Consider the following 114883-nt stretch of genomic DNA (forward strand, 5'->3'; position numbering starts at 1 on the left):
ATCCGCACCGGCACGTCCGGATGCAGCGCGGCCGCGTCCTTGACCAGGGGCACCACGTCGTGGCCCTCCAGCGTCAGGCACGACACCACCGCGGAGCCGATGTAACCGGTGGCACCGAGTACCAGAACCTTCATGAACCCTCCCGAGCGAGCATTCTTCGAACACGAGAACCGTAGGATCCGCACCCCCACCCGCGGATCCGTCGAACGACCGGGGTGACGGGAGCGTGGTGGACGACGGGGGTGGCGGGGCTGGGCGCAGGTCAGCCCAGGTCGAGCGCTCCCAGGGCGGCCCGCGACGTCACACCGAGCTTCGGGTAGGCGTTGGACAGGTGGTAGCCGACCGTGCGCGGGCTCAGGAACAGGCGCGCCCCGATGTCCCTGTTGCTCAGACCCGTCGCCGCGAGCCGGGCCACCCGCAGCTCCTGCGCGGTCAGTCGGCCCACGAGGTCCGCGCCCGCCGCGGGCGCGGCCGGGCCGGCCGGGGCGGCACCGACGGCCCGCAGTTCCGTGCGGGCCCGGTTCGCCCACGCGGCCGCCGGCATCCGCTCGAACGACTCCAACGCCCCGGTCAGCGCTTCCCGGGCGTCCGCCCGGCGCTTGCCCCGGCGCAGCCACTCCCCGTACAGCAGCCGGGTGCGCGCCTCCTCGAACGGGCGGCCGTCCCCCTGGTGGGCGGCGAGCGCCCGCTCGTAGAACTCCTCGGTCCCCGCGTCGTCGGCGGTGAGCAGGGCACGGCAGCGCAGTTCCAGCGCCCCCGCCCACGCGGTTCCGGTGGCCTGGGCCCACCGTGCGAAGCGCTCGGCGGCCGGCTCGGCGTCGGCGGCCCGGTCGAGACGCATCGCGGCCTCCACCTGGTCGGGCAGACTGTGCACGGAGACCATGAGGTGCCGGTGCGGGCCCCCGGTCAGGGCGGCGAAACGTTGCAGCGCCCGGTCGTAGCGGCCGAGCCCGAGGTCGAGCAGTCCGTGCGCCCGGGTCAGCCAGAACGGGTTCGGAGCGACATCGGGGCAGAGGTCCGGCCCCTGCCGTCCGGCGGCACCCTGTCCGCCGGGCAACCCCCCACCCCCTCCCGTGCCGCCCGGCTCCTGTCCGTCGAGGGCGGACAGCACGGCCAGGACACCGCTGAGCATCGTGGCGAGATGGCGCTGGCCGGTGTCGCGGGCGATCTCCAGGCCCTCGACCGCCGTCGTGTACGCGTCCCTGTGCCGGCCCAGGAACAGCCGCAGCCGCGCCAGCCGCAGCAGCACGCGTGGCAGCACCCCGACGGCACCCTCCGCCCGGCACTCCCGCTCCAGGGCCACGGCCTCGTCGTGCACCGAACGGTACTCGCCGAGCAGCATGTCCCAACCGTGCAGCCGTACTTGATCAGTCAGGCTGCGCTCGTGACGGGTCCGAACGACGTGTCCGGCGAACTCCCGTATCGCCGGTGCCCCCCTCTCCGGAGCTCCTTCCAGTGTGTCGAGCACCCCGGCCGCACCCCGGTGCACGGGATGCGCGCCGAAGTCCAGACCGGCCGCCCGCGCCCGGGTGTCCCGGGCCGCCGCGACCGGGTCCGGCGCTTCCCACGCCATCGCGGCCGCCTCGAACAGCAGCCACGCCCCCATGGCGGGACGGTGCGCCGTCACTTCGGCAGTCGCCTCGACGAGCAGCAGCCGCGCCGACTCCGGGCGGCCCTCCTCGTGTTCGAGCGCAGCCCGGACGCTGGCGAGCCGGGCGACCGCCGGCGGACTGCTCACGGGCCTCGCCTCGTCGGCGAGCGTCCCGGCGAGTTCCACCTGTCCGGCCTCGGCCGCGGCGGCCGCCGCGGCGGACAGCCGCAGCCACCGGGCTTCCTGCTCCTCGGTCAGCCGTGCCGCCCGCCGATACGCGGCGGCGACCGCCGCCCGGCCGCCCCGCGACCGGAACAGTTCCGCACTGCGCGCCAGTTCGGCGGCGACCTCCTCGTCGTATCCGACGGTCGCCGCGGCCAGGTGCCAGGCCCGGCGGCCCATGTCGGCGGCGGCCGACGCAACCTCGGCGAGTGCCCGGTGCGCGGTCGTCCGCTCGGCCAGCAGCGCACCCTGGTACGCGGCGGCCCGCACCAGCGGATGCCGGAACACCACTCGGCGCCCGGACACCCTCACCAAGTCCGCCGCCTCCGCCGGCCCGAGGTCGCCGGCGGCCGTCCCCACCCGCTCCCCCGCCGCCATCACCAGCGCCACGTCACCGGTGTCGTCCGCCGCGGCGACCGTCAGCAGCAGCCGGGACGGCGCGGGCAGCGCCCGGATCCGCTCGTCGAAGATCCGCCGTACCCGCCACGAGGCCGGAAGCACGGCGATCTCCCGCGCGTCCAGCGGCTCGCTCCCGTCCCGCTGGGCTGGTGTGAGAGCCCCCGCCAGCTCGACCAGAGCGAGTGGATTGCCCTGTGCCAGCCCGAGGATGTGGCTGCTCACGGTGGCATGCAGATCGGGCGCCCGAACCGCCAGCAGCGCCGCCCCCTCCTCGTCCGTCAGCGGCCCGAGGTGCAGCATCGGCAGGCCCGGCGTGCCGTCGAAGGCAGCCGCGTCCTCCTGCGCGGCGAACACCATGGCCACCGGCCCCGCGCAGAGCCGCCGGGCCGCGAACAGCAGCGCGTCCATGGTCTCCAGGTCCATCCAGTGCGCGTCGTCCACCAGGACCACGACCGGACGTTCCGCGGCCAGCTCGTCGAGCAGACCCAGCGTCGCCGCCCCGACGAGGAAGCGGTCCCCGACTGGTGCGTCGTCCGGCGCGATCGCCCCGCGCAACACGGCCGCATGACGCTCCGGGAGGTTGCCGCCCCGGTCAAGGACGCCCCGGAGGAGCACCTGGAGACCGGCGTACGGCAGCGCTGCCTCCGACTGGACGCCCCCGCACCGCAGAAGCCGTGCTCCGACGCCCCTGGCGGCCGAGGCACACCAGTCGAGCAGCGTCGTCTTGCCCGCCCCCGCCTCGCCGAGAAGCGCCACGGCCCCGCCCCGGCCCTCCCATGCTGCACTCAAGAGCCCGTCGAGCACTTCCCGTTCGTGGTGCCGGCCGCTGAGACCGGCCGGCCCCCCGTCGGCGGTGCTGGCCCGGACCGCGTCGGTCATCGGTGCTGTCCCCTCCTCCTGTGTGTGGCTGACGATGTCAAGGGCAAACGGCCGTGCGGCCCGCCTCGAGTGCCGCCGACTCCGCGGCCGGGTCGTCCTAGGGCCGGATGTACAGGCTCATCGCCTCGCGCGGCTTGGCCACGCTCATCCCCCCGCCCTCGGGTGAGATGTCGTTCACCGAAGGTTGAGCAGCAGCCAGAACGCGGGCTCGGTGCGGTCCTCCTCGACCTGCCGGGCCCGGGTGAACGGGACAAGCCCCTCGTAGGTGACAGCGGTCCGGGAGGTGCCGGGCTGTCCGGCGCGTTCCGCGTCGGGGTTCTGCTCGGTCGTCATGGAAGGTTGCCCTCCTGCTGCTTCGAATGTGGGAGCCTGCGCGTGCAAGCCCTGCGGGTCATCAGTCGACCGCGACGGTGTTCTGTGCGGCGCCGATGCGCCAGGCGCCGTCCTCCTTGACCAGGATGTAGAACGGGCGGCCCTCGGGGCGGTCCGCGATCCGGGTGCCGTCGTGGCGGACGGGCTGCTGGCGGACGTTCACGGCGGCGACGTCGGGCCGCAGGAACAGCACGCGCTCGACGTCGTAGACGGCGGTGGACTCGGCCATGGCACCGGGCAGCACCTTGCGGGTGAAGGTCTCGATCTCCTCGAAGCCCGACAGGCGCTTGCCGTGGCCGGTGGTCCACACCGGGTCCTGGCGGCGGAAGACGCTCAGGAACCGGTCGACCAGCTCGTTCTGCTGGGCGTGCTCGACCTCCGCCACCACGCGGCGGACGGCGGCCACCTCGGCGTCGGTCTCCGGCCCTTCGGGGGCTCCGAACACCTCGACGGGCCGGTACGAACCCGATGCCAGTTCGGTCACGACGCCCGGCCGGCTCGGCTGCCAGCCGAGGACACGACGGACGGCGGCGCCGCTGACACTCTGGTCGAGGGCGAGCGCGTCCGCGAAGAGCGGGCCGAAGACCTCGGCGGCCCGCTCCACCGTCACCACGTGAGGGGCGGCGAGCACCCCGGCAGCGCGGCCAGCGGCCCGGGCCACGTCACGGACCGGGACGGCCGACTCGCCGACGCCGTGCCAGACGGTGCCGGCCTCGGCCCGCTCGAGTGCGGCCACGAACAGCTCGGCCAGGTCGTCCACGTGGACGGTCGGCCAGCGCACGCCCTCCTCGCCGTAGTACTCGGGCGCCCCCTGGCGGCGGGCCCGGTCGACAAGCAGGGCGGGGATGCCGCCGCCGCGGCCGTACACGATGCCGGGCCGGACGACGACGGCGCGCACTCTCTCGGCGGCCTCGGCCAGCACCCGCTGCTCGATCAGCGGGCGGTAACCGACGATGTCGATCGGATCGGTCGGCGTCTCCTCGCCGACCTCCTGGGCCTCGCCGGTGGCGCCGAGGACCCAGACGCCGCTGGTGTAGACGAAGGGACGGCCGGTGCCGCGCAGCGGAGCGGCGAGCGCCTCGATGACGGCGATGTCGACGTCCACGTCGCCACTCGGGGGAGCCAGATGAACCACGGCCTCGATGTCCGGGGTCACCGCCCCGGCCAGCGAGGCCGGGTCGGCGGTGTCGCCGACCAGCCGGCCGTGCCAGGCCCGGCGGGACTGCTGCTCCGCGCCGCGGGTGAGCGCGACGACCTGGTGGCCGGCGGCGGCGAGGTGGTCGGTGACGGCGGAGCCGATGTAGCCGGTGGCACCGGTGAGCAGAACCTTCATGACGTTTCCCGTCGTGAGGAACGAGGCGTTTCGTCTCGTTCGATGGTGTGGTGACGTACTTCGCATGCGGTCGGTGGGCACGGACCCGCCCGTGGACCGCGGGAGGGGACTGGGGCGGCAACGCGCCGAGGCAGGGGGCACGATTCCGGAAGGCAGGGCTCAGGGCCGGGTGGCGGTCGGAGCGTCCGGGGTACTCCACCGATCGAGCGCCGCGTAGGCAGGCTGCCACCGGTGCACGTACGCGTGGCGCGCAGACCGCGGCAGGAGCTGCGCCAGAACGGCGGCCACGGTTCGCTCGGCCGCGCCGTCCAGGAGCCATGGCAGGATCCGAACCGCATCGGCCACGATCCGCTGGGTGTGGACGCGCCCGAAGTGGTCCCACTGCTCCTCGCTCAGGACGGCCTGGACCAGCGGGAAGACGGCTTCCTCCTCATGGCGCAGGTGTCCCCGTAGACCGGTGATCAGCGAGCGGGTGAGCTCACCGAACAGGTCGAGCCCGACATCGGGACCGACCAGCGCCTGGTCGATCGCCTCAAGCAGGGCGGCGAGCGCGGCGTGCTCGGCCTCGATCGCCTCCAAGCGCGTCAGGTCGAGGGGACGGCCGACAAGGGCCTGGCGCAGGGAGGGCCACAGGACGTTGTCCTCGGCGGAGTGGTGGGTGTGCAAGGCCCTCCGGAACAGCTCCCAGCCCGCGGCGGTGCGCAGGACGCTCCGGGGATCGGGATGGGCGCGGCCGGCGGCTCGGGCAAGGTGGTGCAACTCCCTTCGTAACGCGTCGTGCATCGCGTACGTCACGGTCATGTCGAACCTGTCTCGCACGTCTGTCTGACTCCTGGGGCCGGTGACCGGGTGAGCCCGTGCCAGGCGGTGGCGCCATGACCGATTCCTCCAGGAACAGGACAGCGGAATGCCACGCCTGACGGAGCGGGGCATCGTGGGAAGGGCGGCCGGGCGAGGGACGGCCAGGGGGGCCGAGGCCCTCTCGACGACCGGCCTGCCCGGGTGCCTCAAGCCTCCCGTGAGAGCCACATCCGGATCAACACAGGTTTCGTGCGGTGATCGATAACTCGGCGGTTATCGCCGTACGGGGGGCGGCAGGGGAGAGCGACGCGGCAGGAGGGCTCTCGCCCCTGGCGGAGGAGTCGCACTTCGGTCGGGACAGCCGAACGACTCCGGCTGACCAAGCGCGGGTCACCCGGGCATCCGAGCCGGGATGATGGGGCCGTGGGCGCGACGCGGTATCGGATCGCGATGCGGTATCAGGCGCGACGCGGTATCGGTCGCGATCCGGTATCAGGTCGGTGAGACCGCCTGGCCGTCCGGCCGGCGGCGTCCTCCTCCGAGACTAGGCGGCGCGTCAGAACCGTCGTGCGCCGAGTTCGCGGACCATGCCGGCGAGAGCGCCGATCAGCTCGTTCTCCGCCTCGGTCCGCCAGACCAGAGCGAAGGACAGTTCCGCCAAGTCCGTGACGGGCAGCCAGCGGATGTTCGGCATGCCCCAGTGCCGAGTGACATGGCGCGGAAAGCAGTGGAGGATTTCCCCCATGCCGACCTGGTTGATGAGCTCCTCCGCGTTGGTCACGGGGCGTCGCCCGCGCTCGATCGGCCGACCCTGGAAAGTCTGGAAGGGCAGGTAGCTGTCCTCCCAGTAATCCGGAAAGGCGGGCGCCATGGCGTGCTGGAAGTCGGCGAACATCTCCAGGCGCACCGATGCTCGCTCGGCGAGCTCATGGTCGGTGGTCACCGCGAGGACCCGGGGGTCCGTGCACAGGACCGGACCGACCGTGAGGTCCGGCTCCTCCACGGGCAGCCAGGCCACAAGGACGTCCATGTCGTTGTCACGGAGTTGGCCGAACGGATCGACGTACTCCAGCTGGCGAATCTCCAGCTCCCACTGCGGATGCCGCGAGCGGAAGGCCCTCCAGTAGTGGTGCAGGTCGACGACGTTGAACGGCATCATGCCGACGCGGAGCCTGCCCGTGACACCGCGGGCGGCCAACCGGGCACGCTCCAGGGACTCGTGGAGGCCGGCATAGACCGGCTGCAGATCGTCGCGCAGCTGGCGTCCGACGTTGGTCAGGCGCACGGTGCGGCTGGTGCGCTCGAACAGCGGGGCGCCGATGCGCCGTTCCTGCTTCCTGATGGCCTGGCTGACCCGCGCCTGGGAGACCCGAAGCCGCTCGGCGCTCCGGCCGAAGTGCAACTCTTCGGCCAGGACCAGGAAAATCTCGATGTCCCGCAGCTCCATCACGCCCCCGCGTCCTTCTCCGTCGACAGCTCAAAGGCTGTCGAGCCGGTGAAGTATATGCTGATCACACTTCGGCGCGAGGGGCGTTGGCTAGCGCGGGAGTGCCGGGAGGGCCAATCTGGTCCCCACCACGAGAAGCGCGGCTCCCGCGGCGCCCGGCCGCTGTGTTTCGACCCGGTCGACTACCGCGAGCGCCACGCGGTCGAGCGCGGCATCAACGACTGGCTGTAACCAGCACTTTCACGAGTCAGTCGACGATGGCGTCGAGTTCCAGCTCGACGAGCCAGTCGGCGTCAATGAAACGCGATACTTCGACAAAGGTGCAGGCTGGACGGACTGACGCGAACCGCTCTCCGTGCGCTCGCGCGGCTTCCTCCCACCGGGTCACGTCCGTGAGCATGATGCGTGTCCGCACGACATCCTCCAGCGACGCCCCGGCTTCCTTCAGCGCGGCCTCGGCGATATCCAGGCACCTCACGGTCTGCGCATAGACGTCACCCTGCCCCACCGTCGTCCCGTCGTTCCCGATGGGCGCGGTGCCGGCAACCGCGACATGCTTCCCTTTGCGGATCGCCCGGGAGAATCCGATACGAGGCTCAAGCGGTGAGCCGGAACTGACCATCTGTCGAACCGATTCCATCACCCCATGCTCTCAGAGCGCGGCGCCTTCGATACACGCCCTCGCCGCCACGGGTCCGTGGTGCCAAGACCCGCCCGCCCGGCGTCGCTCCCGATCGGCTGGATCGTTGACCGGGTGAGGTGCCGGGCCGGGGAGGCGCCCGAAGTCACCGTGCTCGCGTAAAGCGGCTCCATTCGGCTATGCGTCGCGCCGGTGCAGCAGCAGGCTGCCGACCGCCAACGCGGCCGCGGCCCACGTGGCGAGCACGCCCAGGCCGGTCCATGGTCCGATGGGCAGCTCGTGCAGATGGACCGTGGCTTGGACGGCGAGTCCGGCGGTCATGGGCGAGATCTGCTGGAGGTGGCGCTGCCACTCCGGGTCGTGGACCACTTGGGTGACGACCGGGAAGAGGTAGAGCAGCCCGAGCACGATCCCGATGGCGGTCACCGCCTCCCGTACCGCCGTCGCCACGCCGAGGCCGATCAGGGCGATCAGGACGAGGTAGAGGACGGAGCCCACGGCCGCGCGCAGGGTCGGGCCGTGGGCCAGGGACACCGGGGCATAGCCGTGCGCCTCGGTGAATCCGTTGCCGGGCAGGATGTAGCCGCCGATGAGGAGGGAGGCCAGGACGGCAAGCGTCCCGGAGGCCAGGACGATCGTGGTGAGAACGGTCGCCTTCGCGGTGAGGGCGGTGAGCCGGTTCGGCATCGCCGTGAACGTGGTGCGGATCATGCCGGTGCCGTACTCCCCGCTGACCACCAGCACCGCGAGGACGACGATGGCTGCCTGCCCGACGGTGACGCCGGTCAGGGCGAGCCTGACGGCGTCCTGGCCGCATCCGGCGTCCGGGCACTTCACGGCCTTGGCGGTGCCGCAGCCGACGGCCACGGTCAGCGCGACGGCGAGCAGGAGCAACCAGCCCATTCCCCCCGCGGTGCGCAGCTTCGTCCACTCCGCGTGCACGGCGCGGCCGAAGTCCCCTCGCCACGCGCCGTCCGCCGTGCTCGTGAGTCGTGCACCGCTCAGGAGACTCATACGTCCCTCCCCCGCAGGCGCACCACGGCCAGACCGAAGGCGAGCGCGGCGAATCCGCACAGCACGGTGAGGCCGGCCCAGGGCGCCAGCGGGTAGTAGCCGGTCGACGGCTCGTACACGCTGAGCACCTGCGCGTACCGCGGGAGGGTCTGCTGGACGGCGAAGCCCGCAGCCGGGGTCACGCGCAGCAGCCACTCCGAGACGCCCGGGGGCAGCACGCCGGAGGTGGCGAGCAGGAAGGGCAGCACGATCGATGCGATGACCAGGGCCACCGCCGTGCCGCTGCGCCGCAGCAGGGCGCCGACGCCGAGGGCGAGCACCGCGGCGGCCGCGCAGAGCAGGCCGGTTCCGACCATGACGCGCAGCTCGGTGCCCGACGTGACCGGGAAGACGTGGAAGCCCCTGCCGAGCGCGCTGCGTTTCCCGATGGGAAGGGTGATCGCGGCGGCCACCAGGCCCATGGCGAACGCGACTCCCCCGGCCACCAGCGCCTTGGCGCCGAGCACGCGGCCGCGCAGGGGAGTTGCCGCCATGGTCGTACGCAGCAGACCATGACGGTGCTCGCCGGTGATGAACACCGTGCCCACGGCGGTCACCACGATCAGGCCGGCGAAGGTGCCGACGAGGAAGTTCTCGACGGAGAAGCCGACGCCCATGACGGGGCCGCCGACGACCGGTGCGATGTCGCCGGCCCCGGTCACGGCGAACCCTCCGCCGTCGGTCCGGGTGAAGCCGCCGCGGGTGGTGTTCGTGTAGCTGCCTGAGGTGCCCGCGTCGCCGCCCACCTGTGTGCCGCTCCACGCTCCCTGGGACCAGTCGCCGGTGAGGGTGGGGCGGCCGAAGGCGCCGGTGGCCACGGCGGGGCTGAAGCCCGTGCCCGCCGCGGTGTCCTGCTTCGCCGCCGGTGTCGTCGCGAAGAGCCCGGCCCGCACGGTGCGCGCGAGCCCGGGCAGCTTCGCTTCGCCGACCTCGGTCCAGTGGGTGCCGTCGGTGGAGGTGGAACCGGTGAGTCTGTCACCGGAGCGGACCAGGCGCAGCCAGTGCGGGGACTCCTGGGAGACCTTGCCGGAAGGGCCCGCCGTGTCGTGCGTGTAGTTGTACTGCATGCGCACGCCGTGGCCGCCGGTGGCCATGACGGCCGCGTACGGGGATCCCTGGCCGAGGCTTTCCTTCACGATGATCCCGGCCTTGGCCCAGGGCTGGGTGCCCTGGGCCGTCTTGCCGGTCCCGGTGTCGGCCACACCGGTCAGCGATCGCAGGGGGACGGTGAGGGTGCCGTCGCCGGTGAGCGTCTTGTGGACGAAGTAGAAGCTGTCGTTGACGGCCTCGCCTCCCGGGCCCTTCGGATACGAGGCGGAGTCGGCGCCCCGACCGTCGGGGGCGGGGGCGGCCGTACCGAGCAGGCCGACCACGACGGTCACCAGGAGCGCTCCCGCCATGGCGAGGGCCCAGCCGCGTACCGTACGGAACTTCGTCCACTCGGCGTGCAGCGTCCTGAGGAACCCGCCGCGCTCGCAGCGCCTCGTGGCCGGGGGGCGGGGGGTGAGGGTGGCGGTCATCGCGTGGCCTCCCCCGCCGGGATGCCTCGGTACTCCACCGCGTCACGGGTGAGCTCCATATACGCCTCTTCGAGCGTCGCCCGGTGCGCGGACACCTGGGAGAACGGCACCCCGTGCCGGGCGAGCAGGGCCACGATCTCCTCGTCGACCAGGCCCGTGACGCCGAGGGTGTCGGGGCCGGTGGCGACAACGGTGGCGCCCGCGCCGTGCAGGACCTGGGCGGCGCGCGGAGGCGCGGAGGTGCGCAGGGTGATCCGGCCGCCGGACGCGTCGGCGAGCAGCTCGGACACGCCGGCGTCCGCGACGACCCGGCCGCGGCCGATCACCACGAGATGGTCCGCGGTGTCTTCGAGTTCGCTCATGAGATGGCTGGAGACCAGAACGGCGCGTCCCTCCCGGGCCAGCGACGACAGGAAGCCGCGCATCCACACAATGCCGTCGGGGTCGAGGCCGTTGAACGGCTCGTCCAGCATGACGACCGGCGGGTCACCGAGCAGCGCCGCCGCGATGCCCAGGCGCTGGCGCATGCCCAGCGAGAAGCCGCCGGCCTTGCGCCGGGCCGCCGTGCCCAGGCCGGCCTGATCGATGACCTCGTCCACCCGCCGGGTCGGCACACCCTGTGAGTGGGCCAGCCACAGCAGGTGGTTGCGGGCGGTGCGGCTCGGCTGCAGCGCGGAGGCGTCGAGCAGTGCCCCCAGATGCCGAAGCGGGCGACGCAGACTGCGGTACGGCACCCCGCCGACCAGGGCCTTCCCCTCCTCGGGCGCGTCAAGGCCCAGGATCACGCGCATGGTGGTGGACTTGCCCGCGCCGTTCGGGCCGACGAATCCGGTGACCCGTCCGGGCCGCACGGTGAACGTCATCCCGTTCAGAGCCGGCTGTGGCCCGAAGCGTTTGCGCAGACCGATCACCTCGATCGTCGCCTTCGTACTCTCATCGCTCATGGGCCCCACCCTGAGACGCGGCGAGTTACAGGGGCCGAACGGCCGCTGTCATCTCGCTGTTAGGCGCCTCGGCTTAGCCTGTCCCAGTACGTGTCCTGGTACGTGTCCTGGTACGTGTCCTGCACGAGCACCGGTACGTGTCCCGGTGCGGTGGGAGAGGGGAGCATGCGGATGAATGGGGGTCTGCCACGACGGCTCGCGGGCCTGACCGCCCGGCTCGGCCTGCGCCGTGGCACCGCCCGTACCCGGTTCACCGTCTTGTACGTGACCCTGTTCCTGCTGTCGGGAACGGTGCTGCTCGCCATCGCGGCCGTGGTGGCATCCGGCGGATCGCGCTCCAGTCAGACCGCCCCCGATGGCGGCACCGATCGGCCCGCCACGGCGCCTCAGGCCGCGGGCCGCATCGACGCACTGGAGCAGCAGCTGGCCCAGGTGCACGACATCCAGTCCCGGCAGATCCTGATCGGCTCCGCCATCGCCCTCGGCGTCATGACCGTGATCTCGGTCGGCCTCGGCTGGTTCGTCGCCGGCCGGGTGCTGCGCCCGCTGCGCGTGATGACCGCGGCAACCCGCCGGATCACCGCCGACAGCCTGCACGAACGGCTCGCCATCGACGGCCCCGGCGACGAGGTGAAGGACCTCGCCGACACCATCGACGACCTCCTCGGCCGCCTGGAGGGCTCCTTCGACGCCCAGCGCCTCTTCGTCGCCAATGCCTCCCACGAGCTGCGCACCCCACTCACCACGATGCGGGCCTCCCTGGACGTGGCCCTCGCCAAGCCGGGCCCGGTACCCGAGGCCACGGCCACGCTGGCCGCCAGGATGCGCGCCGAACTCGACCAGGTGGAACGGCTGCTGGAGAGTTTCCTCGTCCTGGCTCGCACCCAGCACGGCGAGTTCACCGACCGAGCGCGCCTCGACCTCGGCCGACTCGCGCTGACCGCCCTGACCGCACGGGCGAAGGACATCGCGGCCAAGGGCCTGGCCGTGCGCGAGAACCGGGTCGACGGCTCCGCGTGGGTGTGGGGCAGCCGGACGCTGCTGCGCCGTGTGGCCGACAACGTGGTCGACAACGCGATCACGCACAACGACCCCGGCGGCTGGATCAGTGTCGCCGTACGGGCCGAAGGAGACGACGCGGGCACGGTGTCCCTGGTCGTCGAGTCCAGCGGACCGGTCCTCGACCAGCGGCAGGTGACGGGCCTTACGCAGCCTTTCCGCCGCCTCGGCGCCGACCGGACCGGCACCGGCGAGGGCAGCGGCCTCGGCCTCTCCATCGTCGCGGCGATCGCCCGGGCCCACCACGGCACCCTGGACCTGCGCGCCCGCCCCGACGGCGGCCTGCGCGTCACTGTCCATCTCCCCCGTACGGACGGAAGGGCCACGGCGGAAGCCCCCGACACAGAGACGTGCGTGGCGCGTTGAGAGTCCTGGTGGTCGAGGACGCCCGCGCCCTCGCCGAAGTCATCGCCGAGGGTCTGCGCGACCAGGGCATGGCCGTGGACGTGTCCCACGACGGGCTCGACGCCGCGGCCAAGCTGGACGTCAACACGTACGACGTCGTCGTGCTCGACCGCGACCTGCCGGGCATGCACGGCGACGCCCTCTGCCAGATGATCACCGAGAGGGACGGCCATGCGATGGTCCTCATGTTGACCGCCGCCGTCTCACCCGGGGACCGTGTCAGCGGCCTGACCCTGGGCGCCGACGACTACCTCGCCAAGCCCTTCCACTTTCCCGAACTCGTCCTGCGCATACGTGCCCTGGCCCGCCGCCGCCCCGCCGCACGTTCCCGCACCCTGAGTGCGGCAGGCATCGAGCTCGACCCGATACGCCGCATCACCAGCCGCGACGGCCGCCAACTCGACCTCTCGGTCAAGGAATTCGCGGTACTCGAAGCGCTCCTGACCGCGAGCCCCGCCTTCCTCAGCACGGAAAACCTCCTCGAACAGGTCTGGGACGAACACGCCGACCCGTTCACCAACACCGTCACGGTGACCATCAGCCGCCTACGACGCAAACTCGGCGACCCCCCGGTCATCGCCACCACACCCGGAGTGGGGTATCGGATCATCGACACAGCCGCCCCACCCGACTGAGACGTCGTTTCCTTCGGTGAGCCGGCGGTCCATCTGCCGTGCCACGCTCCCGCGTTGGTACAGTCCGCGATCATGGGGAGAAACACCTGGCTGACCAGGGCTTCGGGTGGGGGCGCGCTGCTGTTCGCGGTGCTGGCGATGTGGACACTGCTGCTGCGGGCGGGCATGTCCGTGTACCGGCCGGACGTGGTCGCACTCGGGGCCGTGGCTCTGGTCCTGGGCGCCGTGTGGGTGTGGTCGGGTTCCCGGCCGGTCCGCGTTGCGGCCCCCCGGCAGGCCGATCCCACACCACCGCCCGCACGCCTGCCCGTCGAGCCGCAGTGGATCCGTCGCATCACACCCTGGCTGCTGGGCGTGGCCGTGATACTGCCCGCCCTGTCCGTGGCGATCGAACTGGCGATCCGGCCGGACGGTGACGACCTCACGCGCATCGCCGCGATACAGAAAGCCGGTGCCGAAACCGCCGAAGGCACGATCGTCGACGTTCACCGGCTGACGAGGGACGACCCGAAAGTCGCGATGTTCAGCGGTGACGTGACGGTCGAAGTCCCCGTCCGCGCCCCGGACGGCCACCGGGTCACCGGGCGGGTCGAGGTGCGCAACGGCCACTTCGGGATGCAGGGAGGGAGCAGGCGCGGCTCGCCCAGACCCACGATGGTCCTGTACGCCCCCTCGGCACCCGAACTCGGCGGCGTCGTGGACTACTCCGGCCAGATCGGCCGGTACGCGGAGAATGACTCCCCCTTCGCGTTCTCCCTGCCGCCCTATCTCACGGTGGCGGCCTTCGTTCCCGGCGGCCTCCTGCTGTTCCTCTGGTCGATGCGCGTGATGTCGCACGCCCCGAAGACCGACGCTGCCGTCCGGACGCTGCGCGAGGACGCGGCCGGCGGATCGGCCCTGCCCGCCATCCGCGCGCGGATCATCTCGGCCCGGCGCGGCGACCACGTGTCGCTCGGAGACGTCGACGGCACCGTCCGCGTGACCTCGGACCACAAGCTGCGCTTCGCACTGGAGGACGGCTCCGAAGTACTGGCCGCGGGCCGCGGCGGCCCGCCCCACGCGCTCGCCCTGCTCGCGGCCACCATGGGCGAACGGCCGGGCTGGCTGTGCGGCGCCCGTAACTGGCGCCTGATCAGGAACAACCAGCCGGTCGTCTTCGTCACCGACGAAGGGGAGGTGGCGTGGCTGGAACTGGACCGCGCCGACTTCGAGCGCGTCCTCGCCCCCGCGACCACCGTACAGCCCGACCCGAACCGCCGTACCGTCCTCGCCCCCACCCCCACCACCGTGCTGCCGGGCGCCCACTGGCCCTGGCTCGGCGGCCTGCTGCTGTCCTATGCCCTCGCCACCTACGTCCTGGTGGTCCCGATGTCCTGGGGCGCCGCACTGTCCACGACCGCAGTCGCCGCAACCACCGCCGTCGCCGCCTTCGTCTTCCTGGCCCGCCGCCGAGCGGCCCTCACGGACCGCCTGGGCCACTGGGAAGTCCACGAAACCCGCGACCCGCAACTGGGTCCGGCATAGGACGTGTTTCGGAAGCGGCTTGAGAGGCTGGCGGTCCGTCAGTCCTGAGGCATCGCAGCGAGCCAGCGGTCGTCCTCGAACTCGGCAGGAACCTCGTCCTCCCACGGGTCGATCCCGCGGCGCTCCAGTTCATCGAACCACCGGTCCCGCTGCGACTCGGGGAGACGCCGTCCGCACCAGGGGCAGAAGTCGATCGTGCTGCTCGACGTGCCGCCGTCGTGGATGATCAGCCCGTACTCCTGGAACCTGGCGCTGAATTTGACCAGCGCGTCCGGGCAGGCGAAAGGGTCGTCGTGCTGGTCGCAGGACACGTTCACGTGGCTGTTCATCGCCTCGCAGCAGTGGTTGGTCATGACCTCGGGTTCTCGTTGATCGACACGGTGACCAGAAGTAGATCACGGTCGATGATGACGACGGACACGCGGTGGTTCCGACTGGAGCGGCTGCTGCCGAAGGACAGGAAGCCGGGCCGGCCGCCGACCTGGACGAGGCGGCAGCTGATCGACGGCATACGGTTCCGGCGCCGGCGCGACGGCCCCCGGCCAAGCGGGTGATGACGGAGAGAAAATCACACGACGTCGGAACGTACCTCGCGATGGATAGCCTCCACGCCATGATGAAGAGAAGTGGCCCCTTGTGGGCCGTGACCGCTGCCCTCACCACCATCGTCGTCCTGGCCGTGCCGGGCAACGGCACAGCCGTGGCGGAGGGTCCCGCCGTCCGCATGCCGCTGGGACCGGACGAGCTGATCACCCAGCCGAGCGCTCCGCAGACACTCGCGCCGGGGGTGACGTACCAGAAGTTCACGCAGGGGTACTCCTCGGACCGCTGGACCGTCTGGGTGCGGGACAGCGAGCAAGGCCCCGAGACGATCGCGTCATGGGAGGAAGCCACCGCTTTCGCCAAGGATGTGACCGACGAGGGGTACACCGATGTGTCCGTCGTGACCTTCGACGTGCCGGCGGCCGCCGACACCCCGGCCGGACGGGTCGGCTACGGCGTGCGCGTCGGCAGCTTCGCCCCTGGTGACCGGGCATCGGCGGACGCGCTGCAGAGCAGGCTCGCGGCCGCCGGCCACCCCGGCCGCGTTCTCTACACGGCCGAGGACGGGGCGCCGTCCACCGGCCCGTGGCAGGTGCGAGTCGTCCGCGTCCAGCCGACGGCGAACGTGAAACTGGAGGCCGTCCACGGCAAGGACGTCTCGACCTCGGAGACCGTCCGAGCGATGGCCGACGCCGCCGGGGCCCTGGTGGCGGTCAACGGCTCGGAATTCGACATCAGCAAGCCCGGGGCCCCCGCCCCCTACGAGGGCATACCGCAGGGCCTGTACGTGCGGAACAGCGTCATGCTCGGGGCCGCGAACAACGGGCGTACGGCGCTGCTCCTCGACGGGGCCGGCGCACGGGCCCGGATCACCGAGGTGACCACGGAGATCAAGGTCACCGCCGACGACGGGGCGACGAACAAGGTCGACGGCGTCAACCGGCTACCCGGCACCATCCTCGGATGCGGCGGCGGCCCCGAAGCGGAACTCCAGGGACGGGACACCCGCCTCGTCTCGGGAACGGCGACCGCCACGGAGCTGCCCTGGCGCAACGTCACCTGCTCCGACACCGACGAGATCGTCCTCTTCCGTCCGCAGTGGGGACCCGAGACCCCGCGTCCCGCAGCCGGCGTCGACAGCGTGGAAGCGGTCGTCACCGCAGGCTGGGAGGTCCTGGAGATACGTCCGGCCGGCGGTCCCATTCCGCCCGGAACCAGCGTCTTCCAGGGAATCGGCGAGCACGCGGACTGGCTGAGGAGCCACGCCAAGGAAGGCAGACCCCTCAAGCCCAGTTCCACCATCAAGGACGCCCAGGGCAACTCCGTGTGGAGTCCGACCCTCGCCGCCGTCGCCGGCGGCGGCCCCGCGCTCGTACGTGACGGTGAGATCCGCATCAACACCGCCGCCAACGGCATGACCCAGTTCAGCTGCGGAGACCTCGACAGCAGAACCCCCTGCCGGCCCAACAACACACTGCTGCAGCGTCACCCTCGCACCCTCGCCGGGGTCGGCTCCTCGGGCGAACTGATCCTCGTGACGATCGACGGTCGGTACGAGGGCTACAGCGTCGGCGCGACCTGGACCGAGGCCGCACAGGTCATGAAGTGGTTGGGAGCCGTGGACGCCGTGGGTCTCGGCAGCGGAGGCGACACCACGCTGATGATCGGCGGCACTCTGTACAACCGCCCCATGGACCTGTGGGGGACGACCCATCGCGAACGTCCGATGAGCAACGCCGTGGCCATCGTGCCCCGCTAGCGGCGTTCGCCCCCCGGGCCGACCACGGTTCGCCGATGGCAGGCAGGCCGGCGCCCAGGACAGGGCACGCGCGTCGCGGCACGCGGCCGCGTTGCCGATCCCGGACCGGTCCTAGAAGGGTTCCGCGGCCTGCAGGATGCTCGGCGGGAGGTAGGGGGATTCGACGTGGATGTCCCATCCGCGGCGCCGGGCATGGCAGACGAGGGCGAGGACGTCGAGGTTGACGGAGGCGTCGGGATCGTCGGCGCGGTCGGCGACCTGGTAGTAGGCGCGGTGGGCTTCGAGCGCGTCGGCCAGGGCGAGGTTGAAGCTCTCCTCGTCGCCCTCGGCGAGCTGGGACAGCAGCACGGCCGGCGGCATGGCGAAGCCCCAGTCCTTCGCCTGCTCGGCCCGCTGCAGCGCCCGCTCCGCGGCGGCCTCGGGGTCGGTGCCCTTCAGGTAGGCGTGGAGCGCCTCACGGTAGGCGTTGAAGGCGGATCCGTCCGATCCTGCGAAGGCGGGGCCGGTCAGGACCAGCGGGGCGAGGTCCTCGCGCGCGCCGGTGATGAGGGCGAAGGCGGTTGCCCTGTGCCAGTAGTGGGCGCCTGCTTCCCTGCCCCGGGAGGCGGGGTAGCGCAGTTCGCGGCCGTCGATCGTCACCTCGACCTCGGTGCCCGGCTCCGCCAGGGCGATGCGGAACAGGGCCGCTCCCATCTGGGAGGCCGTGCGCAGGGTGGCGAGCTGGGCGTCCGTGGCGTCGCCGCGGCCTCCCGCACGCCACTTGAAAAGGCGTTCCTGGTCCTCCATGACGCCAACGAGCTGCGATACGGCCAGAGGTGCTCCGTCGACGGGGGTGAACGCCTCCTGGACGCTTTCCTCGTACTCGGCCTCGAGCTGGGGGCTCACTGTCCAGTCCAAAGTCGGCCGCTCCACCACCAGCGGGCCGGCGGCAAGCGCTGCGACCGCGTCCGGCCGCCGGTCGCGGCCGAACCCCGCCACGCGCGGGCCGCGGGTCTCGAAGCCGGTGACCAGGGCGTGCGGGAGGTAGTCGGAGCTGAACGGCGGCGCCCAGCCCAGGGTCCGGTACGCGAGCGCGGCAAGGGTGAGGGGGATGAGCGGGAGAAGGCTGCGTGGGGAGGCCGAGGGGCCGTGCAGGGCCCTGTGCCTGATCAGGAGGTCGGCCAGCCCGGTGTCGAAGGTCTCCCGGTCCTCGGCGGCCAGGGCGCGCAGCGTGCGCAGCGCCGCGGTGTCCGGCCGGTCCAGCAGCGGGTCCCCGGTTTCGTCGACGCGGGTGCGGATGCGGTCCAGGGCGGCGTCGACGGCAGTGAGCTTGGCCTGGGCGCTCGGCGGGTACTCCTCGTCGTCGCCGGTGTCGTCCAGGGCCAGGGCCGTCAGCCCGGTGGCGAGCTCGCCGGCGGGCGTTCCCTTCGCCCGCTCGGCGAACTTCTGCCGGGCGAAGTGGAAGGCCTCGCCGTGCCACTTGGCCTTGTCCCTGAGGACCGCCAGGCAGAGCGCGTCGATCCAGTCCCCGGGCGTGACGCTCTCCTCGGGGGCGTCATCGCCCGGGTCGTAGCTCATGCCGAAGTTCACGTATTCCAGGAACACGTGGAAGGTGCAGTGCGGGTGGTACGCGGCGTAGGCGACGGCGCCGGCCGCGGCCTCGGAGGCGTCCTTGAGGGCGGCCCTGGCCTCCGGGGTGTCGAGGTCGGGCGTCTCGACGGAGAGGGCGCCCAGGTAGTCGAGGAACTCCTCGGCGATCGTCTGCCATTCGTAGGTGGCCATCCGGCCTCCCCTTGACATGGACCGCACCTGACCCCCGATCCGGTTCGTGAAGTCCTCGCGCGCCGCCGACACGACGGCCCCGACCACCTGATGACGCTCTATCCGCACTGTCCTGCTCCTTGATCCAATCCTGCGGTCAGCCTAGGGGGTGCCCGGTGGACGGCCGCATTCCGCCGGACAGGACGTGCCCGGTGGGCTACGGTCCTGGCGTGCAGCCATTGATCCCTGAAGACCCGAGCCGCATAGGCCCGTACCGCCTCGTCGCCCGTCTGGGCGCCGGCGGCATGGGCCTGGTCTATCTGGGCCGCTCGGACGTCGGCCGGACCGTCGCGGTCAAAGTCGTGCAGGCCGAGTACGCCGAGAACGCCGAGTTCCGGCGGCGGTTCGCCCACGAGGTGGCCGCCGCGCGGCGGGTGGGCGGGGCCTGGACGGCGGCCGTGCTGGACGCCGACACCGATGCGGCGGTGCCGTGGGTGGCGACGCAGTACGTCGCCGGTCCGCCGCTGTCGGACGTGGTGGCCCGTGACTTCGGCCCGCTGCCGGAGGCTTCGGTACGTTCTCTCGCGAACGGTCTGGCACGAGCGTTGACCGAGATCCACGCGGTGCGCCTGATCCACCGGGACCTCAAGCCGCAGAACGTCCTGGTGACGGTGGACGGGCCGCGCGTCATCGACTTCGGCATCGCGCGGGCCCTGGAGACCTTGGCCGAGGGCGCGATGACGCGTACGGGCGCGGTGGTCGGATCGCCCGGGTTCATGTCGCCGGAGCAGGTACGGGGGCAGCGGCTCACGTCCGCCTCCGACGTCTTCTGCCTCGGCTCCGTCCTCGCCTACGCCGCCACTGGACGCTCCCCCTTCGGGGCCGTGGAGAGCGGGCTGCACGCCCTGATGTTCCGGGTCGCGGAGGAGGAACCGGACCTCCGCGGCGTTCCGGAAGCCCTCCTCGCACTCGTACGGCAGTGTCTGCGAAAGGACCCGGCCCTGCGACCCACTCCCCAGGAAGTCGCTGCCCGCACCACCACGGACCCCGACGAGCCATGGCTGCCGGCAAGGCTGCTCACTCAACTGGGCCGCAACGCGGCGCAGCTGCTGGACTTCGCACCCGGCCCGGCACGAGAGCCTACGGTCGTCTCCGGCCCGGCCCCCGTGCCGGCCCCCGCACCCACTCATCCGCCCACGTACCAAGATCCTCAACCCGCCCGGCAGGCACCTGCGCAGGCAGCCCCACTCGCGCCGCGGACCACGCCGCCCTCCCCGCGCCGCGCGCCCGACAGCGCGGCCTCCGACCGTCCGGCCCCCATCAGGCTGCCTGCCTGGCTCCGCCTCGTCCTGGCCGTCGCCGCCGTCATGTTCGCCGCCTACGTCGTGACCAGGATCGCCTAGGTGTATTGACCCGCAGGGTTGTTCCCGCGGGTGATGGGCGGGTGCCCGCCCCCACATCGACCGTGCCGGCCCCCACGCCGCGTAGAGTGTGGCCGGGCGCGGTGAGATGACGAGGAGTCTGTGTTGACCGCGGTCAGTCTTGAGCGCACCACCGTCCCCGCCGACACCGGTGAGGTGACCCTCCTGATAGCCCGCCGGGTGGAGCCCGGCCACGAAGCGTCGTTCCAGCAGTGGGCGAAGGGCATTCTCGAGACCGCGGCGGCCTTTCCCGGGCACCTCGGGTACGGGCTCTTCCGCTCTTCCGGCGGCGACGCCCCCTGGTTCCTCGTGCACCGGTTCCGGGACGCGGAAGCCTGTCGGGCCTGGCAGGAGTCGCCGGAGCGCGCGGCCTGGTTCGACAACTGCGAGGGGCACCACCACACCGAGATCGCCCGGCGGGAGCTGACCGGCATGGAGACGTGGTTCGCGAAGCCGGGCTCCACCCGGCCCGCGCCGCCGCGGTGGAAGATGGCGGTCAGCGCGACTCTGGCGATCTACCCGATCTCCGTCCTCGGCGGCCTCTTTCTGACGCCCCACCTGACCGGGCTACCCCTCCTCCTCACCAGCGCGGTCACGGCATGCGTCTTCAACGTGTTCATGACGTACGTCTCGATGCCGGCCGTGAGCAGACTCCTGCGCCGCTGGCTCACCCCGTAGCCGCCGCACTCCCCCGCCGCCCGCTCCATTCAGGGGGCCCGGAGCCGCGCCGGGCGGGCGAGCCATCGCCAGGGCCGGCGGTGCCGGCGGATCTCCCGGCGCACCGCGCTCGCGTCCCTGTCCGCGCCCGTCTCCTCGTGGAACCGTGCCAGGAGCTCAAGGGTGCGGACCACGTGCTCGCGGTACAAGCCGGGGTGTGCCGCCATCAGGTCCTCGTACACTTCGACCGCGCGGCGCAACGACTTCTCGACTCCTGTGTCACGACCCATGGCCCGACGACGGAGAGCGAGCCGGACGAGCGCCTTCGCGTGGTCGAGGTGGTCCCTCGGCAAGCCGTCCTGGGCCAGCCGCTCGTACACGTCGGCGATCTCTGTGCAGGCGGCGAGCCCTGTGGCGTCTTCTCGTGCCGCGCGAGGGAGGAGCAGGGCGACGAGCCGCCGGGTGTAGATCCCCGGCTTGATCCGCGCCATGTACCGGTAGACGGCGGTCTCCAGCGCGTCGATCGCCTCGATCGCCTCGCTTACCTGCTGCGGTCCGTAGGTCGGCCGGGGTACGCCGCTCATGTCAAGTGGTGGTCGCATGCGGCCGCACAGCTCGTCGGCCTCGGCGCGGATCACACGGGCCTCCGCGGCCCGGCCCTTGGCTACCAGGGCGTCGGCGTGGGCCCGTAGGGAGTGTTCGAGCGAGGGGGTCAGCGCGTCCGGGTTCGCCTCGGCACGACGTCGGTTGATCTCGACGGCCTCGGTGCTTGCCTTGAGGGCCCGCCCTCGCCAGTCGGTGCCGATGGGGAGGGCACGGTGCCAGTTGAGCAGGAAGACGGTGAGGTTGGTCAGAGCCAGTGCGTAGGTCCCGGGGTGGTCGGGCGGGTCACCGGCCCTCCGGGGCCCGAGGAGGTGCACCGCTCCCTCCGTCGCCGCGACCGCGGCTCCGCCGAGACCTGCACCGGAAAGGTCGGCACCGATGTTGAGAAGGCTCTGGCCGAGGTCGTTGCGATCCACCTCGCCGTCCTTCTCGGAGAGCAGGTGAAGCACGTGGAGCGCTGCGGCATAGGCTCGGAACCCCTCCGTCTGCTGCCCGGCGGTGACGAGGGCTGTCCCGTAGGTGCAGAGGGCGATCGCCCACCGGGCCCTTCGGCCGTCGGGGCCGAGCCCGGCGAACCGGCCGACGGAGCCGAGGTCGGCGAACCGCGTCTCGGGGTCGGCTTCGGCCAGGAGGCGCGCGAAGTGGACGGCCCGTTCCGCCGCGTCGACGGCATCGTGCGGCCGGCCCAGACGGGTGTGGCTGACGAACAGGTCGCCGTACGCCCCGATCAGCTGCGGGGTCTGCGAGCCGGGCCGTTCGGCTTCCAGCCGCTCCACGAGCTCGACGACTCGCACCCTTGACCGGTGCGCCTCCTCGTACCGTCCAGCGCCGTTCAGGGCGTCCGCCAGCTTGTTGTGGACGATGGCGTGCCGGTCCGGGGCGTCGGTGTCCGCCAGCCAGTGTCGGGCGAGCCGTTCCACCAGGACCGGGCGGGCCGGGTCGAGGTCGGGGTGCTCGCGCCGGGGCAGGCGGGCCTCGATCGCCTCGAGGAGTGCCATGTCGATGTCGTCGAGCGCGGCGACCGCGCCGAGTGCGCGTCCGCCGGCGGCGACGGCGAGCCATGGAGCCCGCCGCAGCAGCGGGTACAGGTAGTCATGGCGCATGTGCCGCCACCGTTCGGCGGACGCCGCCAGAAAGACCAGTGCCCGGGGCGTCCACGACTCCGGTCGCCGCTCTCCATGGGACAGCAGGAGGCGGTCGAGCGCCTCCGGGGCCCAGGGAGAGGGCGGGTAGACGTCCTGCGCGCAGTGGCCGGGCAGGGTGAGGGCGAGGAAGTCCTCGGCGAGCCGGTCGGGCAGCAGCGGTTCCAGGACGACGGCCGGCTCGGGTCCGGAGGGCGGGTAGCAGACGCCGTGGTCGGCGAGGACCCGGTCGGCGGGGTGCGGTGCGGCGGGCGGGCTTCCGGTCACCCTGTCGATGACGATCGGGCCGATTTCCCGGCGCATGGTCCCTGTCAGCGCGGCCGCGAACACGGCGCGGTTCATCACCTGCGGCGGAGTCGTGTACGTCCGCCCGGCGGCGGCCGTCGCGCGGCCTGCGTCCTGGGTGTGGAGCCGCGCCCAGTGGGCCTGTTCGCGGTTGAGGAGGTACGTGACCAGGCCGACGGCTCCGGTGGGCGGACGGCGGCCGTGAAGGTGGGCGTCGACGGCCACCAGGGCGGCCATGTGGACGGCCAGCGTCAGCCCGAAGTCCGGCCCGTCCAGGGGTACCGGCGGGGGCACCCGTAACGGCGTGGTGCCGGGCGCGTCCGGGGCGGCTCCGAGGTAGGAGGCGAAGGTGTCCCGGGCGGCCTCGAACATCTCCGCCCGTTCGCCGCCATGTTCTCTCAGGGGTTGCAGGGTCTGGAGGGAGGTGGCTGCCTGGGAGTCGTGCAGGGCGGCCTGCACGGCCGGCCACTGGTCCGTGCCGCGGGCCAGCAGCAGCACCCGGGTCGGCAGGTCGGGCTGGTGGAGCAGCCGGTTGCTCAGCAGCCAGGTGAGGTGGGGTAGCGGCCATTGGTCGGCGTAGTCGACGACCAGCAGCACGCCGGCGGCGCCCTGGGCCCGCAGGTCGCCTCCCGCGCTGCCGGGGACGACGTTGCCGGGGCCGTGCACGGCCCTGACGACCTTCCACCCTTCGGCGACGCTGTCGCGGGCGAACGCCGCCGCGAGGCGGCTCTTGCCCTGGCCACCGGGGCCGTGCAGCCAGCGGACGGCGAGTCGTCGGCCGACGGCGCCGCGCCACGCCCGGAGGTCGGCGATCTCATCCGTACGGCCGGTGAAGGGGACGATCTCGTGCCGGGCGCTGAGCAGTCGGCTGGGCAGCTCGCGCAGCCAGTCCGGGTCCAGCTCGGGCGGCGGGAGCCACTCCTCCAGGACGTAGGGGGGCATCCCGTCCACGTACACATGCAGGTCGGCGCCGACCACGCCGTACGCGAAGCCTCCCTCCGCGGTGACGTGCTGACGCGCCGACGGGTCCGGCTCGCTCACGCGGGGGATTCCCCGGCGGCCGGCCGGTGATGGTGCACATGCACGCTGCTGCCGGGGCCCTGGGCGCCGAAGGCGGCGCCGCCGGCGTGGGCGGTGATGTGCTGCGACCACTCCTGGGCGCCGTGCGGCACGGAGACCTCTTCGATCAGGGCGCGCAGCTCGTCCGCGGTCTCCGGGTGTTCCCGCAGCAGGGCGCCGATGCGGCGTGCCCAGGGGCGTACGAGGTCATCGCGTACGCCGTCGGTGTCGTCACTCTCGCCCGCGACCAGTTCCGCATCGCCGTCCAACTGGGCCTGCAGCGCGGCGGACCGCTCGTCGCCACGGCGGCGGAAGAGTTCGACGACGCGCTCCCGGGTGCCCTCCCAGGCGCTGGTGGCCATGGCCGCCACGACGGTCGTCGCCCCTGTCATGGCCAGCACGGTCATCGGATCCGACATGGGACCCCTTTCCAGGCATCGGGTGACGTCTTGCCGGCGAGGATACCGAGGCTGTCACGCTCCGTCTGCCAGTCGTCTTCGGTGGAGAGGTCGGGTGGGCGGGGGGCGGAACGGCCCCCTACCGCTTCGCCTCCGCAGGGGAGCGGGCCGAGGAACGGGCGAAGGCCGGCTGACCGCCGAGGGCGCTGACGAACCCCGCCGAGGGGCGGTACGGCAGCAGTCTCGCGCTCGACACCCCCTCGCTCATGTGGGCACAGACAGACTCATGCGAGTGTTTGGGTGTGGGTTCGGCCAGGCCGGGCACCCGTACGGGCACACCGGCGACGTCGATCACAGCGGGGCCGGTCGGAGAACGCCGAGTCGTCTGCTGGGAGGCGCCGTGACCGTCCGGATCGGGGTCGAGGAAGAGTTCCACCTGATCGATGTCGAAAGCGGGGCACTGGCCCCGCGAGCCGGTGCCGTGCTCCGCAGGCTCGGCCGGCGCGCGGAGGGTTACGCCCGCGAGATGCAGCAGTCGGTCGTCGAGACGAACAGCGGCGTGCACGACTCCCTGGAAGACCTGCACACGGACCTGTCCGCGTCCCGGCGACGGCTCGACAGAGCCGCCTCCTCCCAGGGCCTGGCCATCGCGGCAGCGGGCACCGCCCCGCTGACCCGGCTGGGCACCGTGCCGCCGACCGATGACGAGCGGTATCTGCACATGACCGACGAGTACCGGCGCCTCGCGGACGAGCAGCTGATCTGCGGCGCGCAGGTGCACGTCGACGTTCCCGACCGGGACACCGCGGTCCGGGCCCTGTGTGCCGTCAACCCCTGGTTGGCGCCGCTCCTGGCCCTGTCGGCCAGCTCCCCCTTCTGGCTCGGCACCGACACCGGTTACGCCAGCTGGCGCACCATGGTCTGGCAGCGCTGGCCCACCTCCGGCGCTCCCGCCTGCTTCGCGGGCACGGAGGAGTACGACCGGACGCTGGACGAGCTGGTCCGCTCGGGCGTCATCAGCGACCCCGGCATGATCTATTACGACGTCCGCCCCTCGGCGCACCTGCAGACCCTCGAGCTGCGCATCTGCGACGCCTGCCCCCGCGTCGAGACGGTGGTGCTGATCGCCGCGCTCTTCCGGGCACTCGTCACGGACGCCTGCGAGAAGGTCCGGGCGACCGGGAGCGCGGGATGCGACGGCCGGCACGAATGGCTGCGCGCGGCCACCTGGCGCGCCGCTCGATCCGGCCTGGAGGGTGACCTCATCGACCCCGTCACCCGGCTCGCGGCCCCCGCCCCCATGGTCGTACGCGGCATGCTCCGGCACCTGCGTCCGACGCTGGAGGAGTACGGGGACTGGGAGACCACCCTGTCCCTGTCGGAGGAGGCCCTGGCCCGCGGCAGCGCCGCCCATCGTCTACGGACGAAGGCCGCGGAGGAGGACCTGCTCGCGGCCGTGGACGACCTCCTCGTCCAGACCCGGGGAGAGACGCTGCGCCCCGCCCGGAGCGGCCGGGACCCCCGCCGCATCGGGCGCCCGCAGATCCGGCCGGGCGGCCGGCGAGACGGCTGGACGGCGGCGAGCGCCTGACCCCGGCCCACCCCATGAACCCCACAGCGAATCGAAACCCCCACCTGGAAACCCGTACCGAGGAGCATCGGATCATGCGAAAACGCACCGCCCCCTCCCCCAGCCCCATAGGTGTCGTCGTGCCCCAGGGAGGTCCGGCGTGTGCGGCCTGAGCGGAGAGATCCGCTTCGACGGAGAGCGGCCCGACCTGGCCGCCGTGGAACGAATGACCGACCGTCTCGAAGCCCGCGGTCCCGACGGCAAGGGTCTGTGGTCCCGGGGTGCCGTCGCCCTCGGACACCGGCGACTGAAGATCATCGACCTGTCGGACCGCGCGTCCCAGCCCATGACCGACGAGGAGGCGGGCCTCACCTGCGTCTTCAACGGCTGCATCTACAACTACCAGGAGCTCCGGGAGGAGTTGCGGCGGCTGGGTCACCGCTTCACGACCACGTCGGACACCGAGGTCGTGCTCAGGTCGTACCGCGAATGGGGCACGGACTTCGTCCGGCACTTCGTCGGCATGTTCGCGGTCGCGTTGACGGAGCACGCCACCGGCAGGCTGGTGCTCGCCCGTGACCGGCTGGGCATCAAACCCCTCTACCTGGCGGAGCGGCCGGGACGTCTGCGCTTCGCCTCCACGCTCCCCGCCCTGCTCGCGGCCGGCGGGGTGGACACCTCGCTGGACCCGGTGGCCGTGCACCACTACATGAGCTGGCAGTCGACGGTCCCCGCCCCGCGCACCGTCCTCGCCGGTGTGCGCAAGCTCCCGCCCGCCACCGTGCGCGTCGTGGAACCGGACGGCACACGACAGGACCACCGCTACTGGCAGCCCTCCTACACCCGCCGCGCCGAACTGGCCGGAATGGACGCGCAGGACTGGCGGGACGCCGTCCTCGCGGCGCTGCGCACCGCCGTCCGCCGCCGGATGGTGGCCGACGTGCCGGTCGGCGTGCTGCTCTCCGGCGGCCTGGACTCCAGTCTGATCGTCGCCCTGCTCGCCGAGGAAGGCCAGAAGGACCTGGCCACCTTCAGCGTGGGCTTCGACTCCGAGGGCGACGAGGACGGCGACGAGTTCTTCTACTCGGACCGCGTGGCAGGGCTCTTCGGCACCGACCACCACCAGTTGATGGTGCCGTCGGACCGGGTGTCCACCGCCCTCGACGGCGCGGTGGCCGCCATGAGCGAGCCGATGACGAGCCACGACGTCGTCGCCTTCCACCTGCTGTCGGAGCTGGTCGCCAAGGAGGTCAGCGTCGTGCAGAGCGGCCAGGGCGCCGACGAGGTGTTCGCCGGCTACCACTGGCACCCGGCCATGGCCGAGGCCTCCCGCGAGGAGGCACCCGAGCGGTACGCCCAGGTCTACTCCGACCGGCCGCACGCGGACCTGGAGAAGATCCTGCAGCCGGGGATGCTGACCGACGGCGACCCCTCCCGGGAGTACATCCGTACGCACATGGCCGCACCCGGCGCCGAGACCGCACTCGACGCCGCGCTGCGCACCGAGGCTCATGTGATGCTCGTCGACGACCCGGTCAAGCGGGTCGACAACATGACCATGGACTGGGGTCTGGAGGCGCGGGTGCCGTTCCTCGACCACGAACTGGTCGAGCTGGCGGCGGCCTGCCCGCCCGGTCTGAAGCTCGCCCAGGGCGGAAAGGGCGTGCTGAAGGACGTGGGGCGCACGGTACTGCCCGTGGACATCGTCGACCGGCCGAAGGGCTACTTCCCCGTACCGGCCATCCGCCGCATGGCGCCGCCGGTCCTGGAGCGGGTGCGCGATGCGCTGTCCGCGCCCGCCGCGCGCGGACGCGGGCTCTTCCGGGACGAGTACGTCGCCTCGCTCCTCGAGGCGCCGGACGACCACCGTACGAACCGAGGGGCCAACGCCCTGTGGCAGGTAGCGTTGCTGGAGATATGGCTGCAGACGCACGGCATCGGCTGACCGCGAAGAACCCGGCGGCGGCTCCCGCGACACAGCCGCTGGCCGCCGCCGACCCCCCGGACGCCTCCAGGGGACTGACGGCGCACGCCTGCTGGTACCCGGCGGCGGAGCCCGGTGGTGAGCGGGCGGCCTTCATCTGCGACCGCGGGGGCGTGCCGCAGCTCTGGGCGGGCCCCACGGGCGGCGAGGCGGGCGCCCTGGGCGGCGAGGAGGCGCGCCTGCTGGACGCCGGGCCGGACCACGTCACCGAGGTGTCCTGGTCGCCGGACGGCCAGTGGATCGCGTACACCGTCGCCCCCGGCGGCAGCGGCCACACGCGGGTGCTGTGCGTCCGCCCGGACGGCTCGGACCGCCGGATCATGTCCGGCGCCGATCCGGGATCCTCGGCGTATCTGGGCTGCTGGACCAGGGACGGCTCGGCGCTGGCGGTCACGATCGCGGAGCCCGTTCCCGACCGGCCCGACCTGCTCGCGCTGGCCGAGCGGCCCGCGGGCTGGACGGAGCGCGACGGGCACGCCACCCTCCTCGACCCACCGGGGCACGGCGCCGAGGACGGCGGCCCCCCGGTCCACGACCGGCTCACCGCCTATCTCCTCGATCCGGCGGGGACCACGGCTCCCGTCCTCCTGGCCGACGAGACCGAGGCCGCGACGCTGCGGGTGTGCGACATCAGCCAGGACGGGCGACTGGCCCTGCTGCGCCGCGGCCCGCGCGGAGGCCGCGAGGCGGTGGTGGTACGCCTGTCCGACCGGGCACCCGTGTGCGCGCTGCCCGTGGCGGACGGGGACCCCTGGATCGGCCGGTTCTCGGCGGACGGCCGTACGGTGTGGCTGCGCAGCGACCACCAGCGGGAGTTCGCGGCGCTGCTCGCCCTGGACCTCGACGAGACGGGGGCCCGGGCCGGTCTGCGTGTGGTGGCCGAACGCCCCGCCTGTGACCTGGAGCTGCTCTCCTTCGTGGAGAACGGCCGGCGCGCCGCGCTGGCTTGGAACGTCCGGGGCACCAGCGAACTGGAGACGCTGCCGCTGTCCGACCCGGGCACGGCGCCGCCCGCGCCCCGGGCCGTGGAGCTGGCGCACGAGGTGGTCACCCGTGTCACGCCGGCCGGGCCGTACGGGATGCTGGTCGCCCTGTCGGGATCGCAGCGGAGGCCCGGAGTGTGGCACGTGCCGGGGGCGGCCGCCGCCGTGCGTACGCCGTGGTCGGCGCGGGACGCCGAGACCGTCCCCCCGGGGCCTCCCCCGGTACGGCCGGTGCCCCTGCGGCCGACGGCCCGTGACGGGCTCCTGCTCGGCGGCTGGTACCACCGGGCGCCCGGCCGCGGACCGGGCGAACCGGCACCGTGCGTCCTCCATCTCCACGGCGGTCCCGAGGACCAGGAACGTCCGGTCTTCGCCCCGCTCTACCACGAGCTGCTCGGCCGCGGCCTCGACGTCTTCGCCCCGGACGTCCGGGGCTCCTCCGGCTGGGGCCGGTCCTTCCGCGACGCCGACCTCGGTGAAGGACGGTTCGCGGCGATCGACGACGTAGCCGACTGCGCGGCCCACGTCGTCGAGGCCGGCCTCGCCGACCCCCGCCGACTCGCCGTCATGGGCCACTCGTACGGCGGCTACCTGACCCTCGCGTCCCTCGTGTGGCACCCGGAACTGTTCCGTACGGGCGTCACGGTCTGCGGCATGTCGGACTTCGGCACCTTCTTCGCCGGCACCGAACCGTGGCTGGCGAAGTCAGCAGCCCATAAATACGGCCACCCCGACCGCGACCGGGCGCTGCTGCACGCCCTGTCCCCCATGAGCCGCATCGACGCCCTGCGCGTCCCGCTGCTCGCGGTCCACGGCGAACACGACACCAACGTCCCACCCCGCGAATCCGAACAGATCGTGCACGCGGCCCGCGAGCGCGGCCTGGAGGCCGAACTGCTCCTCCTCCACGAGGAGGGCCACGACTTCCGCCGCGCGGAGAGCCGCCGCCTCTTCCGGCGGACGGCCGGGGACTGGCTCCAACGGTGGCTCACCGCCTGAGCGGATAGCGGTGTCCGACCGGACGTCGCCTTCGCCACCTTGGACCGCACGGCCCGTCGGCCTTCGGTGAAGTCGAGGTCTGCGGGCGGGAGTTGAGGAGCGGTCGGTTTCCGGCCATCCTCCGACGGCTCCCCGCCCAGCCCGTACGGCAACTGTTGCCCTATGACACGGATACGGGAAGTCCGCCCGCTGCGAATCTTCGTCTTGTAATCGCCCGCATGTGCGAAGAGTTCGGGGGCAGCACGGGATCGCGCCGGCCCGGCTGTGGCAGCGTGTGCGGCTCCGGTGGCCGATGGGGCCGCTGTGACGACTCTTCTCGTGGGGGGAAGTGCATGACTTCGCGTGCTTCCGGCACGCCTTCTCGGCGTGCCCGTATGACGGCAAGACACTCCCTGACGGCAGCGACGGCGGTCCTCGCGCTCGGCGCGTCGTCGCTGCCGGCATTCGCCGCCTCGCCGGCGGCCGACCCGGGGCCCGGCTCGGTGTGGGGCAAGAAGGCGGCGCCGCTGGAAGTCCCGCCCGTGAAGGTGGGATCGACCAAACCGGTGGCCTCGCGGGCCGAGGCGCCCCCCTCGAAGGAGGAGGCCGCCTGGCGTTCGGCGCAGAGGGAGCGCGTACGCACTTCGGTGAAGGCGCCGTCCAAGGGGCAGCGTGCCTCAGCGGCCCCTTCGGCGGAGGCGGGCGCGCTCACGTGGGTGCCGGAGGGGCAGGGGGCGGTGCCCTGGCATCAGATCTCGGAGTTCCGCATCACCGACTCCCTCGTGGCGCGGATCAACCTGTCCAACGGCAACCTGATGCTGGCGGCGACCGACTTCGAGGTCGCCGGTGTGGGCCAGAAGCTGCGCCTGGCGCGTACGTACAACTCGCTGCACGGGCCTTACGGCAAAGTGTCGGACCGCTGGTGGCAGGAGTACGAGCGCTACCTGCACATCTTCACGAACGAGGTGGTGGTCTACGACGCGACGGGTGACGCGGTCCGCTTCACGAAGAACGCCGACGGCACGCTCACCACGCCCAAGGGCTACTCGAAGGACCTGAAGAAGAACGCGGACGGCACCTACACACTGACCGACCGCAGGTCCGGCGCCAAGGACACCTACGACGCGAACGGGACCCTGACGAAGGTCACCGACCGCAACAAGGGCACCATCACCGTCGAGCAGCACGACGACGGCACCGAGCACAAGGGCTTCAAGCTGACCGAGACCCGCTCGGGCCGATGGATCGACCTGCTCAAGACGTACCCCGCCCAGTGGCAGGCCAAGGACCACACCGGCCGCACCGCCGTCTTCGACCTGGACGGCGGGGGAAACCTCTCGCGCACCACGGACACCGAGGGCAAGACCACCACCTACGCCTTCGACGCCGACGGGAGGATTTCCAAGGTCACGACCCCCGAGGGCCGGGTGACGGTCTTCACCTACGACGCCGAGAACCGCGTCACCTCCATGTTGCGGGCGACCGAGACCGGCGGCTCCGGTCACACCGGCCCCACGTACACCTACTCCTACACCGGGGTGTATCCCTCGGACGCGGGGACGACGACCGTCACCGACCCCGAACAGCACGCCACGAAGTACGAGCACGACGGCGACGGCAAGGTCACCAAGGTGACCGACGCGCTGGGCCGTTCCCGCTCCAGGACCTTCGACGCGAACAACAACGTGCAGACCGCGACGGACGCGATGGGCGTGGGTGGCGTCGGCGGGAACGTCACCACCTACGGCTGGGACACGCGCAACAATCTCACCTCGGCGAAGCTGCCCACCGGCGCCACGTCGGCCCTGAGCGGCTATCAGACCCTGTCGGGAGCGGACCTTCCCGGCAGCATGACCACGGCCGACGGGGAGAAGACGGACTACACGTACGACACCGCCGGCAACACCAAGTCGGTCGCGGTAACCGGCACCGGCGGCGGAACGCAGTCCTTCGACTACAACCCCGCCACGCCCACCTGCGGTGGGTTCGAGGGCCAGCGCTGCAAGGTCACGACGAAGATGTCGTCGACCAAGTCGGTCTCCACGTCGTTCACGTACGACGCGAAGGGCGATCTGACCAGGGTCACTCCGCCCGCGCCGCTCGGTGTGACGACGTACACCTACGACGGCCTGGGCCGTCCCGTCACCGTCAAGGACGGCCGCGGCGTCACGACTCTCTACACCTACGACCATCGCGACCGGGTCACCAAGGTCGACACCTCCGGCTACGCCACCGTCACCTACTCCTACGACGGCGACGGCAACCTCACCCAGCGCTCGGACGGCACCGGCGTCATCACCTACGAGTTCGACCCGCTGTCCCGCGAGACCGTGCGGACCTTGCAGAACGGCTCGCAGACACGCCTGACCTACACCCCGGCGGGCAATGTGGACACCTATGAGGACCCGGCGGGCCTCACCGACTACACCTGGAACGAGGTCAACAGCCTCAAGCAGTTCAAGGACCCGACCGGCAAGGTCACCACGTACACGTACAACAACAACGACATCCGCACGAAGACGACGTACCCCGGTGGCACCGCCCAGGAGGTCACTCTCGACAAGTCGAACCGACCGGAGAAGATCCGGGCGACGTCCCCGAAGGGCACGCTGGTCGATCTCGCCTACACCTACGGCTACGACCACGACGCCGACGCCACCACCCCCCTCAGGGACGGTGACAAGATCCGAACCCGCACCGACGCGGTCGCGGGGATGAAGACGACCTACACCTACGACGGTGCCGGCCGGTTCTCCTACGCCAAGGAGGAGAAGGGCACCACCCTCAACTCGTCCTGGCAGTACTGCTACGACCTGGCCGGCAACCTCACCTCCCAGGGCGTCGACCCCGGCTGCCCTCGCGGCACCACCTACACGATCAACGACGCCCAGCAGATCACCGCGAAGAACGGCGTCACCACGAACTGGTCCTACGACAAGGTCGGCAACGAGACCGCCGGTGCCTCCACTCCCGAAGGCACCCGGACGGCCGAAACGTGGTCCGACCACTCCCAGATGACGTCGGTCACCGTGGGCGGCAAGACCTACGCCGGTCAGTACGGCTCGACGGACCAGAGCGAGCGGATCAAGCTCGGCGACACGTTCTTCCACAACGGGCCCCTCGGCCTGTCGGCGAAGAGCGTCGGGGGTGTGGACACGGGATTCAACCGTGAACCCGGGGGCACCCTGAACTCCATGACCACCGGGGGCAAGTCCTACTACTACCTCACCGACGCGCTCGGTTCGGTCGTGGCACTGGCCGACGAGGCCGGGACCAAGGTCAACACGTACTCCTACAGCCCCCGAGGCGTGCAGCGTGCCGGGACATCGGAACAGGTCCCGCAGCCGTACCAGTTCGCCGGCGGCTACCACGACGCCACCGGCCTCTACCACTTCGCCGCCCGTTACTACGATCCCCACATCGGCCGATTCACCAGCCCCGACCCCTCCGGCCAGGAGAAGAACCCCTACCTCTACGCCGAGGGCGACCCCGTCAACCGCATCGACCCCACCGGCCTGTTCAGCCTGGGAGACGGATTGGGGCTGGCCGGTACCGCCCTCGGGCTCGCCTCTGTCTTCATCCCCGGCGGCGCGCTGGTAGCGGGTGGCCTCGCGGTTGCCTCCGCCGGGCTGGAGATGGCGGGAGCAGCGGCGAACGAGGAAAGCGGGTCGAAGATCGCGATGACCGGAGTGGTCGGCTTCGTCGGCGGAAAGGTCGGCGTCGCCGGCAAATTGCTCGGTGCCGGGAAGACTCTCGACCGCTCCATCGGACTGGGGTACTGGGGCATGGGCGCGGCAGCCGGCGTCGTCGCGTAGTCAGTAGACAAGGGAGGGTACGAAACATGCACCTCGCTCGATCGGGATTCGCCAGCCTGCCCACAGGGCTTGCCATCGGGGTACTGGTCGTAGGTCTCGCGGTCGGACTTCTGATCATCATGCGAGGCAGACGCAAGTAGCCCGCCCCAGGCGGCCCGTCGCAGCGTTTCGCGACGGGCCGCCACACGTCTCCGTGCCGTCCGATCCTGACGGGCGTCGCCAAAGGTCGCTCCGAGAGGCGCCCGCCGCCAGGGTGCCGGCCGGCGCGGAGCGCGGCGCCCGGCGGCGCCTCACAGGCCCGCGCGGCCCAGCAGGTAGCCGGCGTGGAGACGGTTGCGGGCGCCGAGGCGGCGCATCAGGTCGGAGACGTGGCGCTGGCAGCTGCGCAGGGACAGGCCCATGCGGCGGGCGATCACCTTGTCCTCGACGCCTTCGACGAGGAGGCGGGCGATGTCCCGCTTGACCTCGTCGACATGGGCCTCGACCGACTCGGGGTCGTACTCCGCCGGGAAGGCGTCGGCCCGCAGCCAGGCCTGCTCGAACGCGTCCCGGGCGAAGGCGACGACGTTCTCGTCCCGGATCAGGAGGGCGCCCCCGCGCTCGCCGCGCAGGTCGATCAGCGCGGACCTGCCGTCGATGACCAGCATCGGCATGCAGGCGTCGCTGCGGCTGCGGACCTCGGCCCCGGCCGCGGTGAGGCGCCGTACGCGGGCCGCGGTGTCGGGGTGGAACCTGGCGGTGTGCTGGACCAGGATGCGCGCCCTCACGCCTCGGACGGACAGCTCATCGGCGTCGAAGAGGGTGTGCCACAGGCCGTCGCCGCCCTGCGCCCCGCCGGGCTGCGAGCTGAGCAGCTCCCGCGTTCCCTCCCCCAGGAGCTGGGACACGGCGGCGCGTACGGCGGGTTCGCCGTGCAGGGCCTCCGGTCCGTCGCCGCGCGCCGCCGGTGCCAGGTCGTGGCGGTGGGCGGCGGCGAGGTCGTCGTACACCTGGTTGGCCTGTTCGAGCTGCCGGTGCAGGCGCGCCAGTTCACGGACGACCGGGGCCAGGGTGCGCAGCCGTGCGGTGTCGGGTGCCACGGCGGTGAAGGCGGCGGGATCGTGCGACGAAGGGCGGATGAGGCCGAGTCGCAGCAGTTCCTCGACGGGGTGAGGGGCCCGTTCGGCGAGGGAGGGCGGTTCCCCGGCGGCCTGCTCCGGCAGACCCGTGGCGACCTGTTCCGGCAGCTGTGCGGTCGTACGGCTCCCGGCCCGGGTCGCGGGGAGCTGTTCGAGAGGTACGGGGTGGCTGAGCGCCAGCCCGTACAGCCGACGCGCGGCCCCGCTGAGCCCCGCCGCCCCGTCCGCCGGACGCGCGGCCCCGCTGAGCCCCGCCGCCTCCTCCGCCGGGCGCGCGGGCAGGTCCCGGAGTGCCTCAGGCAGTCGGTTCACGGCGCTCCTCCGCCAGTACCCCGATCTCGGAGGCCCATCGCCGCACCTGCGGCGGCACGGTGGGTGCCTCCGAGACCTCGTGGAGCCGCTGCCACAGGCCCATCTCGCTCCACTGGGTGAAGCGGCGGTGCGCGGTCTGCCAGGAGATGCCGAAGGTCTTCGGCAGGGACCTCCAGGCGACGCCGCTGACGAGGACGTAGACGATGGCGGCGAACATCGCCTCGTCGTCGGAGCGACGGGTGCCGCCGCCCTGGGGGCGTACGGCCGGCCGGGGGACGTGTCGGCGGGCCAGCGGCCAGAGCACCATCGGGGTCAGCCAGGCGAAGCGGCCCGTGGGGGCCGTGGCCGACGCGGGCACGGGGCGTACGACGGTCGTGGTGTCCAGCAGCGCACTGCGTAAGGTCATGCCGATTCCACCGCTTCCTTCAGCGCGTCGAAGATCAGGAAGATCGTGGTCGCGCCGGGGTCCTGGTGGCCCACGCTGCGCAGTCCGAGGTACGAGGCCCTGCCTTTCCGGGCCTGCATGGGAACGGTGGCCAGCATGCCTTCCTGCGCGGCCCGCGCCACGGCGCGCACCACGTCCGGGAGCTCCGCCCCGGCGCGCACGGCCGAGCCGCCCGCGGCGGCGGCGGCCGTGAACGCGTCGTACATGGTCTTGTCGCCGGGCTGGGCGGCGCCGAGCCGCTGGATCGCGGCGGCTCCCGCGTCCAGCGCGGCCGCCAGGCCCTCGGGACGGCCGCGGGCCGCGGCCAGTTCGTTGCCCATGGCACGGAAGGCGCCCCCGAGCAAGGGGCCGGACGCGCCGCCGACGGTGTTGATCAAGACATCCCCCGTTCTGCTCAGCAGTGGCCCCGCGTCGGGGCGTTCGCCGGTCGGGAACGACAGACAGCCGGCGACGTAGGTGAAGCCGCGCCGCACGTTGTTGCCGTGATCGCCGTCCCCGATGGCTCCGTCGAGGGTGTCGAGCCGGGCCGCCATCCGCTGCACGCGGTCGGCCGTCCGTCGCATCCACTCGAGGACCAGTTCGCCTTCCACTGACACTCCCTGGAAATGTCGGTGCGCTGATGCCGTCACGCAGGAAATCTCCCGGCTCGCGCCGTTGCGTGCGCGGTTTCCTGCGGGGCGAATCAGTGCCGGCGTCCGGATTCAGGAACGCTGTTCAGCATCACTGAACGACTTCACCCTACGACGGCAGAGCCCTGACGTGTCAAGGAGATGACCTACCGGTCACGGAGGGGTAGCACGAAGCCCAACCACCCGCCCTGGTCCGGACGTTGGCGCCCGAGCCGGACGCGGGACGAGGGTAAGGGGTCTCAGCGCAGCACGGTGCTGAAGGCCCCGAACTCGAAGGAGACCGAGCGGGCCGTCTCCCGGACGGAGATGGCCAGCTCCGCCGCGCGCTCGACGGCGCAGAGCCGTTCGACCGGGCCCACGACCCCGACGGCGCCCAGCGGCCGGCCCCCCTGGTCGAGCACCGGGGCGGCGATCCCGGCGTCACCCAGGGTGAGTTCGTGCTCCTCGGTGGCGTGGCCGGTCTCGCGCACCCGGTCGAGCTGCCGGGCGAGCTCCCCGGCCTCGGTGACGGTACGGCCCGTCGGCGCCGCCAGTTCGCCGGCCAGCAGCCCGGCTCGTACGTCGTCCTGGCTGAAAGCCGCGATGGCCTTGCCCAGGGCGGTCGCGTGCCACGGCAGCGTGGCGCCGGCCTCCCGGACGCGCGCGATGCCGCCGGGGCGGAACGCGTGGTGGACGACGAGGACCTGACGGTCCACCAGCACGCCGACCCAGACGGCCTCGCCGGTCCGGTCGGCGAGCAGGTTGGCCCAGGTGTGCGCCCGGTTGCGCAACTCGTGGGAGTCCAGGTAGGAGTTGCCGAGCGCCACGAGGACGGGGCCGAGTCGGTACTTGCCGCTCTCCGCGTCCTGGCTGACGGCCTGTTCGGCCTCCAGGGTCCTGAGCAGGGCGTGGACGGTGGGCTTGGCCATGCCGAGGCGGTCGGCGAGTTCGGTGACGCCGAGCCCTCGGGGGTTGCCCATGAGTTCCCGGAGTGTACGCATCGCACGATGCACCGCCTGGACCATCCGCGCGCCTCTATTCCCTCATGTAGAACCGTGTTCCGGGATGGCGAGCATAGTGGCCGGACGCTCGTGCCGGGCAAGGGCAAATCGGGACGGGAAGGAGTGAGATACCCCTCGTATATCCGCCTTGCGGAAAGGCGACACCCGCGATCCCGCTCGGCGGGGCGGGGCCTCGCGGCAGGATGACGCCCGTTCCCACGAGCCCCCAGGAGCGTCGGAGGCCCCGATGAAGAAGTTGATCAACGAACCTCGGAACGCCGTTCAGGAGATGGTGGAGGGTCTGGCACTGGCCCATCCCGGCGTCGCCCTGCTCGACGGTTCCACCACGGTCGTACGCGACGGTCACCGCCCGGACCGGGTCGCCGTGGTCTCCGGCGGGGGCTCGGGACACGAGCCCGCGCACGCCGGTTACGTCGGCCCGGGCATGCTCACGGCCGCGGTGTGCGGGGACACCTTCACGTCGCCGTCCGTCGACGCCGTTCTGGACGCACTGCGCGCGACGCGGACCGAAGCCGGGACCCTTCTCATCGTCAAGAACTACACCGGCGACCGGCTCAACTTCGGGCTGGCGGCGGAGCTCGCCCGGGCCGAGGGCATCGACACCCGCACCGTCCTGGTGGCCGACGACGTCGCCCTGGGTGCCGACGCGACGGCCACGGGCCGCCGCGGTCTCGCGGGCACGGTCCTGGTCCACAAGATCGCCGGAGCCGCCGCCGAGGCCGGCGCCTCCCTCGACCAGGTGGCGGCGGAGGCCCGGGCCGTGGCGGAGGCGGTCGGGACCATGGGCGTGGCGCTCGGCTCGTGCACCGTGCCGGCCAACGGCCGCCCGACCTTCACCCTCGGCGACGACGAGATCGAGTGGGGACTCGGCATCCACGGGGAGCCGGGCGTCCGCCGGGCCTCGCTGGAATCCGCCGACGAGCTGGCCCGCAGACTGCTCGAACGCGTAGCGACGGACCGGGGGTTGGTCCGCGGCGATCGGGTCGCCCTCCTGGTCAACGGGCTCGGCGGGACGCCTCCGATGGAGCTGTCGATCGTCACGCGGTCCTGCGTGCGGTGGCTGGCGGCCCAGGGCTTCGTCCTCGAACGGGTGTGGACGGGGGAGTTCCTCACCGCCCTGGAGATGCCCGGGTGTTCGGTCTCGCTGTTGCGTGTGGACGACGCCACGCTCTCACGGCTCGACGCCCCGGCCCTGGCGCCGGCCTGGCCCGCCGCGCACCTGGGCCGCCCCGCCGGCGAGATCCGCCGGGTGGCCCGGCCGGAAGTCCCCCGCAGCGCCGCCGAAGCCGGGACCGGGGCCGGGACGTCCGCGCCCGCCGTGCAGACAACCGCCGCCGCAGGCACGGCGGGCGCGGGAGCCCGGCCGACCCTCGCCGGGCCCGTCGAGGCCGTGTGCCGGGCCTTGGTCGCCGCGGAGCCCGAACTCACCGCGCTGGACGCCGCCGTGGGCGACGGCGACCTCGGGCAGAGCCTGCTGCGCGCCGCCGAGGCGATCCGGCGTGACCACCCCGGCTACGGAGAGGACCCGGCCGACGTGCTGCGCGGCATGGCCGCCTCCGTGCGCAGGGCCGTCGGGGGCACCTCCGGGCCGCTGTACGCGGTCCTGCTGCTCCGGGCGGCGGCCGTACTGGAGCGGGACGCCGACGGTCGCGCGCGGCCTCCGGCGCCGGTGTGGGCGCGGGCGCTCGCCGAGGGCGCGGCGGAGGTCGGGCGGCTCGGCGGGGCGTCCGTGGGCGACCGCACGATGCTGGACGCGCTGGTTCCGGCCGCGGAGTCCCTCCGTACCGCCCTGGCGGAGGGAACGCCGCCCCGGGCGGCGCTGCGGCTCGCGTCGGAGGCGGCCGAGAAGGGCGCGGCCGCGACGGCCTCCCTCGCGCCACGGCTCGGACGCTCCTCGTATCTCGGCGAGCGGGCACTCGGGCACCCCGATCCCGGAGCGACGGCGGTCGCCCGCTGGCTCTCCGCCCTGGCCGCGTACGCGGACGGGGAGGGGTGACGCGAAACCCGCGGGACCCGCTGGACCCGCTGGACCCGCTGGACCCGCTGGACCCGCTGGAGGAGAACCGGGCGCGCGACGGCGGGAAATCACCCCCGTCGCGCGCGGAAGAAGTCATCCGCCCCGCCGGGCCGGGGTCTTGAAACGTGGACGTGTTCTTGGAGCGGACGCGCGGGACGGGTAGGTTCGGGAAAGTGAACGAGACAATGCGCGACAGACTGAGGTCGATTCCGGTATTCGCGAACGTCGGCACGACGGCGTTCACCGAGAAGGACCTTCCCGAGAATCCCGTACCGCGGATCGCGGAATGGATTTTCTCGGCCGAGGCCGCCGGCCAGGCCGAGCCCCACGCCATGAGCATCTGCACGGTCTCGGCCGACGGAGTCCCGTCCAGCCGCGTCCTGCTCGTGAAGGACATCGACGAGGACGCCCTCTACTTCGCGACGCCCGCCGACAGCCGCAAGGGCCTGGAGATCGCCGCCGGCCCACGGGTCGCCGCACACTTCTACTGGCCCGCGGTCGGCCGCCAGGTCCGGGTGGTCGGGGTCGCCGTCGACCAGGGCCGGGCCGCCTCCGAGAGCGACTTCGCCGAGCGCGGCCGGGGATCCCGGCTGTCGGCCCACCTGCACCGTCCGGGGCCGCTGCCCGGACGCCAGGCCGCGCTCGACGAGTTCGAGCGGCTCGGCGAGCTCCACCCCGACGAGGTGCCCTGCCCGCCCAGCTGGACGCTCTACGCCCTGTCCCCCACCGAGGTCGAGTTCTGGGAGGCCAGCACCGACCGGGTCCATCACCGCGTGGTCTACCGCAGGGACGCCGCCGGTGCTCCCTGGCGCCACGAACTGCTGTGGCCCTGAGCGGAACGGGCACGTCCGGGGAGTTCGGGCGGCCGCGCAAGGTCCTGCTCGTCGTCGCCGACCAGTTACGGGCCGACGCCCTCGGCGCGTACGGCGCCCCGACCGCCCGCACTCCCCACCTCGACGCCCTCGCGGCCCGCGGCACCCTCTTCGAGGAGCACTACTCCGCGACGGCGCCCTGCGGGCCGGCCCGTACGTCACTGTTGACCGGCCTCTACCAGGCGTCGCACGGCATTCGGTCCAACACCACCCCCGCCGACACCTCGCGGCCCAATCTGGCCACGGCGCTGCGCGGCGCCGGCGTGCCGAGCCACGTCGTGGGCTACACGGACAGCGTGGCGGAGCCGTACGTCGGAGGCGTCGAGGGTCTGCTGCCGGGCTTCCGCTGGCACACCCACTTCAACCTCAACGACCACGGACTGCGCGGCTGGCTCGAGGTGCTGCGCGCCCGGGGCCACCCGGTGCCCGAGCGGCCGACGGACGTCTTCGCGCCGGCCCCGGGGACCGCGCACCGGGCCCGCTACTCCGCCGCCGACAGCGACACCGCGTACGTCGCCGACCGCACCATCGACTGTCTGACCGAGCACCGCGACGAACCCTGGCTGATCCTCGCCACCTTCCTGCGGCCGCACCCGCCGTGGGTCGCCCCGGCCCCGTACGACACGCTGCACGCGCCGTCCGAGACGGCGCCGCCCCGCCGCGGCCCCACCCGGGAGGCCCACGGGGCGGTGCACCCCTTCCTCGACCAGTGGGCCCGGCGCCCGGGGCTCGACACCGCCCCGGAGGCCCTGACCGACGAGGCCGTCGCCCGGGCGCGCGCCGTCTACGCCGGGCTCGTCACCGAGGTCGACCACCACGTCGGGCGGATCCTGGCCGCCCTGGACGCGACGGGGCAGGCCGAGGACACCCTGGTCGTGTTCACCGCCGACCACGGCGACGCCCTCGGCGACCACTGGACCCTCGGCACCGGCGGTTTCGCCGCCACCGCCTACCGCGTGCCGCTGATCGTCGCCGAGCTGTCCCGGGCGTCCGGCGACACGGGCCGCCGGGCCGGCGCGCCCCGCCCGGCCGGGCCGCGGCGGGTCGGCCGGTTCACCGAGTCGGTCGACGTCCTGCCGACAGTCCTCGACCGGCTCGGCGTCCCGCCGCTGCCGCATGTCGACGGACGTTCGCTGAGCCCGCTCCTCGACGGCGCGCCGGATCCCCGGCCACGGAACCACGCCGTGTGCGAGTACGACTTCCACGCCGCGCTCTCGGACGCCCAGCGCGACGCGATGGGTCTGGCCGCCGACGCCTGCCGGCTCACCGTCGTCCGCGACGCCGCCCTCACCTACGTGGAGTTCCCGACCCTCCCCCCGCTCCTCTTCGACCGGGTCACCGATCCGGGCGAGCTGCACGACCTCGCACCCGACCCCGCGCGCCGGCCGCTGCTCGACGCGTTCGCCGCGCGGGTGCGGGCCCATCACCGGCGCGCCGCGCGGCGCGCCGCCGAGAGAACGGTGTGAACGATGCCGACGCCCGACGGACCGCGCCTGCTGGTGCTGAAGATCGGCGGCAGTCTCTTCTCCGACAAGCGCCGTGACCGGCACCTGGACGCGGAGGCGGTCCGCCACTACGCGCGCGTGGCGGCCGAGCTCCACCGGGCGGCGCCTGGCCGGGTGGTCCTGGTGTCCGGCGGCGGCTCGTACGGCCACGGCGCGGTCCGGGACCTCGACCCCGCCGACCCGTTCGCCGCGCTGCCGCTGACGGGCGCCAACGCGGAGCTGCGGTGGGCGTGGACCGAGGCCCTGCGCGGGGCGGGCGTGCCGGCGTTCCCCGTGCAGTTCGCGGCGACCGCGGTCCTGGGGGCCGACGGGGCGCCCGCCCTGTGCGGGGAGGCCGTGCCGAGGCTGCTCGCCGCGGGGATCCTGCCGGTGCTCAGCGGCGACTGCCTGCCGACGCCCGACGGGCGGCTGGTCGTGGTCGGCAGCGACCTGGTGCCGGGCGCCCTGATCGGCCTCGCCCCCGAGGCCACCCGGATCGTCATGCTGACGGACGTGGACGGCGTCATGGACGGGTCCACGGTCGTCTGGCACCTCACCCCGGCGACGGCCGGCGCCGCGTTGGGCGTGCTGCGCGAGGCGCCGCGGTGGGACACGACGGGCAGCATGGTGGGCAAGCTGACCGCGCTCCTCGCCCACGCGAGCGGCGGCGCCGAGTGCGTGATCCTCAACGGCGCCCGCGTCGGTACGGCGTCGCGCTTCCTGCTGGAGCCGCTGTCCACGTGGCCGGAGACCCTGCCGCGGACGACGGTCGTCGCGGACCGGGTGAACGCGTGACCGCGCGACCGCGCGACCTCGTGACCGGGTGACCGCCTGACCTCGTGACCGCGCGACCTCGTGACCGCGTGACCGGGTGACCGCCTGACCTCGTGACCGCGCGACCTCGTGACCGCGTAAGGCGTCGCGAGGAGCGGGCTGCGGCGGGAGACGGTCCCCGCCGGCCCGTGCGACGAGGCGGGGCGGGGCGGGCGGGCACCACGTGAGACATTTCCTGGTGTCCGGAGGAAGAGGGCGTCTATCGTCCCTCAGGAGCCGCGGAAAGAAAGCCTCTCCCGAATGCGGGACAAGGCGTCGCGGCACCATCGACATCTCGACCGGCCGGCCAAAGGCGGCATGCTGGTATCTGCCACCCTCGACCTCCGGGGAGTTCGTGTGGGCGTCATCGAAGACACGGTGGAGAAATTCGCCGAGCGGGAATTCCGGAATGCTTCCGCGACCTCTCCGGAATTCCGTAACGCGGAAAGGCGGTCGGGTCCCGCGCGGCTGAGGGAGCTGTTCGGCCGGCCCGGCGCGCTGCGCATCGTCGGGGCCCACAACCCCCTCGGCGCGCGCCTCGCCGAACGCGCGGGCTTCGACGGTGTCTGGTCGAGCGGCCTGGAGGTCTCGGCCTCCCAGGGTCTGCCCGACACGGACCTGCTGACGATGAGCGAGCTGCTCGCGGTGGCCGGCTCGATGGCGGCGGCGGTGGACATCCCGGTGGTCGCGGACTGCGACGCCGGCTACGGCAACGCCCTGAACGTGATGCACATGGTGCGCCGTTACGAGGCCGCCGGAGTGGCCGCGGTGTGCGTCGAGGACAAGCGGTTCCCCAAGGTGAACAGCTTCGTGCCGGGGCGTCAGGAGCTGGAGCCGGTGGAGGTGTTCGCCGGGAAGATCGCCGCGGCCAAGGCCGCCCAGCGCGACCCGGACCTGATGGTGATCGCCCGTACGGAGTCGCTGATCGCCGGCTGGGGCATGGACGAGGCGCTGCTCCGGGCCGACGCCTACGCGGCGGCGGGCGCCGACGCCGTCCTGATCCACGCCAAGGGCGCCTCGCCCGAGCCGGTGCTCGAGTTCCTCGAGCGCTGGCGGGGCCGGCTCCCGGTGGTCGTCGTGCCGACCACGTACCACACCGTCACCTTCGACGAACTGCGCGCGGCGGGCGCCAAGTTGGTCATCTACGCCAACCACGGCCTGCGGGCCGGGATCTCCGCCGTCAGCGAGGTGTTCGAGGCGATCCTCAGCGAGGGGCGCACCACCGGCTTCGAGGGGCGGATCGCACCGCTCGCGACCGTCTTCGACCTCCAGGGCATGGACCGGCTCAAGGCGGACGAGGCACGCTTCATCCCCGAGCCGGCGGGCCGGCACAGCGCCGTCGTCCTCCCGGCGGAGGGCTCCGGGCCGGCCCCCGCGGCCGGCGCCGATCCCCGGATCCGGGCCGTCCGCGCCGCGGGCGTGGGCACGGTGCTCCTGCCGTCCGGCGAGCCGGGCCACGACGCCCAGGCGCTGCTGGGCGCCGACTCCGGCGCGGCGCGCACGGCGGTGCTCGGCGGCACGACGGGGCCCGACGACCGGTGCCTGCGCGTGGCGCTCGCCGGGACGGACCCCATCGCGGTCGTGCACGGCCACCCCGCCGTCCACTCCCCCGGCCTCTCCGCCGTCTCGTCCGCGGCCCACTCCCCCGAGCCCTCCGCCGTCTTCTGTGCGGTCTTCTCCGCCGAGGCGTACGCGGCGCTGCGCGAGGCGGCCGCCAAGCGGATCGCGGACGGGCGACCCGACACCTCGCTCGCCGTCCTCGTCGAGGACCTGCGCGGACTCGGCTGGCCGGTCACGGGCCTCTCGGAAGAGGCGAGCGCAACGGGGGTGACCGCCACGGAAGCGGGCGCCACCGAAGCGAGCGCCAGGAACGCCGGCACCACGGAGGCGGGCGCCACGAAGTCGGGCGCCACGGAGTCGGCCGAGGCCCCGACGGCGGGCGGCGAGACCGCCGCACCGGGCCTCGACTCCCCCTCAAGCACACCGGCGACGGCGCGGGACGTCAGCGGCGCGAAGGCCCCGGAGCGCGCGGGAGCCGACGCGTGAGCGGGCCTGCCACCGACCCGGATACCACCACCACCGGGCTCGACCCCGTGGACGTGGTGGACGCCTTTCTGAGTGCGGACTTCGGCCCCTTCACCGGCGTGCCGTGCTCCTTCCTCGGGCCGGTCATCAGCTGTCTGGAGCAGGAGCATCCCGAGTCGTACCTGCTCGCCCACAACGAGGGCGAGGCGGTGGCCCTCGCCGCCGGGGCACGCCTGGCGGGCCGCCGACCCGTCGTCATCCTCCAGAACTCCGGGCTCGGCAACACCGTCAACCCCCTGACCTCGCTGACCCACACCCTCCGCGTCCCCGTGCTGCTCCTCGTCACCTGGCGCGGTCGCCCCGGTCATCCCGACGAGCCCCAGCACGAGCTGATGGGCCGGATCACCCCGCGGCTGCTGGACGAGATGGAGGTCCGCCACGAGCCGCTGCCCGCCGACCCGGCCGAGCTGCGCGCGCGGCTGGCCGTCGCCGCGGAGCACATGGACCGCACCGGGCTGCCGTTCGCCTTCGTCGTACCGCAACGGGCCATCGCCCCGTACGCCGCCCTCGGCGAGGGGAGGACGGCGCGGCATGCGGCCGGGGACGCCGGTCTGCTGTCGCGCGCGGAGGCGATCGGCGAGGTGATGCGGGTCCTGGACGACCGCGCGCTGGTCGTCGCGACGACCGGCAAGACCGCTCGTGAGCTGGAGCGCGACTGGGACCGGCCGGGGAATCTGTATGTGGTGGGCTCGATGGGCTGCGCTTCGAGCGTCGCCCTCGGGGTCGCCCTCCACACCTCCCCGGACCGCCCCGTCGTGGTCCTGGACGGGGACGGCTCGGCCCTGATGCGGCTGGAGGCGATCGCCGGCATCGGTCACCACTCCCCCGCCCGCCTCGTGCACGTCGTCCTCGACAACGCCGCCTACGAGTCGACCGGCGGGCAGCCCACCTCCTCGCCCGGCGTCGACTTCGCCCGCATCGCCCTGGCCTGCGGCTATCGCGGCGCCGAGGACGTGGACGACGGTCCGGGGCTGCGCGGGGCCGTCGCCGCGGCCCTGGCCTCCGCCGACGGTCCTCGGCTGATCCGGATGCGTATCGCACCGGGCTCCGATCCGCGCCTGGGCCGCCCCGCGCTCCGCCCGCCGGAGTCGGCGGCCCGTTTCCAGAAGGAGCTTGCCCGATGACCCGAACCCTCCGTCCGTCCGGGGCGGCGCTCCCCGGCCCCGTCGTCGGCCCCGTGGCCGGTGCCGTGGCCCCGCCGCGGCTGGTGCTCATGAACCCCGGGCCGGTGGTGGCCGACGAGCGGGTGCGCGCCGCGCTCGCGGGGCCGGACCTGTGTCACCGGGAGCCGGAGTTCACGGCGTTGATGGATCGGGTGCGCGACCGGGTGACCCGGATCTGCGGCGGCGGCCCGGAGCACACGTCCCTGATCCTCACCGGGTCGGGCACGGCGGCCGTGGAGGCGACGATCGCCTCCGCCGTCCCGGCGGACGGCGGTCTGCTGGCCCTCGACAACGGGCACTACGGCGAGCGGATGTACGAGATCGCGGGCGCCTACGGGCTCCGCCGGCGGCGGCTGGAGTTCGGCTGGGGCAGGCCCCTGGACCTCGCCGCCGTGGAGCGCGCCCTCGTCGCGGACCCGGCCCTCAGCCATGTGTCGGTCGTCCACCACGAGACCAGCACCGGCATGCTCAACGACATCGCCGGGATCGCCCGGATCGCCCGCCGGCACGGCCGCGAGGTCGTCGTGGACGCGGTCAGCAGTGTCGGGGCGGAGGACCTCGGCGTCGAACGGGACGGGATCGACTGGCTCGCCGGCTCCGCCAACAAGTGTCTGGAGGGCATGCCGGGCCTGAGCTTCGTCACCGCGCGACGGGTCGCGTTCGCGCGGGTCACGGGCCACCCGCCGCGCTCCTACTCCCTCGACCTCGGCCGGCACTACACCGCGCAGGAGACGGCGCGGGCACCGGCGTTCACGCCGGCCGTGCCCGCCTTCTACGCCTTCGACGCGGCGCTCGAACTGGCGTTGGCGGAGGGCGTCGCGGGGCGGGCCGCCCGCTACGGGCGGCTGGCCACCCTGCTGCGGGAGGGGCTGGAGGGCCTCGGCTTCGCCCTGCTGCTGCCGCCGCAGCACCGCGCGGTGGGCCTGACCGCGGTCGGGCTGCCGGACGGGATCTCGTACGACCAGCTGCACGGCCCGCTCAAGGCGGCGGGGTTCGTCATCTACGCCGCCCAAGGGCCGCTGGCGGAGCGCCACTTCCGGCTCTCCACCCTGGGCGCCCTGACCACCGAGGACATCAGCGGATTCCTCGACGCGCTGGCCCGGGTGCCGGCCGTCGCCGCACGCGAGCGTGAAGGAGGCAGCCGATGAGCCGGCCCACGGCCGACGGCCGACCCGAGCGACCCGAGCCGTCCCAGCTACCCGAGCAGTCCGAGCGACCCGAGCCGTCCGGGTCCCCCGCTCCCGAACTGCGCGTCCGACAGAACAAGTTGGACGACCACCTCCCGCTCGGCAGCGATCTGCGCCTCTACCTGGCGGAGAAGGACGAGACCGCCCGCGTGAAGCGGGACCGCAAGGACCCCTCGCTCGTCGCGTTCCGCCCGCCCCTCGGCAGGACACCGCGCACGCTGCTGGTGCAGCCGCCGATGTGCGTGTACGAGGGCGCCGTCAAGCGCGTGATCCCGCCCCTCGGCCTGTGCTACATCGCCGGCGCCCTGGAGCAGGAGGGCATCGACACCGACATCCTGGACTGCATCGTCGAGGGCATCGACGAGGAGGTGCCGGTCGCCGACGGCGTGTGGCGGCTCGGCATGTCCGAGGAGCGCTTCCGCGCCCACATCGCCGAGCACGACTACGACGTCGTCGGCTTCACCATGATCTACTCCTCCGATCTGCAGAACCTGTACCACTACGCGCGGATCGTGAAGGAGGTGCGTCCCGAGACCGTCGTCATCGCCGGCGGGCTGCACGCGAGCATCTACGCCCGCCGCTTCCTCCAGGACGCGGTCGTCGACGGCGTGCCCACCATCGACTTCGTCCTGCGCGGCGAGGGCGAGATCCGGCTCGGCGACTTCCTCCGGCACCTGGGCGACGGGCGCTTCGACCGCAACGCCGACGGCCTGGCCGGATGGCACGAGGGGAAGGTCTTCGCCAACCCCCAGCTCGCCCGGATCACCGACCTCGACGCCCTGCCGTTCCCGGCGTACCACAAGGTGCCCATGGAGCGGTACTTCGCGCACAACGTGCCCTTCTCGCCGTATCCGCGGGGCAAGCGGGTCATGCAGATCTACACCTCCCGCGGCTGCCCGGTCGGCTGCACCTTCTGCTCCAGCACCAACTTCTCCAAGGCGTACATCGCCCGCTCGGTGGACAACGTCATCGCGGAGATGGAGCACTACAAGGAGGTGTACGGCGCCGACGAGATCCAGTTCGCCGACGACAACCTGACCTTCGACAAGAAGCGGGCCGCCGAACTCTTCGAGCGGATGGTCCCGTTGGAGCTGCCCTGGTGCACGCCCAACGGCATCATGGTCAACACCCTCAGCCCTCCCCTCGTGGACAGGATGGTGGCCTCCGGCCTCTACCAGATCACCCTGTCCCTCGACAGCGGCAGCGCCGAGACGCTCCGGCAGCACCACCGCAAGCCCGTCGACCTGACCCGCGTCCCCGACCTGATGGAGTACGTCAAGGACCTGGACGTCCTCATGCACGGCACGCTCGTCGTGGGCATGCCCGGGGAGACGGAGGAGCAGATCCAGGAGGGCTTCGCCTACGTGGAGTCGCTTCCGTTCCACTCGATCAACGTCTTCATCGCCCAGGCCATCCCCGGTTCGGAGCTGTTCGAGCGGGCGGTGAGCAACGGGACCATCACCTACGAGGGCGCCCTGCACATCGACACCGCGCGTTCCACGCTGCGCCTCGCCTCGATCGCGCCCGACCGCCTGGAGGCGCTCGTCGAGGACTTCCTGGCGCGCTACAACAAGGCCATCTACCGGCGTGATCCCGAGGCGTGGGAGCGCAAGTACGCCGAACATCGCGAGCGCATGGCGAGGATCTGCGTGGGACGCGCCTCGGCCATCACCTCCAAGATCATCGAGGCGGGCGACGTTGTTCCTTCCTGAGACCCCCGGCGCCGACCCGGCAGGCCCTCCGCGGCGGTCGGACGCGCCCTTCCGCCTCGTCGTCGTCGGCGGCGGCCCCAGTGCCACGTACTGCCTGGAACGCCTCTCCGCGACGGTGGGCCGACTCGGCGCGGACGGCCGGCTAGACGTCGATGTCTTCGAGCGGAGCGGCGAGTTCGGGGCCGGTCGGGTGCACAGCTGGTCGCAGCCGGCCACCAGTTTCCTCAACCGCATCACCGGCCAGGTCGCCTTCGCGGCCGACGAGTCGGTGACCGGCGCCGGCCCGCTGCGCGAGCGCGCGGCCCGCCCCACCCTCTACGAGTGGTGCCGCCGCAAGTACGCCGAGACCGGCGACCCCGACTTCGACCTGCGGCCCGAGGACTGGCCGAAGCGGTACGTCCACGGCCTGGCGCTCAAGGAGATGTTCGCGTCGTACGTGTCGGAGCTGCGCGCCCACCCAGGGGTGAGCGTCCGGCTGCACACCGCCGAGGTCACCGACATCCGGCGGTCCGGTGACGCGCTGGAGGCCGTCACCGCCGACGGCGACCGTTTCCCGGCCGACCACGTGCTGCTGCTGACCGGGCACTCCCACAACCGGGCCGACAGCGACCCGCGGACGCGGCGGCTCGCCGCCTTCGCCGAGCGGACCCGGGCGACCTACGTCCCGTACGCCTACCCGCTCGACGCCACCCTGCCGGCGACGGTCTCGGGGCCGGACTCGGTCGTCGGCTGCGCCGGACTCGGCCTCACCGCGATCGACGAGATCCTGCACCTCACCGAGGGGCGGGGCGGCGTCTTCCGCACCGGCCCGGACGGCCGGACCCGCTACCGGCCGAGCGGCCGTGAGCCGCTGCTCGTCGTGGCCTTCAGCGACACGGGCCTGTTCACCTACGCCCGGCCGCACAACCACAAGGAGCGGGACCCCGAACGCCTGGAGCACCGCGGGGTGTTCCTCACGGAGGAGGCCGTGGACCGGCTCCGTGCCTCCGTCGGCGTCCCGGCCCGGCTGCACGGAGCCCCGCGGCACCAGCTCGACTTCGAACGGCACGTCCTGCCGGTCGTGGTCCTGGAGATGGCGTATGTCCACTACGCCACGCTGTTCGGCCCCGGGGCGGCGGCCTACCTGGCCGCCTGCGCCCGGCCCGCCTGGCGGGACTTCGTCCACGGCAGGCCGCGCGAGGACGACGAGCCGCTGCTCGCCCCGCTGCGCGCGGCGGTGCGGGAGATCGCCGACGGCCTGACGGCCGCCCTGGCGAAGGGGCCCGACGCCGTCGGGGAGCGGCCGTGGCCGGTGCGCGCCACCCTGCTGCGCTGGATCCACGTCGTGTACGGGCCCGAGGCCGCCGCCGAGGCCGCCGGTCTCGCGGACGCTCCCGGCGCTCTCGCCGCGTTCCTGCGGGGCCGGACCTCCCCGTGGCGGCTGGACACCGACCCGTACGGCAACGTGTTCAGCTGGGAGGCCCTGGTCGATCCGATTCCGGCCGCCGCCTGTCGCGACCGCTCCGCCTACCGCGCCGCCGTCCTGGAGTTCATGGCCCGCGACCACCTGTGGGCCGCCCAGGGCAACCTCGACAACCCGCACAAGGCGGCGGCCGATGGGGTGTGGCGCGACCTGCGCGGGGTGATCGGCCGGGCGATCGACCACGCGGGGCTGACCCCGGACTCCCACCGGCTGTTCCTCGACCGCTACATGCGCCACCACAACAAGCTCGCCAACGGTGCCGCCCTGGAGGTCATGGAGAAGATGCGGGCGCTGGTGGAACACGGGCTGCTGGACGTGGGCACCGGACCCGGCGCCCGGGTGGAGCCCGACGCCGCACGCGAGCGCTTCCGCGTGGAGGGGCCGAGGACCGGTTCCGTCGCGCTGGTCGACACGCTCGTCGACGCCCGCGTCCACGCCTTCTCGCCCCATCGTGACGTGCTGCCGCTGTACCGGAACCTGCTGGCCGGCGGACTCGTACGGCTGTGGCGCAACGACGCCGACGACGGCTCGTCGTTCGCGCCGGGTGGGCTCGACCTGACCGCCCGCTTCCACCCGGTGCGCGACGACGGCACGACCGAGGAGCGGATCACCGTCCTCGGACCGCCGTCCGAAGGCGTCATGTTCTTCCAGCTGGGCGCCCTCCGGCCGCACCAGGACCATCACGTGATGCGGGACGTGCTGACCTGGCTCGACGATTTCTGGGAGTCCTGGGCGGCCCGATCCGCCCCGGCCGGCGACTCCGCTCGACCGAGAGAGGTTCTGACATGACCCGGGCCGTCGTCATTCTGGCCGCCGGCGCCAATCGGCGCATGGGGGACTTCACTCCGGTGCCGAAAGCACTTCTCCCGCTCGACCCGGAGGAAAAGGAATCTCCGACCTTTCTCGGTCGCGCCGTCGAATTGTTCAGGGCCACCGGCGCGGATCGCGTCCTCGTCGTCGTGAACGCGTCGACGGCCCGCCATTTCGCCGCGTACGCCGAGGAGGGGGTGGAGCTCGTGGTGGCCGGGGACGACGGCGCCCCGACCGGGTCGAGCGTCAGCATGCTCGCCGGCCTCGACGCCGTCCTGCGGCACCATCCCGACGGCGCCGACACGCTCGTGACGGACGCCGACGTGGTGTACGAACGGGCCCTGCTGGAACAGGTGGTCGCGCGCTGCGACGCCTCCCGCCTCTTCACCGTCGACCGGGTCACCGGGGACGGCGAGGAGGTCCGGGTCTACGGCGCGCCGGACGGGACACCCGCGCTCATCGGCAAGGGCATGGGCGGCGAGGTGTCGCGCGGCCTCGAACTGCTGGGCGAGAGCCTGGGGATCATCCATGTGGCCGCCGCCGACCTGCGCGCCTGTGCCGCGCTGACCCGCTGGATGGTCGGCGACCCGCCGGCCTCGCCCCCGTACGGCTACAGCCGGCGGCTGTCGGAGCACGAGGAGGTCTGGCAGTACCTCTTCGGTCTGCGCCGCCTGGGGGTGGCGCGACTCCCCGGCGACCTGCTGTTCTCCGAATGCGACTTCCCCGAGGACTACCGCCAGGTCGTCGAGGTGCTCTATCCGGCGATCCGGCAGCGCGACACCGTCGCGTCGCCGGCCGGCTGACCCTCCCTCACCGCCCCACCGCCCGCGGGGCCACCGTTTCCGCAGAAAAGCACAAAGGCTTTTTCGGCATGCCTGAAAACAGCCGGATAAATGCCTTTGAATTTCTCCCGGAAAAGCATTGACCAGGCCCCCACGGAATCCCCTAGAGTTCTCGGCGGAGCGAGATCCGATCGATCTCCCCGAGAAGTCCCGATGAAAGGAGGTGGATCACCATGAAGAAGTACATCAAGCCGCAGGCGAAGAAGGTCAGCTTCGGCGCCGTCCTCGCGAACGTCCTGTAACGCGAGAGCAGTCCAAGGGTGCCGTGCCCGAAACGACCAGTGTTCCGGGCACGGCACCGGCTCATGTCCGAGGCGGAAAGGAAACCCCCACCGTGTTGCTCGCACTGACCGGTACCGACGGGACGGGCAAGTCCACGGTCACCCGAGCGGTCGTCTCCACCCTGTGCGCCCGAGGGTACCGCGCCCGCGTGGTGGACCGCTGGGACATCGTCGCCGGCCCCGGCTTCCCCTCCGCCTCCTTCCTCCCCGACGACGTACCCGGCATCCGTTCCTGCGTGGCCGACATGCCGGTCGTCCCCCGCTTCCTCTTCCTGATGTGGTCCATGGGCATGGCGCTCCAGGCCGGCCGCCCGGCCGCCGACGACGAGGTGCTCGTCCTCGACGGCTACTGGATGAAGCACGCGGCGGCCGAGACCGCCTACGGCCTGGACGAGTCCTGGGTACGGGGCGTGGTGTCCGCCCTTCCCGTGCCGGACGTCACCGTCCGGCTGCGCCTTCCGCTCGAGGACGCCTGGGCCCGCAAGCAGGGCGACCTGGTGCCGTACGAGTGCGGCATGGACCCGTCGACGAGCCGCGCCGCGTTCCTCGCCCATCAGCGCGCGATCGCGGACCGGCTGGACGCGTGGGGGGCCGAGCTCGGCTGGACGGGCGTCACGGCCGACGCGCCGCCGGCCCTGGTCGCCGCGGAGGTGGCCGACATCGCCTGCGCGGTTCTCGCGCCGAATGCCACCCGGGACGCGCCCCGGAGCGCGACGCGGGGCACCGCCCCGTACGCGCCCTCGTACGCCCTCCCGTCCGGTGTCGGCTGCGCCATCGCGCCCGGTCGAAGCGGGGCCGGGCTCCGCACCGCGGTCGTCCCGACGCGCACGGAGTGCCTCGCATGAGCACGGACGCCGGATCCGGCGCGACTGCCGGTGCCGACACCGGATCCCGCACCGGCACGGAGACCGGCACCAAAGCCGGCACCGACACGGAGTCCGGCAGCGGCGTCTCCCCCGGCTCGGTCCGGGACGCCGAACACGCCATCGCCAAGCGCCGGTTCACCAGCATGTGGATCGGCGAGGGAGTCAGCGCCGTCGGCGCCCGGATCACCGCCGTCGCCGTTCCGCTCCTCGCCGTGACCACCCTGCGCGCGCCCGACTGGCAGGTCGGCGCCCTGGTCGCCACCGAAGGGGCCTGCTACCTCCTGCTCGGCCTGCACGCCGGAGCCTGGGTGGACCGCAGACGGCGCCGGCCGGTGCTCGTCGCCACCAGCCTGGCCAGGGCGGCGCTGCTCGCCCTCGTCCCGGTCACGCTCGCCCTCGACGTGCTGAGCATGCCGCTGCTCATCGGGCTCTCCTTCGCGCTCGCCGCGCTCACCATGGTCTTCGATCTCGCCCTGTTCGCCTTCGTCCCGCTCGTCCTGCCGCGGACGCTGCTCACCTGGGGCAACTCCCGTCTCAACGGCACCGATTCGGTCGCCCGCGCCGCCGGGCCCGCCCTGGCCGGCGCCCTGATCCGGTTCACGGGCACCCCCCTCGCCCTCGCCGTCAGCGCGGCCGGATACCTCGTCAGCGCCCTGGGCGTGCGCCTCGTGCCCGTACGGGAGGAGCCGAAGCCCCGTCGCGCGGACGGGCAACCCCGCCGGCCCATGCGCCGGGACATCCTCGACGGGCTGCTCTTCCTGCGCGGCGAACGGCTGCTGCTGCACCTGTCGGTGCTTTCCTGCCTGTACAACGTCTTCGCCACCGTCGTCCTCGCCGCGCTCGTCCCCCACCTCGTGCGTGACCGCGGCCTCGGCCCGACCGCCGTCGGTCTGGTCTTCGCCGCCGCCGGGCTCGGCGGGGTCGTCGGCGCGGTGCTCGTCGGCCGCCTCGGCGGCAGGGCACTCGGCACCAGCCTGTGGACCTGGCCGACCGTCGCCCTGATCGGCGGGCTGGCCGTGCCGTGGGGGCACGGCGCGACCGCCGCCCTCTGCGCCGGCTTCGCCTTCTTCTCCGTCGGCGTGGGCGAGGTCGTCTACAACACGGCGGCGACCACGCTCCGGCAGAGCCGCACACCGGCCGACATGCTCGGGCGACTGCGCAGCGCGCTGCGCACCGCCTCCTTCAGCGGCGGCGTCCTCGGCGGGCTCGGCGGCGGCTTCCTGGCCGGCGCCACGTCGGCGCAGACCGCGCTGGTCGTCGGAAGCGCCGGCTCCTTGCTGGTCTTCCTCGTCGCGGGTCTCACCCCGGTGCGCACGGCCACCGCCGACGACACCGACTGACCCGCCCACGCCCGCACGGCCCCCCGTGGGGCGTCCACCCGTCCCTCGTCCCCGTCCCCCGCCCCTCCGACCTGGCCCACGACGGCAAGGCACCGGCACGACAGAGAGGTTTCCCATGTGCGGCATCGCCGGACTCGTGCGTACGGACGGCTCCGAACTGGCCCCCGGCGCGAGCGCCGTCCTGGGCGACATGGCCGCGGTGCTCGCCCACCGGGGCCCCGACGACGAACGGCTCGCCCTGTTCGGGCCGGTCGGCTTCGCCTTCCGGCGCCTCGCGGTCGTCGACCCGCAGGGCGGCGCGCAACCGCTGGTCAGTGACGACGGTGACCTGGTCCTCGTCGTCAACGGGGAGATCTACAACCATCGCGAGCTGGCCGCGCGCCTGCCGGGCGTCCGGCTGCGCACCCGCTCGGACTGCGAGGTGCTGCTCCACCTCTACCGGGCGCACGGCCTGCGGTTCCTCGACGACGTCCAGGGCATGTTCGCGCTGGCCCTGTGGGACCGGCGGCGCGGCCGGCTGCTGCTCGGCCGCGACCGGTTCGGTGTCAAACCGCTGTTCCTTCACCGCGACGGCGAGCGCACGGCCTTCGCCTCGGAGCTGAAGGCGCTGTTCGCGGACCCGGCCACCCCCCGCTCGGTCGACTGGTACGGCGCGCTCGCCGACCCCCTGCTGTCGGCGACGCCGGTCCTCACCGACGCACCGCCCACCAGTTGGTTCCGGGACATCGAGCAGGTCGCGCCCGGCACCCTCCTGGAGATCGTGCCGGCGAGCGGCGCGGTGCGCGAGCACCGCTACTGGAGCCTGCCGCGGCCCGGGGCGGGCCCTGCCGCAGAGGAGCGCGCCGCCGCCGCGACCGAGGGGCGCACCTCTGCCGACGAGCGCACCGCCGCCGCGTTCGTGGCCGGCTACCGCGAGCTGCTGGAGTCCTCGGTCACCGCGTGCATGGCCGCGGACGCCGAGATCGGCGTGTTCCTCAGCGGCGGCATCGACTCGGCGCTGGTGGCGGCGATCGCCGCCCGTACCGCGTCCGTGCACACGTTCACCGTGCTCAGCGGCAGCACGCTCGCCAATGGCGACGCCGAACACGCCCACCGGGTCGCCGGGCGGCTCGGACTCCCGCACCACCAGGTCGTGTTCGGGCCCGAGCGGGTCCCGGACGCCGAGGAGTGGAAGCGGCTGCTGTGGCTCACCGAGACGCCCCTGTGCGGTCCGGAGCAGTGGTACAAGGCCGAGCTCCACCGCTACGCCCGCGCCACCCGCCCGGACCTGAAGGTGATTCTGGTCGGCCAGGGCAGCGACGAGTTCAACGGCGGCTACTCGGTGGGCATCGGCGGCGGGGAGTGGCAGGACTTCCTCGGCGGACTCGACCAGATGGCGCGGCGGCGCGCACTGCACGCCCGGCCGGCACTCGCCGCCTGGTGGGAACACGGCGGCCCGCCCCTGCTCTCGCCCCGTGTCCTGAGCGACGCCGTGCCCGGCCTGTTCACCGATCCGTACGCCGGTTACGTACGCGGGAAGTACCGTGACCTCCAGCAGTACAACTGCTGGCACGAGGACCGGACCGCGGCCGGCAGCGGCACCGAGACCCGGGTGCCCTTCCTGGACCACCGGATCGTCGAACTCCTCGCGCGGATCCCGGCCGCGCTGCGCGCGACGCTGCTCACGGACAAGCGGATCCTGCGCGCGGCCGCCGCCGGCATCCTGGCCCCGGACATCGCCGAACGTCCCAAGGTGCCCTTCTTCCACGGCGAGGGTCGCCGGCACGCCTTCCGTACGGTGATCGCGGCCCTCGCCCGCGACGGCGACGCCCTGCTGGAGGAGGCCCTGGCGGCCCCCGGCGCCCGCGAGTTCCTCGACGCCGACGCCGCCCGGGCGACCTTGCGCGCGCTGGAGGCCGATCCGGAGGCCACCCACGTGGAGTTCCTGCTCCGGCTGGTGAACCTGGGCCTGCTGGAGACGATGGCCGCCGGCTTCCGTCCCGCGCCGCTCCGCCCGCTGGAGCTGGCGCTTCCCGAGACCCTGCCGGTCGCGGACTGGGACGCGGAGGCCGACGGGATCGCCGAACGGGTCGCCCCGCGACCGCCGCTCGACCTGGACCTCGTCCCGGCCTTCCGGGAGGACGTCCTGCTCGTCCACGCGGCGGCCCTCGACACGCCCTGGCTGCTGCTGGTGGACGGCGCCGTCGAGTACGTCCTGGACGAGGACGACGATCCGGCCTGGCTCGCCTTCGTACGCTCGATGGGAGAGGGCCGGCGCCTGAAGGAGGTCCTGGACCGGGCCGGCCTGCCCCTGGAGGCGGTACGAGAGGTCCTGCTCGACGTGGTCGGCAGCGGGCTCGTCACCCTGACCCCGGGGACCCCGGACGACTCGGAGGCGGCCGGGACGGCGCCCTCGCAGGAGCCGGCATGACGAGCGCGCCGGGACGCGGGACGGCGGCGGGAGCGGCGGCGGACGCGGGATCGATGGCGGACGCGGGAGCCACGCAGAGCACCGGAGCGACGCGGGGTGCCGGCGCCTCGGCTGACGCCCGAGCCACGGCGCCCACCGGAGCGGCGCGGGACGCGGGAGCGGCGCCGGCCACGGCGGACGCCGGAGCGACGCGGGCCAACGGAGCGGCGCGGGACGCGGGAGCGGTGCCGGGCACGGCCGACGCAAGCCCGGTCACGGCGGACACCGGCCTGGACACGGGTGACACTCGTTCGGCCCCTGCCCCTGACCCGGCCGCGGCCGGCGCCGTCGGCGCCCGGTTGCGCCGCCTCGCCGCCGGCTCGTTCGACCGGTCCGCGTGGCCGTTGGACCGGGAGCGCACCACGGCCGCCGCCTGTGTCATCGCCTTCTGCGCGGCGCTGTTCGCCCAGGGCGGCGCCGCCCGCTGGGTCGCGGCCGCCCTCGTGCTCGACGTGCTCCTCGCGGCGCTGCCCTGGCGGACTCCCCGCGCCGGCCGGAGCGGACCGAGCTTCTGGGCCGAGACGCTGTGCGGGATCGCGGTGCCGGCGGGCGCGGGCGTCGCGGCCCTCATGGGCGGCCTCGCCTGGGGCACGGAGGCGGCCGACTGGTGGTGGTACGTGGTCGCGGTCGGCGTCGGGGCGGTCCTGGTGCTGACCGGGGGCATGAACCTCAAGGCCCTCGTCTCGGGCGACCTGGCCTTCGTGTACGGCCCCACGCCGCGGTCCCACGCGCTGGCGCGCGTGACGGCGAGCACGGTCTCCCCCCTGGGTGAGGAACTCGTCTTCCGGGGCGTCGTCCTCGCGTCCGCCGCCGGCGTCGGCGCCGGCGTCGGCGGCACGGGCAGCGGTGGCACCGGCGGGGCCTGGTCCCTCGGCCTGCTCGCGGCCATCGCGTTCGTCGCCCGCCACCACCTGCCGGCCGGCCAGAACCGCCGTGGTTCGTCCCGTGCCCTGCTGGCCGAGATCACGGCGGCCGGCCTGCTGCTCGCGCTGGTGGCCGCCTCCGGGTCCGTCTGGCCCGCCCTGCTGGCCCACGCGCTCAACAACGCCCCCTCCGTCGTCTTCGAGCTCCAGCGGGAGCGGCCCGCCGAAAGGAAGGAACCATGACAGAGATCCACGGAGTGTCCCTCGCGGCACTGCGCGACCAGGGGGCCCTGCCCTCCTCCCACCACTGCGTCTATCTCAGCGGCTCGCTGGTCCGGGGCTGGGGCAACGCGCTCAGCGACGTCGACGTGTACGTCATCACGGACGAGGACTGGAGCAGCCCGACCGCCGAACTCGGGCACGTCGCCCTGGAACCCGACACCCTGCCCGTGGAGATCCGCTACGTCGACGGGCGGCGCTGGGACATCGAGTACTGGCGCGAGACGCAGATCGACCAGGTGCTCGCCAAGGTCGACTGGTCGGTGCTCGACGGCTCCAAGGCCGCCGGCAACCGGCTGTCCTCCGACGAGCTGTACTTCCTGGAGCGACTGTCGTACGCCGCCGCCGTCTCGGGCGACGACTGGCTCCGGGAGCGCAAGGAGCAGCTGGACAAGTCCGCGATGCGGTCCGTCCTGGTGGCGCGCTCCCTGAACAACGCCGACACCTACACCCAGGACGTCATCGGCCAGCTCGAGGCCGGGGACGTGGAGAGCGCGGTCCTGTCGACCAAGATCGCGTTCGGTCACGCCGTCGACGCGCTGGTCGCCGCGGCGGGTGAGTACGGCCTCAACCCGAAGTGGCGGGCCCGCCGATTCCGCGCCGCCGCGCCCGGGCTGCTCACGTTCGAGGAGTACTGGTCCGTCGAGAACATGCACCGCTACGACCCCTCCGACCCGCGTGCGTGGGTGGAGGAAGCCCTTGAGATCTGCCAGCGAATCTCCCTGGAGGTGTCCGTCTGATGACCACGGAACAGACCGCCGTGCCCCTCACCGAGACGTCCGTACCGAGCCGTCGCCTGGACGCGCGCACCCGCCGTACCCGGTCCGGCATGCTGATCGCGGGTCCGGACCAGGCGTTCGAACTGACCGAGACCGCCGCCGAGATCTGGACGCTGCTGGACGGCAGGCGCACGGTCGCGGAGATCGGTCGCAAGCTCGCGGAGACGTACGACATCGACGCGGAGACGGCGACGAACGACGTGCTGGAGATCCTGGAGACGCTGGCCGGCTCGCAGGTCATCACCGTCACCGCCTGAGGGACGCCTCGAGCGGCCGCCCGTGCCGTGGGGAGAGCGCCGGCCTTCCCACGGCACGGGCCGGGCCCTCCCGTGGAGCACCCGTCGCTCACGCTGCGACGGCGTCGTCGACCGATTCGTGAATGTGCAGGACGCCGTCGACGGCGGTGATCTCGCACAGGCGCCGGACCTGCGCCGAGGGCGCCGCCACGCGCAGCTTTCCCGTCCGGTGGGTGAGGATCATCAGATTGAGGAAGGACGAGTCCGCGAAGGTGACCCCGGAGGCGTCCAGAACCACCTTCCTGTGCGTCTCGGCTGCCCGCTCCAGTGCGGCGGCCAGGGGCCCGGTGGACTCCATGTCGTAGGCGCCGCGCGCTTCGACGACCTGGGCCCCGCGGTACTCGTACCGGAGCACCACGTTCTGCTGTGACGGATCCTCGGTGCCCTGTCCCGGGATGGGATTCCTGCTGGGCGTGGTCAGGAGTGCGGACGCGGGGGCTTCATCCCAGGGCACTCTCGGACTCCCTCCAGGGTGTTCCCTCCACGGGAGGGAAGGTACGACATCGGATACAGGAAACCTATGTCATGTAATTGTGTTCCGGCAACCTGGGTCGCGTAAAATTCCCCGCATGGTTGGAGCCTCTGAATCCCACACCGGATGGACGTTCATCACGAACCACGCGCGTGTACTGGCCGCGATCGCGGACAACCCGAACGTCCGCATACGTGACATCGCCGCCCGCTGCCGGCTCACCGAGCGCGCCGTCTCGCGGATCATCGCCGACCTCGAGCAGGACGGTTACCTCTCCCACACCAGGGAAGGGCGCACGAACACGTACCGCATAGAGCCGGGCAAGGTGCTGCGGCACCCGGCCGAAGCCGGCCTCCCGCTGGCCTCGTTGCTGTCCCTGCTGGTGCAGGACGAGTCCGAGCGCACCAGCCAGCATCCGCTCGTCCACTAGTCCGGCTCGCTCGGTCCTCGACGTCGGCATGCAGACGACCGTGTTCGCACGGTCCTTCCACCGACAAGCCCGGTGTCCGGCTGTTCAGGCCGCCGGCGCTGACCGGGTTCTGGCGCTTGCCGCGCTGGGCACCCGGCGGGCCCTCACATGGACCGCGGCTCAGCCCCCCGTCACGGGCCGGGGCGCGTACGGCTCGGCCGCACCGTCGCCGCGGCGCCCGCCACGGTGACCACGGCCGCGAAGACCAGCCATGCCGACCCCGAGGTCGGAGCCTTGGCGAGCGCGGCCCGGTGGGGCCGGCCCCGGACGCCGGTGCCGCGGTGACTTCCGGATCGGCGCCGGAGCCCGCTCGCGGGTCCGGTTCCGCGATGGCGGTGACGAACTCCGTGACGATGCCGTCCGCCCGAGCCGCGTCCTGCGGCACCCTCAGCCGCAAGGCCGTCTCCAGCCCCAGCCCGAGCGGTTCACCAGCCCGCCGCCGAACCGCAGGTGCTCCGGTGCGCTGTGGAAGGCCCGCGCCGTCAGCTCGAACTGTGCCAGCTCGTCGCGCGCGGCCACCGCCGTTCCGTGCTGTCATGGTGCCACCGGTTGTCTCGCGCGCTCACCTGACCGGCGCCGACACCCGAGCCAGGAGAACAACGCCTCAGAGCTCTGACCAGGGCCCGGTTCTATGCTCCGGCGCTCGGATCAGGCGCATAGGCCCGCTGCTCGCATGCTGTCAGGACCAGTGAGCCCTGTTGGTGTAGCCATAGCCCATCCACGTCTGCTCACCGGTTCGGCTGGCCTCAACGTAAAGCCCGTCGCGCCGCAGCTGGATCTTGCCGTTGCTGACGTTGAAACGCTGATTCGCGTTGTGCTTGCAGTTCCAGAGGATGGGCGCGCTGTTGTCGACCGGCGAATCGAGACACAGGCCGAGGTTGTAGGAGGGGTGGATGTACCAACCGCCCTCCGGAGCCTTCTCCATGCACCAGTACTGATTGGCCCTACCGTTCCAGTGCCATGTGATGACCTTTGTTCCCTTGCCGCCTGCCCCCTTGGCGTCGAGATAGGTGCCGGTGTAGGCGTTGCGGTAGGTGTTCCTCTGCTCGCACTGATTCGCCGCTGTCGTCACGCCGTCGGAGGCGAGGGCCGGGACTGCTCCCGCAGTGATCAGCGCGCTCGTCATCGCCATTGCTGTAATGAGTCGTTTCACTGTTCCCCCGTAAGAGCTTCGGTCCAGAATGACGCTCCGCCACCCCGTGGCGGACAGTTACAGACACGCAGTGGCCGGCAGTTGCGGGACTGCATCCGCAGCCGAACCAGGCGCCGCTGTAGGAGCCAAACGTTACGGACCTTCTCCTTCAGGTGTCATACAGCGCCAGTTGGAGATTGCGGTAAACCCTGGCGGTAGCCGAGATGGACCGGCACTGGTGGTGAGTCGTTGACCGCTCGAGCCGGGGGCGCCGGAGCCCCTACCCCGGTGAGCGAAAACGTCACCGTCCGGATCCGTCCCGCCTCGCCGTGGGCCAGCTGGCCGATGACATTCCTGATGCGGCCGAAGCCGTCCCGCGAAGCGCTGGGCGATATCGGCCACCAGGGAGAGTGGGCTCGCGTCCATGACGGTGATCAGAGCACTCCGCGACCACGAGGGCGACGCGGGCACGACGGAAGCGGCCTGGCGAGGCGTGCTGAGGGTGTCGGTCATGTCCCGGCCTCGCCCCATCCGACGTCTGCTGCGTCACAGGCGCTCAACGCGGCCGCCGCGCCATGCCTCCATTCGGCCGCCGGGCGCCGCCCCTCGTGCGCACGCCCTGCTCAACGTCGCGTTCCTCGGTATGCACGTGTCACGTGTCGCCGTCGTTCGGGCGCCTCGACCAGGTTCCGTCCTAGGTGGCTACGTGGTCGAGGAAGTCCCCCGCGCCGTCCGGACAGCGTCCTGCCCGTGCGGGCGCGCGTGCAGCGTCGCTGTGCCCGTCACGCGGAGGCCGACCCGCCCGCCCACGCGGACCTGGAGCGGGCCGGGGGTGCGGATGTCGATCGGTTCGTCCAGGCCGTCGACGGCGACCGCGACCATGGAGTCGTGGCCGAAGAAGCGGACGTCGGTCACGCGGCCCTGGGCCGGTGCCGAGGCCGGGTCGTCGACGAGGTGGAGTTGCTCGGGGCGCAGGAGGACGAGGCCCTCGCTCAGGGCGGACGGGGCGGCCAGCGGGATGCGGCCGAGGGGCGTGGTGGCGGTGTCCCGGTCGGCCGTGCCGGGGACGAAGACGGTGTCGCCGACGAAGGCGGCCACCCAGGGGTCGGCGGGACGCCGGTAGAGGTCCTCGGGGGCGGCGCACTGGGCGACGCGGCCGGCGCGGACGACGGCGACGACATCGGCAGTGGACAGGGCCTCCTGCTGGTCGTGGGTGACGAGGAGCGCGGTCGCGCCGCTGGCCCGGAGCACGGACCGTACCTCCGCCCGTACGGCTCCGCGCAGGCCGCTGTCCAGGGCGCTGAACGGTTCGTCGAGCAGGACGAGATGGGGCTCCGGCGCGAGGGCGCGGGCCAGGGCGACGCGCTGCTGCTGGCCGCCGGACAGCTCGTGCGGCATGCGGTCGCCGTAGCCACTGAGGCCGACGAGATCCAGCATCTCCTCCAGACGTCGACCCCGTGTCCTGCGGTCGGTGCCGGTGAGGCCGAAGGTGACGTTGCGGGCCACGCTCAAGTGGGGGAAGAGCGCGCCCTCCTGGGGGACGATGCCGATGCGGCGGCGCTCGGGCGGGAGGTGGACGCCGGGTCCCGCGAGGATGTGGCCGGCGACGGTGACGGTGCCGGCGTCGGCGCGCAGGAAGCCGGCGATCACCCGGAGGAGTGTGGTCTTGCCGCAGCCGGAAGGGCCGAGAACCGCGGCGAGGGCGCCGCCGGGGACGGTGAGGTCGAGGCCGTCGAGGACGGTGGCTCCGGGACCGTACGCCTTGACCACTCCGCTGACCCGCAGGGCGTTCGGGTCCGGGTCGCTCATGTGCGGTGCCTTCCGAGGAGGTACGAGGGGACGGCGGCGAGCAGGATGAGGGCGGCGGCGTACGGGGCCGCGGCGGCGAAGGAGCCGCTGCCCGTCTCCGTCCACAGGCGGGTGGCCAGGGTGTCCATGCCGGTGGGGCGCAGGAGGAGGGTGGCGGGGAGTTCCTTCATGCAGACCACGAAGGTGAGCGCGGCGCCCGCGGCGACGCCGGGCGCGGCGAGCGGGACGGTGACCTCGCGCAGCACACCGAAGGGTGTGCGGCCGAGGGAGCGGGCGACGTCGTCCAGGACGGGCGGGGCCTGGAGGACGGCGGCACGGGTGGCGGCGACCGCGACCGGCAGGAAGAGCACGGCGTAGGCGCAGATCAGCAGCGGGGTCTCCTGGTAGAGCGGCCGCGCGTATCGGACCGCGAAGAAGACGAGGGCCAGGGCGACGGTGATGCCGGGGACGGCGTGCCCGGCGTACGCGGCCTGTTCGAGGAGGTGTGCGAGCCGGCCCTTGTGGCGGGCCGCGATGACGCCGACGGGCAGGGCGAGCAGGGTGGTGAGCGCGGCGCCCGCGGCGGCGACGCCGAGGGTGGTGAGGGCGGTGGTGGTGAGGGTGGCGGGGTCCCAGGTCGCGGAGGAGCCGACGGCGAGCCAGTAGCCCAGGGTGGCGAGCGGGAAGCCGACGGCCGCCGCGACGACGGCCCCGCACCAGGCGAGCGCGGGCGTCCGCAGTCGGCCGAGGGCGGCCGGGACGGCCCGGCGCGCGGTGCCCGTGCCGGTACGGGCGTAGCCGGCGCGGCCTCGGGTGCGGGTCTCGGCGGCGACGAGGAGGACCGTCATGAGGACGAGTACGGCGCTGAGCGCGGCGGCGGGGGTGCGGTCGAAGCTGGCCCGGTAGGACGTGTAGATGCCGCGGGTGAAGGTGTCGTACCGCATGAGGGACACGGCCCCGAAGTCGGAGAGCACGTACAGCGCGACGAGGAGTCCGCCGCCGGCGGCGGCGGGCCGCAGCTGGGGCAGGGTCACGCCGAGGAACGTACGGAGGGGGCCGCGGCCGAGGGAGCGGGCGACCTCCTCGTGTCCGGGGTCGGTGCCGCGCAGCGCGGCGGCGACCGGCAGGTAGACGTAGGGGAAGCTCGCGAGCGTCAGCGCGAGGGCGGAGCCGGTGAAGCCGGCGAGCGAGGGCGCGGCGGAGAGCCAGGTGAACGCGGTGACGTAGCTGGGCACGGCCAGCGGCAGGGTGACGAGCACGGACCAGGCGCGGGCGCCGGGCAGGGCCGTGCGGACGGTCAGCCAGGCCAGCGAGATGCCGAGTACGAGGCAGGCGGCGACGACCGTCGTGGTCAGGCCGAGGCTGCGCAGGAGGAGTTGTCCGGTCCGCTCGTCGGCGATGACGTCCCAGGCGAACGCGGGGCCGCGTTCGAGGGCGCGTACGGCGAGGTAGCCGAGCGGCAGGACCGCGAGGGCGGCGGCGAGGCAGGCCGGGACGACGAGGACCCACGAGGGCCGGGGGGTGACGGCCTTCCGCCCGGCGGGCGCGGGGGCGCCTGCCGGGCGGGGTTCACGACTCGTCCGGACGGGGGCATCCGGTGAGGTCACGTCAGACCAGTCCGACGTCCTGGAGCATGGCCAGCGTCTCCTTGAGCGAGTCCAGCCTGCCGAGGTCGATCTTCGGCGGCTGCAGGGTCTCCAGCGGCGGCACGCCCTCGGCCGGCTTCACGCCGGCGGCCAGCGGGTATTCCTTGGTCTCCTCGGCGAAGTACGTCTGCGCCTCGGCGGAGAGCAGGTAGTCGACGGCCTTCTGCGCGTACGCGGCCTGCTTGTCGTCCGCGCCCTTGAGGATGCCTGCGCCGGAGACGTTGACCAGGCCGCCGGGGTCGCCCTTGGGCAGGTAGTGAATCCTGGCCTTGAGCTTGTCGGCGCCCTTCTCGGCGGCCTGCTCGTACCAGTAGTAGTGGTTGACCAGGCCGAGCGAGACCTCGCCCTTGTCGACGGCCTCGAGGACCTTGAGGTTCCCCTCGTACACCTTGGGCTCGTTGGCCTTCAGGCCCTTGAGCCAGGTGCGGGTGGCCTCGTCGCCCTCCAGGACGCGCATGCCGGTGACGAACGCCTGGAAGGAGGCGTTGGTCGGGACGAAGCCGATCTTGCCCTTCCACTCGGGCTTGACCAGCTCGTGGACGCTGTTGGGCGGGGTGGCGACCGACGCCGGGTGGTACGCGAGCACGCGGACTCGGCCGCTGACGCCGGTCCAGTCGCCGGCCGAACCGCGGTGGGCGGGGGCGACCTTGTCGAGCGTGGCCTTCGGGAGCGGGGCCAGGCGCTGTTCCTTGGAGAGCGCGCCGAGGGCGCCGGCGTCCTGGGAGAGGAAGAGCCCGGCCTCGGTCTTGTCGCCTTCCTCCAGGAGCTGGGCGGAGAGCTCGGCGCTGTCGCCGTAGCGGACCTCGACGTTGGTGCCGAGGTGCTTCTCCAGCTTCTCGATCAGCGGCTTCACGAGGTTCTCGTTGCGCCCGGAGTAGATGACGAGCCCTGCCGGCTCGTCACTTCCACAACCGGCGAGCGGAAGGATCATGGCGGCCGCGGCGAGCGCGGTCAGGGTGCGGGCCAGGGGGCGGCGCATAGGGAGTGATGCCTTCCTGCCGTGCCCGTCACCGTGGCGAGGGGGATCGCTGAGCGGGAACGGGCGACGAAGTCTTACCTGGAGAACCGGTGAATACGGCATTGATAAGGTAAAGCTAACCTAATGGTCAAGGCGGACTTTGATAACGGCTTGGTCCCGATGGGGCATCCGGAGGCACCCCTCCCTCTTTCCGGTGAGGAAAGGCTTACCTACGATGCGCCGCGTGACCCTCCTCCCCGCCCCGCCCACCGGCGGCCACGCACTCCCCTTCGCCCAGGGCCTCGCGCAGCACGGCGACCGCACCGCCTTCGTGACCGCCGAGGGGGAGCTGTCCTACCGCGAACTGGCCGACCGGGTCGCGGCCACCATCCACCGGCTGGGCCCGGGGCGCCGCCTGGTGCTCCTGCCCGGCGCCAACACCGCCGACGCGCTCGTCGTCCATCTGGCCGCGCTCGCCGCCGGGCATCCCGTGCTGCTCGTCCCCGGCGACCATCCGGAGGCGGTGCAGAGCCTGATCGACGCGTACGACCCCGATGTCGTCGCGCGTCCGGCCGAGGGCGACTGGGTGATCGAGGAGCGGCGGACCGGCTCCGCCCACGTCTTCCACCCGGACCTGGCGCTGCTGCTGAGCACCTCGGGCTCGACCGGCTCGCCGAAGCTGGTCCGGCTCTCGTACGAGAACCTCCAGGCGAACGCCGAGGCCATCGCCACGTACCTCGGGATCCGCGCATCCGACCGGGCCGCCACGACCCTGCCGATGCACTACTGCTACGGCCTCTCCGTCGTCCACAGCCACCTCGCACGCGGCGCCGGCCTCGTCCTCACCGGCCTGTCGGTCGCGGACGCCTGCTTCTGGGACCTGTTCCGCTCGGCCCGCGGCACCGCCCTGGCCGGGGTGCCGTACACCTTCGACCTGCTCGACCGGGTCGGCTTCGCCGAGATGGACCTGCCTCATCTGCGGTACGTCACCCAGGCGGGCGGCCGTCTCGCGCCCGATCGGGTCCGCCACTACGCCGAGCTGGGGGTACGACGCGGCTGGGACCTGTTCGTCATGTACGGCCAGACCGAGGCGACCGCCCGGATGGCGTACCTGCCCCCGGAGCTCGCGACGTCCCGCCCGGACACCATCGGCATACCGGTTCCCGGCGGGTCGTTCTCCCTCGCACCGGTCGAGGAGGCCGTGGACGAGGGGGGTGTCGGCGAACTCGTCTACACGGGGCCCAACGTCATGCTCGGCTACGCCCACTCCCCCGACGACCTCGCCCTCGGCCGGACCGTCGACGCCCTGCGCACCGGCGATCTGGCCCGGCGCACCGACGACGGTCTCTACGAGATCGTGGGCCGGCGCAGCCGCTTCCTGAAGATCCTCGGACTGCGCATCGATCCGCAGCGGGTGGAGGCGATGCTCGAAGGGCACGGGCTGAGTGCCCTGTGCGCCGGGGACGACAGTGTGCTCAGCGTCACGGTCGAACGAAGACCCGGCTGGGACGCGCGGCGCGTCCGACGCCGCGTGGTCGACGAATGCGCCCTGCCCCCGCGCGCGGTACGCGTCCACGTCGTTCCCGACCTCCCCCGGCTGCCCTCGGGCAAGCCCGACTACGCCGCCGTCCGCGCCTTGGGCGACAGGCCGGGCGAGTCCCCGGACGACGGTGGCTCCGGCCCCCACGACCTGTGCGCCCTCTACGCGCGCGTGCTTGACCGGCCGGGCGTGACGCCGGACGACAGCTTCGTGGGCCTCGGCGGCGACTCCCTGTCGTACGTGGAGGTCTCCCTCCAGCTCGAACAACGCCTCGGCCGGCTGCCGGCGAACTGGCACGTCACCCCGATCCGGGAACTGGCCGCCCCCGACGCCGTCTCCCCCACCCGGCGTCGGGCCCGCCTGGAGACCAGCGTCGCCCTGCGCGCGGTGGCGATCGTGTGCGTCGTCGGCTCCCACGTCCGGCTCTTCGAGATCAGGGGCGGGGCCCATCTCCTGCTCGCGGTCGCCGGGTTCAACTTCGCCCGCTTCCTCCTCACGTCCGCCGAGCGCCGTGAGCGCGTCCGCCGTACGGCCCGGAGCATCGGGCGCATCGCGCTGCCGACCATGGCGTGGACCGCGTTCGCCCTCCTGTTCTCCGACGCCTACGACTGGACCAACCTCCTGCTGCTGCACAACGCCCTGGCCCCGGAGGTCATGGGGCCGGGCATCCACCTGTGGTTCGTCGAAGCCCTGGTCTACATCCTCCTCGTGACGCTCGCGCTGCTGGCCGTGCCCGCGGTCGACCGGGTGGAGCGGCGATTCCCGTACGGACTACCCGTCGCCCTCGCCGCACTCGGTCTCCTCACGCGCTTCGAGCTGATCGGCCTTCCCGACCGCTCGCAGATCACCGACGCGGTCACGATCTTCTGGCTGTTCGCCCTCGGCTGGGCAGCCGCCAAGTCCCGCACGGTGCCGCAGCGACTCCTGGTCACCGTGGCCGCCCTGGCCGCCCTGCCGGGCTTCTTCCCCGGAGAGCCGCGCCGTGAGGCGTTCGTCGCGATCGGCTTCGTGCTCCTGGTCTGGCTGCCGACTCTCCCGAGCCACCGCCGCGTCAACCAGCTGGCGGGCGTCCTGGCCGCCGCTTCCCTCTCCATCTATCTGACCCACTGGCAGATCTACCCGATCCTCGACGACGTGTCCGAGCCCCTCGCCCTCCTCACCGCCCTGCTCTTCGGCATCGGATACTCGACGGCCGTCTCACGCCTGACCCGGTGGACCGGACGGCGCTTCAGGGGACGGCGCGCCTCCGGGCCGCGCGCTTCGATGACGCCCCGGACGGGCAGCAGGCCGGTTCGAGCACGCCGGTTCCAGGGACTGAGGACCAGCCATCCGGGAACTCGGTGCGACTGAGCGCTGTACGGGGCCGGTGACGGGGGCTCCCCCGGGAAAGGCCGAGTGGCTGGATCTCCCAAAGAATGAGAGCCGCTCCGTCTGCCCCGTACCGTGGCTTCGCATGACGAACTCCGAGATCGAGATCACGGCAGACCTGATCCGCGAACTGCTGAGGGAGCAGCATCCGGACCTTGCGGAGCTGAACATCCGCGAGGTGGCGGGCGGCTGGGACAACCAGCAGTGGCGCCTCGGGGACGAGTTGGCCGTGCGCATGCCGCGTACAGAACGCGCCCCGCAGCTTCAGCGCAAGGAACGCCGGTGGCTGCCTGTCCTGGCTCCGCGCCTGCCGCTTCCGGTCCCCAACCCGGTGCGGATCGGTGAACCGTCGGCGCGCTTCCCGAAGCCCTGGACCGTCATGACGTGGGTGCCGGGCGAGCCACTGGACCACACCTCGATCAGCCGCGGCGATCACGCGGCCGACACCCTGGCGGGCTTCCTCGAGGCGCTCCATGTGGAGGCCCCCGCCGACGCGCCCATCAGCGAGGACCGCGGCGACCACCCCGCGAAGTGCACGGACGGCTTCGACCACTTCTTCCACGCCGTCGTCCCCGACGACCTGGCCGACGACGTCCGGGCTGTCTGGGCCGACGCCGTCGCGGCGCCCGAGTGGGAGGGTCCGCCGCTCTGGGTGCATGGGGACCTGCATCCGGCGAACGTCGTCGTCTCGGACGGGACACTCTCAGGCGTGATCGACTTCGGTGACATGTTCGCCGGTGATCCGGCGTGGGACCTCGCGGCCGCGTGGGTGATCCTTCCCGCGGGCGCCGCCTCACGGTTCTTCGACGTGTACGCGCACGCGGACGAGGGAATGATCCGGCGCGCCCGCGGCCTGGCCACTCTGAAAAGCCTGTTCCTCATGCTGATGGGACTAAACGGAGACCAGGGCCTTCCGGGCGGCAAGCCGACGTGGGGACCCGCAGGTCGGGCAGCGCTCGAACGTGTTCTTCAGAGCTGGCACTCATCGCCCTTCTGACCGTGCTGGTGCTCGCGTTCGCGGCCAAGCCGGTGGCTCGACCGGGCGTCAGGCGTGAGCGCGGGAAAAGGGGATGCCCGCCCCTGGCCCGCGCAGGCAGGATCCCTCCATGTCGACCGACGTCAGCGGAATGATCGAATGCCGGCCGGGGGCCAGGCTGTGGGGACCCGAGGACGAGGACTCCGTGTGGGAGGTCGCCATCGATCTCTTCCTCCTGAACAGGGGCAACGCCTATGACGGCCTGGCCTGCCTCTTCGGAGTCCGAAACTCCTTCGGGTTCCGTCCCCTGGCGGAAGGCCGTGGCTTCCCGGATGACGCCTCGGACGGGCTGCGCGGTCAGTTCGCCGCGTACGGCGGCCCCCACAATGTGCACGGGACCACCTGGCTGACCTGGGTCGAGCTGAATGACGCGGACTGGGAGGAGACCGACGCCTCAGGGACACGGACCCGCGCCTCGGCCGCAGGGATCGACACCGACTGGGGCCGGGTCTGGAGGGTCATGCGTATCCTCAGCGAAGTCCACGGAGCCGAGAACGTACGCCTTGTCGTCTGGTTCCACTGACTCGTGGCGACCACGCCGTGGCCTGCGCTCTCCCGTGCCTCGCTCGGCGAGCGGCGTTTGTCATCGGTATGCGATTCCGCGACCTGGGGGCCCGCGCTGCGGCTCATGCCGGCCGACGACACGAGCGGCGCGCGCCACCCACGAGAACTCCTCGCGGAAACTCGGGAATTGATGGTCCGGGGTGCGGGGTGCGGCGTGCATCAGCCGAAGCCGTGGGAAGGCGGCGACGAGTTGTGGGCGGTGCACGCTGCGCCGCGGAGGATGTAAATGCGTCGACAGCGCCCCACCGTTCCCGGCAAAGTGGCCGTCCGTGACGAGCAGTGAACTGTGGACCCGTGCGACCGCCGAGCGCTACGACACCGAGGAGAGCGAAGCGTCCTCGGCTGCCGTCCTCGGACCGACACTCGACTTCCTCGCCGAGCTCGCCGGAGACGGCCGCGCACTGGAGTTCGCCATCGGGACCGGACGAGTGGGAGTCCCGCTCCGGGAACGCGGCGTGCCGGTCGTGGGCATCGAACTGTCCGAGCACATGGCAGCGGTGCTGCGGCGCAAGATCGGCGAGGAAACGCTCCCGGTAGTCATCGGGGACATGGCCACCACCGTCGTTCCCGGTGAGTTCACCCTGGTCTATCTCGTCTACAACACCATCACGAACCTGCTCACTCAGGACGAGCAGGTCGAGTGCTTCCGCAACGCCGCACGACATCTGAAGCCCGGCGGCCGATTCGTCATCGAGCTGGGTGTGCCGCCCCTGCGGTTCCTGCCGCCCGGCCAGGTCGCGGTGCCGTTCGACCTCTCCGAGCAGCATCTCGGTTTCGACACCTTCGACCTGGTCGAGCAGATTCTCGTCTCGCACCACTTCACCCGCGACGGCGACGACGGCCGCTACCGCCGCGACAACTCCCGGCACCGGTACGCCTGGCCGGCAGAGCTCGACCTGATGGCACGGATCGCGGGGCTCGAGCTGGAACGCCGTGTCGCGGACTGGGACAAGGCGCCGTTCACCCAGAACTCCGAGAAGCACATCTCCGTGTGGCGCAAGCCCACCTGAGGTCGGCACCACCGGGCTTTCTTCCGTGCTCAGGTCGTCTGCCAGCTCTCCGTCCTGATTCCGTCGGCGGCCGGACAGGCGCTCTGCCAAAGCGGCCGTCGAGCCCGGTGGGCGGGGGCGGGCCCCGGTCGTACCGTCCAGACGGACCAGGCGGCCCGGGTCAGTCGAAGAGGGCAACGACTCCGTTCACCCAGACCGCGATGAACGCGAGGGCACCCACCAGGCAGCCGACACCGGCCAGCACACCGCCGACCGTCCACGGCTCGGACGGCGCCTCCTCGTACTCGTCCTCCAGGCCGTCCTGGTAGGAGGCGGGGTCGTCCCAGTCGACAGGGTGCCCCAGCTCCTCCGCGCAGGCGGTTCGCACGGCGACCAGCTGCTTCTCCGCGAAGGCGGTGGCAGCCAGCGCCTCGGGACCGCGCCAGGCGAGTGCCTTCATCCGCCACGCGGGAGATCCGTACCGTGCCTCGAAGGCGACGGTCTCGTCGGCGTTGCGGTCTTCCTCGAGGTACATCCACCGCCCGGCCTCGGCGGCATCGCCGTAGAGCCGGTACACCTCGGCCAGGCGTCGGCGGAGCGTCAGGTCGTACGGGAAGGACGAGACGAGACCGCGCAGACGCTGGCGCGCAACAGGCACGCGGCCGGCCGCCAGGTCTGCATCGACACGGGCAAGGGTCTCTCTCAGGGGCATCAACACATGATCGGGTATCGCACCGATCGGCGTCGACCTGGTTGTTTGCCCAGCGCCTGCTCGCTCCCCAGGGAGCCTCACCCAGACGAGACACTTTCCCTTACGGGACAGCCCATGGTCCGTCCGGGTGGGCGAAGGGGCCCGACCTCGGTTGTCCGAGTCGTGGCCCCTCCGCTCCGCCCGGCGGGAAGGGTCAGGCCAGGTTGATGTTCTCGGCCTGCGGGCCCTTCTGGCCCTGGGTGACGTCGAACGTCACGGCCTGGCCCTCCTGGAGCTCACGGAAGCCGGTGGAGTTGATCGCCGAGTAGTGGGCGAAGACGTCCGGGCCGCCGCCGTCCTGGGCGATGAAGCCGAAGCCCTTCTCCGCGTTGAACCACTTCACAGTTCCTGTAGCCATGTCTCATGCCTTCCAGTCGATGAACGCCTCCCACACCCTGCGGAAGGCGGAGGTGATCGCCCTGGTTCCTGCGGCACAGCACAGCAAAACGCCCACACCGAAGGCGTGGGCAAAGGGAACTCCCGAACCACGACAGCTAACCAGGACGCTACACGCCCGCACACGCTGTCACCACAGGAAACGCCTCACGTTTCACACCCTGACATGGGTGCGCGGGCCCGCCGGGCCTGGCGACGCGTACGAAATCAGGCCGCTGCCGTCGGATTCGCCGACTCGGCTGCCCGGCGGTATTCGGCGTTGATGCGTTGGGCTTCTTCGAGCTGGTCCTCGAGGATGATGATGCGGCAAGCGGCTTCGATGGGGGTGCCCTGGTCGACGAGCTCGCGGGCGCGGGCGGCGATGCGCAGCTGGTAGCGGGAGTAGCGGCGGTGGCCTCCGGCCGAGCGCAGCGGGGTGATGAGGCGGGCCTCGCCGATGGCGCGCAGGAAGGCCTGGGTGGTGCCGAGCATCTCGGCGGCCCGGCCCATGGTGAAGGCGGGGTAGTCGTCGTCGTCGAGACGGCCGTACGAATCGTCTGCGGTCATCGCGCCTCTCTCATGGGACTCATGGAACGCATGGAGGGGCCCTGGCGCCGAGCGGCACCAGGGCCCCGAAGGAACTGCTACACCATCTGCCGGCCCTGATCCTGCGCCGGCCTTCTGTTTCCGCCGACCCGACCGACGTACTGCCGGGGCTGCGGGGATCGCGGTTGCCTGACCGGAGACCACCTCGCTATCGATGTCCTGCGGTACCCGGGCCCAAGACTTCCGCCCGGGCGATCCTGATGGCGCTTCGCTCCTCCGCTTCTTCCCTCGATGATCAACTACCTGTCAAACGGGAACTGCGTACTGCCACTGCGGTCTTGGCGGCCCCTGATCACTGCGGGCCACCCGGTCCGGTCGTCAGTCCCGTCGCCGTCCTGCAACAACCGTGGCTTCGAAACTCCACCACCGCACCGTCGTGCGAACTGCAACTGCGGATACTGCTGCCCGGCAGTTCGTCTCTGCCGGGCCTGCGGTTTCTCTGCTACGAGAGAAACCATAACCACGCCACTACCCAATGTCTACTCTGACGGAGGTAGATTTTCGCGTGTTCGACAGTGAGGTAATTACCCTCGAACAGGGGCGGGTTGAGGGGCAAGCCGGGTGGGCGGGCCGCGGCCGGGACACAAGCCGCGGGCAGACCCATGCTCAACCACCTCGCCTCCGCCACGCCGTGACCCGCCCGGCGACCGGCGGCAAGACCGTCGAAGGTGCCGCCGTCGAGCGCGGCCAGGGGCCTGCCGCCCGGCGTCACCGTCGGCTCCCGGGCGCGGGCACCGCAGCGGCCAAGGACAACCGTCCTGCCACGGGGAATCGAACAGCAGCCGGGGCGGCCACGCCGTGCGGACAAGGTGACGGAGTCTGCAGGTCAGGGATCGGCTGAGCATGGCGCCTGGGGAAGACGGAGACCATGGGCTTACGCATTCACTTCACCGTCGAGGATTTGGCACGCACCCGCGTCGACCCTGCGCCTCGTCCCCTCCTGGAGCTGAGCATCGCGCTGCGGTTGCTGCAGACGCGCGACCACCCTTTGCGTTACGGCGCCTGGCGGCGCGAGGTGGCCGCACGGCTGCCGGTCGGCGCGCGCCGTGTAGTGGAGCTCGTGCCGGTGCAGGGGTGGGCTCCTGACTTTGTCGCGCCGTGCGATGCCGGTGACGTCGAAGCCTTGATCGACAAGCTTCGTTCCACGCCTCGGCGGCAGATCGTCGCGGAGCTCGCGGAAATCGCCGAACAGCAGACCATGCCCACCTGGAGTGGGCGGCTGGCCGACGAGCCGGAGGCGATGAGAACATTCCTCGACACCCTCCTGGGCGTTCACCAGACCGTGCTGGCCACGTGGTGGCCGCGACTACGCTCCCGCGTCCTGGCCGATCAGGCGGTACGGGCCAGGATGATGGCCGGTGGGATGGAAGTCCTGTTGAGTGGTCTGAGTCCCCGCCTCCGCTGGAGGGCGCCGGTGCTCGAGATGCTGGGGCCCTGCGACGGGGATCTCCATCTCGATGGGCGTGGCCTCCTGCTCGTGCCGACCGCGCTTGGTGGCACTTTGCCGGTCATTGCCCCCACGGCCGAGCCCCAGCCTGTTCTCGCGTACGCGGCCGCAGACCCCGATCCCCTGCACGACCTCCTCGTGCTGGCACCGCGCTCGTCGAACGGACCGGGGCGAGCCGTGGCAGCGTTGCTCGGCCGTACCAGGGCCGCCGTCCTGTACGCGATCGCCACGCACCCCGGCTGCACGACCAAGGAACTCGCCGCTCACTGCCGTATCGCCCCCGCCAGTGCCAGCGAACACGCCACGACGTTGCGCGCCGCCGAGCTGATTTCCACCTCACGCCATCGCAATACCGTCCTGCACACGCCCACGACTCTCGGACTCGCCCTCCTCGACACCATCACGGACGAGCCAAACGTGGTGTAGCCGCCACGGCGGCGGCAGCAGCGGCTCCGCATCCAAGTCCGTCCGGCGTCATGGAGGGCTGTGTGTCCCTACGACATCCTGTAGGTGGCCGCCAGCTCACGGCGGATGGCCCTCTCCACGCCCAGCTGCTTCTCGACGGCGGCCAGTTCGGTGGCGTGCTGACGGATCAGGCCGTTCTCGTATTCCGCCTCCACGGCGAACGACACACCGAGGAGATTGGTCCTCTCCTTGCAACGCATGTCGGCCAGGGCTACGCCGATTTCCTCGCCGGACGCCTGTGGGCGGGTTTCCGGCTGCCAGCGAGCGGTGTCCCCAGCCGCCTCGTACGGATCACGGTACTGATGGCCCTGTTCTTCCATGCAGGACGACCACCGCGCCGTGACTTCGGTGACCCGTGGATCCTTTCGTGCCTGGTCCAAGGCTCTGCTCTCGATGGCGCTGACCACGCCGCCGAGGGCCGAGGCCATAGACCCGCTGTTGGCCAGCCGCCGGTCCGCTTCGCCGTAGCAGCCACCTCGGGGTATCGACTGCCCTCGATACCCGGTAGAGCTCGAGCGGCCCTCCGCCTTCCCCTTGTCCCCGGGCGCACCGGCGAGCAGAGCGCGCTGCTCGGGGCTGTAGGCCCTGAAATGGGCCGCTGGGTCGCCATGTGCTCCCTTTTGGCTTCCTCTCACCGGCGCGGGACGGTACCCGTGGCGGCGGGCGTCGTCGATGCGGCCGAGCCCGTAGCGGCGGGCCATGTTCAGAGGGTCGTAAGAAGCCTGCCTGGTCGGCATGGCTTTGCTGAAGGCGTCGCTCAGGTCGGCGTCGTAGCGGCGCAGGCAGTCCCGGACCAAGAGCGTGCGCAGGCGCCAGGACAGCGCGAGCTCGTCCGCGCTGGGCATGTAGCGGCTGATGGGCAGGCGCAGCCCGGTGACGGTCGCTGCCTGGGGGGTCGGAACAGGCCCGGAGGACCGGACTCCTGATTCCGAGGCGTTCGAGGAAGTGGAGGTGGTCGAGCATCCTGTGACTGCTGCCGCCGCGAGAAGTGTCGCGGCAGCCAGGGTACGGAGCGGTGCGGTGCGAGGGCGTTCCATGAAACTCCGTTCACTCACGGCGCGGTGGGGCCGGCCGGGCGGGGTGCGCCCGGCCGGCCCGCTCCGCCGGCTCGTCAGTACGTCACGTCGTAGGAGGAGATCTCGTTACGCAGGCCGACGTTGCCGAGGTTGCCGCCATAGCCCGACGGCGTCCACGCCACGGAGCCCGTCATGTTGATGTTCTTCCAGGCCCACAGGGTGCCGTTCGTTCCGTTGTCCATGGAGGCGGCGTTGTCGTGTACGACCGTTCCGCTGCCGGCCGAGCCCTCGCCGTCGCTCCAGAACTTGTTGTCGCCGAGGTTGTAGTCGGTGTCGGAGTACTTGCGCCAGATCGCGCCCTCGGCCCCGGGACTGTAGTAGAAGCACACCGCGCCCCAGGCGCAGCGGAAGGGATCGCTGTCGATGCGCCAGCCCTGGATCTTCCCGCCCTCCGCGGCTGCAGGGGTGGCAGAGACCCCCGTGACGGCGAGTCCCGCGGCGGCCAGTGCGCCTGCGATCGCCATCGTCCGGCGCTTGCTCCACTTGTGCATGCGAACTCCTTGATGTCGTCGGTTCGTGGGCAGCTCAGGTCCGTCCGTCCAGGTTCGAGAGGAACGGTCGTCCCCGGCGGCGGGACCTGCTGATCAGCTTGGTCGGGCGCTGCCGCACTCTCGACCTCATTCGGCCTGGCCCGAATCACGGCCGGGCACCGGCGGCCCCCGCACGCACTGCACACGAACGACCTGCTATGACCTGACCTCGGCCGTCACGACCGGGGCGAGGCGCCCACTCACGCCGGCCACAACGAGCAGGGCTTGCGCACCCCCGACGCTCGGGTCGACGTCGGATGACACCTGACGAAGGCAGAGAAGATGACCACGCAGACCCATCCCGTCGACCACGAGCTCATCCAGGCAGCGGCGCAGGTTGCTCGCACTCGCTGCCGGAGCGACAACCACACCATGGCAGCCGCGGCCCGCGCCCAGGACGGTCGGATCGTCACCGCCGTGAACGCCTACCACTTCACGGGAGGACCCTGTGCCGAGCTGGTCCTTATCGGCACCGCAGCGTCCCAGGGCGCCTACGAGCTGAAGACGATCGTCGCGGTGGGCGACCGGGACCGAGGGGTTGTTCCCCCGTGCGGCCGGTGTCGCCAGGTCCTCCTCGACTACTTCCCGGCCCTCAAGGTCATCGTCGGTGAAGGCGATCACCTCCGAACCGTCCTCATCACCGACATGCTGCCCGAAAGCTACGTCTGGGCCGACCACCAGCTCGACGCCGAGTAACCGCGCTCCTGGCACGCTGCCGTTCCGAGTGTGTCCCGCTTCAGCGGCCGCCGGCACCGCCGACCGACAACAGGGAAGGCAACGCGGGTGGTCCGCCGCCCGCCGGGAAACGGGCCCGGCCGGGCCGGTGGAGCCTGGTGGGTCGAGCCGCTCGGGTCGCGGAGCATACTGGTCGGGCCCCTGATCACCACTGGACGGTTCCATGGCCAAGAGCAGCTCTTCATCGACCCCTGTCCCCGACACCGCGTGGCTCGGGAGTGGGTGTCACCTCGGGCCCGACGCCGAGCGGGATGTCCGCCGCAATCTGATCGCCCTCAAGGCCGCCGGAGTGATCGACGGCTTTCTGGACCTCGACCCGGTCGAGGCGGCCCGCTCGACCGATCTGTTCCCTCGGGACGAGTCCGCCGACCCCGGCCCGTCCGCCCGCCGCGTCTTCGAGGCCCGCTGGCGCGTGGCCGACGGTGTCACGGTGCGCGCTCAACTGACCACGTACGAGCCGGAGTCCCGCCGTATCGTGGGCGAGGGCGTCACCTGGGTGCTGGCCGCCGAGGCGGAGCGGCCGTGGGAAGCGAGCTGGCCCTCGCCCGCCACCATGTTCTGGCCCGACAGCGACCAGGTCCCCTGGGACCACGACAGGGTGCCGGGCGTGCGTCTGCGGACGGCGAACCACCTGCCGAAGGACGACGGTGAGTTGCGGCGCCTGCTGCGGGACTGCAGCCGCCAGAGCTGGTTCATCCACGTGGTGGTGCACGAGGCGATGACGCCGGACGCGCTCGGGCGACGGCCCGTCACGGCGTTCCTGCCGCCGAGCCTGCGGCACCGGGTGGTCGAGCACCGGGCCACGCCGGAGCAGGCGCTGATCGCCGACTTCGCGATGAAGCGGGAGCTGGGCGTAGGGCTGCCGCGCGGCGGGGCCGTCGTCCTGCCCCCGACGTCGCAGGCGCCGGGCTACGACCCGGAGCGCTTCACCGTTCGCGCCGTCTTCCTGGACGGCACCGAACCGACCGAGCTCCTCCGGAAGATCGAAGAGTTCGCCTCCCTGCCGCGACCGCTGCCGGCCGACGCCGAGCGGGTTCTGACGCGACTGCGCCAAGGCTGGCACCTGCTCACCCCGGACGAGGAGCTCGTCCATGCTCGGGCCATGGTCACCCGATACGCCAAGGCGCTCGAGGCCATGACGGCATCCTGCGACCTCTACCGCGAGGCGGCCGAGTCGGCGCTCGCCGCGCTCGCCGAGGCGACCGGGGGCAACCACACGTCCCCGAACCCCACGCCGGCCGCAGCAGCCGATCAGGACGCCTCACCGATGAAGACCCTCACGAAAGCACTCGCCCTCTTCCGCAACCCGAACCGATAGCACGCGAGCGGATCGGTGGTGGTGCGAACACCGAGCGCGGGTGCGTCGGCGACCCGCGCCCCCGGAGTGCGCACCCCCACCGGACAGCACACCGAAGCGCGGCGCGGCGGTGTCCGTCAGGCCAGGGCGGCGACGGTCGTGACGAGGTCGGCGGTCACCTCGGCCACACGGATCCTGGGGCGATGGCGCGGACTCGGTCTGATGCGTCACCCGGACCGGCATTGCCCAGGGGCGCGGTCCCCCGTGTGTTCGATCTCTTCGAGGATCCTGACGGCCTCGGTGAGGGCCGCGCCGTAGACCGGCCATTCGCCAGGGGTGTCAAGACGGTCCTGTCGCACCGTCGCGGTCACTTCGCGGTAGCGGTGCATGGCGTCCTCGATGTGGCCACGGAGCCGGTCGGCATCTTCCGGGCCCTGGGGCGGATGCAGGCACTCCAGGGCGTCGGCAGCACCGTGCAGCAGATTCGCGTACGACGTGAGAACCGTCTCTGTCTCCGGAACCCGCCGCGCGTGGGTCAGCGCCCGGGCGACGGACCGGATGTGTGTGCCGAGGCGCTCGATCATGTCGATCGCCTCATGACAGCGGTGCAGCGATTCCTCGGCGCGGCACCAGGGGCGGCGGGGGTTGAGTCTGCTGTTCTCCTGCTCCCTGTCCACCGCCGCGCGGACCTGTGCCGCCCGGGCGGCCAACTGCTCGATCCGGCGGGCCCAGTCCTCCTGGGACTTCTCTTCGGCGGTTTCTCGTTCCGCCATGCGGGCCAGTGCCCGCAGAAGGCTCTGGGCGCGAGCCGCGAGGTCCGTGGTCATCTGCTCCGCCGTGTCCGTGTGGGGTGAGGGAGCGACAGCGAAATGGGCGGCCAGTCCGCAGCACACGCCGATGGCCGCGGCCGCCACGAGATGTCCGATGTAGTCGACGTCGCCACCGCCGCCCGCGAACGCGAACAGGGCGACTACGGGGACCTGGGCGCCTTGTCGGCCGAGGAGCTGAAAGCGTGCTCCTATCAGGGCGATGAACGCGAGTACCCCCACGCTCCAGACATGAACGCCGGCAGTGCTGCCGAACGCCGCCGCGCCCGCCGTCCCCAGCGCCATGGCACCCAGGTACTGAGCCGAGTCCCACAGTGACCGGTAGACCGTGGACTGCAGGGCCAGCAACGCGGTGAACGTGGCGAAGGCCGTGACCGTCGAAGGCAGCAGCCACGCCGACGCCCACCAGGCCGCCGCGGCCGCAGCGGCCCCCTTGCACTGCAGCAGCAGCCCGTCCCGCTCCTCACCGGGCCGCCGCATCGCCCGGCACACGGACTGCCACCGGGCCTGGAGCTGCCGCCCACACCACGCACCGGCCGAGCCGATCCGGCGCGGGACCCCGCCGCCTCGTCGCACAGCCCGCGGGCTACGCTCAGCCACGGGCAGGGGCGGCCATGGCGGGCAGCACGTGGGGGCAGTTCCCCCCGACGCGTGCCAGGGGGACACGCATCCGTCGCAGCAGGTCACGCGTGAGGCGACGGTCGACCGTCGTGCGCCAGGTGACGCCGGGATACCGCGAGCGCAGATGCGACAGCGCTCTCGTGCCCAGCCCGCTGCCATGAAACGGTTCATCGAGAACCACGTCGGTGATCACTCCCTCGGCGCAGCGGTCGCACGCGCGATACGTCACCCGCCCGACCACCTTGCGGATGTGGACCAGGAGCAGGCAGTCCTCCCCTTTCCCCTCCGGAGCCGGACAGCAGCGCAATTCGATCTCCCTATAGACCGCGAGCCGACGATGCCACCTGCCGCAGCGCCGCCCCGAGCGTCGATGCCGCCCTCGAGCCCGCCGGTGCGAGGCACCGGCCCGCCGTTCGGGCAACGAGCCGCCCTCGGTCGTCCTGAAAGACGTCTGGACTCCCATGCACACCCGCGTGCCCCGACACCTCCTGGCCCATGCCTGCGTCACCCGGCGTGGACATGGGGGCCCTGTCCCGTCCTCGCTCCGTCCTGGCCGAGGCCATGAGGACGATCAGGACGAGGCATTCGTCGTCCTCGACGGCGTCCTCTGCCGCTCGAACGCGTGGCCGCCGACACTGATGGCGATTCTCGAGATGCAGCTGGTTCAGGTCAGCGGTCGGGTCGGGAGGCCGGCGGTCGCACCGTCGCAACGCACGTGTGTGGGCTTCCGTGCTCGCGCTGGCACCGGCGCCCGGTTGGTCCTGACGCCGGACTGGCTGATCACCGATGCCCATGAAGCGCCGACGCTAGTCTTGGTGCGCCGTAGTGATGTTCACGGGGAGGGAGCCATCAGCGGTGCAGCCTCTGCAGGAACAGGACCCTGACCGGATCGCGGACTATCGGCTCATCGGGAGACTGGGGGAAGGCGGCATGGGCGTGGTCTACCTGGCCCGCTCCCCGCGTGGCCGGATGGTGGCGGTGAAGACCATCCGCACCGAACTGGCGGCAGCCCCGGACTTCCGGCTCCGGTTCGCCAAGGAGACCGCCCTGGCCCAGCAGGTCGGCGGGGAGTGGACGGCCGCTGTGCTGGACGCCGACCCCGACGCGGAACTCCCCTGGGTCGCCACCGCGTACGTCGCCGGGCCGACCCTGCACCAAGTGGTGGCCGAGCAGCACGGGCCGCTGCCCGAGCACTCGGTACGCGGTCTGGCATCCGGCCTGTGTCAGGCCCTCGGCGACATCCACGCCGCAGGTCTCGTCCACCGCGATCTGAAGCCGTCGAACGTCATGGTCACCATCAACGGGCCCAAGGTGATCGACTTCGGCATTGCCCGCGCCCTGGACTCCTCCACCACAGGGGGTCTGACCTCCACCGGGGTGGTGGTCGGCTCGCCCGGCTTCATGTCGCCGGAGCAGATCCGGAGCGAGAGGCTGACCGAGGCGAGCGACATCTTCTCGCTGGGCACGGTACTGTCCTTCGCCGCCTCCGGCCGACTGCCGTTCGAGGTGACCGAGGGCCGGTTACACGCCCTCATGTACCGGGTGGTGCACGAACCGCCGGACCTCACCGGCGTACCGGAGCCGCTGCTGGGGCTGATCAAGGACTGCCTCGCCAAGGACCCGGCCGACCGGCCGACCCTGGCCGAACTGCGGGAGCGGGAAGAGACGCAGTACCGCTCGCTGACCCCGTGGCTACCGCCAGAGGTGCTGGCCCGGCTGGGTCAGGAAGCGGTGCAGCTTCTCGACCAGGAGGACCCGCGCGCCCGGATGGTCCCCGGCGGCGGGGCGGGCGTTGAGGCGATAGCCGAGGGAAGGCCGCCCACTGCCCCGCTCACCCTTCCCTCCGCCGACCCCGCCACCCACGCCGGCGGCGAGGACGGTCGGGCCGGGGTACCGAAGCCCCGGCTGGCCGACGAACGCCGGCGCGCCCGCGGCCACGAGGCCCCGGCCGACGGGTACCGGGCCGCTGTCTACTGGCTCCTCACCCTCGTCGCCCTGACCTCCGTGCTCACGGTCGTCCAGCAGCTCCACGTCGCCTCCGGACAGGTTCCTCTGTATGAGGAACCTCTCCCGGACGCAGACGACGTTTGGGACCTGACGGAATGGGGCGTCCTCTCGTTCCCTCTCCTCTGGTACGCCAAGCTCTGCTTCGGCGCAGCGCTGCCGGTGTGCTGGCTCCTCTGGTTCGGCCGCGTACGTGCCACCGCCGAGAAGTTCGCGCCCGGTCGGCTGCGGTACGGCCTTTCCATGGCGGTGATCGGCTGGTTCATCCCCATCGCGAACCTCTTCCTCCCCAAACAGATCGCCAACGACGTCTGGCATGCCTCCAGCCCCGGCCACAGCCCTGCACCGGCCCGTGTGCTGAACGCCTGGTGGGCGCTGTGGCTGACCACCTTCGTGACCTCGCCCCTCTTCTGGACCCCGTGGACAGAGCTCCTCAGTGAGCGACCGGAGGACGTGTACGACGGCGTGAGCAGCGATGACGAGTACGCGTACGAGTTCCTGCCGGAAACCTGGATCAACCTCATCGTGCACGTCCTCGTTGTGGCGACAGCAATCACCGCTGCCCTCTACGTCCGCCGTCTGAGCTCTATGCAGGCGGCCAAACTCCACAGTTGACCGCTCGGCACGCCGCTCACCCGCGTGCCGACGGTGTGATGGTTGTGCGGCGGCTGCCAGAGGGGCACGGGCGCTAGTTCCGGGGTCGTCCGCGCCCGAACAGTGCGATGCCCGTTCCGACGCCCACGATCACCAACCCGATGCCGCCGAAGATCACCGGCAGCAGCCACAGGGTGGCGAAGCCCTCGATCCGCGCGTCCTCGGGGGAATCGGCGCGGTAGCGCACGTCGACGCGCTCGCCGACCTCGTACGCCGGAGGGTTGGAGCCCGTGAACTCCCGGAACCTCGTCGGCGCGCCGCCGGTCGGGGTGAACTCGACCACCGCGTGCGCCACCGGCTCGTTCCCCGACCGGCTCTTGCGGGAGCCACCGGTGTGGCCGCCCTCCCATTCGAGGGCCACCACCGTTCCGGAAGCACGCTCACCGTTGACCACGTAGGAGACCGACACCCCTGCCAGGATCAACCCGATGACCGAGAACAGCCCTCCGAACGCGATCAACCCGAAGGCAACCCAGCGGCGGGCACGCCGCCCCCTCACCTCAACCTGCACGACATTCCTCTCGATCGTCCGAGGAGGACGCTATCCGAGGCAGGTGCCGCGCCTCGGAGCGAGGGGGCGCGGGGCGCACCCGCAGTCGTCAACCGGACAACGCCGGGGGTGACGGACGCTGACCTGCCGTCTTTCGGGCCGGAGTGACGGGACGCCCCGAGGCTGCGCTAGAGACGACGTGTGGGCGGGTGGGACGAACACCCCGGTGTGGCCGGCTTGATGCCTGCTCGAGGGAGTGGTCCCGGCGGCGGAGTGCCGGGGGCGGGTGCCGTGCCGCCGCATCGCCGACAGCCGGAACCGTCAAGAGGAGCTGGAGCACGTCATGAAGGATGTCACCTCGATCCCCGCCGCTCCCCGTGCGCTGCCCCTGCTCGGACACGTGGTGCCGCTGCTACGGGATCCCCTGACGTTCCTGAACTCGCTGCCCGCGTTCGGGGAGCTGGTCCGCATCCGGCTCGGTCCGCTCACGGTGATCGTGATCTGCGATCCGGAGCTGACCCGGCGGGCCTTGGTGGACGACCGCGTCTTCGACAAGGGCGGCCCGCTGTACGACCGCCTGCGAGAGGTGATCGGTGACGGCGTGGTCTCCTGCCCTCATCAGGCGCATCGCAGGCTGCGTCGGCTGTCCCAGCCCGCCTTCCACCAGGCCCGGCTTGCCGACTACGCCCGGGTCATGACCGCCTGCGTACGGGAGACGACCGATTCCTGGACTCCCGGCCAGGTCCTCGACGTACCCGCCGAGATGATGACGGCCAGCTCCAGGATCATCACGGCCACGCTGTTCTCCGACACGCTGTCCTCGGCCGGGCACGGCCGGCTCGTCAGCGATGTCACCACCGTGGTCAAGAGCCTCTACCAGCGCATGTTCCTGATTCCGCCGCTGGACCGTCTGCCCACCCCCGGCAATCGCGCCCACCTCGCCGCCCGCGCCCGCCTCCACGACACCGTCGAGCGCATCATCGCCCAGCGCCGCGCCGATGGGGCCGACCGCGGTGACCTGCTCTCGGCCCTGGTGGCGGCCCACGACCCCGAAGACGACCGCCCCGGCATGAGCGGTGCCGAGATCAGCGACACGGTCGTCTCCTTCGTCCTGGCCGGCATCGAGAGCACCGCCGCCACGCTGTCCTCGGCGCTGGATCTGCTGGCAGGCCACCCCGAGGTCGAGCAGCGGCTGCACGCCGAGGTCGACGCCGTCCTGGGCGGTGCGCCGGCCACGTACGCCGATCTGCCCCGCCTGCCACTGACCGAGCGCGTGATCACCGAAACTCTCCGGCTGCGCCCGCCGGGCTGGTTCTTCACCCGCAGGGTGACCGTCGACACCGACCTCGGCGGGCATCTGCTGCCGGCCGGGACCAGCGTGGCGTACAGCCCCTACCTCATCCATCACCGGCCGGACCTCCACCGCGACCCCGAGACCTTCGCCCCCGATCGCTGGGCCGCTGCGCATCCGCAACCACCCCGGCACGCCTTCCTCCCCTTCGCCGCGGGCGCCCGCAAGTGCATCGGCGACTCGTTCAGCATGGTCGAGGCCACCCTCGCTCTCGCCACCATCGCCTCCCGTTGGAGCCTTGAGCATGTGCCGGGCCGTCGCGGCCGCCTGGCCGCGGCCGTGACCCTCGAAATGAGGGATCTGCACATGCGGGTACGGCCCCGGGCCCAGAAGCCCGCACCGGCCGTGCGACGCTCCGCGGCCGGGCCGTCCTGACAGGGCAGGCGGTCATCGCGGTGGTTCGAGAATCCTGCGGGCTTCTTCGCTTACCGCGCCATCCGCATCCGATGTCAACGCTGAGCACAGGGCCGCGAGCCGTTCCCCGTCCTCCTCCGACTGACCGCAGACATTGAACATCGCAGCATCAAGGTGATCGGCTGTGTCGTCATCCGCGCCGGCGAGCGCGGTCAGCACCATACGCAGACCAAGCACGTCCCAGCGTTCGAGCAGAGCCTCCGCCGTCTCTTGAGTGACGAAAGTGTCGCGACCATCCAGCAGCAGCCGGTGCAGGGCCTCGGCTGCCTCGGGAACCTCCGCGAAGGCCGCCAGACGCCGGCCTGAGGCCGCTCTCACGGACCAGGACGCCGAAGTGGCCTGCTGAAGGGATGAGTGCAGCTCGTCACGAGACTCGGAACGGGGCATGGTCATCACTCTGGCATACCTCCGTCGACCGGACGCTCGGCCATCCGATCGTCAGGCACCGCCGGGTCGATGGTCCGGCGGTGCCTGACGGATGCGCGGGGTGCGGGACGGTGGTCCCGGCAGGGCTCAGACGACGTTGGGCGGGTCGCCTGGACGCCGGCTCGCGCAGGCGGGCACGTGGTCGAGCCACGCCGCGCCCTGGATGAAGATGTTGCTGATCCAGCCCTTGTGGTCCGGCAGGTACGACCAGGCGCTGTTGGTGATGCCTTCGGCGGTCACCGACTGCCCCCGGTCCTGACACAGGACGCGGACGGTGGTCGGTGCGGCGAGGACGTGTACGACGGCCGTCGAGGTCGAGGCATCGGCGCGCACCTTCACGTCGGACGCCCACATGTGGTGCCCGGTGTTGCCCACCGGCGCCCCGCTGCTCCCGCACGGGGGCACCCCGTCGAGCCACGCCGGGCCCTGGAGGTAGATGTTGCTGATCCAGGCCCGGTGGTCGGGCAGGTAGGACCACGCGTCGTTGGTGACGCCCTCAGCGGTCACCGTCTCGGCGTGCTGCTGGCAGGAGACCGTGACCTGGGTGGGCTCCGCGAAGACGGTGCCGAGCGGGGCCGCGGTGCCGGGCCACAACCGGGTGTTGACCCCGGAGGCCCACATCGTGAACCGGCCGCTGCCGCCGCCCTGGTTGCCGTCGCAGGCCGGCACTCCCTCCAGCCACGCCGCGCCCCGGACGAAGATGTTGCTGATCCAGCCCTTGTAGTCGGGCAGGTAGGACCACACGTCGTTGGTGAGGCCTTCGGCGGTCACCGTCTCGGCGCGCTTCTGGCACTGGATCGCGACCGACATGGGGGCGGTGAACACCGCCACCGGGGTGCCGGAGCGGGCGGGCAGCGGGCGGACGTTGACCCCGTCGCCCCAGGTGCTGAACCGTGCGCCGCCGCCCTGACTGCCGTCGCAGGCCGGCACCCCCTCCAACCAGGCCGCGCCCTTCACGTAGATGTTGGTGATCCAGCCCTGGTACTCGGGCAGGTAGGACCACACGTCGTTGGTGATGCCCTCAGCCGTCACCGTCTCGCCGCGCTTCTGGCACTGCACCGTGATCGAGGTGGGCCCGACGAGGGTGGTGACGACCGTGGCCGCGCGGGCGGGCGCCGAACGGACGTTGACGCCGTCACCCCAGGTGCTGTGACTGCCGGATCCGCCCTGCCCGGAGAGCCGGATCGCCCCTGCGTACCGCCGGTGGCTGGAGAAGTCCGAGACCATCATCTTGGTGTCCGACTCACGCGCCTCGACGATCTTCCCGTTGCCGAGGTAGATCGCCACATGCGTGATCGGCTCGCCCCAGAAGACCAGGTCGCCCGGGCGCAGCGGTTCAGTGCCCTGAGCAGGCGTGAAGCGGGCGGTGGCGGGCAACGCGAACTCCTGTGCCGCGGTCCGCTGCCCCATCACGTCGTGCCCCAGCGCCTGGGCCCATGCCCAGCGGACGAAGCCCGAGCAGTCGAACCCCTTGCGGTAGGGGTCGTTCTTGCTGCGTTCGGGGTCGGTGACGTCGACGAAGCCGTAAGTGGCCCCGGGAGCCGGGCCGTGTCCGCCGCCCCATGTGTACCAGGTTCCGGCCGCCACCTGGCTGCAGGCCGCCTCCACCGCGCGACGGGCCGCCTCGGAGGGCACGTCCTGGAGCGGGCGGCAGTCGGCGAGCGGCCGGTACGGGTCGCCGCGCATGAGCAGGCGTGCGAACTCCGCGCCGTACTTCTGCGGGATCCATACACCGCGGCAGCAGAAGTCGTACGAACTGTGGACCGCTCCGCCGAGCCCGGCCTGCACGGCCCCGAGGGCCCGGTCGGAGATGTCACCGGGAGTGGCGTAGGGGCCGGAGAGGGAGGCGCAGATGCCGTCTCCGTTGATGCAGACGCTGATGATGCGTTCCGACATCAGTGCCGGGCCCTTGTCGCGGCCCAGCAGCCCCCGGGTGGCCCCTTGCGCGCCGCCCTCGATCAGGCGGGCGTCCGCGCCGTCCTGGGGAAAGATGTCGTCGTTGTACGAGGCGGAGCCGTCGCGGTACGGGTCGGCGAGGAGCAGCACGGCGCGGATGCGGTTCCACTTGGCGGGGTCGGCGAGCCCGGTCAGGGTGCGGTGGATCACACCCGCGCCCTGGGAGTAGCCGACGAGGCCGAAGACGGTCTGCGGGCAGGCCGCCATCCGCTCGTTGAGCCGGTCGGTGAGCGTGCGGACGCCGTTGTCCTCGGAGGCGAACCATGCCTGAAGGCTGCTGAGCCCGGACGGCACCGGCGCGGCCGGGTAGTCGAGGTCCTCGTAGACGACGTCCACGCGGTCGCGGAAGCCCTGTTCGTACAGCGTCTGGTCGGTGGTTCTCAGTACGCCGCCGACGCGCTTGCCGGTGTCGTAGAAGTCGCTCTTCGTCTCGCCCGAACCGCGGGCCCCGATGACCAGGAAGTGCGGACAGGCGACGGGGGACGCGGTGGCGGGCGGTGCCTGCCACGGGACCAGCGCGAGGAGGGCGGCGAGCAGGGCGAGGACGGTCATCGCGGCCGTGGGTGCGCGACGGGAGGTGAGGGGTGGGGGCTGTCCGGTCACGTCGCCCGTCCGGGGGCGCACGCACGGCGAAGCTGGGTATCCATGGTTCCTTCCGCGAGTCGAGGGTGCGGTGTGCCGGTGGGAAGGTTCAGCACTGCTTCAGGCCCGGCGGGGGGTCCTGCGTCGTGTAGACGCTCACCGCGGGGACGTTGCCCCATTGGCCGTTGTCGAGCTGGGTCCAGTACCAGACGTCGTTGCCGCCACTGTGCTGTTGGCCGCGGCCCCAGCACGCGAACCAGCCGTATGTGCCGTAGAGCTGGCCGCGGGCCGCGGAGCCGTACGTGCGGTGCTCGTACCCATAGGCGCCGGGCCGGTGCGAGCACCACAGCCGCAGGTCCGACCACCACACCTCGCAGCGCTTCTCTTCCGTTGCGGCGAGGGGTGTGGCGACGGTGACGGGCGCCGTGGCGCGGGGGGCCGAAGGCCGGGCTGCGGCGGGTTGAACGGAAGGGACGAGTCCGGCGAGCAGGGCGCCAGCGGCGAGGGTGAGCGAGAGAGCCCGTGGAGAAGGCATGACAGCCTTTCAGCGTTGGTCTTGGGAGGTGCGAGGGCGCGCCACCATGGGTTCACCATGGGTTGTCGCCGGAGCGGTGGCGCGCCTCTCGCCGAGGGCCTCAGGGGCCAGGGGCCAGGGGCCAGGGGCCGGGGGCCAGGGGCCGGGGTGCCGAAGTGCACGAGGTTGTGGGGCCGTTGGGCCGCCTGTGCCGACGTGAGGGCAACCGGCTAGCGCGGTCGCAGGACCACCGAGTTGATCATGGTGAGGTCGAGGTTCGACACCGCACCGTCGAGCATGTACCAGCGGCAGTCGGTGCCGTTGTAACCGACGCACAGGTCGACGACCCAGCCGTCCGTCTGGTTGTTGAAGACGATGTGCTTGCCGACCTGGTTGTGGAGGTTGTAGGGGCCGGACCAGAAGATGTGGGAGGGGCGGTCGTCGTTCCACCCGGCGTTCTCCGGATAGATGCAGAAGGCCCCGGAGGGGCAGCCGTGGGAGGTCTCCGCCACCGTCGCCTGTGCCTCCATGGCGCTGAACGCGACAACCGCCACGGCGGAGGCCAGGAGGGCCGTGGCTCTGCGCATGAGCTGGTGAGACTTCATCGATGTTCCCCCGAAACGATGTCCGTCGTGTACCGCAGCACGTTTCCGGTCGGCTGCGGGCGGGCCCATCCTCCGGACAGCAGCCAACAGTTGACAAGTCTTTTCGAACTTCCTCGAAACGTGTCGCTCTCGCTGTCCCGGGACCGGCTTCGCCCGCGCACCGTGTAACAGCGCGGGGCCTGCTTCGTGACCGGCCGGACACGCCCTCGGCTCATTCGCGTACGGCGGGTTTCGCGGCGAGCAGGTAGGCCAGGGCGGCTCCCCGCTCGGTCGGGTGGAGCCGTACCTCCCGGCCGTGGCGCACGCGCCGGAGGAGTCCGGCGGCCTCGAGCTGTTGGCAGTGGTACGTCATCGTGCTGGCGCCGATGTGCAGGCGGCGGGCGAGATCGCCGACGGTCGGCCGGTGCGGCACATGCCGCAGGATCTGCGCACGTACGGAGCCGAGGACCAGCGAGAGGCCGTCCGCCCCGGCCGCCTGCTCCGCCCCGCCGGGGCGCCCGGCGATGCGGCCGAGGCCGGGCAAGGCATAGGCGATCCACAGGGCGTCGTCGCGATCCGCTCCGTACATGCCGGCCCTGGAGCCGGACGCCAACGGCACCAGGACCAGGGGCCGCCCACCGAGGTCGGCCAGGTGGGTCGGGCACGGATGGGGAAGCCGCAAGGTGCCGCCGCGGTAGCTCACTTCGGCGTCGAGACCGGCGAGCAGACCGTCGAGGCTCCCGGTCACGGTGGCCACACCGATCCGCTCGATCTCCCGGCCCATGAGGACGTCCGCCTGGCGCCACAACGGGGCGAAGGCGTCCCAGGCCGCGCCGACCACGGACCGGTAGGCGGCCAGGAACGAGGCCGGGTGATCCAGCAGTGGCCGCCATTCCGGCGGGGTGGAGCCGGCGGAGTGGAAGGCCGCCACTTCGGCGGCCACAAGCGCCGGATCGCTGTCCGCCAGCTCTTCCAGGAGAACGCTCATGTCGGAGGCGCCCAGGTCGTGGACCAACGCGAGGCGGTCGGGCATCCAGCACGCGCGTGAGCGCAGTAACGGACCGACGACGGCCGCCGCGTCCGGCGACAGCACCCGCCGGACGGCGTCGCGCCACAGCCGCGGGACTCCGTGGGAGTGACCGCCGAAGACGTCCTTGAGGAGTGAGAAGAGGGTGGCTCCGGGCTGGCGGCTCACCCGGACGTTGACCCGATCCACCGCTCCCAGCCGTACCGTGTGCCCAGTCAACGTCTGTCCTCCCACGTCGGTGATGTGGACAAGGCCAGTGACCACTCTGCACACCGGCATGCCCCGTCCGAGCATCATTGCCGCTACAGCACCTGCCGGGTCAACGGGGCCCGGGGAGACCCTCGGCAGGGCGCTGACGGCCGGGTTGCTGAGGGATCAGGAGACCGCGACCGGCTGATCACCGAGGTGACCAACCGGTGTGCGGGGCGCGGCGGTCCTGCCGGGTCACATCGCTCGGTTGATCCATCGCCGGAGCGCCACGTGGGTGGTGTCGTCCAGGTTGCACAGGGCCTCGATGGCGTCGAGGTCGCCGGGCAGGGGCGCGATCCCCGCGGCGGTCAGAGCGGAATGCAGCTCCAGTCGGCGGCGGTCAGCCGGGTCGAGGGGAGCGGACAGACGGCTCGCCGGGTCGGGGGCCGGCAGAAGGTAGTCGCCCTCGAACTCGGCGACGCCGCCGGGCTGCGGAGTCCATCCGGGCCGCTCATCGGCGAGCGCGGCGGGGAAACGGTAGGGGTCGAGGTCCTGCAGTGCCACGGTGCCCGTGGTGAAAGCCGGAAACCCAGTCACGAGTGCCTCCTTGGTCGTCGTACCACTGGGGAAGACGACTGCACGGAGCGTGGGGAAGGTTGCGAAGGGCCCGGTACTTCACCTGGATGTCCCCTACGGCATCTCTTCACAAGACAGATGAACCGGCTGGCTTTGAGCCGTCGGGGGCAGCCACCACACCGCCTCTGGACCTACCGCAACGGCGCCCCAGTGGGCGCCGCCCGGCGGCCGGCCGGCGCGGGTTCAGCGGAGTAGTGCGGCGGTGCACTCCTCGGCGAGGTCCTCGGCGTGCGGAGGCAGGGGCTCGCCGGCACGTAGGTGCCGGCGGACCAGGGACAGCGGCAGGTCGATCAGGGCGAGTACGACGCGGTCGCGTCCGGGGTCGTCGGTGGCGCCCAGGTCCGCGGCGAGCGTGCCGATCGACGCGAACACGCGGGCGTTGCCGGAGTCCGCTCGCCGGATGTGCTCCTCGGACCAGTCCGGTCGCCCGAAGTCCTTGGCACCGTAGAGGAGCAGGGTCGCCTCGTCGGAGTGGGCCCGGCTCCACGCCACGACATGACGGGCGGCCGCGCAAGCCGCCGCACGTGCGGCCTCGGGGCCGGGACGGCGCTCGGCGTCCGGAACGGACGCCTCGGCGAGGGCGGCGAAGTACCCCTCCTGGAACCGTTCCACGGTCCGGAGCCACACCTCCGCGAGGAGCGCCGTGCGGCCGGCGAAGCGGTGGTACACGGAGCCGCTGGGGGCGCCGACGGCCTGGGCGACGGCGGCCATGGTCACCGCGACCGGTCCCCCTTCGGCGGCGAGGCGGACGGCGGCGTCGAGAAGCTGGTCGGTGTCGAAGCGGGGTGGCCTGGCCATGAAACAGAGAGTACCCTCCAATTTATTAGAGGGATCCCTCTAATACTGTTGAGGGGAGGACGCATGGGCGTCTACAACGTGCACGAGCGCCTGCTGGTCGCCACGGAGGCGGAGGTGGGAGCGCTCATCGACACACTCGCGAGCGGGGCGGACGACCGCTTGTGGCCGGGCGCCACATGGGGGCCGATGGAGTTCGACCGCCCGCTGGAGCCCGGGGCCGCGGGCGGGCACGGGCCCGTGCGCTACACCATCGCCGGATACGCCCCCGGGCGCTGGATCCGCTTCGACTTCACGGGGCCGCGCGGCTTCCACGGCTTCCACGAGTTCGCCGTGGCACCCGTGGACGCGCAGCGGACTCGGCTGCACCACACCCTCACGATGACCACCAGCGGCCTCGCCCGCGTGACCTGGCCGTTGGCCTGGCGCCCGCTGCACGACAGCTGCCTCGAGGACGCGCTCGACCGGGCCGAATCGGCCTGCACGGGTACGGTGGCCCGTCCGGCCCGCTGGACGCCGTACGTCCGCCTCCTCCGGCGCCTGGCCGCCCGGGGCGGAAGCCGACCCCAGGCGTGAGACACATCAGCGGTTCGCGTGCAGACGAGAGCGGATGGAGGGGCCGGGGACTGGCGTCGGGTGTAGCGGGTAGCCGTGGGGCATGACTACGCCGAATGATCCTGTTCCTCCCAGCCCCACGCCGTCACCCGCGCCCGGCCCCGGTCCGGGGCCCAGTCCGGGACCGCGCCCCGGACCAGGGGGTCCCGATCCCGTTCCGCCGGCGCCGCCGCAGCCTGAGCCGGATCCGCCGGCTCCCCGGCCGGAACCCGAGCCGTTTCCGCAGCCGGGCCCGCTTCCCTCGCCGGGCCCCGGCCCGGAGCCGGTCACCTGACCTTTCCGTCGGCGTTCGATGGCTTGCTCCGGCCCGTTGCGGTCCTCATCCGCCCGGAACGGGGCGAGTGAGGACCGACGCCGGCCTCTGGCTCAGCCCGCCAGCAGGTCGACGCGAACGTTCCTCTCGCGATCGAACTCCTCGCCCAAGGGCTCGACTCGTGGCTGAGCGACCTGAAGGCCGCTGCCGAGGCCGGCGCCTGCGACGGGTCTCGCGGCTCCGCTGACGGGGAATCGGCGACTGTCTGCCGTTGGGGTTCCGCCGCGGAGGGCCGGGCGGGATTCTGGATCCATGAAGACTACGGGGCGGGTCCTCAGAAAGCTGTTGAGCGTGACCGGCGGCGTGTGGGTGGCCTCCGAGGTCGTGGACGGGTTACGGGTCGGCGGCACCGGCGGCGAGCGGGCGGGGACCGTGGTGGTTCTCGCGGCCGTGTTCACCGCCGTCGTCATGCTCGTGCCGTGGCCGCTCACGCGGATGCTCGGGCGGGCCGTGGCGCGCAATCAGCGGCGCATGGCGGAGGAACCCGACTGGAACAGCTCCGACTGGGAGTTCTTCGCGCCGATGCGCCGGCACTTCCTCTACGTCGGTCTCGGCATGGTCCTGTCGGCGGTCGTACTGACCGTGGTGGGGCCCGCCGGGCTGTGGGCCGGGGCGGAGCTCGGCGCCGGACTCGGGCTGGACGTCGAGCTCGGCAGTGGGCTCAAGACCCTGGTCACCGCCGGACTCGTCGTCGCCGCCGTGGACACGGTGCTGCTGCTCGTCCTCGCCGTGCCGCTGAAGCGCCACCGCCCCGGGGCCCTGCGTTCGCTGGCCGGCTTCCTCCTGTGCCTCACGGGTCTGGCACTCGCGGTGGCATGGCTGGACGACGTGGAGGCCACGGGCACGCGATGGCTGACGCTCGCCGTCGTCGCCGCCCTGTTCCATATGCGGTTCCAGCTGACGCTGACGCTGCCCGTGCCGGGAGTGGCCTCACTGATCCTCGTGTCGGTCAACGCCCTGTCGCTCTGGCTCATCGTGTGGCTCACAGGACTCCTGCACATCGACGGCTTCTGGCCCCTGGTCGGAACGGTCGCCGTGATGTGGGCGGCCGAGTGGCCGAGCCGCCTCGCGAACGCCGCCGCCCAAGCCCGGGCCAACCCACCCCAGCCCCCGCACGACCCCTTCTGGCCGGACCACCACTTCCCCCCGACACCGCTGTACTGATCGCGACCGACGACAGTCACCGTTGTACTGGCACGGTTCAGGCCAAGTGGTCGGCGATCAGGGCGGCGAACTCGTTCTCGGTGAGGACCCTCGTGCCGAGCTGCTCCGCCTTGGCCAGTTTGGAACCGGCGCCCTCGCCCGCGACGAGGAGGGTCGTCTTCTTCGTCACCGAGCCGGAGGCCTTTCCGCCGGCGCGCTCGATGAGCTCGTTCATCTCGTTGCGGTTGCGCCCGGCCAGCGGGCCCTGCATGCCGCCCGTGACGACGACCGACTCGCCCGACAGCGGTCTGCTTCCCGTGTCCGCGTCGCCGGTGGTGGGCTCGAGCATGTTCACACCGGCCTCGGCCAGCTTGTCGATGACCGGGCCCAGCGTGGCGATGTGCGCCGCGATCTTCGGGGCGTTGGCCGCCGGAAGCTTGTTCACCTCCGCCAGCTCCTCCGGCGTGGCGGCCCGGATGGCGTCCATCGTGCCGAAGTGGCGGGCGATCTCCCGCGAGAGCGTGCGGCCGGTCCGTATCACGCCCAGCGCGCAGAACACCCGGTTCAGCGGCTGCCGCCTGGCCTCGGCGAGCCGGGCCAGCAGCGAGTCGGCGCGCTTGTCGCTGCCTGTCGCCTCGGCGAGCTGTTCCCTGGTGAGGAAGAACAGGTCGGCGACGTCGCTGACCAGACCGGCCTCGACGAGCGCCTCCAGGTAGGTCAGGCCCAGCCCGTCGATGTCGAGCTGGTCGCGGCCCACGGCGTACTTCAGGGAGGGCAGCTTCCCGCAGCCGCCGCTCGCCCCGCCCGCGCACTCCCACCGCTCTCCGGACTTGTCGATGTCCCCGCCGCACCCGGGGCAGACCTCGGGCAGAACGATGTCGGTCTCCTCGCCCGTACGCAGCGCCACCACCGGCGCCTCGACGCGCGGGATGATGTCGCCCGCCTTGTAGAGCACGACGGTGTCGCCCACCTTGAGGCCGCAGTTGCGGATGAACGCGGGGTTGTGCAGCGTCGCGTAGGTGACGGTGCTGCCGTCGACCTCCACCGGTTCCAGCACGGCGCGCGGGGCGATGTGACCGGTGCGGCCGACGTTCCACTCGACCGCGAGGAGCCTGGTCCGCGCCTCCACGGGCGGCAGCTTGTAGGCGATGGCCCAGTGCGGGTGACGGGTACCGGAACCCGCCGCCCGCTGCTCGGCGTGCGCGTCGGCCTTGACGACCACCCCGTCGATGCCGAACGGCAGCTCCGGGCGCAGCCGCTGGATCTCCTCGACGCGGGCCTGCGCCTCCGCCAGCGTGGGATACACACGCAGCCCGATGTCGGTGGCGGAGGTGGTCTGCACGCCCAGCGCGGCCACCTGGTCCATGACCGCCTCGTGGCTCGTCCCGGTGAGGAAGTCGACGCCGTCCAACGCCACCGCCCCGTACGCGAAGAACGTGGTCTCGATGGTGTACGGCCGGTCCTTGGCCCGCAGCGTCCCGGCCGTGCCGTTGCGCGGGTTGGAGAAGACCTTCGCGTGGTGCGCGGCGCGGATCTCGTTCGCCCGCTCGAACTGCTCCCGGGTCAGCAGGACCTCACCCCGGACCTCCACGGTGGCGCCCCCCGGAACCTCCGTCGGCAGGCCCACGATCGAGCCGATCGCGTGGCTGAGGTCCTCACCGTACGTACCGTTCCCCCGGCCCACCAGTTGCACCAGGCGCCCGTCACGGTAGCGCGCCGCCATTGCCGCCCCGTCCAGCTTCGGCTCCACCGCGTAGCCGCCCGCCACGGGATGGTCGATCCGCCGGGCCAGGGAAGCGTCCCACTTCACCAGGCCCTCCGCGTCGAAGACGTTGTCGAGCGAGAGCATCGGCACCGTGTGCGCCACATCGCCGGCCGGGGCCACGCCTCCGCCGACCTTCCCCGTGGGAGAGTCGGCGCGTACATGGGCGGGATGCGCCTGCTCGTAGGCGGCTATGCCGCGGGCGAGGGTGTCGTAGGAGGCGTCGTCGAGAGCGGTGTCCCCGTCGGCGTAGTACGCCGCGCTCGCGGCGAGGGCCTGGTCGACCGCGTGGTCGTACGCGGCGCGGTCGGTGAGCGAAAGGGCGGGTGTGGCAGTCGTCATGGATTGATCATCGCGTGAGGGTCTGACAATCGGACTCCGCCCGTACGCATGCGGCGCTCCCCCGGCGGCATCACGGCGAGGCGGCCGCGGATGCGGCCCCGCCGCCAGCCGCGGTCGCCATCCCCGGCGTCCTCCCCGTAGCCGTAGCCGTCGCGTAGTCCAGCAGCGCCCGGCTCGCGCTCCATCCCTGCGCCTGGGCCTTGGAGACGTCCAGGACGACCGAGTGCGCGAGTTGGTCGACGGCGTAGTGGGTGAGGGCCGGCTCGGTGTGCGGGCGCAGCCGGGCCAGTGCCTGGGCGGCGCTCGCCGCGGCGCGGGCGGCCGGGAGCGGAAGATGCCCGACGCGTGCCCGTACGCCGTGGGCGCGCAGCACCGTCCGGATCGCCTCGTCCCGGTCGTACGCCGCCGGGTCGGCGATGTTGTACGCGCCCGGGGGCCAGCCGGCCGCCATGAGGCAGGCGTCGGCGAGGTTCTCGACGGCCGTCAGACTCAGGGGCACGCTGGGCCCCGGCAGCAGGAGCAGTCCGCGACGTACGCGCGACAGCAGCCGGGGCACCAGGTGCGGGTCCCCGGCCCCGTACACCGCCCGCGGCCGCAGCACCACGGCACCGGCGGCGAGCGCCAGGGCCTCACCGGCGGCCTTGGTGCGGCCGTACGCGTTCAGGTGCCCGCGCACCGGATGGTCCTCGGCGATGCGCGCGCGCCCGGGCCCGGGCGCGTACACACTGGCGCTGCTCACCCACACCACCGGCCGGCCCGCGGCGGCCTCCATGAGGCGCGCCGTGCCGTCGACGTTGACGGCGCGCATCGTCGCCTCGGCGCGCGAACCGGGCACGGGGTCGCCGACCGCCGCCGCGCAGTGCACGACCAGGTCGGCCCCGGACAGGTCCGGCGCCTCGCGGGCGGCGTCCCAGGGGACGTGCCGGCCGACCGGGCCGGGGCGGCGCCCGACACACAGCACGTCGGCGCCCCGGGCGGCAGCCGTGGCGGCGACGTGGGAGCCGCAGAAGCCGCTCGCCCCCGTGACGGCGATCGTGGTCATCGGTCCTCCGGTGAGACTGGGTGGCCGGTCGCCCGTACGGTGAGGGAGCGCCAGCCGGGAAGGGCCGCGCCCCGGTCGACCCGGGCGCGTACGACGGTGGGACGGTGCGGCGCCAACGCGGCGAGCTGGTCGTCGAGTTGGGCACGGGCCAGGCGGGCGCCGGGACAGGCGTGGGTGCCCGCGCCGAAGACGAGCTGGGCCTCGCCGGGCGGAGCCGGGCGGTGGACGTCCGGCGGGTCGCTGTGGGCGCGGGCCGCGTGCCGCGCCACCAGGATCAGGCGGTCCCCGGCCCGTACCGGGCAGCCGCCCAGTTCCGCGTCGGCCGCCGCCACGCGCGGCAGGAGCGGGGACGGGGCGATCACCCGCAGCAGCTCGCCGACCAGGACGGGCCGCAGCCGGTCGTCGGCCGCCTGGTCCCACAGCCGCGCGTCGGCACACCAGGCGGCGGCGCGCGGCAGGGCCGCCACGGTGGTGTTGACGGCGGCGACCGCGAGCATGGCGCGCAGGGCCGGCTCCGCCCGGTCGCCGGATTCCGCCGGGGCGAGCAGTTCCTCCAGCCGCGCCGCCGCCGCGGCCGCCGCCCGGGCGGCACCCGGTGGCCGGAGGCCCGGCAGATGGTCCCGTACGGCGGTGGCCGCCGCACACGCGGCGGCCTCGGCAATGCGCTCCGGAGCGGCGCCGGTGCCGAGGAGCGCCCGGACGGTGGCCCCGGCCAGTTCACGGGCCAGGGGTACGAGGTCGACGGTGTGCCCGGCGGCGAGCGGGGCGAGGCGGCGGGCCAGGACGTCCTGCCACACCGGGCGCAGGCGCTCCACCCCGGCCGCGCCGAGATCCTCGGCGACCGCCCGCCGCGCGTCGCGATGGCCCGCGCCCTCCTGGTCGAACAGCGCGCCGCCGACCGTGAGTTCGCGCGCGGCACCGCCCGTGGTCCCGGCCGCGGTGCGGTCGAGCGGGACGCGGGTGAGGGCCTTCCGGTACGGCTCGGTGCCGTGCACCAGCACCGCCCCGCCGATCCGGGTGACCGCCCGGCGGCGCGTGGCGGCGAGCAGGCCGAACAGCAGGGGGTGGGAGCGGGTGTACACGCGCCGGTCACGGCGTCGGGCGCGGGCCGTCGCCGTGGTGGTGGGCGCGAGCGGCGCGGTGGGCGTGGGGCGGGTAGGGAGGGAGTCGGTCAACGGGCGTGTCCTTCGGTCGGGTCGGCGGGGCGGTGGCGATAGCGGTTGCGCCTGCGGTAGTGGTGGCCCTCGCTGCGGTCCTCGCGTCGCAGCGGCGTCCGGCTGGTGTCACATGGGCCGGGCCGCAGCCGCCGCGAGGCCGTGGGGGCGAAGTCGTGCGCGGGGCACAGCGCATCGGGAGCGCGGCGCCCGAGGGCGTGCGGGAAGCGGGTGTCCGCGGCGGCGATGGCCTGCGCCCGCTCAGGCCGGAGGCGGACGCCGGTCAGCGCTCCGACGGCCAGGCCGGGGCTCCTCTCCTCGCCGTACGCCGGCAATCCGGTCCGTGGCGGCACTCCGCCCCACGGCGGCGCACCGCCCGGCGCCGTCACCCCCGCCCCCGTTCCGCGCCACGCCCCGCGAGGCGGGCGGCGGCCAGGCGGGCGGTGGCGGCGCGGTCCGGCTTCAGGGAGCGCCCGGCCAGCGGGATGTCGGCCAGCAGGACCGTGTCCGGTCGGGCGGAGCCCATGCGGTCCAGCGGACCGGCCAGCGCGGACCGCAGCGTGGCACGGTCGGCCCCCTGGCGCGGCTGCACGACGGCCACGAGCCGCTCGTCGCCGTCACCGGCGGGTACGCCGACGAGCAGGGCGAGTTCGACGCCCGGCACGTGCAGCGAGGGTTCGTACAGGCCCGGGTAGATGTTCTCCGCGTACCGCAGCACCATGTCCTTGGCGCGGCCCTCGAGGACGATCCGGCCGCTGCCGTCGAGGTGCGCACGGTCGCCGGTGGCGACCCACGGGTCCGGTTCCTCGCCGAGGTAGCGGTGGCGGGCGGCGGGTCCGGACAGCAGCAGCTCGCCGGACGCGTCCGTCTTGGCCGTCACCCCCGGCAGGGGCGTGCCCACCAGATCGCCGTCGCCGGTGAACGCTGCCTTGTCGGCCTGTTCGACGGCCGCGGCGGGGAACAGCTCGGTCAGCGCGTAGACACCCCAGGCCTCGTCCGCGCCCGCCCGCTTGACGCGGGTGAGCAGGTCGGCGCTCGCCGGGGCCGACCCCGTCCACACCCGCCCCGTGAACCGGCCGCCCTCGGCCATCAGCCGCCGCAGCTGTGGCGGTGTCAGATAGGTGGCCTGCGGGGCGAGCCGGCGGAGCTGCCGGGCCAGGACGCGCGGGGAGCGGGCGGGCAGCGCGACCGGTGCGCCGCTCGCGAGCGACGGCAGGAGGACGAAGAAGGTGCCGCCGAGGACGGGCCGCCTGGCCTCGGGCCGGACGAGGCCGGCCACCGTGGCCATGCCGGCGGCGAGCGAGGAGCGGGTGTGCACCACCGCCCTGGGCCGCGAGGTCGTACCCGAGGTGAACACGATGACCGCGTCGCCGTCCTCGTCCACCGGCCCCGGCAGGCCCGTGGCGCGGGCGGTGCCGGAGTCCAGGGCGGGGGCGCAGCCGGGCAGTCGGGGCCCGACCGTGACGACCGGGCCGAGTTCGGCGAGGTCCGGAAGGGCCAGGCGAGCCCGCTTGGCGAGCGGCCGGGCCCAGCCGGCGACGGCCTGGGCGGTGGCGTCGGCGAGGACGACGTCCGGGCGGGCCAGGGCGAGCCGGGCGCGCAGCACGTCCGGTCCGGCGCCGGGGTCGAGGACGGCGGCCCGTGCGCCGAGCCGGTGCACGGCGAGCATCACGGCGAGCGCTCGGGGCCCGGGCCGTACGGCGACGCCGATGGTGGAGCCCCGCCCGATGCCCCGATGGTGGAGGGCGGCGGTGTAGCGGTCGGCGAGAGCGGCCAGGTCCCCGTTGGTGGCCTTGACGCGTACGGCTCCGGTGCGGGTGGTGCCGAGGACGGCGGGCTGGTCGGGACGGGTGCGCAGGGCGTGGGCGAGTGTGTCGAGCATCAGCGCGGGTCCTCCCCTTGGGGGCCGGGGCCCTTGTCCAGGTACCAGCGGGCGGTGCCGACGATGCCGTACGCGCGCAGCCGCCGGGTGGAGTTCTCCACGACCATGTCGCGGGCGTGGACGATGGCGGTGGTGTGGCGGCGTACCCGGTTGAGGAAGAGCCGGTCGGTGGGCGACGGGCGGCGCGGCATGCCGTCGACGGCCTCGTACAGGGCCGCGGTGATGGCCATGTTGTTGCCGGCGTGCATCCGATAGGGGGTGAGGTAGCCGTGGCGGCGGTGGTGGGCGGGACGTATCCGGCCGAAGAACGCGGCGATCCTGACCAGGGCGCGGAAGGCGGCCCGGCCGAGCGGTCCGTGCTCGTCGCGGCGTGCGTCGATGCGCCCGCAGACCAGGCCGGCGCCGCGGTGCAGGGCGTCGCGGGCGCCGCCCGTCCAGCCGGGGCGGGGCAGACAGTCGGCGTCGGTGCGGGCCAGCCAGGTCGCGCCGTTGCGGATCGCGTACCGGAAGCCGGTGTCCACGGCGCAGCCCACGCCCTTCTCCGGCTCGCTGAGGACATGGACCGGGAAGGGCGCGCGGCGGGCGAAGTCGTGCGCGATCGCGGCGGTGCCGTCGGTGGAGGCGTTGTCCACGACGACGAGGGTGAAGTCGCGGTCGCGCTGGGCCGCCAGCGCGTCCAGCGTGGCGCCGATGCGTGCGGCCTCCTGATGGGCAGGCACGACCACCCACAGCGCGCTCATGCCTTCTCCCACACCATCGTCATGATGCTCACGCCGCCGCCGAGGCCCACGAACAGGACCCGGTCGCCGGAGCGCAACCCCTCGTGCACCCGGTCGAGTTGGACACCGAGCGTGGCACTGGCCATGTTGCCGAGCTCGGGGACCGTGACGACGAGCCGGTCCCGGGGGACGCCGGTGAGCTCCACGAACCGCTCCAGGTAGGGCACGGTGACCTGGTGGACAAGGATGTGCCGGAAGTCGTGCCACGCCAGGCCGGTGCGCTGCCGCATCCGGTCGAGCACCGACGTGCCGACCTTCTCGAACACCTCGCGCAGCTCGCCGCCGTCGCCGTGGAAGTACGTGTGCTCGTCGCCGCGCGGATGGCGCGAGCCACCGCCGAAGATGCCTCCGACCGGCCAGTGTTCGGAGTGCGTCTCGGTGTCCACGTCGAGGATGCCGCCCTGTTCCACCGCCTCCAGGACGACCGCCGCTCCCGCGTCGCCGAAGGTGTAGCCGGCGAACCCGTCCCGGAGTTGCTCCGGGCCGGACGGCTCGTATCGCACCGCGCGGCTCGGGGTCTCGCCGGTGACGACCAGGGCCCGGCGGGCGCGGCCGGCGAGGATCATCGCGCGTGCCGTGTCGATGCCGTTGACGAAGCTGTTGCACGCGTTGGTCACGTCCAACGCGTGCGCCCGGGAGCCGAGTTCGGCCTGGACGATGTGCGCGGTCGCCGGTTCGACGACATCCCGGGTGGCGGAGGCGAACACGAGCAGGTCCACGTCGTACGGGGTGAGTCCGGCCCGCTCCAGCGCGGTGCGGGCGGCCCGCACCGCGAGCGTGGAGGCGTACTCGCCCTCCCCCACCGCCCGGCGCGAGGCGATGCCGGTGACCCGTTCGAGCATCCGCGCCGGCAGGGAGAGCCCGGAGGCCGCGGTGATCCGCTCCTGCAGCTGCCGCGACGTCACTTCGCGCTCGGGCAGGCTGGAGGCCACCGCAGTGATGCCCGCCCGGCGCATGGGGCCGCGGGCAGCGTGGTCTATGTACATGTCGTGGACGCTACGAGCGGACCGGGGCGGCGCGCCTGAGCACGCGTACTCAACCGGCATGGGTGATCCACCGGCTGGTCAGAGGGCTGGTCACCTGGGGGCATCGAGGGCAGGGCTGCGACCACACGGAGCGTCAGCCGAAGCGACTCCGGTGGCGCCCGCTCCCGGACGGAGGCGCGGGTCGACGCCCGACGGTCACTTCGCACGGGCAAGCGGGGGGCGGCGCCTCGCAGCCGCACGGGTGACCGGCCCGCACCCACCACGGTGCGGGCCGGCGATCCACCCCTACGGGCCCTGCGGGCGGGGGAGGCCGCAGGGCCCGAGGTTGAGCAGCCCCATGCGCTCCACCCTCATCTGCCCCCGAACCCGGCCACCATGCACATCCGATTTCACCCGGACGGACGAGGTGTGGAGTCCGCTCCCTCGGGCAGACGGGCATCAACGCCGCCGTCCACGGACAACCCCCCGAGTCGTGGACGGCGGCGACGGCTGGTGGCCGGTGGCTGGTGTGCCGCCTGCGGATCCCGTTCCGCAGGCGGCACCGCCATCAGCAGGCGCGTCATTCACCTCGCCCAGGCCTGAGCCCTGCGTGACCGGGGAAGGAAAAGCCGGGTCGGCGGCCGGATCAGGCGCGTGCCAGGCATTCCTCGGTCCACTGCTCCAGGAGGAACGCGGCTTCCTGGATGCGGCTGTCGTCGTGGCCGCCGCCGTCGGCGAAGAACTGCAGCAGGATCCCGGCGGCGGGCCGGTCCGGATCGCCCCTGTCGCAGGAGGGACAGAGCTCCATGTGGATAGGCCGTCCGTGTGCATCGTCCTGTGGCGCCACAGCGCTGGCGATGAGGTCGCCCTGGCAGCGTGAGCACTTCGGAAGTCGCTTCGTAGGTACTACAGCCATGACCTGCCCCTCTCGCCGGGGGTGGATCTCCTACCGTGTCACGGATCCTCCGTTCATGCAGCCGCGCGGGGGCACCCGGCCGTACCGGCGCGTCGACTGTCCGGCCGCCGGAGCCACCGGCAAACCATTGCCATTGCCATGGCCACTGCCGAGCCGCCTCGCGCCGCCTCGGGCTGCCTCGGGTTACCTCGGCCTGCCGTCCGGGCAGTGGCGGTGACGGTGCCGCACTGTCAGTGGGGAGCCCTACATTGGTCGGTTGCGCGGGAGATCGCGCGACCGACCAGAGGGAGGGGGCTTCGGCCTTGCCGTTCGTGAAGGGGTACACCAAGCAGGACGGGACAGTGGTCCGACCGCACTGGCGGGCGCCGGCCGGGACGAGCCGGGAGACCGCGTTCGCCATCGGCATCGTGGCCGCCGTGTTCGTCTTCGGCGGCTCGGGCACGTCATCAGACGGCGCGGGAGCAGGTGCGGAGCGGTTACCCGCGCCACGTTTTTCGTCGGCGGTGACCTACCCGATCAAGTGGCCGGGATGGGAGCAGCCGACCCCGCGGCCTGCTCCGTCTCCGTCGGTGTCGTACCCGATCCGCTGGCCGGGGTGGAAGGAGACCGCACCTCGTCCGGTGCCCACCGTGTCGTACCCGATCAAGTGGGACCGGACCGGGGGCGGGCGGTGAGCCGCCGACCGGCCCGGCGGCGGTCGCGGAAGGCCGACGGCACCGAACGGTTCCTCCTCGCCGTCGGCGGCCTGGTCGTCGCGGCGGCTGTGCTCGCGGCGGTGGTGGACTTCGTGCGCGCGTATCCGTGGGTGCCGGTGGTCCTGGTGCTGCTCGTCTGCGGGGTGGTGGTGGCCTGGCAGGTCTCGCGGCGGCGCGCCGCGCAGGGGGAGCGGGTGCGAGCCCAGGGGCTGCGCTACGCGCTCACACAGCTGGACGCGTTGCACCACCGGCAGTTCGAGCACGCGGTGCGGGACCTGATGCGGCGGGACGGGTGCGTGGACGCGGTCCAGGTCGGCGGTGCCGGGGACAACGGCGCGGACGTGACGGCGACCGACCCGTACGGGCGGCGGTGGGTGATCCAGTGCAAGCACCGGCGGGCCGGCCTGTCCGGGGCCGCGGTCGGCAGCCCGGATCTACAGGTCCTCAACGGCACCGGGCGCCCCGTGCACAAGGGCGACGTCGTCGTGCTCGTCACGAACGGCAGGTTCACCAGACCGGCACTCGACTTCGCCCGCTCCCAGCGGCTGCACCTGGTCGACCGCGCCGTCCTGGGTGAGTGGGCGAGCGGGTCACGGCCGCTGTGGGAGCTGCTGCGGGCCGTGCCCCCGCCTCGCCGCCCCACGTCATCGTCCTGACGTCACCTCCCAGGACGAGCCCCGGGGCTATCGCTCCGGGGCTTCGGCCCGACGGTGTGGGGCCCGATGCGGTCAGGTGGCGTCGCCGGCCGTGATCCGCACGCACTCCCGTACGACCTCGCCCAGGTCGCATCCGCCGCGGTGGAGCTCGCGCTGACGCTGGGCCCCGCCGCCGCGGGCGAGAAGGGCGGCCAGGGCACGGTGGGCTCCGTCTCGGTCTCCGCAGTCGCGCAGGGCCTCGTCGGTGTGCTCCAGCAGCGCCTCCATGGCCGCTTCGGCGGGCGTCTCGCGCAGGGTGCGGGGATCGAGGAGCGGCCCCTGGACTCCGGAACGAGCGGCCCGCCACGACGCCAGCCGTAGCAGTCCGGCCGGGATCCGGGCGGCCGGTTCGCCGTCGCGCCAGGAACGGGCGGCGGTCTCCACGAGCCCCCGGGCCAGAGTCGCCACCAGTACGGTGGTGTCCGCCTCCAGGCATACGTCGGCGACGCGGATCTCCACGGTCGGGAAGTTGTGCGAGAGCCGGGCGTCGAAGTAGACCATCCCGGGGTCGCGCAGGACCCCGGTCGCCAGCATGTCGCGCACCCGCTCGTGGTAACCGTCCGCGCTGCCGAACGCCTCGTACGGCCCGGCGGAAGGCCACCGGTTCCAGACACGGCTGCGGTAGCTGCTGTAGCCGCTGTCCTGGCCCTCCCAGAACGGCGAGTTGCCGCTGATGGCGTTCAGCAGGTACAGCCAGGGCTCGATCCGGTCCAGGACGGCGACGCCCTCCTCGTCGGACTCCACGGACACGTGGACGTGGCAGCCGCAGGTGAGCTGCTCCTGCGTGGTGAGGGCGAACTGCTCCGCCATCCACCGGTAGCGGCGGCCGAGGTTCCGTGACGGCTCCACCGGCAACGGCGAGGTCGCCAGGGCCGCGACCTTGGCGCCTGCCCCGGCGGCGTGCCGCGCGGCGGCCCCGCGCAGGCGCACGATCTCGTCACGCAGTTCGCGCATGTCGCTCAGGGGGCGGGTGGCGAACTCCAGCTGCTCCTGATGCAGCTCCTTCTCGAACGCGCCCTGTTCCTCCCCGTCACCGCTGACCGCCTCCGCCGCCAGCACCGCCGGCGCCACAGCGAGCGGTTCGCCCGTCGTGGCGCTGACGAGCAGCAGTTCCTCTTCGACTCCTACGGTGCGCATGAAAGCTCCTGTACGACACGATGACGCCTGCCCGACCCACCCGGACCGGGACCCGGACCCGGTGAGTCCGCAGGTCATGCGTATGCCCGGGACGGCGCGGCTGACGCCTCCCTCCTCGCGGGAAGCAGCCTCTTCGCCCGGCGCTTCCCCGCGGACGGTCCCGCGATCGCGTCCCGGTTCCGCGACGCACCGCCGTCGCCTGCCGACCGCCGACCGCCGACCGCCCACCCCACGCTCGCCGCGCTCGGCACCTATCCGCCGTACTCCCGGGCATCATCGACGGCCGGTCCCCGCGCCTGGATCTTCAACAACCTTGAGGCGATGGCGCCTTCGTTACGGCCGAACTCCTGCGACAGCTCGGCGAGGGACGCGCCGTCGGCGGAGCGCTCGGCAAGCCGTTGGTCGTCTTCCGGCTCCCAGGGCTTGTACGCGTTGGGGTGCAGGCGCCGCTTCTCCTCCACGGAGTACGCCCTGGGGGCTCCGGGCTCGGCGGCAGGGCGCGGCTCGGGCACGAGGTCGCCGGGGTAGGGCGCGAGTCTGAGGCCGTACAACTTCCAGCGGATGGAGTTCTCGCTGCGGTCGAGTTCCTCGGCCAGCTGCCGCGGGCTCTTGCCTGCGCCGTAGTGCTCTTGGAGGTAGGCGGTCGCCTCAGGGGTCCATGCCTGGCCAGGGCGGGTGGCTTTCCGAGGTGTGGAAGAAGCTGGGGTCGATGTGGGCTCCCCGGCGGAGGCGAGGGGAGCAGAGGCGACGGGAGCGGAGGCGATCAGGCGTCCGACCTCGTGGAGGTCGGACGCGTCCATTTCTCCGGTGAGTTCCCCCTCGATCACCCCATCGGGGGTGGAGATGACGACAGTGACTTCGACGCGGCCCTCTGCCAGGACCTCGGCGCGCAGGCTGTAGCGGCGGCGCGAGGTGCTGATCTCGGACTTCACCGTCGGTCTTTCCCGTACGGCAGCGGAGGTCTTGGAGGTGGGGGTAGGGGCGGGGGCGGGGTCGCGGGTGGACCGGTAGGCGGCGGAAAGTAATTCGTGGACATGCCAGGTAGCCGGGAAAGAGCCGCCGTCGTCGAGTCGGTAGCTCGTCTGGCTCCCCTCCAGATCACACTCGGCGTAGAGAACCTCGATCCGCCGACCGTCGAACAGGCCGGGGTCCTCGCCTGGCGCGGTGGGCGGGAGGGTCAAGGCGCCGCGACCCGGCGCGCTGTCGAGGATGACGGCGTCGGGATCGCCGTACCAGGTGCCGTGGGCATCGCGAAAAGCGTAGATCAGCACAATGAGCAACCCTTCGTGCCTGAGACGTCACCCCATGATGGCTCGGCGGGCCCCACCATGATCGGCAGTTGACCGATCTCGGGGACACGTCCGCCCGGACAGCGCGTCGCCGCGTGACGATGTCAGAACTCGACGTCGAGATAGTCGATGTCGGTCAGGGCCACTTCGGACAGTCCCAGCGCGCGGGATCCGTTGTCCTGGAAATACGTCTCTTTGAATCCCTCGGCAACGATGTCCCGCAGTGTCCGGTCGTCGGCGCCTTCCTGGCGGGCGTCGAACAGGCGCTGGGCGTAGGAGGCGGGGAGGCGGACGGTGAGACGGCGGAAACGGCCGTCGTCGGTGGATCCGACCGGGGCGGTGTAGCCGAAGCGGGCACGGGTCTCGATCGTGATGCCGGTGCTCGTGGCGGCCTGCTGCCGGCGGCGACGGCGGACCTGGGGCTGCCAGCGGGCGCGGACGGCCGCGTCGATCCGCGCGGCGACGTCCTCGGGCGGGTTCTTGCGGGCGCCGCGGCGGTAGCGGTTGACGGAGTCGGCGGTGACCCCGATCTCCTCGGCCACCGCCTTCGCCGAGCCCAGCTGCTTGAGCAGGTAGGTGATCCGCGCCCGGAGCCCCTTGGGCGGCGCTTTGGTGAAGTGCTCCTGGTCGGCGCGCTCCAGGGCGTCGTCGATCTCTCCCGCCACGGTGTCAGCTCCCTCCGGACGTACGGGCGAAGTCATGATCGTGAGACCCGACCGGGCGGAAACAGCACCCGCGTCTCGGGTGCTGATCCTTCCGCCGCGGTGGGCCGACGGGGCACGGAGGGCTGGTGGCCACGGACCTACTCGCCCTCGTCGAGGACGGCGTCGCCGCCCTTGATGTGCCGGGCGGGGTTGTAGCCCTGTTCCATCAGGTCGACCGCCCACGCCATGGACTGGACGCCTTCCAGCTTGGCCAGACCGGGGGTGGGGCCGAGGCGGAAGGCGCCGGGCTGCGGCTTGCCGGAGGCCGCGTAGGGCAGGAAGTCCAGGGGGCTGGGGCCCGGCGAGGGGTAGACGACGCAGTCGGAGAGCACGGCGAGCGGGTACAGGCCCGTCATCCGGGACATGTTGAGCAGCTTGCGGTGCATGTTGACCCGGGCCTTGGAGATGACCGCGGCGCGGATGTCGGGGCGCCAGGTGGGGCGCTGCATGGCCGGCCACGGGTCGCCGCCCTTGTAGCCCTTGCCCTGCGGGTTCTCGAACAGCTTGCCGATGCCGCCCTTGATCGTGGCCTTGATCGCGGCGAGGACGGCCGCCATCGCGGGGTCGACCTGCTTGTGGACCTCCATCGCCGCGAGGAACTCGGCGTCGGAGAGGTCCTTGGTGACGCCGAGGTCGGCGAGGGTGTCGACGTAGGCGGTCTTGAGCCGGTCGTGCCACGGGTCGAGGTACGCGCCCGTCTCGCGGCGCAGGTACGCCTCCAGGATCTCGACGTTGTGGCCGAGCTCCTGGAGCGTAGGCGAGGGTGTGCGTCTGGTACCAGGCCGGGCCCGTCGGGCGGTCGCCGGTCGGGGTGAACGGCGACGGCAGACGCGGGTCGAGCTCGATGTGGGAGAGGTCCGCCAGCCAGCATCCGGGGATCTTCGGATTGAACTTCGGCGCGTGGAAGTGGTCGGGGGCGGACAGGCCGACGACCAGGCGAGCGGCGGCAGCGAGGAAGGCGGTGTTCAGGTCAAGGCCGACCGCGTACGGAAGCATGCACTCCTCGCCGGTGAGGGTGTCCAGGGGGCGCACCCACTGGTACGCCTCCTCGTGGAGGAAGCCGCCCTTCCAGCCGGAGTGGTAGATCGCAGGGTGCTCGGGCTGACCCTCCGGCGGTGCCGGGTCCATCGGTTCCGTACCGAGGCTGCCGGGGTTGTGACCGCTGATCCAGTTGCCGGTCTCCTCGTCGCGCATCGGGCGGGTCGGTGGGCGCAGGGCGGTCATCAGCTCCAGCCCGGACACGGCCGTGGAGCCGCGCGGGGTGGTGACCCGTTGGGCGTAGACGCCGAGGACGTGGGCGATGTCGGCCGGCTCCATCTCCTCCTCCGTGACCCCGGGCCAGGAGCGGGAGTCCAGGGCGTCCCAGGGCAGGATCGCGAGCTGCACGCACTGCCGTTCGCGTCCCTGGGCCTTGCGGTAGATCCGCGCCCACGGGCCGAAGCCGCGTTGCGTGAGCTGCCAGCGCGCCTTGAGCACCTGTTTCACGACCGGGTGGTCCTCCGCCAGGCGCAGGTTCCGGCGGTCCTCCAGGCGCTCGGGCAGACCGAGTTTCACGGCCGCCGCGGTGGTCAGCACGATCAGGGGGTCGAAGTCCTTGCCGTAGCGGTGGAGCTTCGGCGCACCGAGACCGGACTCGCGCAGGGTCCACTCCACGAGCCCCACGATCGTGGTCGCCGGGCAGTCGAGCACGATCCCGCCGACGCCGTACGCGGTGCCGTCGCCGTCGAGGACGGCGAGCGGCCCGCTGGGGAACCGGGGGTAGAGCGGGGCGGGCGGAGTCCTCGTCGCCGCCGGGCGGGAGGGACGCTGGGGAGCGGTGGGGGCCTTCGCCGGGGCGGGGGCCACCTCGGGTGGGGAGGTCTCGGAGAGCGGAGACGGCTCGGTCGTCCGTCGGGAGGGCTCGGCGCTCCGTCGGGAGGGCTCGGCCGGCGCGGAGGGGCGTGTGGGCAAGGCCGCTGCGGCGGCCGGCGTCGGCGTCGGCGTCGGAAGCAGGGTGATGTCCGCGTCTCCGGCGTGGGACGCGGCCTGGGCCGCCGGACCGGGAGCTGCCGCCGGAGCGGGGACCGGCTTGGGATACTTGGCCGCCCACCCTTCCAGCAGCCTCCGGTACGCCGACAGGCGCGGTTCCCGCGGCTCGGAACGGCCGTTCTCCCAGTTCTTGACTGTCTGCGGTGTCGTCTTCAGGGCAGCGGCCAGGCGGGCTTGCGTGATGCCGGCTTCTTCGCGGAGCCGGGCGCGCTCCGCCGGGAGCGGAAGCTGCGGTGCTTCCTCCAGCAGCGCGTCCACCGATGCGAACAGCTCGTCCTGAGTTGCCATGCCACCCTCCTCAACCCTGGACCCTAGCTCATTTTTAGCCTGCTATTTAGCCCACGGATTTAACCCGAGCGGGTGGTTCGGCGCGGTGGGCGAGCCGGACCCGATCGTGAGGGTCGCCCTCGCTCGATCTTCCAGTGGGGGGATCACTGGTGTGGGTGACCGGGCGCGGGGGCGGTGTGTGGTCGGCTCGCTGTGGGCGGAGGCGGTACACGATGGGCGTCATGATCGACTGGATGAGGCTGACCCCGCTGGACACGACGGGCACCAGTTTCGGCTGTGCCGACGACCACCCCGGATTCGCCGATCCGGACTACGTCCGCCGTAGGAACCACATCGCCGCCCTGGCGGAGGGCCACCGTGTGGGCGAGCCGTCGCCCGAAGTTCACTACACCGAGGCCGAGCATGCCACTTGGCGGGCCGTGTACGGTGCGCTGCTGGTGGCGCAGGACAGGTGGGCCTGCCCGGAGGTACTGCGCGCCCGGGAGAGCGCGCCGATCCCCGCCGACGGCGTCCCCCAGCACGAGACGATCTCCGACAGGCTTCAGGCGCTGACGGGGTTCCGGTTCACCCTGGCGGGCGGGATCGTGCCGAACAAGCGATTCCTCGGCGCGATGGCCGACGGATACTTCCACGCCGTCCAGTACGTACGGCACCCCTCGATGCCGCTCTACACGCCCGAACCCGACGTCCTGCACGATGTGTTCGGACACGGCATCCACCTGTCCGACCCGTTCTTCGCCGACCTGTACCGCACGGTGGGCCGGGCGGCGGCCAGGGTGGAGTCGGCTGACGCCCTGGATCTGATCAGCCGCGTCTACTGGTTCACCCTCGAATACGGCACCGTCCTCACTCGGCGCGGGCCCCGCGCGTACGGGGCGGCCCTGTTGTCGTCCTCCGGTGAGCTGGGGCGCTTCGCCCGAGCCGAACTGCTGCCCTTCGACCTCGCCGAGCTGGCCCGCCTCCCGTATCAGGTCGCCGGCTATCAGCCGGTCCTGTTCACGGTCGACTCCCTGGCCCACCTCGCCGACCTCCTCCACGGCTTCCTCGACGACTTCGACGAGACCACCCGTGACCGCCACCGCCTGCCCGCCCTCTCCGAGCGCGGTTTCATGAGCCGGCCCGACCCCGCGTAGGCCGCGCTGTCGGAGCCTTGGCATGACGGTCAGCGGATGTACCGCCGGAGCGTCTCCTGCCACATCTCGCACCACAGGACTCCCTGGACGACTCCCAGCGCCATGGTTCTGCACGCGTCGCCGGCGGTCTTCGGGAGCCACCTCTCGACCTTGGGCAGCAAGCCGTACGCGAAGTCGGTGCCCAGGTGGTACGTGAGGTATCTGCTCCTGCGGACGGCCGGTTCCACGGCGAACATGTCCGCGTGGCGGTTGCGCAGGGTCGCGTCCGTCGACCGCAGCAGTCGGCGGGCGTGGTCGACGGTCACCTCGCGCAGGCCGCAGGCGGCTGACGCGTCGTCGTCGTGTTCGAGGGTGAGACAGCGGGCGCGCAGGGTGTCCGCCAGCAGCGTGGCCGGGTCGACGGCGAGTGCCTCCTGCACGTACGCGTCGAAGGGATGCGGCGCCCCGGCGACGACGAAGGGCTCCACGTGGAGCAGGAGGTCCTGCAGCGCGAACAGCAGGCCCGGCCCGCCGTCCTTCAGGCGCCGTGACCGCTCGTCGAGAATGTCGGCCATCAGATCTCGGAGCGGAGGGAGGGCCGCCACCTGCCGGGTGACCTCCGGGAACGGCGTCAGGCTGTGCCGGGTGACCGTGTATCCGAGGCTGCCCCGTACGTCTCCGGTCAGTTCGGCCCGTATCGGCGCCCGGAACGCGGGGTCGGCCAGGACGGCCTCGACACCTTCGCCGCTGCCCTGCCGCTGCAGCCATTGCAGGGCGAAGATCCGCCGGTCGGCGCCCGGTTCGCCGAAGGGCATGCCGACCCTCTGCATCAGTGCGTGCAGTGCGAGGTCGACGCCCACGCCCCAGAAGTCACCTCCCAGTGACCGGGTCCGCAGCCCGAGCAGCGGCTCGCGGGTCGCCCCCGCTTCCCGTAGCCGCGTCGCGATCGCCTCCAGCACCGGCTCCAGGCCCGCGACGGGCTGCCGCATCCCCGCGTACTGGTCGAGGAACAGCGTCAGCCACGCGTCCGCGCGCCTCGCCGACTCCGCGGAGACCGGCCCGGGCCCGCCCGTGCACCACTCCAGGAGGCCGACGCGCGCCAGCAGGGCGAGCCACCTCTGCGCGGCCGTCGTCTTCGCGGCGGCCGAGGATCCCTGCGGCTGTGGCATGTGGTGCGCCACGAGCCCGGCCGTGTCGGGGTGCTCCGCCAGGTCTCGCTCCAGGGGCGCGGTCCACGCCTCCCAGAGGGACACCGTCGCCTTCTCGAACGCGCGGCCCCGCAGCAGCAGATGGAAGATCTGGGTGTTGACGTCGTCGGCTGCCGGCCGGCCACCGACCCCCTTGGCCAGCTCGACGGCGAAGGAAGCGGGCAGGTCGCGGCTCGGGCCGTCGGGGGCGCCGTCCGGGGTGGAGCCGGCCTCGCTCCCGCTCCCGCGCCCGCTCCTTCCGCGGCACCATTCGAGCACCAGGAGCCGGTACGCCTCGTGTGCCTCCTCCGGCGAGGTGCGCGCCGCGCGGTCGTCTCGGTAGCGCGCGAGCGCCGTCGGGTCGACGACGCCCAGTGCGCTGAACTCCGCCACAATGTCCCGCAGGACCCGCTCGTCGATGTGCCCCGTCCGCTTCTCGGCGGCCCTCGCCTCGGTGTAGAGCGTTCTGGCCATCGCGGGGCTGCCCGCTTCCGCGACGATCCGTGCGCCCTCGTCCAGGGCGTAGGGCAGGAGCTCGGGGTGGGGTGCCGTCGCCTTCTTCAGATTCGTCCGCAGCTGGTTCGCGGCGCGGCCGGGCTTCGTCCCGGCGGTCTTCGCGCAGCTGTGCAACGCGGCGAGCAGGCCCATCGCCTCGCGTACGAGCTCGGGGTGGGCGGCACAGACCCGGGACACGAAGTCCAGGGGCCGGACCGGGGCGCGTCCGACGGGCACGGGGTCGCCGGCGTCGGGCTCCAGACCCAGGGTCCGCGCGACCGTGTCCTGAGCCTCGACCGTCCGCCGTACGAGCAGCCGGACGAAGCGGTCGCCGTCGTCCGTCAGAAGCGGCGAGGCGTACCGGCGCGCGGTCAGCGGTTCCTCGTCCGGGCCCTTGGGGTCACCGGGCAGCACGGCGCCCGCGTCGAGGAGCCGCCGCTCGTCGACGGGGCTCGGTGGCAGGGGCGCCGCCGCTCGCGGTGCGTCCTGTGCGGCGTATCGCGCGCAGGCGACGAGGAAGGACTGATAGCCGTCGGCGCTGTCGGCCGGCTGGGAGGCGGCTCCGGCGCTCGCCGCGGTGTCCCGTTCGTCGTAGAGGGCCGCCATCGCTCTGATCCCTTCGGACCAGACGGGCGGCGGCACGGCGTCGTACGTCCCGATTCCGTGCCCTTCTCCGCATTCGGCGAACGAGAAGTTGCGGATGTCGACCGGTGCGAGGGGTCCCTGATAGCGCAGACCGGCCTTCATGCGGTAGATCCGGCCCCGGTCGCCGAAGGCGAACCCGGCCTGCTCTCCGTCGATCCGCCCGCCGAAGCGGGTCACCACGCGCTCGAAGTGGGCACCGGAGGGATACTCGGCTCCGCCGAAGACGGTGAGCCCGTGCGGGGCGCCCCACTCCCCCGGCGCCGGTGAACAGTCCGGCCGCACGTACACGGCGCGGTGCAGTTGTTCGATCCCCTGCTCTCCGTCCAGCGCGTGCAGCAGCTTCCGCCAGTTGGCGAGCAGCCCCGTGCCGCGCGGGTCGAGGAGCGCGGGGTGCGGGATGACGACGAGCGTGTCGTCCAGCTCGCGGTCCCCGTCGAGTCCGGTGACCAGGAGCGCACCGTCCGGGCCCGGCGCGACGCCGGTGAGAACTCCGGCGCGCCGCACGTCCGGTGCACCTGGTGCGCCCGCTGCGACCGGTGCGACCACCGCGTATCGCAGGGCGCGCCGCCAGCAGGGGTCGGGCCACACCTGCCGGATCAACGCGGCAGGCACCGGCAGGGATTGCGTCATCCAGCGTTCGACGGTCGTCAGCGTCTGGGCGGTGTGGTCGCCGATCCAGTCGGCCAGCGCCGAGAGCTCCCGCACCAACGGCTCGTCCCTGAGCGCGACCGGGAGCTTCTTCAGCTCACGCCCCGCAGCGGTGCGGCAGCGGAGCACAGGTCTGGGCCCTGTCCAGGCGTCGACCGCCAGCTCGTAGCCCCCGACTGCCTGCCACGTGATGATCGAACTCGAACTCATGGTGCGCTCCCCCGGCTGTGCGTCATCTCGCGGCGCGCGCCCCGCCGCGGTGCCCGCGACGTTTCAGCGGACGATCACAACTTACTCGTAGCCACTGACAACGCTTCGCTCTGTCAAGCCGTGCGGGGCGCGACGGAGGCGCGGAGGGCGCGGTGCGCGCGGTGGGCATCGGCGGGGCGCGGGCGGGTAGGCGGTTCTCACCCATACGACCCAGGGAGGATCGCATGTCAGGACTGATCACGCGTCTCAAGGAGTTCGCCCGCAGCCCGCAAGGCCGGCGCGCTGTCGCGTCGGCCCGGCGTGCCGCCGCCGATCCGCGCAAGCGCGCCCAGGCGGGCAGGCTGCTCGGGCGGTTGCGCGGGCGACGTTGATACGGGCGGTGACGGGCGGAGGCGAGGGACGGCGGCGAGGGAGGGACCCGACGAATGGCCTGGGACACGCTGACGCGGTGGGAACGAGCCCTGGAGCGGTGGCAGAGCGCTGTCGTCTCCCGGCTCCGTCCCACACATGAGCCCGTGGAACTGCTGGACGCGCTGCGCGAGGAGTGCGACCGTCACGCCGTGGTGTGCAGCGAGACCCGGGTGGTGGTCCCGAACGCCTACGAGGTGGAGCTGGACGCCGGTGTGTACGAGCAGCTGGTGCGCCATGGCTGCGGTGACGTGGGCGAGCTGCTGACGGACAACCTCGCGCGACACGGACGGCGCCGGGGGTACGAGTGGGCGGGGCCGCTGGCCATACACATCACCCCGACACCGCTGCCCTCCGGCGACCCGTATCGGGTGCACAGCAGCCCGATGCCGCATGTGCGCGCCGACGCCTTCCCGCCGGAGGACTGACCCGGCGCCGCCCGGGCGGGCTGAGATGGACGGGGCCGAGACGGACGGGGTCGAGACGGACGGGGTCGAGACGGACGGGGTCGAGACGGACGGGGTCGAGGGCGTCCGCCCAGGCTCAACCCCGTCCCTCTCAGCCCCGTCCGGCCCGGTTCTGCCGAAGTCGGTACGGATCGTGGCGTGCGGCGGTCGGGTCTACGATCCGGCCGGCCTGCTGGGCGGAGGCGGTTGGAAGCAGGCCGTGACGTCCTTGCCGCGGGGGCAGCGGTAGGTCTGCCATTCGTCGGCGAGGGCGTCGATGAGGAGCAGCCCGCGTCCGCCGGTGGCTCCTTCCCCGGCTTGGCGGGGTTCGGGCACTTGGGGCGACGCGTCGTGCACCGTCACGTGCAGGCATTCCTCGTCCCAGGTGAGGATGAGCTGGGCGTCGCTGCGGGCGTGGATGTGGGCGTTGGTGACCAGTTCGGACACGGTCAGCACGACGGAATCCAGCAGATCCGGTGCGGTCCGGTCCCAGCCGAGCCTCTCCAGATGCTCACGCGTCCAATCCCTTGCCGTCTTCACTCCACTGCTGATCGGCAGCGAACGCGCCCACCCGACAGCTCTCAGTGAGGGGTCCTGCGGCATCGTCTTCTCTCCTTCGGCCGGCCACGGTGCTTGTCTCCATGTGCCCGGGAAGCGGCCGACGCAACGTGCGGCGACGAGACAGCCCGAGAACGGGGCCTCGGGCGGCCGGTGGGGCGTGCACCCTATGATCGCGGCGGTCATGGACATGGGGTAGGCATGGGCACGGGGGCGGGCATGGAGAGCGGGCGTTCGTCGCGCAG

95 protein-coding genes and 1 pseudogene (2 of these 96 cut by a window edge) are annotated in these 114883 nt (G+C 72.4%); 44 read left to right on the top strand and 52 right to left on the bottom strand.

Going from position 1 to position 114883, the window contains the following annotated elements; genetic code table 11:
- From ACFY7C_RS00550 to ACFY7C_RS00575, 6 genes are all read right to left on the bottom strand, one after another.
- A protein-coding gene (locus ACFY7C_RS00550; protein WP_389641552.1) for an NAD-dependent epimerase/dehydratase family protein crosses the window boundary here: on the bottom strand, positions 1-134 show its start. Its footprint begins 739 nt before the window's first position; the window shows 134 of its 873 coding nt (coding positions 1-134); it begins with the start codon at positions 132-134; its stop codon lies off the left edge, out of view.
- 128 nt (positions 135-262) lie between these two features.
- Positions 263-3091: an ATP-binding protein gene (locus ACFY7C_RS00555; protein ID WP_389641554.1), complete on the bottom strand. Its 2829-nt coding sequence runs from the start codon at positions 3089-3091 to the stop codon at positions 263-265.
- A 174-nt stretch (positions 3092-3265) separates the two neighbouring features.
- Positions 3266-3424, bottom strand: a complete 159-nt coding sequence (locus ACFY7C_RS00560) for a hypothetical protein (RefSeq protein ID WP_389641556.1) — start codon at positions 3422-3424, stop codon at positions 3266-3268.
- A 61-nt stretch (positions 3425-3485) separates the two neighbouring features.
- Entirely contained in the window at positions 3486-4796 is a 1311-nt protein-coding gene (locus ACFY7C_RS00565) for an SgcJ/EcaC family oxidoreductase (protein ID WP_389641558.1), read from the bottom strand.
- 159 nt (positions 4797-4955) lie between these two features.
- Entirely contained in the window at positions 4956-5615 is a 660-nt protein-coding gene (locus ACFY7C_RS00570) for a hemerythrin domain-containing protein (RefSeq protein ID WP_389641560.1), read from the bottom strand.
- A 538-nt stretch (positions 5616-6153) separates the two neighbouring features.
- Positions 6154-7044, bottom strand: coding sequence for a LysR family transcriptional regulator (locus ACFY7C_RS00575; RefSeq protein WP_389645844.1), 891 nt, complete (start codon positions 7042-7044; stop codon positions 6154-6156).
- Between the two features lie 57 nt (positions 7045-7101).
- Here ACFY7C_RS00575 and ACFY7C_RS00580 point away from each other — a divergent pair, with 57 nt between their 5' ends.
- Positions 7102-7275 (top strand): hypothetical protein, encoded by a 174-nt coding sequence (locus ACFY7C_RS00580; RefSeq protein WP_389641562.1) that lies wholly within the window; start codon positions 7102-7104, stop codon positions 7273-7275.
- 16 nt (positions 7276-7291) lie between these two features.
- Here the strand turns inward: ACFY7C_RS00580 and ACFY7C_RS00585 are convergent, their stop codons facing one another.
- The 4 genes from ACFY7C_RS00585 to ACFY7C_RS00600 form a co-directional block, all read right to left on the bottom strand.
- Positions 7292-7684 carry a RidA family protein gene (locus ACFY7C_RS00585; RefSeq protein ID WP_389641564.1) on the bottom strand — a complete coding sequence of 131 codons (393 nt, stop codon included), beginning with the start codon at positions 7682-7684 and terminating at the stop codon, positions 7292-7294.
- A 177-nt stretch (positions 7685-7861) separates the two neighbouring features.
- A complete protein-coding gene (locus tag ACFY7C_RS00590; RefSeq protein WP_389641566.1) occupies positions 7862-8698 on the bottom strand; it encodes an ABC transporter permease in 837 nt (278 codons plus the stop codon).
- Positions 8695-10257 carry a hypothetical protein gene (locus tag ACFY7C_RS00595; protein WP_389641568.1) on the bottom strand — a complete coding sequence of 521 codons (1563 nt, stop codon included), beginning with the start codon at positions 10255-10257 and terminating at the stop codon, positions 8695-8697. Before ACFY7C_RS00595 ends, ACFY7C_RS00590 begins: the two co-directional genes overlap by 4 nt.
- Positions 10254-11201, bottom strand: coding sequence for an ATP-binding cassette domain-containing protein (locus tag ACFY7C_RS00600; protein WP_389641570.1), 948 nt, complete (start codon positions 11199-11201; stop codon positions 10254-10256). Before ACFY7C_RS00600 ends, ACFY7C_RS00595 begins: the two co-directional genes overlap by 4 nt.
- Before the next feature lie 165 nt (positions 11202-11366).
- Between ACFY7C_RS00600 and ACFY7C_RS00605 the strand changes: the two genes are divergently transcribed.
- The 3 genes from ACFY7C_RS00605 (at position 11367) to ACFY7C_RS00615 (ending at position 14824) form a co-directional block, all read left to right on the top strand.
- Entirely contained in the window at positions 11367-12626 is a 1260-nt protein-coding gene (locus tag ACFY7C_RS00605; protein WP_389641572.1) for a sensor histidine kinase, read from the top strand.
- Complete coding sequence (locus ACFY7C_RS00610; protein WP_389641574.1) at positions 12623-13300, top strand: response regulator transcription factor; 678 nt, start codon at positions 12623-12625, stop codon at positions 13298-13300. The genes ACFY7C_RS00605 and ACFY7C_RS00610 overlap by 4 nt, the downstream gene beginning before the upstream one ends.
- Positions 13301-13372: 72 nt before the next feature.
- The gene (locus tag ACFY7C_RS00615; RefSeq protein ID WP_389641576.1) at positions 13373-14824 is read left to right on the top strand and encodes a hypothetical protein; all 1452 of its coding nucleotides are present in this window, start codon (positions 13373-13375) and stop codon (positions 14822-14824) included.
- A gap of 38 nt (positions 14825-14862) precedes the next feature.
- Here the strand turns inward: ACFY7C_RS00615 and ACFY7C_RS00620 are convergent, their stop codons facing one another.
- Both ACFY7C_RS00620 and ACFY7C_RS00625 read right to left on the bottom strand, forming a co-directional pair.
- Positions 14863-15177, bottom strand: coding sequence for a DUF6980 family protein (locus tag ACFY7C_RS00620; RefSeq protein ID WP_389641578.1), 315 nt, complete (start codon positions 15175-15177; stop codon positions 14863-14865).
- The gene (locus tag ACFY7C_RS00625; protein WP_389641580.1) at positions 15174-15335 is read right to left on the bottom strand and encodes a hypothetical protein; all 162 of its coding nucleotides are present in this window, start codon (positions 15333-15335) and stop codon (positions 15174-15176) included. Before ACFY7C_RS00625 ends, ACFY7C_RS00620 begins: the two co-directional genes overlap by 4 nt.
- Before the next feature lie 102 nt (positions 15336-15437).
- Here ACFY7C_RS00625 and ACFY7C_RS00630 point away from each other — a divergent pair, with 102 nt between their 5' ends.
- Entirely contained in the window at positions 15438-17126 is a 1689-nt protein-coding gene (locus ACFY7C_RS00630; RefSeq protein ID WP_389641582.1) for a phosphodiester glycosidase family protein, read from the top strand.
- A 111-nt stretch (positions 17127-17237) separates the two neighbouring features.
- On the opposite strand, the gene ACFY7C_RS00635 is transcribed toward ACFY7C_RS00630, so the two are convergent.
- Entirely contained in the window at positions 17238-18887 is a 1650-nt protein-coding gene (locus ACFY7C_RS00635; RefSeq protein ID WP_389641584.1) for an immunity 49 family protein, read from the bottom strand.
- Between the two features lie 209 nt (positions 18888-19096).
- On the opposite strand from ACFY7C_RS00635, the gene ACFY7C_RS00640 reads away from it, so the two are divergent.
- A complete protein-coding gene (locus ACFY7C_RS00640; protein WP_389641586.1) occupies positions 19097-20269 on the top strand; it encodes a serine/threonine-protein kinase in 1173 nt (390 codons plus the stop codon).
- A gap of 120 nt (positions 20270-20389) precedes the next feature.
- Positions 20390-20965, top strand: coding sequence for an antibiotic biosynthesis monooxygenase (locus ACFY7C_RS00645; RefSeq protein WP_389641588.1), 576 nt, complete (start codon positions 20390-20392; stop codon positions 20963-20965).
- A gap of 29 nt (positions 20966-20994) precedes the next feature.
- Here the strand turns inward: ACFY7C_RS00645 and ACFY7C_RS00650 are convergent, their stop codons facing one another.
- Both ACFY7C_RS00650 and ACFY7C_RS00655 read right to left on the bottom strand, forming a co-directional pair.
- On the bottom strand, positions 20995-24015 hold the full coding sequence (locus tag ACFY7C_RS00650; RefSeq protein WP_389641590.1) for a hypothetical protein: 3021 nt from the start codon (positions 24013-24015) through the stop codon (positions 20995-20997).
- Positions 24012-24452, bottom strand: coding sequence for a hypothetical protein (locus ACFY7C_RS00655; protein ID WP_389641591.1), 441 nt, complete (start codon positions 24450-24452; stop codon positions 24012-24014). Before ACFY7C_RS00655 ends, ACFY7C_RS00650 begins: the two co-directional genes overlap by 4 nt.
- 379 nt (positions 24453-24831) lie before the next feature.
- Between ACFY7C_RS00655 and ACFY7C_RS00660 the strand changes: the two genes are divergently transcribed.
- The 4 genes from ACFY7C_RS00660 to ACFY7C_RS00675 all read left to right on the top strand — a co-directional run bounded on the left by ACFY7C_RS00660 (position 24832) and on the right by ACFY7C_RS00675 (position 33761).
- Complete coding sequence (locus ACFY7C_RS00660) at positions 24832-26022, top strand: glutamate--cysteine ligase (RefSeq protein WP_389641593.1); 1191 nt, start codon at positions 24832-24834, stop codon at positions 26020-26022.
- A 139-nt stretch (positions 26023-26161) separates the two neighbouring features.
- Positions 26162-27946: an N-acetylglutaminylglutamine amidotransferase gene (locus tag ACFY7C_RS00665; protein WP_389641595.1), complete on the top strand. Its 1785-nt coding sequence runs from the start codon at positions 26162-26164 to the stop codon at positions 27944-27946.
- The gene (locus tag ACFY7C_RS00670) at positions 27919-29967 is read left to right on the top strand and encodes a S9 family peptidase (RefSeq protein ID WP_389641597.1); all 2049 of its coding nucleotides are present in this window, start codon (positions 27919-27921) and stop codon (positions 29965-29967) included. The genes ACFY7C_RS00665 and ACFY7C_RS00670 overlap by 28 nt, the downstream gene beginning before the upstream one ends.
- Positions 29968-30341: 374 nt before the next feature.
- Entirely contained in the window at positions 30342-33761 is a 3420-nt protein-coding gene (locus ACFY7C_RS00675) for an RHS repeat-associated core domain-containing protein (RefSeq protein ID WP_389641599.1), read from the top strand.
- 290 nt (positions 33762-34051) lie between these two features.
- Here the strand turns inward: ACFY7C_RS00675 and ACFY7C_RS00680 are convergent, their stop codons facing one another.
- The 4 genes from ACFY7C_RS00680 to ACFY7C_RS00695 form a co-directional block, all read right to left on the bottom strand.
- Entirely contained in the window at positions 34052-35191 is a 1140-nt protein-coding gene (locus ACFY7C_RS00680; protein WP_389641601.1) for a LuxR C-terminal-related transcriptional regulator, read from the bottom strand.
- The gene (locus tag ACFY7C_RS00685) at positions 35175-35597 is read right to left on the bottom strand and encodes a transposase (RefSeq protein ID WP_389641603.1); all 423 of its coding nucleotides are present in this window, start codon (positions 35595-35597) and stop codon (positions 35175-35177) included. Before ACFY7C_RS00685 ends, ACFY7C_RS00680 begins: the two co-directional genes overlap by 17 nt.
- Entirely contained in the window at positions 35594-36226 is a 633-nt protein-coding gene (gene dhaL / locus ACFY7C_RS00690; RefSeq protein ID WP_389641605.1) for a dihydroxyacetone kinase subunit DhaL, read from the bottom strand. Before dhaL ends, ACFY7C_RS00685 begins: the two co-directional genes overlap by 4 nt.
- A 278-nt stretch (positions 36227-36504) precedes the next feature.
- Positions 36505-37269 (bottom strand): IclR family transcriptional regulator, encoded by a 765-nt coding sequence (locus tag ACFY7C_RS00695; protein WP_389641607.1) that lies wholly within the window; start codon positions 37267-37269, stop codon positions 36505-36507.
- A 223-nt stretch (positions 37270-37492) separates the two neighbouring features.
- Here ACFY7C_RS00695 and ACFY7C_RS00700 point away from each other — a divergent pair, with 223 nt between their 5' ends.
- The 16 genes from ACFY7C_RS00700 (at position 37493) to ACFY7C_RS00775 (ending at position 58827) form a co-directional block, all read left to right on the top strand.
- Complete coding sequence (locus ACFY7C_RS00700; protein WP_389641609.1) at positions 37493-39262, top strand: dihydroxyacetone kinase family protein; 1770 nt, start codon at positions 37493-37495, stop codon at positions 39260-39262.
- Positions 39263-39456: 194 nt separating this feature from the next.
- Positions 39457-40116 (top strand): pyridoxal 5'-phosphate synthase, encoded by a 660-nt coding sequence (locus ACFY7C_RS00705; RefSeq protein ID WP_389641611.1) that lies wholly within the window; start codon positions 39457-39459, stop codon positions 40114-40116.
- Positions 40107-41621 (top strand): sulfatase-like hydrolase/transferase, encoded by a 1515-nt coding sequence (locus tag ACFY7C_RS00710; RefSeq protein ID WP_389641613.1) that lies wholly within the window; start codon positions 40107-40109, stop codon positions 41619-41621. Before ACFY7C_RS00705 ends, ACFY7C_RS00710 begins: the two co-directional genes overlap by 10 nt.
- Positions 41622-41624: 3 nt before the next feature.
- On the top strand, positions 41625-42434 hold the full coding sequence (locus ACFY7C_RS00715; protein WP_389641615.1) for a hypothetical protein: 810 nt from the start codon (positions 41625-41627) through the stop codon (positions 42432-42434).
- A 375-nt stretch (positions 42435-42809) separates the two neighbouring features.
- Entirely contained in the window at positions 42810-44498 is a 1689-nt protein-coding gene (locus tag ACFY7C_RS00720; protein ID WP_389641616.1) for an isocitrate lyase/phosphoenolpyruvate mutase family protein, read from the top strand.
- A complete protein-coding gene (gene aepY, locus ACFY7C_RS00725; RefSeq protein WP_389641618.1) occupies positions 44495-45661 on the top strand; it encodes a phosphonopyruvate decarboxylase in 1167 nt (388 codons plus the stop codon). The genes ACFY7C_RS00720 and aepY overlap by 4 nt, the downstream gene beginning before the upstream one ends.
- On the top strand, positions 45658-46848 hold the full coding sequence (locus ACFY7C_RS00730) for a pyridoxal-phosphate-dependent aminotransferase family protein (RefSeq protein WP_389641620.1): 1191 nt from the start codon (positions 45658-45660) through the stop codon (positions 46846-46848). The genes aepY and ACFY7C_RS00730 overlap by 4 nt, the downstream gene beginning before the upstream one ends.
- The gene (locus ACFY7C_RS00735) at positions 46845-48599 is read left to right on the top strand and encodes an Sden_1168 family B12-binding radical SAM P-methyltransferase (protein WP_389641622.1); all 1755 of its coding nucleotides are present in this window, start codon (positions 46845-46847) and stop codon (positions 48597-48599) included. Before ACFY7C_RS00730 ends, ACFY7C_RS00735 begins: the two co-directional genes overlap by 4 nt.
- Positions 48586-50850, top strand: coding sequence for an FAD/NAD(P)-binding protein (locus tag ACFY7C_RS00740; protein WP_389641624.1), 2265 nt, complete (start codon positions 48586-48588; stop codon positions 50848-50850). Before ACFY7C_RS00735 ends, ACFY7C_RS00740 begins: the two co-directional genes overlap by 14 nt.
- Entirely contained in the window at positions 50847-51674 is an 828-nt protein-coding gene (locus ACFY7C_RS00745; RefSeq protein ID WP_389641626.1) for an Sden_1164 family protein, read from the top strand. The genes ACFY7C_RS00740 and ACFY7C_RS00745 overlap by 4 nt, the downstream gene beginning before the upstream one ends.
- 373 nt (positions 51675-52047) lie before the next feature.
- On the top strand, positions 52048-52839 hold the full coding sequence (locus tag ACFY7C_RS00750) for a thymidylate kinase (RefSeq protein WP_389641628.1): 792 nt from the start codon (positions 52048-52050) through the stop codon (positions 52837-52839).
- Positions 52836-54200, top strand: a complete 1365-nt coding sequence (locus ACFY7C_RS00755) for an MFS transporter (RefSeq protein ID WP_389641630.1) — start codon at positions 52836-52838, stop codon at positions 54198-54200. The genes ACFY7C_RS00750 and ACFY7C_RS00755 overlap by 4 nt, the downstream gene beginning before the upstream one ends.
- A 115-nt stretch (positions 54201-54315) precedes the next feature.
- On the top strand, positions 54316-56610 hold the full coding sequence (asnB, locus tag ACFY7C_RS00760; RefSeq protein ID WP_389641632.1) for an asparagine synthase (glutamine-hydrolyzing): 2295 nt from the start codon (positions 54316-54318) through the stop codon (positions 56608-56610).
- Positions 56607-57755, top strand: a complete 1149-nt coding sequence (locus ACFY7C_RS00765) for a type II CAAX prenyl endopeptidase Rce1 family protein (protein ID WP_389641633.1) — start codon at positions 56607-56609, stop codon at positions 57753-57755. Before asnB ends, ACFY7C_RS00765 begins: the two co-directional genes overlap by 4 nt.
- Positions 57752-58531: a hypothetical protein gene (locus ACFY7C_RS00770; RefSeq protein WP_389641635.1), complete on the top strand. Its 780-nt coding sequence runs from the start codon at positions 57752-57754 to the stop codon at positions 58529-58531. The genes ACFY7C_RS00765 and ACFY7C_RS00770 overlap by 4 nt, the downstream gene beginning before the upstream one ends.
- Positions 58531-58827 carry a PqqD family protein gene (locus tag ACFY7C_RS00775; protein ID WP_389641637.1) on the top strand — a complete coding sequence of 99 codons (297 nt, stop codon included), beginning with the start codon at positions 58531-58533 and terminating at the stop codon, positions 58825-58827. The genes ACFY7C_RS00770 and ACFY7C_RS00775 overlap by 1 nt, the downstream gene beginning before the upstream one ends.
- An 88-nt stretch (positions 58828-58915) precedes the next feature.
- Here ACFY7C_RS00775 and ACFY7C_RS00780 read toward each other — a convergent pair whose 3' ends face one another.
- Positions 58916-59320, bottom strand: coding sequence for an STAS domain-containing protein (locus ACFY7C_RS00780; RefSeq protein WP_389641639.1), 405 nt, complete (start codon positions 59318-59320; stop codon positions 58916-58918).
- A 115-nt stretch (positions 59321-59435) separates the two neighbouring features.
- On the opposite strand from ACFY7C_RS00780, the gene ACFY7C_RS00785 reads away from it, so the two are divergent.
- Entirely contained in the window at positions 59436-59768 is a 333-nt protein-coding gene (locus ACFY7C_RS00785) for a helix-turn-helix transcriptional regulator (protein ID WP_389641641.1), read from the top strand.
- A 718-nt stretch (positions 59769-60486) separates the two neighbouring features.
- Here ACFY7C_RS00785 and ACFY7C_RS00790 read toward each other — a convergent pair.
- From ACFY7C_RS00790 to ACFY7C_RS00805, 4 genes are all read right to left on the bottom strand, one after another.
- The gene (locus ACFY7C_RS00790) at positions 60487-60933 is read right to left on the bottom strand and encodes an RICIN domain-containing protein (RefSeq protein ID WP_389641643.1); all 447 of its coding nucleotides are present in this window, start codon (positions 60931-60933) and stop codon (positions 60487-60489) included.
- Positions 60934-61641: 708 nt separating this feature from the next.
- The gene (locus tag ACFY7C_RS00795; RefSeq protein WP_389641645.1) at positions 61642-62748 is read right to left on the bottom strand and encodes an ABC transporter ATP-binding protein; all 1107 of its coding nucleotides are present in this window, start codon (positions 62746-62748) and stop codon (positions 61642-61644) included.
- Positions 62745-64334, bottom strand: a complete 1590-nt coding sequence (locus ACFY7C_RS00800; RefSeq protein WP_389641647.1) for an ABC transporter permease — start codon at positions 64332-64334, stop codon at positions 62745-62747. The genes ACFY7C_RS00795 and ACFY7C_RS00800 overlap by 4 nt, the downstream gene beginning before the upstream one ends.
- A gap of 1 nt (position 64335) precedes the next feature.
- On the bottom strand, positions 64336-65352 hold the full coding sequence (locus ACFY7C_RS00805; protein ID WP_389641649.1) for an iron ABC transporter substrate-binding protein: 1017 nt from the start codon (positions 65350-65352) through the stop codon (positions 64336-64338).
- Positions 65353-65575: 223 nt separating this feature from the next.
- Between ACFY7C_RS00805 and ACFY7C_RS00810 the strand changes: the two genes are divergently transcribed.
- From ACFY7C_RS00810 to ACFY7C_RS00825, 4 genes are all read left to right on the top strand, one after another.
- Positions 65576-68221: an AMP-binding protein gene (locus ACFY7C_RS00810; protein ID WP_389641650.1), complete on the top strand. Its 2646-nt coding sequence runs from the start codon at positions 65576-65578 to the stop codon at positions 68219-68221.
- 103 nt (positions 68222-68324) lie between these two features.
- The gene (locus tag ACFY7C_RS00815; protein WP_389641652.1) at positions 68325-69236 is read left to right on the top strand and encodes an aminoglycoside phosphotransferase family protein; all 912 of its coding nucleotides are present in this window, start codon (positions 68325-68327) and stop codon (positions 69234-69236) included.
- Positions 69237-69345: 109 nt separating this feature from the next.
- Positions 69346-69798: a hypothetical protein gene (locus ACFY7C_RS00820; RefSeq protein ID WP_389641654.1), complete on the top strand. Its 453-nt coding sequence runs from the start codon at positions 69346-69348 to the stop codon at positions 69796-69798.
- 310 nt (positions 69799-70108) lie between these two features.
- Positions 70109-70849, top strand: coding sequence for a class I SAM-dependent DNA methyltransferase (locus tag ACFY7C_RS00825; RefSeq protein ID WP_389641655.1), 741 nt, complete (start codon positions 70109-70111; stop codon positions 70847-70849).
- Between the two features lie 160 nt (positions 70850-71009).
- Here the strand turns inward: ACFY7C_RS00825 and ACFY7C_RS00830 are convergent, their stop codons facing one another.
- The 3 genes from ACFY7C_RS00830 to ACFY7C_RS00840 form a co-directional block, all read right to left on the bottom strand.
- Positions 71010-71540, bottom strand: coding sequence for a DUF6584 family protein (locus tag ACFY7C_RS00830; protein ID WP_389641657.1), 531 nt, complete (start codon positions 71538-71540; stop codon positions 71010-71012).
- A gap of 193 nt (positions 71541-71733) precedes the next feature.
- Positions 71734-71937, bottom strand: a complete 204-nt coding sequence (locus tag ACFY7C_RS00835) for a cold-shock protein (protein WP_030052720.1) — start codon at positions 71935-71937, stop codon at positions 71734-71736.
- A 245-nt stretch (positions 71938-72182) separates the two neighbouring features.
- Positions 72183-72521 (bottom strand): MerR family transcriptional regulator, encoded by a 339-nt coding sequence (locus ACFY7C_RS00840; protein ID WP_389641659.1) that lies wholly within the window; start codon positions 72519-72521, stop codon positions 72183-72185.
- A gap of 907 nt (positions 72522-73428) precedes the next feature.
- On the opposite strand from ACFY7C_RS00840, the gene ACFY7C_RS00845 reads away from it, so the two are divergent.
- On the top strand, positions 73429-74433 hold the full coding sequence (locus ACFY7C_RS00845) for a MarR family transcriptional regulator (RefSeq protein WP_389641661.1): 1005 nt from the start codon (positions 73429-73431) through the stop codon (positions 74431-74433).
- Positions 74434-74501: 68 nt separating this feature from the next.
- Here the strand turns inward: ACFY7C_RS00845 and ACFY7C_RS00850 are convergent, their stop codons facing one another.
- Both ACFY7C_RS00850 and ACFY7C_RS00855 read right to left on the bottom strand, forming a co-directional pair.
- Positions 74502-75317 carry a hypothetical protein gene (locus ACFY7C_RS00850; protein ID WP_389641664.1) on the bottom strand — a complete coding sequence of 272 codons (816 nt, stop codon included), beginning with the start codon at positions 75315-75317 and terminating at the stop codon, positions 74502-74504.
- A 266-nt stretch (positions 75318-75583) separates the two neighbouring features.
- Positions 75584-76039: a hypothetical protein gene (locus ACFY7C_RS00855; protein ID WP_389641671.1), complete on the bottom strand. Its 456-nt coding sequence runs from the start codon at positions 76037-76039 to the stop codon at positions 75584-75586.
- A gap of 321 nt (positions 76040-76360) precedes the next feature.
- Between ACFY7C_RS00855 and ACFY7C_RS00860 the strand changes: the two genes are divergently transcribed.
- Both ACFY7C_RS00860 and ACFY7C_RS00865 read left to right on the top strand, forming a co-directional pair.
- Positions 76361-76774: a cytidine deaminase family protein gene (locus ACFY7C_RS00860; protein WP_389641674.1), complete on the top strand. Its 414-nt coding sequence runs from the start codon at positions 76361-76363 to the stop codon at positions 76772-76774.
- Between the two features lie 202 nt (positions 76775-76976).
- Positions 76977-78131, top strand: coding sequence for a hypothetical protein (locus ACFY7C_RS00865; protein WP_389641677.1), 1155 nt, complete (start codon positions 76977-76979; stop codon positions 78129-78131).
- A gap of 206 nt (positions 78132-78337) precedes the next feature.
- On the opposite strand, the gene ACFY7C_RS00870 is transcribed toward ACFY7C_RS00865, so the two are convergent.
- On the bottom strand, positions 78338-79429 hold the full coding sequence (locus ACFY7C_RS00870) for an aromatic acid exporter family protein (RefSeq protein ID WP_389641680.1): 1092 nt from the start codon (positions 79427-79429) through the stop codon (positions 78338-78340).
- Positions 79430-80413: 984 nt separating this feature from the next.
- Here ACFY7C_RS00870 and ACFY7C_RS00875 point away from each other — a divergent pair.
- Positions 80414-82177, top strand: a complete 1764-nt coding sequence (locus ACFY7C_RS00875) for a protein kinase (RefSeq protein WP_389641683.1) — start codon at positions 80414-80416, stop codon at positions 82175-82177.
- A gap of 73 nt (positions 82178-82250) precedes the next feature.
- Here ACFY7C_RS00875 and ACFY7C_RS00880 read toward each other — a convergent pair whose 3' ends face one another.
- Positions 82251-82625: a DUF3592 domain-containing protein gene (locus tag ACFY7C_RS00880; protein ID WP_389641686.1), complete on the bottom strand. Its 375-nt coding sequence runs from the start codon at positions 82623-82625 to the stop codon at positions 82251-82253.
- Positions 82626-83049: 424 nt separating this feature from the next.
- Between ACFY7C_RS00880 and ACFY7C_RS00885 the strand changes: the two genes are divergently transcribed.
- Complete coding sequence (locus ACFY7C_RS00885; protein ID WP_389641689.1) at positions 83050-84432, top strand: cytochrome P450; 1383 nt, start codon at positions 83050-83052, stop codon at positions 84430-84432.
- Between the two features lie 12 nt (positions 84433-84444).
- Here the strand turns inward: ACFY7C_RS00885 and ACFY7C_RS00890 are convergent, their stop codons facing one another.
- The 7 genes from ACFY7C_RS00890 to ACFY7C_RS00920 form a co-directional block, all read right to left on the bottom strand.
- Positions 84445-84858: a hypothetical protein gene (locus tag ACFY7C_RS00890; RefSeq protein ID WP_389641692.1), complete on the bottom strand. Its 414-nt coding sequence runs from the start codon at positions 84856-84858 to the stop codon at positions 84445-84447.
- A gap of 126 nt (positions 84859-84984) precedes the next feature.
- The gene (locus ACFY7C_RS00895; protein ID WP_389641695.1) at positions 84985-87456 is read right to left on the bottom strand and encodes a cutinase family protein; all 2472 of its coding nucleotides are present in this window, start codon (positions 87454-87456) and stop codon (positions 84985-84987) included.
- An 88-nt stretch (positions 87457-87544) separates the two neighbouring features.
- Positions 87545-87970 (bottom strand): hypothetical protein, encoded by a 426-nt coding sequence (locus ACFY7C_RS00900; RefSeq protein ID WP_389641698.1) that lies wholly within the window; start codon positions 87968-87970, stop codon positions 87545-87547.
- 209 nt (positions 87971-88179) lie between these two features.
- A complete protein-coding gene (locus ACFY7C_RS00905; protein ID WP_389641701.1) occupies positions 88180-88554 on the bottom strand; it encodes a hypothetical protein in 375 nt (124 codons plus the stop codon).
- A 211-nt stretch (positions 88555-88765) separates the two neighbouring features.
- Positions 88766-89779 (bottom strand): MarR family transcriptional regulator, encoded by a 1014-nt coding sequence (locus ACFY7C_RS00910; protein ID WP_389641704.1) that lies wholly within the window; start codon positions 89777-89779, stop codon positions 88766-88768.
- 225 nt (positions 89780-90004) lie between these two features.
- Positions 90005-90346: a hypothetical protein gene (locus ACFY7C_RS00915; protein ID WP_389641706.1), complete on the bottom strand. Its 342-nt coding sequence runs from the start codon at positions 90344-90346 to the stop codon at positions 90005-90007.
- A 222-nt stretch (positions 90347-90568) separates the two neighbouring features.
- A complete protein-coding gene (locus ACFY7C_RS00920; RefSeq protein ID WP_389641709.1) occupies positions 90569-91183 on the bottom strand; it encodes a TetR/AcrR family transcriptional regulator in 615 nt (204 codons plus the stop codon).
- A gap of 63 nt (positions 91184-91246) precedes the next feature.
- Between ACFY7C_RS00920 and ACFY7C_RS00925 the strand changes: the two genes are divergently transcribed.
- Together ACFY7C_RS00925 and ACFY7C_RS00930 are read left to right on the top strand one after the other, a co-directional pair.
- On the top strand, positions 91247-91756 hold the full coding sequence (locus tag ACFY7C_RS00925; RefSeq protein WP_389641712.1) for an SRPBCC family protein: 510 nt from the start codon (positions 91247-91249) through the stop codon (positions 91754-91756).
- A 604-nt stretch (positions 91757-92360) separates the two neighbouring features.
- Positions 92361-93272, top strand: a complete 912-nt coding sequence (locus ACFY7C_RS00930) for a hypothetical protein (RefSeq protein ID WP_389641715.1) — start codon at positions 92361-92363, stop codon at positions 93270-93272.
- Positions 93273-93309: 37 nt separating this feature from the next.
- Here ACFY7C_RS00930 and ligA read toward each other — a convergent pair whose 3' ends face one another.
- The 8 genes from ligA to ACFY7C_RS00970 form a co-directional block, all read right to left on the bottom strand.
- Entirely contained in the window at positions 93310-95355 is a 2046-nt protein-coding gene (gene ligA, locus ACFY7C_RS00935; protein ID WP_389641717.1) for an NAD-dependent DNA ligase LigA, read from the bottom strand.
- A 70-nt stretch (positions 95356-95425) separates the two neighbouring features.
- Entirely contained in the window at positions 95426-96397 is a 972-nt protein-coding gene (locus ACFY7C_RS00940) for an NAD-dependent epimerase/dehydratase family protein (protein ID WP_389641720.1), read from the bottom strand.
- Positions 96394-97572: a cytochrome P450 gene (locus ACFY7C_RS00945; protein WP_389641723.1), complete on the bottom strand. Its 1179-nt coding sequence runs from the start codon at positions 97570-97572 to the stop codon at positions 96394-96396. The genes ACFY7C_RS00940 and ACFY7C_RS00945 overlap by 4 nt, the downstream gene beginning before the upstream one ends.
- The gene (locus ACFY7C_RS00950) at positions 97569-97940 is read right to left on the bottom strand and encodes a hypothetical protein (RefSeq protein WP_389641725.1); all 372 of its coding nucleotides are present in this window, start codon (positions 97938-97940) and stop codon (positions 97569-97571) included. Before ACFY7C_RS00950 ends, ACFY7C_RS00945 begins: the two co-directional genes overlap by 4 nt.
- Entirely contained in the window at positions 97937-99433 is a 1497-nt protein-coding gene (locus ACFY7C_RS00955) for a class I adenylate-forming enzyme family protein (protein ID WP_389641728.1), read from the bottom strand. The genes ACFY7C_RS00950 and ACFY7C_RS00955 overlap by 4 nt, the downstream gene beginning before the upstream one ends.
- The gene (locus ACFY7C_RS00960; protein WP_389641731.1) at positions 99433-100173 is read right to left on the bottom strand and encodes a glycosyltransferase family A protein; all 741 of its coding nucleotides are present in this window, start codon (positions 100171-100173) and stop codon (positions 99433-99435) included. Before ACFY7C_RS00960 ends, ACFY7C_RS00955 begins: the two co-directional genes overlap by 1 nt.
- Positions 100170-101198 carry a 3-oxoacyl-ACP synthase III family protein gene (locus ACFY7C_RS00965; RefSeq protein WP_389641735.1) on the bottom strand — a complete coding sequence of 343 codons (1029 nt, stop codon included), beginning with the start codon at positions 101196-101198 and terminating at the stop codon, positions 100170-100172. Before ACFY7C_RS00965 ends, ACFY7C_RS00960 begins: the two co-directional genes overlap by 4 nt.
- 625 nt (positions 101199-101823) lie before the next feature.
- Positions 101824-102093 carry a DUF6300 family protein gene (locus ACFY7C_RS00970; protein ID WP_389641738.1) on the bottom strand — a complete coding sequence of 90 codons (270 nt, stop codon included), beginning with the start codon at positions 102091-102093 and terminating at the stop codon, positions 101824-101826.
- 670 nt (positions 102094-102763) lie between these two features.
- On the opposite strand from ACFY7C_RS00970, the gene ACFY7C_RS00975 reads away from it, so the two are divergent.
- A complete protein-coding gene (locus tag ACFY7C_RS00975) occupies positions 102764-103444 on the top strand; it encodes a restriction endonuclease (RefSeq protein ID WP_389645847.1) in 681 nt (226 codons plus the stop codon).
- Positions 103445-103516: 72 nt separating this feature from the next.
- On the opposite strand, the gene ACFY7C_RS00980 is transcribed toward ACFY7C_RS00975, so the two are convergent.
- The 4 genes and pseudogenes from ACFY7C_RS00980 to tap all read right to left on the bottom strand — a co-directional run bounded on the left by ACFY7C_RS00980 (position 103517) and on the right by tap (position 108929).
- Entirely contained in the window at positions 103517-104620 is a 1104-nt protein-coding gene (locus ACFY7C_RS00980) for a glutamate--cysteine ligase (RefSeq protein ID WP_389641741.1), read from the bottom strand.
- A gap of 251 nt (positions 104621-104871) precedes the next feature.
- On the bottom strand, positions 104872-105891 hold the full coding sequence (locus ACFY7C_RS00985; RefSeq protein WP_389641744.1) for a hypothetical protein: 1020 nt from the start codon (positions 105889-105891) through the stop codon (positions 104872-104874).
- Between the two features lie 122 nt (positions 105892-106013).
- Positions 106014-106574 (bottom strand): telomere-protecting terminal protein Tpg, encoded by a 561-nt coding sequence (gene tpg, locus ACFY7C_RS00990; RefSeq protein WP_389641747.1) that lies wholly within the window; start codon positions 106572-106574, stop codon positions 106014-106016.
- 137 nt (positions 106575-106711) lie between these two features.
- Positions 106712-108929, bottom strand: a pseudogene (tap, locus tag ACFY7C_RS00995) (telomere-associated protein Tap).
- A 221-nt stretch (positions 108930-109150) separates the two neighbouring features.
- Between tap and ACFY7C_RS01000 the strand changes: the two are divergent.
- Positions 109151-110062: a phenylalanine 4-monooxygenase gene (locus tag ACFY7C_RS01000; RefSeq protein WP_389641750.1), complete on the top strand. Its 912-nt coding sequence runs from the start codon at positions 109151-109153 to the stop codon at positions 110060-110062.
- 29 nt (positions 110063-110091) lie between these two features.
- Here the strand turns inward: ACFY7C_RS01000 and ACFY7C_RS01005 are convergent, their stop codons facing one another.
- Positions 110092-113226: a DUF4132 domain-containing protein gene (locus ACFY7C_RS01005; RefSeq protein WP_389641753.1), complete on the bottom strand. Its 3135-nt coding sequence runs from the start codon at positions 113224-113226 to the stop codon at positions 110092-110094.
- A gap of 224 nt (positions 113227-113450) precedes the next feature.
- On the opposite strand from ACFY7C_RS01005, the gene ACFY7C_RS01010 reads away from it, so the two are divergent.
- Both ACFY7C_RS01010 and ACFY7C_RS01015 read left to right on the top strand, forming a co-directional pair.
- Complete coding sequence (locus ACFY7C_RS01010) at positions 113451-113597, top strand: hypothetical protein (protein ID WP_389641756.1); 147 nt, start codon at positions 113451-113453, stop codon at positions 113595-113597.
- 54 nt (positions 113598-113651) lie between these two features.
- Positions 113652-114062 (top strand): DUF3662 domain-containing protein, encoded by a 411-nt coding sequence (locus ACFY7C_RS01015; RefSeq protein ID WP_389641759.1) that lies wholly within the window; start codon positions 113652-113654, stop codon positions 114060-114062.
- A gap of 192 nt (positions 114063-114254) precedes the next feature.
- Here the strand turns inward: ACFY7C_RS01015 and ACFY7C_RS01020 are convergent, their stop codons facing one another.
- Positions 114255-114683: an ATP-binding protein gene (locus ACFY7C_RS01020; protein WP_389641762.1), complete on the bottom strand. Its 429-nt coding sequence runs from the start codon at positions 114681-114683 to the stop codon at positions 114255-114257.
- Positions 114684-114839: 156 nt separating this feature from the next.
- On the opposite strand from ACFY7C_RS01020, the gene ACFY7C_RS01025 reads away from it, so the two are divergent.
- A protein-coding gene (locus ACFY7C_RS01025) for a hypothetical protein (protein WP_389641765.1) crosses the window boundary here: on the top strand, positions 114840-114883 show its 5' end (the start). Its footprint extends 388 nt past the window's final position; 44 of the gene's 432 nt are visible here — the first part of the coding sequence; its start codon is at positions 114840-114842; the stop codon falls past the right edge of the window.

The sequence above is a fragment of the Streptomyces sp. NPDC012769 genome (assembly GCF_042901205.1).
Taxonomy (GTDB): domain Bacteria; phylum Actinomycetota; class Actinomycetes; order Streptomycetales; family Streptomycetaceae; genus Streptomyces.

Excerpts from the sequence above, each read along its gene's own strand:
- ACFY7C_RS00555 (WP_389641554.1), bottom strand. The coding sequence starts at position 3,091 with ATGACCGACGCGGTCCGGGCCAGCACCGCCGACGGGGGGCCGGCCGGT.
- ACFY7C_RS00560 (WP_389641556.1), bottom strand. The coding sequence starts at position 3,424 with ATGACGACCGAGCAGAACCCCGACGCGGAACGCGCCGGACAGCCCGGC.
- ACFY7C_RS00565 (WP_389641558.1), bottom strand. The coding sequence starts at position 4,796 with ATGAAGGTTCTGCTCACCGGTGCCACCGGCTACATCGGCTCCGCCGTC.
- ACFY7C_RS00575 (WP_389645844.1), bottom strand. The coding sequence starts at position 7,044 with ATGGAGCTGCGGGACATCGAGATTTTCCTGGTCCTGGCCGAAGAGTTG.
- ACFY7C_RS00580 (WP_389641562.1), top strand. The coding sequence starts at position 7,102 with ATGCTGATCACACTTCGGCGCGAGGGGCGTTGGCTAGCGCGGGAGTGC.
- ACFY7C_RS00585 (WP_389641564.1), bottom strand. The coding sequence starts at position 7,684 with ATGGAATCGGTTCGACAGATGGTCAGTTCCGGCTCACCGCTTGAGCCT.
- ACFY7C_RS00590 (WP_389641566.1), bottom strand. The coding sequence starts at position 8,698 with ATGAGTCTCCTGAGCGGTGCACGACTCACGAGCACGGCGGACGGCGCG.
- ACFY7C_RS00595 (WP_389641568.1), bottom strand. The coding sequence starts at position 10,257 with ATGACCGCCACCCTCACCCCCCGCCCCCCGGCCACGAGGCGCTGCGAG.
- ACFY7C_RS00600 (WP_389641570.1), bottom strand. The coding sequence starts at position 11,201 with ATGAGCGATGAGAGTACGAAGGCGACGATCGAGGTGATCGGTCTGCGC.
- ACFY7C_RS00605 (WP_389641572.1), top strand. The coding sequence starts at position 11,367 with ATGCGGATGAATGGGGGTCTGCCACGACGGCTCGCGGGCCTGACCGCC.
- ACFY7C_RS00615 (WP_389641576.1), top strand. The coding sequence starts at position 13,373 with ATGGGGAGAAACACCTGGCTGACCAGGGCTTCGGGTGGGGGCGCGCTG.
- ACFY7C_RS00620 (WP_389641578.1), bottom strand. The coding sequence starts at position 15,177 with ATGACCAACCACTGCTGCGAGGCGATGAACAGCCACGTGAACGTGTCC.
- ACFY7C_RS00625 (WP_389641580.1), bottom strand. The coding sequence starts at position 15,335 with ATGCCGTCGATCAGCTGCCGCCTCGTCCAGGTCGGCGGCCGGCCCGGC.
- ACFY7C_RS00630 (WP_389641582.1), top strand. The coding sequence starts at position 15,438 with ATGATGAAGAGAAGTGGCCCCTTGTGGGCCGTGACCGCTGCCCTCACC.
- ACFY7C_RS00635 (WP_389641584.1), bottom strand. The coding sequence starts at position 18,887 with ATGGCCACCTACGAATGGCAGACGATCGCCGAGGAGTTCCTCGACTAC.
- ACFY7C_RS00655 (WP_389641591.1), bottom strand. The coding sequence starts at position 24,452 with ATGTCGGATCCGATGACCGTGCTGGCCATGACAGGGGCGACGACCGTC.
- ACFY7C_RS00670 (WP_389641597.1), top strand. The coding sequence starts at position 27,919 with ATGGCTGCAGACGCACGGCATCGGCTGACCGCGAAGAACCCGGCGGCG.
- ACFY7C_RS00675 (WP_389641599.1), top strand. The coding sequence starts at position 30,342 with ATGACGGCAAGACACTCCCTGACGGCAGCGACGGCGGTCCTCGCGCTC.
- ACFY7C_RS00685 (WP_389641603.1), bottom strand. The coding sequence starts at position 35,597 with ATGACCTTACGCAGTGCGCTGCTGGACACCACGACCGTCGTACGCCCC.
- ACFY7C_RS00695 (WP_389641607.1), bottom strand. The coding sequence starts at position 37,269 with ATGGTCCAGGCGGTGCATCGTGCGATGCGTACACTCCGGGAACTCATG.
- ACFY7C_RS00700 (WP_389641609.1), top strand. The coding sequence starts at position 37,493 with ATGAAGAAGTTGATCAACGAACCTCGGAACGCCGTTCAGGAGATGGTG.
- ACFY7C_RS00715 (WP_389641615.1), top strand. The coding sequence starts at position 41,625 with ATGCCGACGCCCGACGGACCGCGCCTGCTGGTGCTGAAGATCGGCGGC.
- ACFY7C_RS00730 (WP_389641620.1), top strand. The coding sequence starts at position 45,658 with ATGACCCGAACCCTCCGTCCGTCCGGGGCGGCGCTCCCCGGCCCCGTC.
- ACFY7C_RS00735 (WP_389641622.1), top strand. The coding sequence starts at position 46,845 with ATGAGCCGGCCCACGGCCGACGGCCGACCCGAGCGACCCGAGCCGTCC.
- ACFY7C_RS00745 (WP_389641626.1), top strand. The coding sequence starts at position 50,847 with ATGACCCGGGCCGTCGTCATTCTGGCCGCCGGCGCCAATCGGCGCATG.
- ACFY7C_RS00755 (WP_389641630.1), top strand. The coding sequence starts at position 52,836 with ATGAGCACGGACGCCGGATCCGGCGCGACTGCCGGTGCCGACACCGGA.
- asnB (WP_389641632.1), top strand. The coding sequence starts at position 54,316 with ATGTGCGGCATCGCCGGACTCGTGCGTACGGACGGCTCCGAACTGGCC.
- ACFY7C_RS00765 (WP_389641633.1), top strand. The coding sequence starts at position 56,607 with ATGACGAGCGCGCCGGGACGCGGGACGGCGGCGGGAGCGGCGGCGGAC.
- ACFY7C_RS00770 (WP_389641635.1), top strand. The coding sequence starts at position 57,752 with ATGACAGAGATCCACGGAGTGTCCCTCGCGGCACTGCGCGACCAGGGG.
- ACFY7C_RS00775 (WP_389641637.1), top strand. The coding sequence starts at position 58,531 with ATGACCACGGAACAGACCGCCGTGCCCCTCACCGAGACGTCCGTACCG.
- ACFY7C_RS00785 (WP_389641641.1), top strand. The coding sequence starts at position 59,436 with ATGGTTGGAGCCTCTGAATCCCACACCGGATGGACGTTCATCACGAAC.
- ACFY7C_RS00790 (WP_389641643.1), bottom strand. The coding sequence starts at position 60,933 with ATGACGAGCGCGCTGATCACTGCGGGAGCAGTCCCGGCCCTCGCCTCC.
- ACFY7C_RS00795 (WP_389641645.1), bottom strand. The coding sequence starts at position 62,748 with ATGAGCGACCCGGACCCGAACGCCCTGCGGGTCAGCGGAGTGGTCAAG.
- ACFY7C_RS00805 (WP_389641649.1), bottom strand. The coding sequence starts at position 65,352 with ATGCGCCGCCCCCTGGCCCGCACCCTGACCGCGCTCGCCGCGGCCGCC.
- ACFY7C_RS00815 (WP_389641652.1), top strand. The coding sequence starts at position 68,325 with ATGACGAACTCCGAGATCGAGATCACGGCAGACCTGATCCGCGAACTG.
- ACFY7C_RS00820 (WP_389641654.1), top strand. The coding sequence starts at position 69,346 with ATGTCGACCGACGTCAGCGGAATGATCGAATGCCGGCCGGGGGCCAGG.
- ACFY7C_RS00830 (WP_389641657.1), bottom strand. The coding sequence starts at position 71,540 with ATGCCCCTGAGAGAGACCCTTGCCCGTGTCGATGCAGACCTGGCGGCC.
- ACFY7C_RS00835 (WP_030052720.1), bottom strand. The coding sequence starts at position 71,937 with ATGGCTACAGGAACTGTGAAGTGGTTCAACGCGGAGAAGGGCTTCGGC.
- ACFY7C_RS00840 (WP_389641659.1), bottom strand. The coding sequence starts at position 72,521 with ATGACCGCAGACGATTCGTACGGCCGTCTCGACGACGACGACTACCCC.
- ACFY7C_RS00845 (WP_389641661.1), top strand. The coding sequence starts at position 73,429 with ATGGGCTTACGCATTCACTTCACCGTCGAGGATTTGGCACGCACCCGC.
- ACFY7C_RS00850 (WP_389641664.1), bottom strand. The coding sequence starts at position 75,317 with ATGCCCAGCGCGGACGAGCTCGCGCTGTCCTGGCGCCTGCGCACGCTC.
- ACFY7C_RS00855 (WP_389641671.1), bottom strand. The coding sequence starts at position 76,039 with ATGCACAAGTGGAGCAAGCGCCGGACGATGGCGATCGCAGGCGCACTG.
- ACFY7C_RS00860 (WP_389641674.1), top strand. The coding sequence starts at position 76,361 with ATGACCACGCAGACCCATCCCGTCGACCACGAGCTCATCCAGGCAGCG.
- ACFY7C_RS00865 (WP_389641677.1), top strand. The coding sequence starts at position 76,977 with ATGGCCAAGAGCAGCTCTTCATCGACCCCTGTCCCCGACACCGCGTGG.
- ACFY7C_RS00885 (WP_389641689.1), top strand. The coding sequence starts at position 83,050 with ATGAAGGATGTCACCTCGATCCCCGCCGCTCCCCGTGCGCTGCCCCTG.
- ACFY7C_RS00890 (WP_389641692.1), bottom strand. The coding sequence starts at position 84,858 with ATGCCCCGTTCCGAGTCTCGTGACGAGCTGCACTCATCCCTTCAGCAG.
- ACFY7C_RS00900 (WP_389641698.1), bottom strand. The coding sequence starts at position 87,970 with ATGCCTTCTCCACGGGCTCTCTCGCTCACCCTCGCCGCTGGCGCCCTG.
- ACFY7C_RS00905 (WP_389641701.1), bottom strand. The coding sequence starts at position 88,554 with ATGAAGTCTCACCAGCTCATGCGCAGAGCCACGGCCCTCCTGGCCTCC.
- ACFY7C_RS00920 (WP_389641709.1), bottom strand. The coding sequence starts at position 91,183 with ATGGCCAGGCCACCCCGCTTCGACACCGACCAGCTTCTCGACGCCGCC.
- ACFY7C_RS00925 (WP_389641712.1), top strand. The coding sequence starts at position 91,247 with ATGGGCGTCTACAACGTGCACGAGCGCCTGCTGGTCGCCACGGAGGCG.
- ACFY7C_RS00930 (WP_389641715.1), top strand. The coding sequence starts at position 92,361 with ATGAAGACTACGGGGCGGGTCCTCAGAAAGCTGTTGAGCGTGACCGGC.
- ligA (WP_389641717.1), bottom strand. The coding sequence starts at position 95,355 with ATGACGACTGCCACACCCGCCCTTTCGCTCACCGACCGCGCCGCGTAC.
- ACFY7C_RS00940 (WP_389641720.1), bottom strand. The coding sequence starts at position 96,397 with ATGACCACGATCGCCGTCACGGGGGCGAGCGGCTTCTGCGGCTCCCAC.
- ACFY7C_RS00955 (WP_389641728.1), bottom strand. The coding sequence starts at position 99,433 with ATGCTCGACACACTCGCCCACGCCCTGCGCACCCGTCCCGACCAGCCC.
- ACFY7C_RS00960 (WP_389641731.1), bottom strand. The coding sequence starts at position 100,173 with ATGAGCGCGCTGTGGGTGGTCGTGCCTGCCCATCAGGAGGCCGCACGC.
- ACFY7C_RS00965 (WP_389641735.1), bottom strand. The coding sequence starts at position 101,198 with ATGTACATAGACCACGCTGCCCGCGGCCCCATGCGCCGGGCGGGCATC.
- ACFY7C_RS00970 (WP_389641738.1), bottom strand. The coding sequence starts at position 102,093 with ATGGCTGTAGTACCTACGAAGCGACTTCCGAAGTGCTCACGCTGCCAG.
- ACFY7C_RS00980 (WP_389641741.1), bottom strand. The coding sequence starts at position 104,620 with ATGCGCACCGTAGGAGTCGAAGAGGAACTGCTGCTCGTCAGCGCCACG.
- ACFY7C_RS01000 (WP_389641750.1), top strand. The coding sequence starts at position 109,151 with ATGATCGACTGGATGAGGCTGACCCCGCTGGACACGACGGGCACCAGT.
- ACFY7C_RS01005 (WP_389641753.1), bottom strand. The coding sequence starts at position 113,226 with ATGAGTTCGAGTTCGATCATCACGTGGCAGGCAGTCGGGGGCTACGAG.
- ACFY7C_RS01010 (WP_389641756.1), top strand. The coding sequence starts at position 113,451 with ATGTCAGGACTGATCACGCGTCTCAAGGAGTTCGCCCGCAGCCCGCAA.
- ACFY7C_RS01015 (WP_389641759.1), top strand. The coding sequence starts at position 113,652 with ATGGCCTGGGACACGCTGACGCGGTGGGAACGAGCCCTGGAGCGGTGG.
- ACFY7C_RS01020 (WP_389641762.1), bottom strand. The coding sequence starts at position 114,683 with ATGCCGCAGGACCCCTCACTGAGAGCTGTCGGGTGGGCGCGTTCGCTG.